This window comes from Agromyces sp. Root81 (genome assembly GCF_001429165.1).
Classification (GTDB): Bacteria; Actinomycetota; Actinomycetes; order Actinomycetales; family Microbacteriaceae; genus Agromyces.
In genome coordinates, this window is the sequence record NZ_LMIR01000002.1 from 719588 (window position 1) to 832491 (window position 112904).

The 112904-nt window shown below is 69.4% G+C and carries 101 protein-coding genes and 4 pseudogenes (2 of these 105 running past the window's edge); 44 read left to right on the forward strand and 61 right to left on the reverse strand.

Annotated elements, in window-relative coordinates; translation table 11 throughout:
- Window positions 1-1236, reverse strand: partial view of an HAD-IC family P-type ATPase gene (locus ASE14_RS08410; RefSeq protein ID WP_056653438.1) — the 5' end (the start) only. Its footprint begins 1260 nt before the window's first position; the window shows 1236 of its 2496 coding nt (coding positions 1-1236); the start codon lies at window positions 1234-1236; its stop codon lies beyond the left edge, outside the window.
- Between the two features lie 95 nt (window positions 1237-1331).
- On the opposite strand from ASE14_RS08410, the gene ASE14_RS08415 reads away from it, so the two are divergent.
- Both ASE14_RS08415 and ASE14_RS08420 read left to right on the forward strand, forming a co-directional pair.
- Window positions 1332-2273 carry an EamA family transporter gene (locus tag ASE14_RS08415; protein ID WP_056653440.1) on the forward strand — a complete coding sequence of 314 codons (942 nt, stop codon included), beginning with the start codon at window positions 1332-1334 and terminating at the stop codon, window positions 2271-2273.
- A gap of 53 nt (window positions 2274-2326) precedes the next feature.
- Complete coding sequence (locus ASE14_RS08420) at window positions 2327-2746, forward strand: hypothetical protein (RefSeq protein ID WP_056653444.1); 420 nt, start codon at window positions 2327-2329, stop codon at window positions 2744-2746.
- A 330-nt stretch (window positions 2747-3076) separates the two neighbouring features.
- On the opposite strand, the gene ASE14_RS08425 is transcribed toward ASE14_RS08420, so the two are convergent.
- Together ASE14_RS08425 and pip are read right to left on the reverse strand one after the other, a co-directional pair.
- Window positions 3077-3955: a neutral zinc metallopeptidase gene (locus tag ASE14_RS08425; protein WP_056653447.1), complete on the reverse strand. Its 879-nt coding sequence runs from the start codon at window positions 3953-3955 to the stop codon at window positions 3077-3079.
- A gap of 219 nt (window positions 3956-4174) precedes the next feature.
- Window positions 4175-5125: pseudogene (pip, locus tag ASE14_RS08430) on the reverse strand (prolyl aminopeptidase); the annotation flags it as partial.
- A gap of 120 nt (window positions 5126-5245) precedes the next feature.
- Here pip and ASE14_RS08435 point away from each other — a divergent pair.
- Complete coding sequence (locus ASE14_RS08435; RefSeq protein ID WP_056653450.1) at window positions 5246-6259, forward strand: malate dehydrogenase; 1014 nt, start codon at window positions 5246-5248, stop codon at window positions 6257-6259.
- A 30-nt stretch (window positions 6260-6289) separates the two neighbouring features.
- A complete protein-coding gene (locus ASE14_RS20460; RefSeq protein WP_157372884.1) occupies window positions 6290-6463 on the forward strand; it encodes an HPP family protein in 174 nt (57 codons plus the stop codon).
- A gap of 40 nt (window positions 6464-6503) precedes the next feature.
- Here the strand turns inward: ASE14_RS20460 and ASE14_RS08440 are convergent, their stop codons facing one another.
- The 7 genes from ASE14_RS08440 to ASE14_RS08470 form a co-directional block, all read right to left on the reverse strand.
- Window positions 6504-7268: a TetR/AcrR family transcriptional regulator gene (locus ASE14_RS08440; protein WP_056653453.1), complete on the reverse strand. Its 765-nt coding sequence runs from the start codon at window positions 7266-7268 to the stop codon at window positions 6504-6506.
- Window positions 7269-7371: 103 nt separating this feature from the next.
- Window positions 7372-7842 carry a hypothetical protein gene (locus ASE14_RS08445; RefSeq protein WP_157372885.1) on the reverse strand — a complete coding sequence of 157 codons (471 nt, stop codon included), beginning with the start codon at window positions 7840-7842 and terminating at the stop codon, window positions 7372-7374.
- A 108-nt stretch (window positions 7843-7950) separates the two neighbouring features.
- Entirely contained in the window at window positions 7951-10080 is a 2130-nt protein-coding gene (locus ASE14_RS08450; protein ID WP_056653458.1) for an acyl-CoA dehydrogenase, read from the reverse strand.
- Between the two features lie 175 nt (window positions 10081-10255).
- A complete protein-coding gene (locus tag ASE14_RS08455) occupies window positions 10256-10654 on the reverse strand; it encodes a hypothetical protein (protein ID WP_056653461.1) in 399 nt (132 codons plus the stop codon).
- Window positions 10651-11064, reverse strand: a complete 414-nt coding sequence (locus tag ASE14_RS08460) for a hypothetical protein (protein WP_157372886.1) — start codon at window positions 11062-11064, stop codon at window positions 10651-10653. The genes ASE14_RS08455 and ASE14_RS08460 overlap by 4 nt, the downstream gene beginning before the upstream one ends.
- A 192-nt stretch (window positions 11065-11256) precedes the next feature.
- Window positions 11257-13101: a glycoside hydrolase family 3 protein gene (locus tag ASE14_RS08465; RefSeq protein ID WP_056653467.1), complete on the reverse strand. Its 1845-nt coding sequence runs from the start codon at window positions 13099-13101 to the stop codon at window positions 11257-11259.
- 162 nt (window positions 13102-13263) lie between these two features.
- Window positions 13264-14070, reverse strand: coding sequence for a histidine phosphatase family protein (locus ASE14_RS08470; RefSeq protein ID WP_056653470.1), 807 nt, complete (start codon window positions 14068-14070; stop codon window positions 13264-13266).
- Window positions 14071-14240: 170 nt separating this feature from the next.
- Here ASE14_RS08470 and ASE14_RS08475 point away from each other — a divergent pair, with 170 nt between their 5' ends.
- Entirely contained in the window at window positions 14241-15608 is a 1368-nt protein-coding gene (locus tag ASE14_RS08475; protein ID WP_056653473.1) for a TetR/AcrR family transcriptional regulator, read from the forward strand.
- A gap of 16 nt (window positions 15609-15624) precedes the next feature.
- Here ASE14_RS08475 and ASE14_RS08480 read toward each other — a convergent pair whose 3' ends face one another.
- The 5 genes from ASE14_RS08480 to ASE14_RS08500 all read right to left on the reverse strand — a co-directional run bounded on the left by ASE14_RS08480 (window position 15625) and on the right by ASE14_RS08500 (window position 25468).
- The gene (locus tag ASE14_RS08480; protein ID WP_056653477.1) at window positions 15625-16455 is read right to left on the reverse strand and encodes an ABC transporter permease; all 831 of its coding nucleotides are present in this window, start codon (window positions 16453-16455) and stop codon (window positions 15625-15627) included.
- A complete protein-coding gene (locus ASE14_RS08485) occupies window positions 16452-17483 on the reverse strand; it encodes an ATP-binding cassette domain-containing protein (RefSeq protein WP_056653480.1) in 1032 nt (343 codons plus the stop codon). Before ASE14_RS08485 ends, ASE14_RS08480 begins: the two co-directional genes overlap by 4 nt.
- Window positions 17484-17646: 163 nt before the next feature.
- Entirely contained in the window at window positions 17647-18306 is a 660-nt protein-coding gene (locus ASE14_RS08490) for a PadR family transcriptional regulator (RefSeq protein WP_235511145.1), read from the reverse strand.
- Window positions 18307-18738: 432 nt separating this feature from the next.
- A complete protein-coding gene (gene recQ / locus ASE14_RS08495; protein WP_157372888.1) occupies window positions 18739-20769 on the reverse strand; it encodes a DNA helicase RecQ in 2031 nt (676 codons plus the stop codon).
- A gap of 148 nt (window positions 20770-20917) precedes the next feature.
- Window positions 20918-25468: an ExeM/NucH family extracellular endonuclease gene (locus tag ASE14_RS08500; protein WP_056653487.1), complete on the reverse strand. Its 4551-nt coding sequence runs from the start codon at window positions 25466-25468 to the stop codon at window positions 20918-20920.
- Between the two features lie 190 nt (window positions 25469-25658).
- Here ASE14_RS08500 and ASE14_RS08505 point away from each other — a divergent pair, with 190 nt between their 5' ends.
- Window positions 25659-26651, forward strand: a complete 993-nt coding sequence (locus ASE14_RS08505; RefSeq protein WP_235511147.1) for an EamA family transporter — start codon at window positions 25659-25661, stop codon at window positions 26649-26651.
- 24 nt (window positions 26652-26675) lie between these two features.
- Here the strand turns inward: ASE14_RS08505 and ASE14_RS08510 are convergent, their stop codons facing one another.
- From ASE14_RS08510 to ASE14_RS08520, 3 genes are all read right to left on the reverse strand, one after another.
- A complete protein-coding gene (locus tag ASE14_RS08510) occupies window positions 26676-29159 on the reverse strand; it encodes an RNA helicase (protein ID WP_082600797.1) in 2484 nt (827 codons plus the stop codon).
- Window positions 29160-29322: 163 nt separating this feature from the next.
- Complete coding sequence (locus ASE14_RS08515) at window positions 29323-30066, reverse strand: LGFP repeat-containing protein (RefSeq protein ID WP_056653492.1); 744 nt, start codon at window positions 30064-30066, stop codon at window positions 29323-29325.
- A gap of 214 nt (window positions 30067-30280) precedes the next feature.
- Complete coding sequence (locus ASE14_RS08520) at window positions 30281-30907, reverse strand: TetR/AcrR family transcriptional regulator (protein ID WP_056653495.1); 627 nt, start codon at window positions 30905-30907, stop codon at window positions 30281-30283.
- A gap of 99 nt (window positions 30908-31006) precedes the next feature.
- Here ASE14_RS08520 and ASE14_RS08525 point away from each other — a divergent pair, with 99 nt between their 5' ends.
- Together ASE14_RS08525 and ASE14_RS08530 are read left to right on the forward strand one after the other, a co-directional pair.
- Entirely contained in the window at window positions 31007-31303 is a 297-nt protein-coding gene (locus ASE14_RS08525) for a hypothetical protein (RefSeq protein ID WP_056653497.1), read from the forward strand.
- Window positions 31304-31387: 84 nt separating this feature from the next.
- Window positions 31388-33619, forward strand: coding sequence for a hypothetical protein (locus tag ASE14_RS08530; protein WP_056653500.1), 2232 nt, complete (start codon window positions 31388-31390; stop codon window positions 33617-33619).
- A gap of 15 nt (window positions 33620-33634) precedes the next feature.
- On the opposite strand, the gene ASE14_RS08535 is transcribed toward ASE14_RS08530, so the two are convergent.
- Window positions 33635-34555, reverse strand: a complete 921-nt coding sequence (locus ASE14_RS08535; protein ID WP_056653504.1) for an AEC family transporter — start codon at window positions 34553-34555, stop codon at window positions 33635-33637.
- A gap of 129 nt (window positions 34556-34684) precedes the next feature.
- Here ASE14_RS08535 and ASE14_RS08540 point away from each other — a divergent pair, with 129 nt between their 5' ends.
- On the forward strand, window positions 34685-37111 hold the full coding sequence (locus ASE14_RS08540) for a phosphoketolase (RefSeq protein ID WP_056653507.1): 2427 nt from the start codon (window positions 34685-34687) through the stop codon (window positions 37109-37111).
- A gap of 51 nt (window positions 37112-37162) precedes the next feature.
- Here ASE14_RS08540 and ASE14_RS08545 read toward each other — a convergent pair whose 3' ends face one another.
- From ASE14_RS08545 to ASE14_RS08565, 5 genes are all read right to left on the reverse strand, one after another.
- A complete protein-coding gene (locus ASE14_RS08545) occupies window positions 37163-37951 on the reverse strand; it encodes a hypothetical protein (protein ID WP_056653510.1) in 789 nt (262 codons plus the stop codon).
- A gap of 250 nt (window positions 37952-38201) precedes the next feature.
- Window positions 38202-39191 carry an aldo/keto reductase gene (locus tag ASE14_RS08550; RefSeq protein ID WP_056656028.1) on the reverse strand — a complete coding sequence of 330 codons (990 nt, stop codon included), beginning with the start codon at window positions 39189-39191 and terminating at the stop codon, window positions 38202-38204.
- Between the two features lie 189 nt (window positions 39192-39380).
- On the reverse strand, window positions 39381-39821 hold the full coding sequence (locus ASE14_RS08555; protein ID WP_056653513.1) for a VOC family protein: 441 nt from the start codon (window positions 39819-39821) through the stop codon (window positions 39381-39383).
- Between the two features lie 41 nt (window positions 39822-39862).
- On the reverse strand, window positions 39863-40336 hold the full coding sequence (locus ASE14_RS08560; protein WP_056653516.1) for an SRPBCC family protein: 474 nt from the start codon (window positions 40334-40336) through the stop codon (window positions 39863-39865).
- Window positions 40337-40379: 43 nt separating this feature from the next.
- Window positions 40380-40763: a helix-turn-helix transcriptional regulator gene (locus tag ASE14_RS08565; protein WP_056653518.1), complete on the reverse strand. Its 384-nt coding sequence runs from the start codon at window positions 40761-40763 to the stop codon at window positions 40380-40382.
- Between the two features lie 138 nt (window positions 40764-40901).
- Here ASE14_RS08565 and ASE14_RS21150 point away from each other — a divergent pair.
- The 3 genes and pseudogenes from ASE14_RS21150 to ASE14_RS08580 form a co-directional block, all read left to right on the forward strand.
- Window positions 40902-41381 (forward strand): annotated as a pseudogene (locus ASE14_RS21150) (DUF308 domain-containing protein); the annotation flags it as partial.
- 160 nt (window positions 41382-41541) lie between these two features.
- Window positions 41542-42600 (forward strand): lipase family protein, encoded by a 1059-nt coding sequence (locus ASE14_RS21155; protein WP_056653523.1) that lies wholly within the window; start codon window positions 41542-41544, stop codon window positions 42598-42600.
- Window positions 42576-42998, forward strand: a complete 423-nt coding sequence (locus tag ASE14_RS08580; protein WP_056653526.1) for a VOC family protein — start codon at window positions 42576-42578, stop codon at window positions 42996-42998. The genes ASE14_RS21155 and ASE14_RS08580 overlap by 25 nt, the downstream gene beginning before the upstream one ends.
- Before the next feature lie 48 nt (window positions 42999-43046).
- Here the strand turns inward: ASE14_RS08580 and ASE14_RS08585 are convergent, their stop codons facing one another.
- Window positions 43047-43505, reverse strand: coding sequence for a MarR family winged helix-turn-helix transcriptional regulator (locus tag ASE14_RS08585; protein ID WP_056653529.1), 459 nt, complete (start codon window positions 43503-43505; stop codon window positions 43047-43049).
- Window positions 43506-43625: 120 nt separating this feature from the next.
- On the opposite strand from ASE14_RS08585, the gene ASE14_RS08590 reads away from it, so the two are divergent.
- The 4 genes and pseudogenes from ASE14_RS08590 (at window position 43626) to ASE14_RS08605 (ending at window position 46679) form a co-directional block, all read left to right on the forward strand.
- On the forward strand, window positions 43626-44837 hold the full coding sequence (locus ASE14_RS08590; protein ID WP_056653532.1) for an MFS transporter: 1212 nt from the start codon (window positions 43626-43628) through the stop codon (window positions 44835-44837).
- Window positions 44838-44966: 129 nt separating this feature from the next.
- Window positions 44967-45434, forward strand: a pseudogene (locus ASE14_RS08595) (aldo/keto reductase); the annotation flags it as partial.
- Between the two features lie 41 nt (window positions 45435-45475).
- Window positions 45476-46177 (forward strand): type 1 glutamine amidotransferase domain-containing protein, encoded by a 702-nt coding sequence (locus ASE14_RS08600; RefSeq protein WP_056653539.1) that lies wholly within the window; start codon window positions 45476-45478, stop codon window positions 46175-46177.
- A 91-nt stretch (window positions 46178-46268) separates the two neighbouring features.
- Window positions 46269-46679: a DUF4190 domain-containing protein gene (locus ASE14_RS08605; RefSeq protein WP_056653542.1), complete on the forward strand. Its 411-nt coding sequence runs from the start codon at window positions 46269-46271 to the stop codon at window positions 46677-46679.
- Window position 46680: 1 nt separating this feature from the next.
- Here the strand turns inward: ASE14_RS08605 and ASE14_RS08610 are convergent, their stop codons facing one another.
- The 3 genes from ASE14_RS08610 to ASE14_RS08625 form a co-directional block, all read right to left on the reverse strand.
- Window positions 46681-47010, reverse strand: coding sequence for a zf-TFIIB domain-containing protein (locus tag ASE14_RS08610; RefSeq protein WP_056653545.1), 330 nt, complete (start codon window positions 47008-47010; stop codon window positions 46681-46683).
- Between the two features lie 256 nt (window positions 47011-47266).
- Window positions 47267-47473: a cold-shock protein gene (locus tag ASE14_RS08615; protein WP_022893778.1), complete on the reverse strand. Its 207-nt coding sequence runs from the start codon at window positions 47471-47473 to the stop codon at window positions 47267-47269.
- A gap of 500 nt (window positions 47474-47973) precedes the next feature.
- Window positions 47974-48177 (reverse strand): cold-shock protein, encoded by a 204-nt coding sequence (locus ASE14_RS08625; protein ID WP_022893782.1) that lies wholly within the window; start codon window positions 48175-48177, stop codon window positions 47974-47976.
- 364 nt (window positions 48178-48541) lie between these two features.
- Here ASE14_RS08625 and ASE14_RS21160 point away from each other — a divergent pair, with 364 nt between their 5' ends.
- The 3 genes from ASE14_RS21160 to ASE14_RS21165 all read left to right on the forward strand — a co-directional run bounded on the left by ASE14_RS21160 (window position 48542) and on the right by ASE14_RS21165 (window position 50928).
- Window positions 48542-49123: a VanZ family protein gene (locus ASE14_RS21160; protein WP_056653552.1), complete on the forward strand. Its 582-nt coding sequence runs from the start codon at window positions 48542-48544 to the stop codon at window positions 49121-49123.
- A 64-nt stretch (window positions 49124-49187) separates the two neighbouring features.
- The gene (locus ASE14_RS08635; protein ID WP_056653554.1) at window positions 49188-50015 is read left to right on the forward strand and encodes a sulfite exporter TauE/SafE family protein; all 828 of its coding nucleotides are present in this window, start codon (window positions 49188-49190) and stop codon (window positions 50013-50015) included.
- Window positions 50005-50928: an NINE protein gene (locus ASE14_RS21165; RefSeq protein WP_082600355.1), complete on the forward strand. Its 924-nt coding sequence runs from the start codon at window positions 50005-50007 to the stop codon at window positions 50926-50928. Before ASE14_RS08635 ends, ASE14_RS21165 begins: the two co-directional genes overlap by 11 nt.
- A gap of 15 nt (window positions 50929-50943) precedes the next feature.
- On the opposite strand, the gene ASE14_RS08645 is transcribed toward ASE14_RS21165, so the two are convergent.
- Window positions 50944-52179, reverse strand: coding sequence for an RNA polymerase sigma factor (locus ASE14_RS08645; RefSeq protein WP_056653559.1), 1236 nt, complete (start codon window positions 52177-52179; stop codon window positions 50944-50946).
- 6 nt (window positions 52180-52185) lie between these two features.
- Window positions 52186-52560 (reverse strand): YciI family protein, encoded by a 375-nt coding sequence (locus ASE14_RS08650; protein ID WP_056653562.1) that lies wholly within the window; start codon window positions 52558-52560, stop codon window positions 52186-52188.
- A gap of 159 nt (window positions 52561-52719) precedes the next feature.
- Here ASE14_RS08650 and ASE14_RS08655 point away from each other — a divergent pair, with 159 nt between their 5' ends.
- Window positions 52720-53844, forward strand: coding sequence for a YbdK family carboxylate-amine ligase (locus ASE14_RS08655; RefSeq protein WP_056653565.1), 1125 nt, complete (start codon window positions 52720-52722; stop codon window positions 53842-53844).
- On the opposite strand, the gene ASE14_RS08660 is transcribed toward ASE14_RS08655, so the two are convergent.
- The 4 genes from ASE14_RS08660 to ASE14_RS08675 all read right to left on the reverse strand — a co-directional run bounded on the left by ASE14_RS08660 (window position 53841) and on the right by ASE14_RS08675 (window position 57394).
- Window positions 53841-54161, reverse strand: a complete 321-nt coding sequence (locus ASE14_RS08660) for a hypothetical protein (protein ID WP_056653568.1) — start codon at window positions 54159-54161, stop codon at window positions 53841-53843. The two genes, ASE14_RS08655 and ASE14_RS08660, sit on opposite strands and share 4 nt — an antisense overlap.
- Window positions 54162-54216: 55 nt before the next feature.
- The gene (locus tag ASE14_RS08665; RefSeq protein ID WP_056653571.1) at window positions 54217-54765 is read right to left on the reverse strand and encodes a hypothetical protein; all 549 of its coding nucleotides are present in this window, start codon (window positions 54763-54765) and stop codon (window positions 54217-54219) included.
- A 281-nt stretch (window positions 54766-55046) separates the two neighbouring features.
- Window positions 55047-55634, reverse strand: coding sequence for a hypothetical protein (locus tag ASE14_RS20960; RefSeq protein WP_056653574.1), 588 nt, complete (start codon window positions 55632-55634; stop codon window positions 55047-55049).
- Between the two features lie 74 nt (window positions 55635-55708).
- Window positions 55709-57394 (reverse strand): acyl-CoA dehydrogenase family protein, encoded by a 1686-nt coding sequence (locus ASE14_RS08675; RefSeq protein ID WP_056653576.1) that lies wholly within the window; start codon window positions 57392-57394, stop codon window positions 55709-55711.
- Window positions 57395-57737: 343 nt separating this feature from the next.
- Between ASE14_RS08675 and ASE14_RS08680 the strand changes: the two genes are divergently transcribed.
- The 4 genes from ASE14_RS08680 to ASE14_RS08695 all read left to right on the forward strand — a co-directional run bounded on the left by ASE14_RS08680 (window position 57738) and on the right by ASE14_RS08695 (window position 66451).
- Window positions 57738-59471, forward strand: a complete 1734-nt coding sequence (locus ASE14_RS08680) for an ABC transporter ATP-binding protein (RefSeq protein ID WP_056653579.1) — start codon at window positions 57738-57740, stop codon at window positions 59469-59471.
- On the forward strand, window positions 59468-61585 hold the full coding sequence (locus ASE14_RS08685; RefSeq protein WP_056653582.1) for an ABC transporter ATP-binding protein: 2118 nt from the start codon (window positions 59468-59470) through the stop codon (window positions 61583-61585). Before ASE14_RS08680 ends, ASE14_RS08685 begins: the two co-directional genes overlap by 4 nt.
- A gap of 247 nt (window positions 61586-61832) precedes the next feature.
- Entirely contained in the window at window positions 61833-64997 is a 3165-nt protein-coding gene (locus tag ASE14_RS08690) for a M14 family metallopeptidase (RefSeq protein ID WP_082600358.1), read from the forward strand.
- 116 nt (window positions 64998-65113) lie between these two features.
- Window positions 65114-66451, forward strand: coding sequence for a nitrate/nitrite transporter (locus tag ASE14_RS08695; protein WP_056653585.1), 1338 nt, complete (start codon window positions 65114-65116; stop codon window positions 66449-66451).
- A 33-nt stretch (window positions 66452-66484) separates the two neighbouring features.
- Here ASE14_RS08695 and ASE14_RS08700 read toward each other — a convergent pair whose 3' ends face one another.
- The 5 genes from ASE14_RS08700 to ASE14_RS08720 all read right to left on the reverse strand — a co-directional run bounded on the left by ASE14_RS08700 (window position 66485) and on the right by ASE14_RS08720 (window position 69520).
- Window positions 66485-66706 carry a hypothetical protein gene (locus tag ASE14_RS08700; RefSeq protein WP_056653587.1) on the reverse strand — a complete coding sequence of 74 codons (222 nt, stop codon included), beginning with the start codon at window positions 66704-66706 and terminating at the stop codon, window positions 66485-66487.
- Between the two features lie 76 nt (window positions 66707-66782).
- Complete coding sequence (locus ASE14_RS08705; RefSeq protein WP_056653589.1) at window positions 66783-67157, reverse strand: VOC family protein; 375 nt, start codon at window positions 67155-67157, stop codon at window positions 66783-66785.
- 39 nt (window positions 67158-67196) lie between these two features.
- Window positions 67197-67709 carry a methylated-DNA--[protein]-cysteine S-methyltransferase gene (locus tag ASE14_RS08710; RefSeq protein WP_056653593.1) on the reverse strand — a complete coding sequence of 171 codons (513 nt, stop codon included), beginning with the start codon at window positions 67707-67709 and terminating at the stop codon, window positions 67197-67199.
- Between the two features lie 90 nt (window positions 67710-67799).
- Entirely contained in the window at window positions 67800-68675 is an 876-nt protein-coding gene (locus tag ASE14_RS08715) for a hypothetical protein (protein ID WP_056653596.1), read from the reverse strand.
- A 125-nt stretch (window positions 68676-68800) separates the two neighbouring features.
- Window positions 68801-69520, reverse strand: a complete 720-nt coding sequence (locus ASE14_RS08720; RefSeq protein WP_056653598.1) for a hemerythrin domain-containing protein — start codon at window positions 69518-69520, stop codon at window positions 68801-68803.
- Between the two features lie 148 nt (window positions 69521-69668).
- On the opposite strand from ASE14_RS08720, the gene ASE14_RS08725 reads away from it, so the two are divergent.
- Complete coding sequence (locus tag ASE14_RS08725; RefSeq protein ID WP_056653603.1) at window positions 69669-70763, forward strand: hypothetical protein; 1095 nt, start codon at window positions 69669-69671, stop codon at window positions 70761-70763.
- Window positions 70764-70844: 81 nt separating this feature from the next.
- Here ASE14_RS08725 and ASE14_RS08730 read toward each other — a convergent pair whose 3' ends face one another.
- Window positions 70845-71057 carry a hypothetical protein gene (locus ASE14_RS08730; protein ID WP_056653607.1) on the reverse strand — a complete coding sequence of 71 codons (213 nt, stop codon included), beginning with the start codon at window positions 71055-71057 and terminating at the stop codon, window positions 70845-70847.
- A gap of 203 nt (window positions 71058-71260) precedes the next feature.
- On the opposite strand from ASE14_RS08730, the gene ASE14_RS08735 reads away from it, so the two are divergent.
- Both ASE14_RS08735 and ASE14_RS08740 read left to right on the forward strand, forming a co-directional pair.
- Window positions 71261-71548: a DUF1905 domain-containing protein gene (locus ASE14_RS08735; RefSeq protein WP_056653610.1), complete on the forward strand. Its 288-nt coding sequence runs from the start codon at window positions 71261-71263 to the stop codon at window positions 71546-71548.
- Between the two features lie 113 nt (window positions 71549-71661).
- The gene (locus ASE14_RS08740; RefSeq protein ID WP_056653613.1) at window positions 71662-72438 is read left to right on the forward strand and encodes a DUF4328 domain-containing protein; all 777 of its coding nucleotides are present in this window, start codon (window positions 71662-71664) and stop codon (window positions 72436-72438) included.
- Between the two features lie 41 nt (window positions 72439-72479).
- Here the strand turns inward: ASE14_RS08740 and ASE14_RS08745 are convergent, their stop codons facing one another.
- Window positions 72480-73091, reverse strand: coding sequence for a DNA-binding response regulator (locus ASE14_RS08745; RefSeq protein WP_056653615.1), 612 nt, complete (start codon window positions 73089-73091; stop codon window positions 72480-72482).
- The gene (locus tag ASE14_RS08750) at window positions 73088-74329 is read right to left on the reverse strand and encodes a sensor histidine kinase (protein WP_056653617.1); all 1242 of its coding nucleotides are present in this window, start codon (window positions 74327-74329) and stop codon (window positions 73088-73090) included. The genes ASE14_RS08745 and ASE14_RS08750 overlap by 4 nt, the downstream gene beginning before the upstream one ends.
- Before the next feature lie 143 nt (window positions 74330-74472).
- Between ASE14_RS08750 and ASE14_RS08755 the strand changes: the two genes are divergently transcribed.
- Window positions 74473-75018 (forward strand): hypothetical protein, encoded by a 546-nt coding sequence (locus ASE14_RS08755; RefSeq protein ID WP_056653621.1) that lies wholly within the window; start codon window positions 74473-74475, stop codon window positions 75016-75018.
- A gap of 34 nt (window positions 75019-75052) precedes the next feature.
- Here ASE14_RS08755 and ASE14_RS08760 read toward each other — a convergent pair whose 3' ends face one another.
- Window positions 75053-75514, reverse strand: a complete 462-nt coding sequence (locus tag ASE14_RS08760) for an HNH endonuclease signature motif containing protein (protein WP_056653625.1) — start codon at window positions 75512-75514, stop codon at window positions 75053-75055.
- A gap of 67 nt (window positions 75515-75581) precedes the next feature.
- Window positions 75582-76394, reverse strand: a pseudogene (locus ASE14_RS21410) (DUF222 domain-containing protein); the annotation flags it as partial.
- A gap of 162 nt (window positions 76395-76556) precedes the next feature.
- Between ASE14_RS21410 and glsA the strand changes: the two are divergent.
- Together glsA and ASE14_RS08780 are read left to right on the forward strand one after the other, a co-directional pair.
- A complete protein-coding gene (gene glsA / locus ASE14_RS08775) occupies window positions 76557-77777 on the forward strand; it encodes a glutaminase A (protein WP_056653634.1) in 1221 nt (406 codons plus the stop codon).
- A gap of 57 nt (window positions 77778-77834) precedes the next feature.
- Window positions 77835-78947 carry an epoxide hydrolase family protein gene (locus tag ASE14_RS08780; protein ID WP_056653636.1) on the forward strand — a complete coding sequence of 371 codons (1113 nt, stop codon included), beginning with the start codon at window positions 77835-77837 and terminating at the stop codon, window positions 78945-78947.
- An 85-nt stretch (window positions 78948-79032) separates the two neighbouring features.
- Here the strand turns inward: ASE14_RS08780 and ASE14_RS08785 are convergent, their stop codons facing one another.
- Window positions 79033-80484, reverse strand: coding sequence for a cellulase family glycosylhydrolase (locus ASE14_RS08785; RefSeq protein ID WP_056653639.1), 1452 nt, complete (start codon window positions 80482-80484; stop codon window positions 79033-79035).
- A gap of 143 nt (window positions 80485-80627) precedes the next feature.
- Here ASE14_RS08785 and ASE14_RS08790 point away from each other — a divergent pair, with 143 nt between their 5' ends.
- A complete protein-coding gene (locus ASE14_RS08790) occupies window positions 80628-81929 on the forward strand; it encodes an MFS transporter (protein ID WP_056653642.1) in 1302 nt (433 codons plus the stop codon).
- 23 nt (window positions 81930-81952) lie between these two features.
- On the opposite strand, the gene ASE14_RS08795 is transcribed toward ASE14_RS08790, so the two are convergent.
- Complete coding sequence (locus ASE14_RS08795; RefSeq protein ID WP_056653643.1) at window positions 81953-82318, reverse strand: hypothetical protein; 366 nt, start codon at window positions 82316-82318, stop codon at window positions 81953-81955.
- A gap of 148 nt (window positions 82319-82466) precedes the next feature.
- On the opposite strand from ASE14_RS08795, the gene ASE14_RS08800 reads away from it, so the two are divergent.
- Window positions 82467-83069: a dihydrofolate reductase family protein gene (locus ASE14_RS08800; RefSeq protein ID WP_056653647.1), complete on the forward strand. Its 603-nt coding sequence runs from the start codon at window positions 82467-82469 to the stop codon at window positions 83067-83069.
- Between the two features lie 60 nt (window positions 83070-83129).
- On the opposite strand, the gene ASE14_RS08805 is transcribed toward ASE14_RS08800, so the two are convergent.
- On the reverse strand, window positions 83130-83330 hold the full coding sequence (locus ASE14_RS08805; RefSeq protein WP_056653649.1) for a hypothetical protein: 201 nt from the start codon (window positions 83328-83330) through the stop codon (window positions 83130-83132).
- A 112-nt stretch (window positions 83331-83442) separates the two neighbouring features.
- On the opposite strand from ASE14_RS08805, the gene ASE14_RS08810 reads away from it, so the two are divergent.
- Window positions 83443-84831 (forward strand): FAD-binding oxidoreductase, encoded by a 1389-nt coding sequence (locus tag ASE14_RS08810; protein WP_056653652.1) that lies wholly within the window; start codon window positions 83443-83445, stop codon window positions 84829-84831.
- A gap of 8 nt (window positions 84832-84839) precedes the next feature.
- Here ASE14_RS08810 and ASE14_RS08815 read toward each other — a convergent pair whose 3' ends face one another.
- Window positions 84840-85073, reverse strand: coding sequence for a hypothetical protein (locus ASE14_RS08815; RefSeq protein ID WP_056653654.1), 234 nt, complete (start codon window positions 85071-85073; stop codon window positions 84840-84842).
- A 167-nt stretch (window positions 85074-85240) separates the two neighbouring features.
- Between ASE14_RS08815 and ASE14_RS08820 the strand changes: the two genes are divergently transcribed.
- Window positions 85241-88129, forward strand: a complete 2889-nt coding sequence (locus tag ASE14_RS08820) for a helix-turn-helix transcriptional regulator (protein ID WP_082600361.1) — start codon at window positions 85241-85243, stop codon at window positions 88127-88129.
- Here the strand turns inward: ASE14_RS08820 and ASE14_RS08825 are convergent.
- The 6 genes from ASE14_RS08825 to ASE14_RS20965 all read right to left on the reverse strand — a co-directional run bounded on the left by ASE14_RS08825 (window position 88126) and on the right by ASE14_RS20965 (window position 93460).
- Window positions 88126-88794 (reverse strand): response regulator transcription factor, encoded by a 669-nt coding sequence (locus ASE14_RS08825; RefSeq protein WP_255356092.1) that lies wholly within the window; start codon window positions 88792-88794, stop codon window positions 88126-88128. The genes ASE14_RS08820 and ASE14_RS08825 overlap by 4 nt on opposite strands.
- The gene (locus ASE14_RS08830) at window positions 88791-89801 is read right to left on the reverse strand and encodes a sensor histidine kinase (RefSeq protein WP_162257718.1); all 1011 of its coding nucleotides are present in this window, start codon (window positions 89799-89801) and stop codon (window positions 88791-88793) included. Before ASE14_RS08830 ends, ASE14_RS08825 begins: the two co-directional genes overlap by 4 nt.
- 263 nt (window positions 89802-90064) lie before the next feature.
- Window positions 90065-90991 carry a hypothetical protein gene (locus ASE14_RS08835; protein WP_157372891.1) on the reverse strand — a complete coding sequence of 309 codons (927 nt, stop codon included), beginning with the start codon at window positions 90989-90991 and terminating at the stop codon, window positions 90065-90067.
- 190 nt (window positions 90992-91181) lie between these two features.
- On the reverse strand, window positions 91182-91616 hold the full coding sequence (locus ASE14_RS08840) for a hypothetical protein (protein ID WP_056653667.1): 435 nt from the start codon (window positions 91614-91616) through the stop codon (window positions 91182-91184).
- A 153-nt stretch (window positions 91617-91769) separates the two neighbouring features.
- Window positions 91770-92042 carry a DUF4242 domain-containing protein gene (locus ASE14_RS08845; protein WP_056653670.1) on the reverse strand — a complete coding sequence of 91 codons (273 nt, stop codon included), beginning with the start codon at window positions 92040-92042 and terminating at the stop codon, window positions 91770-91772.
- A gap of 131 nt (window positions 92043-92173) precedes the next feature.
- Window positions 92174-93460, reverse strand: a complete 1287-nt coding sequence (locus ASE14_RS20965) for a hypothetical protein (protein WP_056653671.1) — start codon at window positions 93458-93460, stop codon at window positions 92174-92176.
- A gap of 521 nt (window positions 93461-93981) precedes the next feature.
- On the opposite strand from ASE14_RS20965, the gene ASE14_RS08855 reads away from it, so the two are divergent.
- On the forward strand, window positions 93982-94989 hold the full coding sequence (locus ASE14_RS08855; RefSeq protein ID WP_157372892.1) for a NaeI family type II restriction endonuclease: 1008 nt from the start codon (window positions 93982-93984) through the stop codon (window positions 94987-94989).
- Between the two features lie 457 nt (window positions 94990-95446).
- On the opposite strand, the gene ASE14_RS08860 is transcribed toward ASE14_RS08855, so the two are convergent.
- Window positions 95447-96694, reverse strand: a complete 1248-nt coding sequence (locus ASE14_RS08860; protein ID WP_157372893.1) for a DNA cytosine methyltransferase — start codon at window positions 96692-96694, stop codon at window positions 95447-95449.
- A gap of 89 nt (window positions 96695-96783) precedes the next feature.
- Between ASE14_RS08860 and ASE14_RS20020 the strand changes: the two genes are divergently transcribed.
- Window positions 96784-97275 (forward strand): very short patch repair endonuclease, encoded by a 492-nt coding sequence (locus ASE14_RS20020; protein WP_082600364.1) that lies wholly within the window; start codon window positions 96784-96786, stop codon window positions 97273-97275.
- A 398-nt stretch (window positions 97276-97673) separates the two neighbouring features.
- On the opposite strand, the gene ASE14_RS20025 is transcribed toward ASE14_RS20020, so the two are convergent.
- Window positions 97674-98318 (reverse strand): hypothetical protein, encoded by a 645-nt coding sequence (locus ASE14_RS20025; RefSeq protein ID WP_200953297.1) that lies wholly within the window; start codon window positions 98316-98318, stop codon window positions 97674-97676.
- 118 nt (window positions 98319-98436) lie between these two features.
- Here ASE14_RS20025 and ASE14_RS08865 point away from each other — a divergent pair, with 118 nt between their 5' ends.
- The 3 genes from ASE14_RS08865 to ASE14_RS20030 all read left to right on the forward strand — a co-directional run bounded on the left by ASE14_RS08865 (window position 98437) and on the right by ASE14_RS20030 (window position 102489).
- Window positions 98437-99852 carry a hypothetical protein gene (locus ASE14_RS08865; RefSeq protein ID WP_056653680.1) on the forward strand — a complete coding sequence of 472 codons (1416 nt, stop codon included), beginning with the start codon at window positions 98437-98439 and terminating at the stop codon, window positions 99850-99852.
- 206 nt (window positions 99853-100058) lie between these two features.
- Window positions 100059-101663: a DEAD/DEAH box helicase gene (locus ASE14_RS08870; RefSeq protein WP_235511148.1), complete on the forward strand. Its 1605-nt coding sequence runs from the start codon at window positions 100059-100061 to the stop codon at window positions 101661-101663.
- Window positions 101647-102489, forward strand: a complete 843-nt coding sequence (locus tag ASE14_RS20030) for a protein NO VEIN domain-containing protein (RefSeq protein ID WP_082600372.1) — start codon at window positions 101647-101649, stop codon at window positions 102487-102489. Before ASE14_RS08870 ends, ASE14_RS20030 begins: the two co-directional genes overlap by 17 nt.
- Before the next feature lie 209 nt (window positions 102490-102698).
- Here ASE14_RS20030 and ASE14_RS20035 read toward each other — a convergent pair whose 3' ends face one another.
- The 3 genes from ASE14_RS20035 to ASE14_RS08890 form a co-directional block, all read right to left on the reverse strand.
- Window positions 102699-103241, reverse strand: a complete 543-nt coding sequence (locus ASE14_RS20035) for a hypothetical protein (protein WP_235511150.1) — start codon at window positions 103239-103241, stop codon at window positions 102699-102701.
- A 17-nt stretch (window positions 103242-103258) separates the two neighbouring features.
- Window positions 103259-104506 (reverse strand): hypothetical protein, encoded by a 1248-nt coding sequence (locus ASE14_RS08885; protein ID WP_157372895.1) that lies wholly within the window; start codon window positions 104504-104506, stop codon window positions 103259-103261.
- Between the two features lie 105 nt (window positions 104507-104611).
- Entirely contained in the window at window positions 104612-105961 is a 1350-nt protein-coding gene (locus tag ASE14_RS08890; protein WP_056653694.1) for a hypothetical protein, read from the reverse strand.
- 215 nt (window positions 105962-106176) lie between these two features.
- On the opposite strand from ASE14_RS08890, the gene ASE14_RS08895 reads away from it, so the two are divergent.
- From ASE14_RS08895 to ASE14_RS08905, 3 genes are all read left to right on the forward strand, one after another.
- Window positions 106177-107202 (forward strand): hypothetical protein, encoded by a 1026-nt coding sequence (locus ASE14_RS08895; RefSeq protein WP_157372896.1) that lies wholly within the window; start codon window positions 106177-106179, stop codon window positions 107200-107202.
- Window positions 107203-107437: 235 nt separating this feature from the next.
- Window positions 107438-107953: a helix-turn-helix domain-containing protein gene (locus ASE14_RS08900; RefSeq protein WP_082600374.1), complete on the forward strand. Its 516-nt coding sequence runs from the start codon at window positions 107438-107440 to the stop codon at window positions 107951-107953.
- A 2-nt stretch (window positions 107954-107955) separates the two neighbouring features.
- Complete coding sequence (locus ASE14_RS08905; protein ID WP_056653703.1) at window positions 107956-108516, forward strand: PIN domain-containing protein; 561 nt, start codon at window positions 107956-107958, stop codon at window positions 108514-108516.
- 263 nt (window positions 108517-108779) lie between these two features.
- Here ASE14_RS08905 and ASE14_RS08910 read toward each other — a convergent pair whose 3' ends face one another.
- The gene (locus tag ASE14_RS08910) at window positions 108780-109565 is read right to left on the reverse strand and encodes an IclR family transcriptional regulator (RefSeq protein ID WP_056653706.1); all 786 of its coding nucleotides are present in this window, start codon (window positions 109563-109565) and stop codon (window positions 108780-108782) included.
- 211 nt (window positions 109566-109776) lie between these two features.
- Here ASE14_RS08910 and ASE14_RS08915 point away from each other — a divergent pair, with 211 nt between their 5' ends.
- Entirely contained in the window at window positions 109777-110148 is a 372-nt protein-coding gene (locus tag ASE14_RS08915) for a PH domain-containing protein (protein WP_056653708.1), read from the forward strand.
- Between the two features lie 160 nt (window positions 110149-110308).
- Here ASE14_RS08915 and ASE14_RS21180 read toward each other — a convergent pair whose 3' ends face one another.
- Window positions 110309-111793, reverse strand: a complete 1485-nt coding sequence (locus tag ASE14_RS21180) for a hypothetical protein (RefSeq protein ID WP_235511152.1) — start codon at window positions 111791-111793, stop codon at window positions 110309-110311.
- 287 nt (window positions 111794-112080) lie between these two features.
- On the opposite strand from ASE14_RS21180, the gene ASE14_RS08925 reads away from it, so the two are divergent.
- A protein-coding gene (locus ASE14_RS08925) for a formate/nitrite transporter family protein (RefSeq protein WP_082600377.1) crosses the window boundary here: on the forward strand, window positions 112081-112904 show its 5' portion. Its footprint extends 88 nt past the window's final position; the window shows 824 of its 912 coding nt (coding positions 1-824); it begins with the start codon at window positions 112081-112083; the stop codon falls past the right edge of the window.

The following is a 112904-nucleotide window of genomic DNA, read 5'->3' on the forward strand; positions in this document are numbered from 1 at the left end:
GCGCAGCACGAACTCGGGGGCGCCGAACACCCACGTGCCCGGTGCCGCCGATTCCCGATCGAAGGCGACCGCACTCCACTTGCGCGCCGAGGAGAACTCGATGCGCGCCGCGGGATCGATCGGCCCGTCGAGCGGGTACTCGTCGCAGAGGCTGCGGGCGGTCGCGTTCGCGTCGGGCTCCGCGCCGTTCCAGGCGAGCGCGAACCGCCAGCCCTCTGGCTGCGCATCGCCGAGCCGGTGCACGCCGTCGTAGCGCACGTCGCCGCTCGTGAGCGTGCCGGTCTTGTCGAGGCAGATCAGGTCGACGCGCGCGAGCCCCTCGACCGCGGGCAGCTCCTGAACGAGCACGTTGTGCGAGCCGAGCTTCACCGCGCCGACGGCGAAGGCGATGCTCGTCATCAGCACGAGTCCGAGCGGGATCATCGCGATGACGGCGGCGACGGATGCCACGGCGGCGTCCCGCCACTCCCCCGACTCGATGGCCTGGCTCCAGCCGCCCGCCGCCACCATGTTGGCGTTCACGACGATGAGCATGATCGGGAAGATCGCCCAGGTGATCCACTTCAGGATGCGGTCGATCGAGCTGCGGAGCTCGGAGCTGACGAGGGAGAAGCGCTTGGCCTCGGCGGTGAGCCTGGCGGCGAACGCGGCGTCGCCGACGTCGGTGACGATCGCCCGCCCCTGTCCGCCGACGACGATCGAGCCCGAGAGCACCCGGTCGCCGGGGTCCTTGTCGATCGGGTCCGACTCGCCCGTGAGCAGCGACTCGTCGACCTCGAGACGGACCCCGTCGAAGAGCCGCCCGTCCGCCGTGACCTGGTCGCCCGCGCGCAGCAGCAGCACGTCGTCCTGCACCACGCCGCGCACGTCGATCTCGACCTCCGCGCCGTCGCGCACGACGCGGGCGCGCGGGGCGTGCAGCAGGGCGAGCCGGTCGAGCGAGCGCTTCGCCCGGTACTCCTGCACCACGCCGATCAGGGCGTTCGTGATCGCGGCGATGCCGAAGAGGGCGTCCTGCCAGCGGCCGAGGAAGAGGAGCAGCAGGAATCCGGTGACGACGATGCCGTTGAAGAGCGTGAAGACGTTCGCGCGCAGGATGCTCCAGATGCTGCGGCTCGATGCGTCGTCGGCGACGTTCGCGCGGCCGTCTCGCAGTCGCGTCGCGACCTCGGCTGCACTGAGACCTCGCTCGGGATCGGTGTCGGCCTGCTGCACCGCGACCTGCTGATCGCCCATCGACGCCCCCGTTCACCCGCCCCGTTCGAGTCTGGCAGAGCGGCCGAGTTCGCGGGAAGGGTCGGCACCCTGGTCGGATTGTGTAACAATGTGCCATGCGATTCGTGACCGCCGTGCTGCTCGCGGCCGTCTGCTTCGGCACCACGGGCACCGCGCAGGCGCTCGGGCCCGAGGCGAGCGCGGCCTCGGTCGGCGCGGCACGGATCCTGATCGGCGGCGGGGCCCTCGGGCTCCTCGCCCTGATCCCGATCTTCGCCGGACGCCGGCGCGGTGCGGCCGGGACACCCACCGCGCCGGCGTCCGGCGTCGCCACGAGGCATCCGCTGCCCGCCTGGCTGCTCGTCGCCGTCGGCGCCGCTGGCGTGCTCGCCTACCAGCCGGCGTTCTTCGCGGGCACCGCCGCGAACGGCGTCGCCGTCGGCACGGTCGTGGCGCTCGGCTCGGCGCCGGTCATCACGGGCGGGCTCGACTGGGCGCTGCGGCGCCGCTACCCCGGACACCGCTGGGCGGTCGCCACCGTGATCGCGACGATCGGCGTCGGCATCCTCGCGGCGGCGACCGGTGGCGGAGGATCGGCGAGCGCCGACCCGCTCGGCCTCGTGGCCTCGCTCGGCGCCGGCGCGTCCTATGCGGTCTACACCCTGGCCGCGAAGGCCCTGCTCGACCGCGGCTGGAGCGGGACCGCGAGCATGGGCGCGCTCTTCGGCACGGCCGCGGTCTTCAGCGTCCCCCTGCTCGCGACGACGAATGCCTCATGGCTCGCGACCGGCCCCGGCCTCGCGATGGCCGTGTGGCTCGGGCTCGTCACGACGACCCTCGCCTACCTGCTCTTCGGCTACGGGCTCGGCGGACTCACCCCGGCCACGGTCTCGACGCTCACGCTCGCCGAGCCGCTCACCGCCGGCATCCTCGGCGTCGCGGTCCTCGGCGAGGCGCTCACCGCTGGGGCGCTGCTCGGGCTGCTCGTACTCGCCGCGGGCATCGTCGTGCTCGCCACCGCGGGAGCGAGCGGGCGGCCGCGCGTCGTCACCGGCTGACGGCTCGCGCGTGTGCGCACTCGGCGCCGGATCGATGCAGCTCCGTCGCACGGGTGGTCTACGTCGACGCCGGTCCGCTCGCCGACGGCGACGTGATCAACGACGAACTGCCTGCCGATGGCGATGACCTGCCGCTCCCGCCGTGGGAGGCGTTCGGCGACGAAGACCTCGTCGACCTCGACGACCGGCTGCGCGCCGAGTTCCGGGCGCGGGCGATCCCCGAACCGGCCGCCGTCGCGAGCGAGCCGATCCGCCTCGGCGACGAGCGTCGCTACGAGGTGCCCGTCACCGTCATCGCGAGCGAGTTCCCGAGCCGGCTGCTCGGCGAATGGATCGCCGCGGGCTCACCGTTCACCCGCGAGCTCGCGAAGGTCAAGCACGTCGACTACCTCGACGTGCCGACCGGCCACTGGCCGCAGTTCACCAGGCCGGTCGAGCTCGGTCAGGCGATCGTCGCGGCGCTCGCAGGCTGAGCGTCGGTCCGCCCGCCTCGGGCGGCGCGGTCTTCCGGATCCGCGCACCGAGGCGGGTGCCCTCGCTCCGGGCGGCATCGCCCATCGGCTCCGCGTACCAGTGGTCGACGCCGCGGCTGCAGGTGCACGAGAGCGCGACCGTCTCGTCGATCGTCACCGCACGGAAGAACTCGCGGTGGGGGGTCGGGGTTTCGCGTCGTCGTCGGCCCATGCTCGTGCTCCAATCTGCGCACGTCACCGTGCGCTTACTGGAGAGACGGCCGTCCGGGCCGATCATGACGCGATTCGCGCAATTTCATCGAGGATCGCGTCGACCGCCGGGGCACTCCGTCAGAGGGCGCCGGGGCTGACCGTGAACGTGTCGCAGGCCTCGGCGCCATGCTCGTAGCCCGTCGTGAACCAGTCCACGCGCTGCTCGCTCGTGCCGTGCGTGAACGTGTGCGGCATCACCTGCCCCTGCGTCGCCTGCTGGATCCGGTCGTCGCCGACCGACGCTGCGGCACTCAGCGCGTCCTGGTACTCCGCCTTCGTGATCGGCTGCAGGAACGGCACCCCGCTGTCGTCGGGCACCTTCGACGCATTCGCCGCCCAGGCGCCGGCGAAGCAGTCGGCCTGCAGCTCGACCCGCACGGCGTTCGACGACGGTCCGGTCTGTCCGTCCTGCGTGCGCTGCAGCACTCCCGCGAGGTTCTGCACGTGGTGGCCCCACTCGTGGGCGATGACGTACATCTCGGCGAGCGGCCCGCCGCTCGACCCGAACCGGCTGCGAAGCTCGTCGTAGAAGGTCACATCGATGTAGATCATCTGGTCGGGCGGGCAGTAGAACGGCCCGGTCGCCGATGATGCACTGCCGCACCCCGTCGACGTGCCCTGGTTGAAGAGGATGAAGTCCTGCGGGGCGTTGTACGCGACGCCAAGCGCGGGTGCCTCGTTCTCCCAGTAGGCCTCGAGCGACGCCGACGCGCCCTTCATGCGGCACTCGACGTTCTCGTTCGCGTCCTGACCCGTCAGGCACTGCTCGAGCGTCGAGTCGCTCGCCGCTGGCTGCTCGCCGCCGCCCGCGAGACCGGTCAGATCGACGCCGAGGAGCTGCGAGATCAGGAAGAGCGCGAGCACGCCGATGCTGCCGCCCGCGACGGCGATGCCGGTGTTGCGACCGCGCTTGGAGGCCTTGCCCCCGCTGATGTCCGCATCCGGATTGAACGTCATGATCCGACGCTACCGGGTGACGGGGCCGTCGGCCCGGTCCGTGGCTTCGTTCGGCTCGGCGTCATCATCATCGTCGTCGTCATCATCGTCGTCATCGTCGTCGTCATCGTCGTCGTCATCGTCGTCGTCGTCTTCTTCGTCGTCGTCATCGTCGTCGTCGTCGTCCTCGTCGTCCAAGGACATCGGCACGTACGCGTCGCCCCCGTAGCCGTCGCCGCCGGCGAAGCGGTCCGTCGCCGTGATGAGCGCGTCGAGGATCCCGGGTTCGTCGAATGCGTGTCCGGCGTCGTCGACGATCGTGAGCTCGGCCTCTGGCCATGCGAGGTGCAGGTCCCACGCCGTCATCATCGGCGTGCACATGTCGTACCGGCCCTGGATGATCACGGCCGGGATGTCGCGGAGCCGCGAGGCATCCCGGATCAGCTGCCCCTCGTCCCACCAGCCGCCGTGGCGGAAGTAGTGGTTCTCGATGCGTGCGAACGCCGTGGCGTACTCGGGCGCGGTGTAGCGGGCGACGTTCGCGGCATGGGGCAGCAGCGTGATCGTCGAGGACTCCCACCGCGCCCACGCGATGGCGGCCGGTTCGTGCACCTCGGGGTTCGGGTCGGAGAGCAGCCGCCCGTACGCCTCGACGAGGTGGGTTCGCTCGAGCACCGGGATCGGCGCGATGAACTCCTCCCACAGGTCGGGGAAGACGGCCGAGGCCCCGCCCTCGTAGAACCAGTCGAGCTCCTCGCGCCGCAGCGTGAAGATGCCGCGCAGCACGAGTTCGGTCACGCGTTCGGGATGGGTCTGCGCGTAGGCCAGGGCGAGGGCGCTCCCCCATGAACCGCCGAACAGCTGCCACTTGTCGATGCTGAGGTGCCCGCGAAGGCGCTCCATGTCGGCGACGAGGTGCCACGTCGTATTGGCGGAGAGATTCGCGTCGGGCTCGCTCGCGTGCGGGATCGAGAGTCCGCAGCCGCGCTGGTCGAAGAGCACGATGCGGTAGCGCTCGGGGTCGAAGAGCCGACGGTGATCGGGCGAGGTTCCGGCGCCCGGCCCCCCGTGCAGGAACACGACCGGCTTCCCCTGCCGATTGCCAGACACCTCCCAATAGATGTGCTGGCCGTCCCCCACGTCGAGCATGCCGGTCTCCAACGGCTCGATCTCCGGATACTTCTCTCTCATGGCGCCACGGTATCGACCGCCGGATGCCGCGGCCGGGTGCCGCGCCGGAGGCCCATCGTCGCTCGTGGTCGGGCCGCCAAGGCGAACGCCGGAGCCGCAGCCGACGGTTAGGCTCGGAGCATGGCCGCGAAGAAGCCGATCACCGTCACGCTCACGGGCGCGGGCGGCCAGATCGGGTACGCACTCCTGTTCCGCATCGCCTCGGGCGCACTGCTCGGGCCCGACACCCCGGTGCGCCTCAACCTGCTCGAGATCCCACAGGGGGTGCGCGCCGCCGAGGGCGCGGCGCTCGAGCTGCAGGACTCCGCATTCCCGTTGCTCTCGCACGTCGAGGTCTACGACGATGCCCGCTCGGCGTTCGCAGGCGCCAACATCGGGCTGCTCGTCGGCGCTCGCCCGCGCACCGCGGGCATGGAACGCGGCGACCTGCTCACCGCGAACGGCGGAATCTTCGGCCCCCAGGGCGCGGCGATCAACGCAGGCGCGGCCGACGACATCCGTGTCGTGGTCGTCGGCAACCCGGCGAACACCAACGCGCTCATCGCGTCGGCCCATGCACCGGATGTCCCGGCCGAGCGCTTCACCGCGCTCACGCGCCTCGACCACAACCGAGCCCTCGGCCAGCTCGCGGCCACCGTCGACACGCCCGTCAGCGACATCCGCGGCGTCACGATCTGGGGCAACCACTCGGCGACGCAGTACCCCGACGTCGCGCACGCCACCGCGGCCGGCGACTCGGTGCCCGCGATCCTCGCCGGCCGGCTCGGCGGCCCCGACGGCGCCCGGGCGTGGCTCGTCGACGAGTTCATCCCGCGCGTGGCCAAGCGCGGCGCCGAGATCATCGAGGTGCGCGGCTCCTCATCGGTCGGGTCCGCGGCGAGCGCCACGATCGATCACGTGCACGACTGGGTGCTCGGCACGCCCGACGGCTGGACGAGTGCCGCCGTCGTCTCCGACGGCTCCTACGGCGTGCCCGAAGGGCTCGTCTCGTCGTTCCCGGTCGACTCGGTCGACGGAGCCTGGCGCATCCGTCAGGGCCTCGAGGTCGACGACTTCGCGCGCCGGCGCATCGAGGCATCCGTCGCCGAACTCGTCGAGGAGCGCGACGCGGTTCGCTCACTCGGGCTGCTCTGACGCCGCCCGCCGCGCACGTAGGCTTGAGGCATGGCCGATTCGAAGTCCTCCGCCCGTCGCAATCAGCTGATCGTCGGACTCATCGTCGGCATCATCGTCGGCGTCGGCGTGAGCCTCTGGACGAGCTTCTGGCTGTGGCTGCCTGCCGGCATCGTGGTCGGCATCGTGACCGGCCTGCTCATGCGGCCGCCCGCCGAGAAGTAGCCGGGAGCGAGCGGAACGGACTCGGCTCACGCCGTTCGCCTCACCGCCGGGCCGAGACCCCGATGTAGTCCACGATGCCGTCGATCATGCGCGCGAGGCCGAACTCGAACGCGTCCGACCGACCGGCGGGCTCCGCGGCACCGGCCGCCTGCCCGACGCGGGCAGAAACGGGATAGCGCTCGGCGTCGAGGATCTGCTCGAGGAGCGACTCGTTGCGCTGCCACCAGTCGACGGCGGACTCCTGGTCGGCGGCGCGGTGCCGTTCGGCGTCGAGATGCGCGCGCGCCGGGCCGGTCACGTACCCGAGCAGCAGGGTGACGATGCGGTCCATGTCGAGGTCGGAGAGCCCGAGTCCGTCGACGGCGCGCAGGCACCACTCCCAGTGGTCGGAGACGTTCGGCCCGAGCGGCGGCCGGCTGGTGTCGATCGAGAGCAGCCACGGATGCCGCAGGTACTCCTGCCACTGCTGGCGGGCGATCTGCGCGAGACGACCGCGCAGATCGCCGACGAGACGCGGCAGCTCCACCTCGCCGGCGACGCGATCGACCATCAGGTCGACGAGCTCCGCCTTGCCCGGCACGTAGGTGTAGACCGACATCGGCTTCAACCCGAGGCGGTCGGCGATGCGGCGCATCGAGACGGCCTCGATGCCCTCGAGATCGGCCAGGTGCACGGCGGTGGCGACGACCTCATCGACGCTCGAACGCTGCTTCGGACCTCGGGAGCCGACGGGTTCGCCGAGATGCGATCGCCACAGGAGCCGAAGGGTCCGGTCCGGTTCGCTGCCTGTGGAGTCTCCCGCCATGCCGGCCAGCCTATATTCTCCGTACACCTCACGGGGCCGGACTCGAACGCGTCGACCTGAGCGCTCTCGAGACGCGCCGTGCCCGCTCGACCGCCGAGCGGCCTCAGCCCTCGTCGCGACCGATCCGTTCGGCCGCGAACCGGGCGATGAGTACCGCCTGATCGACCTCGAGCGCCGCCTTCCGCCTCGCGACCGTGGCCTTGGCGAGGTCCGCAGCCTCAACGAGTCGGTCTGCCAGATAGCGGCAGACTTCACGCTCCCCACGCGACCCGAGATCTGCTGGGACGGCGATCTGCACCTGGATCAAGCGATGACGCCGCGAGAGCGTTCCGCTTCGGATTCCCTCGTAGTCCGGAGCCAGGAGCGGACCTGGCACATGGAAGACCACGTCCACTCCGGTCTCCTGGTCCGTCGCCTCCCACGACGCCTCATGGGCCGCTCGGGCGAGCACGCCGATGCCGTCCGAGACCGGCCTGTTCTGGCGGGTGGGTCCGCCCACCACAGCACCGATGAACAGCGGCGCCCAGGGTTCTTCCTCGATTGCCATCACCCCTCCTCGACGCGCGTCGTGCATCCCCGCAGACGGCCGGTCGCCTGATGCGGAGTGAGCAAGGAGCCTACCGAACGTCACTCGACGAGAGGCCGGGCACCCCGAGGGTCCCGGCCTTCGCGTCGAGCGGTGCTACTTCTTCTTCGACTTCTCGGGAACGGGCAGGGTGCCCGCGGCTCGCTGCGCGGCGTAGTACGCGCGTGCCTCGTCCTGGCGTTCCTGCTCGGCGCCCGATGCGATCTTGGCGCGCAGGTGCTCGGGTCCGTAGCCGAATGCGTCGACGAGGTCCTGCGCGTGCGGGCGCAGGCGCTCGAGCAGACGGTCGATGTACGCGGTCACTGCCTGCGCGCGCTTCGGCGAGAGCCGGCCGTTGATGAGGTACCAGGCGAGGTGCTTCTCGATGAGGCCGAGACCGAAGAGGTCGCGCACCCAGGTGAGCACCTGCTTCGTGCCGGGGTCGGTCGTCTTCGCGAGCGCGCGGGTGAACGCCTCCCACTGCAGCAGCTCGCCGTGCGCCCTGGCCGCCTCGATGAGCTCGTTCTGGTTGCGGTTGAACGCCGCGGCGGCATCGGCCTTCGGCAGCTTCCGCGCATTGCGGAGGCGTCCGGCGATCTCGGCGATCATGGCCTCGACCCGGTCGGTGAGCAGCTCCCGCTGCATCCGCTCGTCGCGCAGCTCGGTGACCGAGCGGGCGGTCGAACCGAAGTCCGCGATGGTCTGCGCGAGGCTGCGCAGACCGGTGCCGTGGTAGGCGCGGTCAGCCGTCTGGGAGACGACGTAGCGTGCCATCGCGCCGGCATCCGCCTTGGCGAACTGCTTCGAGAAGTCGGTGAGCAGGCGCTTGGCGACGAGCTGCAGCAGCACGTTGTTGTCGCCCTCGAACGTCACGTAGACGTCGAGGTCCTGGCGCAGCCCGACCATGCGGTTCTCGGCGAGGAAGCCCGAGCCTCCGGCGGCCTCGCGGGCCTCCTGGAGGGTCTCGAGCGCGTGCCAGGTCGAGAGCGGCTTCAGCGCTGCGGCGATCGTCTCGAGATCCTGCCGGTCGTCGTCGGTGTCGGCCGCGCCCGAGAAGACCGCGTCGAACTTCACGAGGAACTCGTCGTGCGCGAAGATCTGCGCGTACGTCGTCGCGAGCTTCGGCAGCAGGCGACGCTGGTGGCGCTGGTAGTCGAGCAGCACCTCTTCGTCGGTGTCGCTCGCCGCGTTGAACTGGCGGCGCTGGTTGCCGTAGGTGATCGCGATCGTCAGCGCCATGGCGGCGGCGGTCGTCGCGGCGCCGTCGAGCGAGACGCGTCCCTGCACGAGGGTGCCGAGCATCGTGAAGAAGCGACGACCTGGGCTGGAGATGGGGCTCGAGTAGGTGCCGTCTTCGGCGACCGAGCCGTAGCGGTTCAGCAGGTTCTCGCGCGGCACGCGCACGTTCGTGAAGTGCAGACGGCCGTTGTCGATGCCGTTGAGGCCGCCCTTCAGGCCGTCGTCCTCGCCGCCGATGCCCTTGAGGAACCCGCCCTTGGTGTTCCGCAGCGGCACGTAGAAGGCGTGCACGCCGTGGTTGACGCCCTTCGTGATGAGCTGCGCGAAGACCACGGCGGCGGTGCCGTGCAGTGCGGCGTTGCCGAGGTAGTCCTTCCACGCGCCGCGGAACGGCGTGTTGATGACGAACTGCTGCTTCGCCTCGTCGTAGGTCGCGGTCGTGCCGATCGCCGCGACATCCGAACCGTGACCGGTCTCGGTCATCGCGAAGGCGCCGGGCACCTTCAGCGACATGATGTCGGGCAGGAAGGTCTCGTGGTGGAACTCGGTGCCGAGGTGCAGCACGGCGGCGCCGAAGAGGCCCCACTGCACGCCGGCCTTGATCTGCAGGCTGGGGTCGGCGATCACGAGCTCTTCGAACTGCGCGATGTTGCCGCCGTGGTCGTCGAATCCACCGAGCGACTTCGGGAAGGCGCGGTGCACGGCGCGCTGGTCGACGAGGATCTTCAGCTGCCCGAGCACGCGCTCGCGGTGCTCGGCCATGGTCTGACCCTCGATGCGCTGCAGGTCGGGGTGGGCGGCCCGCTCGCGAGCGCCGAGTCGGAGGTCGGCCCAGGTGCCGAGCAGCTGCCGGCCGAGCGTCGCGACATCGATCGAGGGCTGCTCGGGCGCGCTGGGCTGCGGGGCGGATGCCGCGGCGCTCGCGGCCTTCGGCGGTGCCGTCTCTGCGGCGCGCGGCGGCGCGGCCTTCTGCTGCTTCGAAGCGGTGCGGGGTGCCGTGTCAACCATCGTCGGTGTCTCGTCCTTCGTGTGCGGTCTGGGCTTCATTCCACGGTAGGTCGAGTGGATACCGCGAGGAAACCCTGCGTCCGTGCTCTACAAAGGCGCCCCGCGACGCCTCGGCCAGCACTGTGACGACCCTACAAAATGCACTCTCGGCATCGATGGGATACCGACAAGGCGTTCAGTCCCGGAAGAACGCGTTCGCCCGACCCGACCAGAGGAAGGCCAGCACGATGACAGAGAACAGGATGCTGAAGTACTCGCCGATCGCACCGGCCGGATACGCGATCGCGAGGAAGATCGAGCTCGCGATCGAGAGCACCTGGAGGATGGTCACGATGAGGCGCGCGCCGCTGCTGCCGCGCAGGAGGCCGCCGGCCACGGCGATGACGACGACGCCGATGAGGATCGAGATGATCGCCGAGGCGATGAGCTGACTCGCGCCGCCGAACTGCTCCACCGTCGCGGCGACGCTCGTCTGGAAGAGAAGGATGGTGCCCCCGATGACGTCGAGCAGGCCAGAGATCCAAGTGAGCACCGCGACGAACGTGACGCCGCCGGGGCGGCCGACCGCGTTCACTCAGGACTCCGACTGCCGAAGAACACGCTCGCCTTGTGCCCCCAGAGCAGGAACAGCACGACGAGGGAGACTGCGATGCCGAGCCATTCGCCGACCGCGCCGCCGATGTAGGCGACAGCGAGGAAGAGCGAGCCGATGATCGAGAGCACCTGCAGCACGGTGACGACCATCCGGGAGATCCAGCTCCCGGTGAGCAGGCCCGCGGCGACGATCACGACGATGAGGCCGAGCACGATCGAGCCGATCGCGGCGGCGTAGAGCCCTCCGGTTCCGCCGAGACCGTCGGCGACGGATTCGACGCCCGCCTGGAACAGCAGGATGGTGCCCGACACGATGTCGAGCGCCCCCGCGATCCACGCGAGGATCGCGACGATGGTGACGCCCATCGGCCGAGCCATCTGATCGGACATGCCGAACCCCCTTGCCCCATGCACCGTCGGTACGGCGCCCCTGGGGCGATGCTAGCGCTGTCCTGCCCCGCTTGTCGTGAAATCCGGGCGGGTCGCGGCCGGAACGACGTGAGACCCCGCCGGATCCGGCGGGGGTCTCACGTGCGGGCGGGATCATCCGGTGTCGGCCGGATGCCCGTCAGCGTGCGTCGCTCAGGCGGTGTAGCTCAACCCGTGGCCGAAGCGGAACAGCGGGTCGGCCGTGTCGAACGGCACGTCGGAGCGGTTCGCCTCGACGGCGGCCATGCTCGACGGCAGGTCGAACGGCATCCTGCCCTTGGGCGCGGCGTCGCCGACGAGCACGTCGAGCACCGCGCGCGGGCTCGCACCCCAGTTGGCCGTGAGCGCTGCGAGCTCGTCGATGAACGGCGTGAGGATCGCGGGACGGTCGAGGAAGACGTCGACCACGGTCGGCACCGCTGCGGCGATCTCGCGCACGTGCGCGACCTGCTCCGCGGTGTAGTCGAGCGAACCCGAGTGGAAGAAGTTCTCGAACACCGTCGGGCGCTCCTCGAACGGCGCCTGCAGGCGCAGGATCGCGACGTCCGCTTCCGCCGGTGTCTCGACGATCTGACCGTACTCCGACGCGATCTCGGGGGCGATGCCCTCGACGTAGAGGCGCAGTCCGCGGGCGAGCGGCAGGGTGGGGCGCTCGGCGCCCGAGGCATCCGTCTGCTCGCGGTTGACCAGCAGGGTGATCGCGGCACGCTGCGCGGCCTCGCCTGCTGCGATGAACTCGGCCGAGCCGACGACGCGCCCCGCCCGCTCGACGTCGACGTAGGGCTGCTCGAAGAGGCCGAGCACGAACTTCTCGCGCAGCAGTCGGCGGGCCGAGATGTCGAGGCGCTCCTCGGTGATCTCGCCGGAGTTCACGAGGTCGACGAGCATGGCGGGGTCGGCCTCGCCGCCGAACTGGTCGACGCCTGCGTCGATGACCTTCTTCATGCGCTCGCGCGGGGTGAGGTGCTCGACGCCCCACGCACGGGCCGGGAAGGGCTGGCCGAAGACCGCCGCGTCGTTGATGAGTCCCCAGTCGGTGCAGACGATGCCGTCGAAGCCGTAGCGCTCGCGGAGCAGCCCGGTGATGACCGACTTGTTGAAGCCGAAGCCGACCTCTTCGTACTCGGTGCCGACGGGCATGCCGTAGTACGGCATGATCTGGCTCGTGCCGGCCTCGAAGGCGGCCTCGAAGGGCTTGAGGTGCGTCTCGAACTCGCCGCCCGGGTAGACCTGCTCGCGACCGTGGGCGAAGTGCGGGTCCTCACCGTCCTTCTGAGGGCCGCCGCCCGGGAAGTGCTTCGTCATCGTCGAGACCGAGTCGGGGCCGAGCTCGGCGCCCTGGAAGCCGCGGATGTAGGCGGCGCCCATGCGCCCGGCGAGCTCGGGGTCCTCGCCGAAGGTCTGCAGCGCGCGCGACCAGCGCGGCTCGGTGGCGAGGTCGATCTGCGGGTGCAGCGCCACGCGGATGCCGACCGCCGTGTACTCCTGGCGGGCGATGTCGCCGAACTGCTCGACGAGCGCCTCGTCACCCACGGCCGCGAGGCCCATCGTCTCGGGCCACACCGAGAACGAACCGGCGAGCATGCCCGAGAGCGGGTTGTCGGTGTACGAGTGACGCGGGTCGGTCGAGACCGTCACGGGGATGCCGAGTCGGGTCGCGGCCGCAGCCTCCTGCAGGCGGTTATGCCATTCGGCGATGAGCTCCGCCGTGGGCGGGGTCTGCAGCACGTTGAAGTGGTTCATGAGGCGACGGGCGACGTAGTCATCGGTCGACGGCAGGCCGAACATGTCGTCGCCCTGCGAGAGCGTGCCGTCTGCGCCGGCGGCGATCATGGTCTGGAAGAAGAGGCCGGCCTTCTCTTCGAGCGTCATCTGCGAGAGGAGGATCTCGACGCGCTCGGCGACGGGCAGGCTCGCGTCACGGAAACGCAGGTCGAGTTCGCCTGCGGCGTCGACGACTGCCGCGGCATCCGTCTCGTGGTTCAGCTGATCGGTCATGCCAGCACTCCTTCATGCTTCGAAATGGGCCGCGATGCGGCATTCGGATCATCATAAACCGAATGACGCTTGGTTTTCGATTCCCACCGGAAACGCACAGGCACGGCCGCATCCCTCGATGCGGCCGTGCCCGGTCGGGTGGTCGACGGGTCGGTCGACGGGTCAGTCGGATCCGGCTTCGACGTAGCTCAGGTCGTTGACCGTCTTGATCGTCCACTCGCCACGGTCGTAGACGAGCTCGCTCACGGCGCCGTTCTCGATGCCGTTCGTGATCTCGCTCAGGTCGGCCCCGAGCGTGCCGAGTGCGAGCATGATCGTGATGCCGCTCGAGACCACGAGCACCTCGCCGCCGCCGTCGGCGGACTGCTTCGCGGCGATCTCGTCGAGCGCCTCCACCGCACGGGCGGCGACCTGCTCGGGCGTCTCGGCGACGAGGCCGCTGCCCTCGTTCAGGCGGGCGACCGCACTGAGGCCGGCCATGAAGTCGAAGTTCGGGTCGGCGAACAGCTCGCCGACGTTCGCGTAGCCGAGTTCCGTGGCGATGGCCGACCACATCTCCATGTTCTTCGCGCCCTCGAACTTGCCGAAGGATATCTCGCGGAGGCGCTCATCACGGGTGGCCGCGCGCTTCGCGCCGAGTTCGTCGAGCGCGAGCGAGACCGTCTCCCAGTGCCGCACCATGTCGGCGGAGTACGCGGCCTCGAACTTCACGCCGGACTCGGCGAGGCCCTCGCCGAGGTGCTCGGCCGACAAGCGGCCCTCCTCGGTGAGCGGCGAGTCGGACCAGCCCTGCGCCCGTTCGAGGGTGTTGAGCATCGTCTCGCCGTGCCGGGTGAGGTAGATCGTGACGGCGGCCTGCTTCGGCTTCTTCGTCGGCACGTCGGCAGGTGCTGCGGCGAATCCCGCGAGGGTGGCGAGGGTGGTGACGGCGAGGGCGCCGGCCGTGACGGCGCGCGTGGTGCGGTTCATCGGACTCCTTTGTGGCGATGGATGGCGGGGGCGGATGCCCGGTGTCAGCCTAAGCGCGCAAAACCGACCGTTCGGTAACAAATCGGAGTCGATCTCCGCCCGGAGGGTATCGGCCTGCGCAGCGAGGGAGTCGAGCTGCGCGGGGAGGTCCGAAGGTAGGCTGAGCGCCGATGCCGCCGACCAGCCCTTGGCCCGAACCCGCGCCGCCCGCGGCGTCGTCGCGCGGCCGTGCGACGCGCGAACGCATCTTCGACGCCGCGGCGCGCTGCTTCGCGGCATCCGGCTACCGCGGTGTCTCGCTGCGGGACGTCGCGGCCGAAGCCGGACTCTCGCATCCCGGCGTCCTTCGGCACTTCTCCTCGCGCGCCCAGATCCTCGACGCCGTGGTCACCCGGTTCGAACTCGAGAACGAGCAGTGGCTGGAGACGCGAACCGAGGACCCGCCGCACCTGCTGATCGCGCTCGCCGAGCACAACCAGGCGAAACCCGGCTACCTCGAGCTGTTCTCGGCCCTCGCCGGGGAAGCCGTCAGCCCGGAGCATCCGGCTCACGCCCGGTTCGCGGCCCGCTACCGGCAGCTGCGTGAGGAGAGCGTGCAGCACCCCCCGGCCGACGCGTGGTCGCTCGACGATGCGACCTGCATGCTCGCCGGGTGGGACGGACTCCAGCTCGCTTCGCTCTACAACCCCGGCGAAGTGGATGTCGCGGCCGAACTCGCGCGGCACTTCGCCGGCGTGCGTGCGTCTGCTGCGGCCAGCGCCGCCGCGGACGACGCAGTGTCGGCGGCTGCGGCACCGACCCCAGCAGCGCGGGCGGCTCCTGGAGGCGCAGCGCGGGCGTCCGACCGGCCCGAGCCGCCCGCCCGCCCGGCGGCCGACCCGGTCGTGCGACCGGCGGGATACGCGGTCGGACGCGCTCGGCAGGCCCGGATCATCGCCGACGCCACGGAGCTCTTCGCCCGTCGCGGCTTCCATGACACGAGCCTGCGCGAGATCGCCGAGGGCGTCGGCATCTCGAAGTCGGCGCTCCTCCACCACTTCCCGACGAAGGACGAGCTGCTCATCGCCGTGGTCGCCGAGCGCGACCGGCGCACGGTGCCGAGCTCGGAGGAACTCCGGTCGGCCTCCCCCGCCGAGACGATCGAGCTCATGGTGCGAACCGCGCGCCGCGCCGAACTCGAGACCCCCGGCCTGATCGAGGTCTACACCGTGCTCACGGGAGAGGCCGCGTCGCCGGAGCATCCGGCGCACCGCTTCTTCGCCGACCGCTCGCGCCGCACCATCTCCGACCTCACCGTCGTGTTCGAGCGACTCGCGGCGGCCGGCCTGCTCGCCCCCGGACGGGACGCGCGCCATGAGGGGCGGTGGGTGCCCGCCCTGTGGGACGGCCTGCAGGTGCAGTGGGGCTACGACCCCGGCATCGATGTCGCGGGACTCCTCGCCGACTACCTCGACGCCGTGGTCACGTTCACCGTGCACGCGCCGCCGCGGACCGCGCCGCGCCCCGGAAAGCGCGCCGCGGTCCGCCTGCTTCCCTGACGTCCGCTGCCGCGGACTACGCGCTGCGCTGGTACACGCGGAACGCGCGCGTCGCCACCCACGCGAGCACCGCGGTGAACACGGCGAGCAGCCCGAGGTGTCCCCACACGCTCGGCCAGTCGGGGCTCGCGCCGAGCGCCTCGCGACCCGCCACGACAGCCCACTCGAACGGGTTGAACCGCGCGACCTCCGCGACCCAGTCGGCCGACAGGCTCGTGTCCATGAGCGCCGAGCTCAGGAACATGAGCGGGATCGTGATGAGCTGCGAGATGCCGATCAACACATTCTGGTTGCGAGCGAGCAGTGCGGCCGCGTTCGACAACGCCGAGAACGACGCCGTGAGCAGCATCGCCGCGAGCAGCAGGATGAGGATTCCGGCGACCCCGCCGTCGAACCTCGCGCCACCGAGCCAGGCGACCCCCAGCACGATGAGCGACTGCACGAGCGTGAGCAACGCCTGGTAGACGAGCGTCGAGACCATCATCGCGCCGCGGCTCGTCGGCGAGGTGAGGAAGCGGTCCATGACACCGCGCTCCATGTCCTCGAGGTAGCTCGTGCCCGCCCAGGCGCTGCCGAACAGCGCCATCATCATCACGATGCCGGGTGTCAGGTACTCGAGGTAGTTGTCACCGCCCGTGAATCCCGGGATGTCGACGACCGAGGTGAACAGCTGGCCGAACAGCAGGAGCCAGATGAGCGGCTGCACGACGTTCATCACGAGGAACGCGGGGATGCGCACCACAGCGCGCAGATGCCGGAGCGTGAGGCACGCGGTGTGCCGGAAGAAGCTCGGCCGGGTGTAGGCGGGCCGGGCCGCGGCACGGACCGGGTTCGTGAGCGTGGTCATGACGCGACCTCCTCGAGATCGGTGCGGGCGTCCGCCGACGAACCGGTGTGCACCGCGGCGAACGAATGCCCGGTGTGGGCGAGGTAGACGTCGTCGAGGCTCGGCCGCGAGACGGTCGCAGAGGCCACGGCGACGCCATCGGCGTCGAGCGCCGCGAGCACGAGCGGCAGTGCGGCGCCGCCGTCGTCGGCCCGGGCGCGCACGGCGCGCCCCTCGGCCACGACCTCGCTGAACCCGCCCAGGCGGTCGAGCGACTCGAGCGCCCGGGCGATGACGGATGCCTCGTGGAGCTCGATCACGACGGCGTCGCCGCGCAGCTCGCTCTTCAGTTGCTCTGGCGTGCCCTCGGTGACGACGCGACCGGCGTCGACGATCGCGAGCCGGCTCGCGAGCCGGTCGGCCTCCTCGAGGTAGTGGGTGGTCAGCAGCACGGTCATGCGCTCCTCACGGGACATCCGCTCGATCTCCGCCCACATCTCGGCGCGCGCCTCGGGGTCGAGTCCCGTCGTCGGCTCATCGAGGAAGAGCACCTGCGGGCGGTGCATGAGGCCGATCGCGACGTCGAGCTTGCGCGCCATGCCGCCCGAGTAGGTCTTGACCTGGCGACGCGCCGCGCTCGTGAGCGCGAACCGGTCGAGCAGTTCGCCCGCCCGGCTGCGTGCGGCGCGGGTCGACATGCCGTGCAGCTGACCGGCCAGCACGAGGTTCTCGACGCCGGTGTCCATGGGATCGGAGACCTGCTTCTGGGCGACGAAGCCGATCGCGCTGCGCACCCGCGCGGGGTGCCGTGCCACGTCGATGCCGGCGACGAACGCGGCGCCGGAATCGGCCCGCGAGAGGGTCGAGAGGATCTTGACGGTCGTGGACTTGCCGGCGCCGTTCGGCCCGAGCAGGCCGAAGACGGTGCCTTCCTCCGCCTGGAACGTGAGGCCGTCGAGGGCCCGGAGCGGGGGTTTGCCGCGCCCCTGCGAATAGGTCTTGACGAGATCGGCGGCCGCGAGGGCCATCCCGTCGGGTGATGCAGCCATGAGGCTCTCCTTCGGTGGGGAGCCGTTCGGTCGTGATGACGCGCCGATAGAATGGCGGCACGCACTGGGGTGGATTCGATTCACGTTGAACGACTCGGTTGCGAGATGGCTCGGGTGTTGCCGCATCCGGGCCATCGATCTGCGTACTGGTCAGTGCTGCTGGTCAGTGCTGCTGTTCTGCCGCTCCTTCCGCCATGTACCGGGCGAGCTGCGACTGCACCTCGTCGGCGGTCGCGCCGGCAGCGATCAACCGGTGCAGGGCCTTCCATGCGTCCACGCCATCGACCTCGCCTGCCTCGAGACGGGTGAGCAGGGTCGTGACGAAGTCTCGTTCGGCGCGGATCATCGCGACGCGATAGTGGAACTCGACGAGGAAGAGCTCGGGAACGCCGAGTTGCGGGAACTGTTCGGCGAGCGCTGCACGTTGGTCGAGCTCGGCATCGACCCGCTCGAGGCGCTCGCGGAGTAAAGCGATCGCCTCCTCTGGAGCGAGCAACAGGATGAGAGAGAGCCCGGTCTCGAACGCCGGGTACTCCTTGACCGGCACGGCGATGAGCTCCCGCATCCAGTCATGGGCCTCGGTTCGGCCGGCGTCGGTGATCGCGTAGACGATGCGCTCGGGCCGGTTGCCCTCGCGCTCGACGCGGGCCTCTTCGATGAGGCCGTGCTTCTCGAGCGACTTGATGATCGCGTAGAGCGAGCCGAAGTTCAGCCTGATGCTGTCTTCCTTGCCGCGCTCGCGCAGGGTGGTCGTGATCTCGTAGGGGTACATCGGGCGCTCCCACAGGCTCGCCAGCACCGCGAGTGCGAGCGGGTTGCTCACCGGTCGACGCGACATACTCACCTCCAAATACTTTGTTCAGAGTATATCGCGAGTGAGGATCCGTCAAGGGTCGTCGGATGCCGCGCCGACGTGCCGCACCGATGCGCCCGACGTGTGGAAACGAGGAGATCTGCGTTTCCGAGGATCGAACTCGGGGGTTCGGTCCTCGCGATCGCAGATCTCCTCCCGAATGCGGCGGGCCGCACGCGGCGCGGAAGCGGCGCGCTGCACGCGGTGGGCGCGGGGCCGGCGGGCTGCACGCGGTGGGCGCGGAGCGGCGCGCTGCACGCGGTGGGCGCGGAGCGGCGCGCTGCACGCGGTGGGCGCGGAAGCGGCGCGCTGCACGCGGCACGCGGCACGCGGAGAGCGGCACGCGAGCGAGCCTTCGTGGAGGCGTGAACCAGCTCGAGGAGGCTCGGTCGGGTCGAGGGCTCAGGCCGAGGCGACCACCGAGAGCAGCGCCTCGCCGTAGGCCTCGCGCTTCTTGGCGCCGATGCCCGTGATGCCGTCGAGCTCGGCGAGGCTCGCCGGCTTCGCGACCGCGACGGCGCGCAGGGTCGCGTCGCCGAAGACGATGTAGGCGGGCACGCCCTGCTCCTTCGCCTCGCCGGCGCGCCACGAGCGCAGCTGTTCGAAGAGCTCGGCCTGCGCCGGCTCGAGATCGGCCGCTGCCGGCGCCGCGCGCGACGTGCGCGTACGGCCGGCACGCTCGGGTTCGGTGCGGAGCTTGACGACCCGCTTGCCCGAGAGCACGTCGGCCGCGGCATCCGTCACCGTCAAGGTGCCGTACTCGCCGTGCGTGGCCAGCAGTCCCTGGGCGAGCAACTGTCGCACGACCCCGCGCCACTGCTGGTCGCTGAGGTCTTGGCCGATGCTCCACGTCGCGAGCGCGTCGTGACCGTACTGGCGCACGCGCGGCGTCTCTTTGCCGCGGAGGATGTCGACGAGGTGGCCGGCGCCGAACTTCTGCCGACGCTCGCGCTGCAGGCGCACGATCGTCGACATGAGCTTCTGGGCCGGCACGGTGCCGTCCCACGAGGCGGGCGGCTCGAGGCAGGTGTCGCAGTTGCCGCAGGGCTCGCTCGGCTGGCCGAAGTAGCCGAGCAGGTTCTGGCGGCGGCACTGCACCGTCTCGCAGAGGGCGAGCATCGCGTCGAGGTGCTGGGCGAGGCGACGCCGGTGGGCGAGGTCTCCGGGGCTCTCGTCGATCATGCGGCGCTGCTGCACGACGTCTTGCAGACCATAGGCGAGCCAGGCCGTGGCGGGCGCGCCGTCTCGGCCGGCGCGACCGGTCTCCTGGTAGTACCCCTCGACCGACTTCGGCAGGTCGACATGGGCGACGAAGCGCACATCGGGCTTGTCGATGCCCATGCCGAAAGCGATCGTCGCGACGACGACGACGCCCTCCTCGCGCAGGAACCGCTCCTGCGTGCGGCGGCGCACCCCTGCGTCGAGGCCCGCGTGGTACGGCAGCGCGTTGACGCCGTGCTCGGCGAGGAACGCGGCGATCTTCTCGGTACTCGCCCGCGAGAGCGCGTAGACGATGCCCGAGACCGGGTCGCCCGCGGCGTCGCGCCCTTCGCTGCGGATGAACTCGAGCAGCTGCTTGCGCACCTCGAGCTTCGAGTCGATGCGGTACTGGATGTTCGGCCGGTCGAAGCTCGAGACGAAGTGCTCTGCACCGCCGAGGCTCAGACGCTCGGTGATCTCGCGGTGGGTCGCCTCGGTCGCCGTGGCGGTGAGGGCGATGCGCGGCACGTCGGGCCAGCGTTCGGCGAGCTCGGAGAGCGCGAGGTAGTCGGGACGGAAGTCGTGCCCCCACTGCGCGACGCAGTGGGCCTCGTCGATCGCGAAGAGCGCGATCGTGCCCTGCTCGAGGAAGCGCTTGGTCGCCTCGCCGCCGAGCCGCTCGGGGGCGACGTAGAGCAGGTCGAGCTCACCGGCGAGGTAGGCGCGCTCCACCTCGGCGCGCTCGTGCGACTGCTGGCTCGAGTTCAGGTAGGCGGCGCGCACGCCGTTGCGCACGAGGGCGTCGACCTGGTCGTGCATGAGCGCGATGAGCGGCGAGACCACGATGCCCGTGCCCTCGCGCAGGAGCGACGGGATCTGGTAGCAGAGGCTCTTGCCGCCACCGGTCGGCATGAGCACGACGGCGTCGCCGCCGCCCGCGACCTGGGCGATGATCTCGGCCTGCTCGCCGCGGAAGCTGTCGTACCCGAAGACGGTGTGCAGCGCCTCGGAGGCCGAAGCGAACCGCGCAGGCGCCGCGGCGCGACGACCGGCCACGGTGGTACCCGACGGCCGGGTCGCGACTCCCGGCGAGCGCTGGGCGGGTGCGCCCCGAACCGCGCCGAACCGGGCGTCGTCGACGGGCGGAACCCACTCGTCGTCGGGCGGCGGGGCGAGCTCGTCAGGGTCCCAGGGGACCTCGTCGGCCCAGCCGGGTTCCGCGTTCAAGCTCATTCGTCGAGTCTAACGAGGGCTGCCGACGCGCCCCGCCGTGCTGGGCCTGCGTGCGCAGGCCGGCGCTGTCGAGGAGGAGTCCGCGCACGAACGAGAGCGGGGCGGCGGCCATCAGGCCACCACCCCGCTCGTCATCGCCCTGCTGGAACTACCAGACCAGCACCGGCACCGCGAACGACTGCGAGTCGGCGTACGGCTCCGTACTCGCGAAGTTCGAACGCAGCAGGTGCACGCCTCGCTCGAGGTCGGGCAGCGTCACCGAGAAGCGACCCTTGTCGTCGGCGTCGAGTTCGACCGTCGCGATGACCGTCGACCCATCGGTGATGGTCACGGTGCCGACCGGCTTCGAGCCGTCGTGGGCGATCACGACACCGGAGTACTTGATCGTCTTGCCGGCCTTGGCCACCAGCTTGTTCGGCACACCGACGATCGTCGTGTCGACCTCGGCGACCGGCTGCTCGACCGTGATCGGCACCTCGACGCTCGTGCCCGTCGACGCCACCGAGATGACGAGCTGCTGTGCGCCGCCGAAGTCCTCGGGGATGACGACCGAGAGGCTGGCCCGGCCGATCTCGTCGAACTTCTCGAGCAGCGTGCGGTCGACCGGAGCGGTGCCGAGCACCGTGTCGCCGATCGAGACGCTCACCTCGCCGGCGGCGACCTCGCTCGTGCTGAAGTCGAGCGAGCTCAGGTCGAGCTCGACCGACTCGCCGGCCACGTACTCGGTGCCGTTGGCCGGAGCCGAGATCACGACGCCCACCGAGCGCTGTGCGAGGTCGGGGGTCGCGGTGCCGTTCGCCGCGAACCACTCGACGGTCGAGGCGAGGTCGACCTTGCCGGTGTCGGAGCGGTTGGTGCCGGCGGCGAACGTCGCGAAGCTGTCACCGCCGCCCGCGAGGAACGAGTTCGCGACCACGCGGTAGGTGGCTGCCGGGTCGATCGGGGTGCCGTTCAACGTGACCGAGGTGACGTGCGAACCGGTGGGTGCTGTCGGGTCGTAGACGACCTCGACGCCCGTGTTCACGCCGAGCTTCAGCAGCGGCCGGGTCGGGCTCGTCTGCCACTGCTCCTCGAACACCTGCTTCACCTGCGCACCCGTGAGGTCGAGCGTCACGAGCGTGTTGGCGAACGGCTGCACCGTCGCCGCCTCGCGGTACGTGACGTTGCCGTCGGGGTCGTCGGCTGCACTCGACGCGTACTTCAGATCGGTGCGGATGCCGCCCGGGTTCATGAAGGCGATGTCGGCGTGGCCGTCGACGTTCGCCGCCCAGAGGTGCACGTCGGCGAGGAAGTTGCCGATCGTCGACTCGCCACCGCGGTTCTCGACGAGCACCGGGTTGCCGTTGGCATCCGTGCCCGGCTGGCGTGCACGGTTCAGGTCGGCGGTGATGGTGCCGACCGTCTGCTTGCCGAGCACATCCGCCTTGGCCGTGGCGTCCGCGACGATCGCGGCGACCTCGGGCACCGGCTGGTAGACCGACACGTACGGGGACGTCGGCGTGGCACGCGTCATGAGGGGCATCAGGTCGTTGGAGATCGAGAGGAGCTCCTTCGAGACCGGGTCGACCTTCAGCTGCATGAGACCGAACTGCTCGCCGTACTGCCCGGCGGAGACGACGGGGCGTCCGTCGATCTCGTGGTCGTACGGAAGGTGCGTGTGCGCCGACACGATCGCGGCGACCGAGTCGTCCACTCCGGCCACGATCTGGGCGAACGGCGAACCGTCGGTGAGGGCCGAGATGTTCGTCGAGGAGGCGCCCTCGTGCACGAGGAGGATCAGCACATCGGCCTCGCCGTTGGCGGGATCGCCGTCCTTCAGGTCGGCGGCCGCGGCGTTCACGGAGTCGACGACGCCGCGCACCTCGAGGTCGGCGATGCCCGCCGGGCTGACGAGCGAGTCGAGGTCCTCCGTCACCGCTCCGATGAAGCCGACGGTGACGCCCTCGAACTCCTGCGTCCAGCTCGGCGCGAGCGCGGTGTCATCCGTGCCCTTCAGGAAGACGTTCGAGCTCAGGTACTCCCAGTCGGCGCGGTCCTGCACGCGGTCGCGGAGGTCGGCCCAGCCCTGGTCGAACTCGTGGTTGCCGGCCGCGCTCACATCGAGACCGGCGGCGTTGAGCGCGTCGATCGTCGGGTTGTCGTTCTGGATGAACGACGTGAACGTCGAGGCGCCGATGAGGTCGCCCGCTGCAGCGAACACCGTGTTCGGGTTCGCGGCGCGGACCTCCTTCACGGCTCCGGCCAGCTCGGCGATGCCCGCCGACGGGGCGGACTTCTCGATGCGGCCGTGGAAGTCGTTGATCGTCACGACGGAGATGTCGACGACGTTCTCGAGTTCGGCGAGATCGATGCCGATGAGGGTCGGGTCGTGGTCGCTGGAGCGGAACACGGAGCCGTCGTCTGCGGCCTCGCGCCCGTACTCGCGTGCGCCCCACTCGGGCGAGTTGATGGCCCAGCGACCGATGCCGGTGACAGCCTCGACGCCCTCGGCGTTCGCGAGTGCGTGGTCGAGCGAGCCGAGCTCGCCGTCGAAGGAGTACGTGTACTCCCCCGGTGCGAGCGCCGGCAGCAGGTCGGTGTACCCGGCGCCGGTCATCACCTGGATCGGGTCCTCCTGCGCGTACGAGTTGAAGTCGCCGAGGAGGAAGACCTCGTCGGACTGCTCGGCGAGCTGGCCGGCGAGCGTGAGGAGCGACGTCGCCTGGGCGACGCGATCGGCGTTGAAGTGGCCTTGGCCGTCGGCGGGCTCCGCACCCGTGCCGCTCTTCGACTTGAAGTGGTTCGCGATCACCGAGAGGTCGGTGCCGTTCTCCATCTCGAAGACCTGGCCGATGGGCTCGCGCGCATTGCCCCAGACGGCTTCATCGACGATCGTCTGCGCGTCGCCCTTCGGGGTGACGGCGTCGGAGCGGTAGATGATCGCGCTCTGGATGACGTCGGTCGTGGCCGGTGCGAGCACCGCCGGGGTCGGCACGAAGTCCCAGACGTCGGAGCCCTCGGCCTCGTTGAGTGCCGCCACGATCGCGCCGAGGGCCTCGTCGGCGTCGCCGTCGAGCTTCAGCGAGTTCTCGATCTCCTGCAGCGCCACGATCTCGGCGTCAAGCGAGGTGATCGCCTCGACGATCTTCTCCTCCTGCAGTGCGAACTCCTCGGCGGTGTCCGCGCCTCGCGCGTCGGGGTTCTGGCTCGTCAGCGTCGTGAAGTAGTTCAGCACGTTGAAGACGCCGATCTGCACATCGCCGCCGACCTGGGGTGCACCCGAGGGGCGCACGTTCTGCGCCTCGAAGGTGGGCTTGGCATCGGCGCTCAGGTTGTCGATCGGCGTCGCCGGCTGCAGGCGCCACGCGTTGAAGCCGTAGCTCAGCACGTAGGGCGTGCCCGGGAAGACGATGCGGTCGCCGTTGCGGACCACCGTGTCCTCGGTGAGGTACGGCTGCTCGTTCGGGTGGGCGGCGTTGTCGACCCGACTGTTCCAGCCGTCGTCGAGCACGAGCAGTCGGCCGCGGTTCGCCGCCGCGATCTCGGCGGCCGCGGGGCCGGCGTCGACCTGCTCCGTGCTCTTCACCGGGAGGGTGTCGCCTGCGGCGAGCCACACCGAGCCGAAGCTCGATGCCTCGTGGGTGCTTGACACGAGGTACGAGCCGGTCGGGGCGACGAGGGTGCTCTCGAGGGACTCGCGAGCAGAACCGACGGTGCTCGCGGGCAGCTCGACCGCGTCGGGGACGCCGACACCTGCGGTCACGAGCTCGGCGCCGCTCGCGTTGGTCGTGATCTGGGTGAGCCCGAAGTACTCGCTCACGGTGCCGGTGACCCGAACGAGGTCGCCGATCGCGCCGACGGCGGGCATCTGGAAGACGAAGATGCCGTCGGATGCACCGGGCGTCGTGTCGGCGCCGGGGGTCTGGATCGTCACGCCGTTGTAGCCGCCGGAGCGGTGGTCGGCGGTGATGACGCCCTCGACGACGACCGTGGCGCCCGCCATGGTCGTCGCGTCGCCCGTGCCCTGCACCTCGGCGATCGTCGCGGTCGTCGGTTCTGGCGGCTCGGTGTCGCCGTCGGAGCCCTGCGGGGTGACGGTCGTCGTGAACGCGAAGTCGGCTGAGTTGACGTCGGTGTCGGCGAAGTCGGTGCGCACGATGCTGCCGGGGTCGGTGTTGCCGCCCGTGTAGGCCGCCGCTGCGCCCTCGAAGTTCACCGAGGTGCCGTAGCCGACGTAGTCGACGACCTGGGGGTTGTTCACGATGGAGCCGGTGCCGGGGTTGATCGCGCCGGCCACGTTCGCGAGGAAGAGCGAGCCGTTCGTGCCGCTCGGGTTCAGTCCGAGCGATGCATCGGGCTCGGGCAGCGCTGCACCGATCGCACCGTTGGTGCCGAGGCCGATGAGGTAGTAGCCGCCCGCCTCGATCTCGCCGGAGAGCGCCCCGACGCCGCTCGAGGCCGCGGTGCTCGTCGCGCTGCGGTACTGCAGCGACCATCCGTCGAGGGAGACGGCCGAGTCGGTGGGGTTGTACAGCTCGACGAACTTGTTCGCGAACGGCTGGTTCGCGCTGCCTCCGCGGGCGTACACCTCGTTGATGACGACGCCGGAGCCGTCGACGGCGGCGAAGGCCGGAGGAGCGCCGAGCACCCCGACGACGAGCGCTCCGATCGATGCGGCCGAGACGGCCGCCAGACGTGGGATGGTGCGGCGACGATGCATGACTCTCCTCAGTGCGATCGATCCCGCCGACGGCTCGCGTAGGTGCGCCCTGTTCGGCGGGATATTGCCCCGTAGCCTATGAGCGGCCGGCAACGCTGCCAAGGGGCGTGCGCCGATTCATCCGCCTGATTTCACGTGCTGTTCACGGGTGTCGCGCAGATGAGCATGAGGCATCCATTCGATTGCTCGAATGAGCGTCGATTACGCCGCCGCTACGCTGGCGATCATGCTCACGGCCGTCTTCTCCCTCTCCGGGGCCCTCGTCTTCGGCGCGGCCGACTTCCTCGGCGGCCTGGCCGCGAAGCGCGTCAGCGCGATCCTCGCGACGGCGGTCGCATCGGGCGCCGGGTTCGTCGTGCTCGCCGCCGCCTTCCCCCTGTTCGGCGGCGCGTGGACCGCGCACGACGTCTGGTGGGGCGTGGTCTCCGGCGTCATCGGCGCCGTCGCGATCTCGCTGCTCTACGCGTGCCTCGCGATCGGCCCGATGTCGATCCTCTCGCCGCTGACCGCCGTCGTGTCGGCGATCGTGCCGATGGCCTGGGGCCTCGTGAGCGGTGAGCGGTTCAGCACGCTCGGGTACTGGGCGCTCGGCCTGGCCCTCGTCGCGGTCGTGCTCGTCGGCTTCGTGCCAGAGCGGGGCGCCGTGCGGCCGAGTCTCCGCGGCATCCTGATGGCCGTCGGCTCGGGCATCGCCATCGGCGGCTTCTACATCGCCATCGACCAGACCTCCGATGAGAGCGGCGTGGTGCCCCTCCTGCTGAACCGCGGGGTCAACGCGGCGATCATGTTCACGGTCGTCGGCGTGGTCGCGCTCGTGGCGCTGGCTCGGCGGCGGGCGGCCGTTCCGGTCGCAGCGACGGCGCCGGGCGAGCGGATGTCCCAGGGCGAGCGGATGCCGCAGTCGACGTCGCTCGGAGCCGCCACCGCTCCCCCGGTCCGCTCGGCGACGGCCGCCGGCATCCGCCTCGCGATCGCGTGCGGCGTGGTCGACGTGATCGCGAACGGACTGCTGCTCGCTGGCATCCGCGCGGGCGACCTCTCGGTGGCCGCGGTGCTCGGCGCGATGTACCCGGCGGGCACCATCCTGCTCGCCGCGCTCGTGCTGAAGGAGCGCATCGCGCCCGTGCAGTGGGCCGGCCTCGTGCTCGCCCTCGCGGCGGCGGGCATGCTCGCCCTCGCGTGAGCCGCGCGGCGGACGCGTCCGACGCTAGAGCCGCACGACCTCGGTGACGCGCACGACCGCTGCGCCCTCCTCGGCGGAGGCGTCGAGGTCGACCTCTGCCCTGATGCGCCAGTCGTGGTCGCCGGCCGGGTCGTCGATCGTCTGCTCGACACGCCACATGCCGCTCGCGGCATCCGCCTCGTCGATCGCGACCATCCGCGGCGAGCGTGCCGCAGGTCCGGCGCCGATCTCGTCGTGCTCGGCGTAGTAGCGGTCGAGGGCGTCGGGCCAGCCGGCATCGGGGTCGAGCTCGGCGAGCTCGTCGTCGCGCTCGAGGGCGGCGAGCTGCACGCGGCGGAACAGCTCGTTGCGCACGAGCACCGTGAACGCGCGGCGGTTGGTGACGACCGATGGCGGCGCGGGCGGCACGACCGCGGCCTCGTCCTCTGGCAGGTGCGCGGCGGGATCGATGAGCTCGTTCCACTCGTCGACGAGGCTCGAGTCGACCTGGCGCACGAGCTCGCCGAGCCATTCGATGATGTCGAGCAGCTCCTCGTTCTTCGCCTCGGTCGGCACCGTCTGACGGATCGCCCGGTACGCGTCGGAGAGGTAGCGCAGCACGAGCCCCTCGCTGCGGGCGAGCTGGTAGAAGCCGACGTATTCTCCGAACGACATGCTGCGTTCGAACATGTCGCGCACGACCGACTTGGGCGAGAGCTCGAAGTCGCGCACCCACGGCTGGCTCGAGGCGAAGACCTCGAACGACTGGGCGAGCAGCTCGTCGAGCGGCTTCGGCCAGGTGACCAGCTCGACGAGCTCCATGCGCTCGTCGTACTCGATGCCGTCCTGCTTCATGCGGCCGATGGCCTCGCCGCGCGCCTTGAACTGCTGCTGCGAGAGGATCGGTCGCGGGTCGTCGAGCGTCGACTCGATGACGCTCACGACGTCGAGGGCGTAGTGGCCCGTGCCGACGCCGTTCTCGGCGGTGGCCTCGGGGTCGAGCAGTTCGATCGCGGCGAGCGCGAACGGGGACAGCGGCTGGTTGAGTGCGAAGTTCGGCTGCAGGTCGACGGTGAGGCGCACGATCGGCAGACCCTCGCCCGCAGGGGGCAGCAGTTCGACGACGCCGGCGTCGCGCAGGGTGCGGAAGATCTCGAGCGCCCGCCGCGCGAGCGCGAACTGCCGGGCGCGCGGTTCGTGGTTGTCGAAGACGAGCGAGCGGATGTCTCCGATCACGTCTCCCCCGCGGGCGATCACGTTGATCAGCATCGCGGCGGTGAGCTTCAGCTGCGGCACGAGCGGCTCCGGCTCCGCGGCGACGAGCCGCTCGTACGAGCCCTCGCCCCACGTGATCTGCCCGGCCGGCGCCTTCTTGCGCACGATCTTCTTGATCTTCTTGGGGTCGTCGCCCGCCTTGCGGACGGAGGCCTCGTTCTCGATCTCGTGCTCGGGCGCGAGCACGACGACCGTGCCCGCGGTGTCGTAGCCGGCCCGGCCCGCCCGCCCCGCGATCTGGTGGAACTCCCGCGCGGTGAGCTGGCGCATCCGCTGCCCGTCGAACTTGGAGAGCGCCGTGATGAGCACGGTGCGGATGGGCACGTTGATGCCGACGCCGAGGGTGTCGGTGCCGCAGATGACGCGGAGCAGCCCGCGCTGCGCGAGCGTCTCGACGAGTCGCCGGTAGCGCGGCAGCATGCCGGCGTGGTGCACGCCGATGCCGGAGCGCACGAGTCGCGAGAGGGTCTTGCCGAACGCCGTGGTGAAGCGGAACCCGCCGATCGCCTCGGCGATCTCGTCGCGCTGCTCGCGTGTGACGACGCGGATCGACGACAGCGCCTGCGCCCGCTCCATGGCCGCGGCCTGAGAGAAGTGCACGATGTAGACGGGGGCCTGCCGGGTCTCGATGAGCTCCTCGACGGTCTCCTGCACCGCGGTCTTCGCGTACGAGAAGTGCAGCGGCACCGGGCGGTCGACGCCGGTGACGAGCGCGGTCTCCCGACCGGTGCGCCGCTTCAGGTCGGCCGCGATCGCCGTGACGTCGCCGAGGGTGGCCGACATGAGCACGAACTGCGCCCGGCGCAGCGTGAGCAGCGGCACCTGCCACGCCCAGCCCCGGTCGGGGTCGCCGTAGTAGTGGAACTCGTCCATGACGACCTGGTCGACGTCGGCGTCGGGGCCGTGGCGCAGGGCGAGGTTCGCGAGGATCTCCGCGGTGCAGCAGATGATCGGGGCATCGGGGTTCACCGAGCTGTCGCCCGTGACCATGCCGACATTGACCGCGCCGAAGATCTCGACGAGCTGGAAGAACTTCTCGGAGACGAGCGCCTTGATCGGCGCCGTGTAGTAGCTCCGGCCGCCACGAGCGAGGGATGCCGCGTGGGCGGCGACTGCGACGAGCGACTTGCCGGTGCCGGTCGGCGTGGAGAGGATGACGTTGGCTCCGGAGACGATCTCGATGATCGCCTCGTCCTGCGCGGGGTAGAGCGAGAGGCCGCGACCCTCGGCCCAGTCGACGAAGGCGTCGTACATCGCGTCGGCGTCGTACGGGCTCGGCGCGAGCTCGGGCAGGGTCTGGGTCACCCGTCGAGTCTGTCACGCGGGCGGGTTCGCGAGCGTCGCGCTCGGCCGGGACACCTCGTATCGCCCCGGACCCCGATATCCGGGGTCCCGTGCGACACGAGTGGTCCGCGAATCAGGAGCCGGGCGCGAAGTCGGGCTGGAGCCGGTCGAGCGTGTCCTCGATGGCGGGATCGAGCGCCCCGGCCGACGACGGCCGGTCGGCCGACGGGCTGAGCACGACGACCGGCCCGGTCGACGACGACCACTCCACCGTGCCGTGCTCGAAGATCCCGCGGAGCACGCCCGTGTCGGCAACGAGGTCGACGTCGTTCATGGGCAGGCCGAGCGCCGAACGCTCCCACCCGAGCAGCGCCCAGATGTCCCGCACCATTCCGTAGACGATCGCCGGGCCATGCGCCGGGGTCCAGTAGATGGAGCCGCCTTCGAAGTGCGCGAAGCCGCCGGCCATGCGACCGCCGTGCTCCGACGCGGCGAGGGCCTGCTCGTCGGTCGTCGGGAAGCCCAGGAACGAGGTCTCGGCGCCGACGCCGTGCCAGTGCTCGGCGATCGGCCCGTGCACCTCGTGCGCACCGGTGCGCTCCGACCAGTAGACGGCACCGCGCTCGTACTCGCGGCGGTACATCTCCCCGGCCCCGATGCGCGTGTGCGGTGCGACGGCCTTGCCGAGCCACGAGTGCTCGGCGCGCTTGGCGCTGATGGCCGGCACCGCGACGAGCAACTGGTTGGCCGGGTCGTAGCGCACGGCGGTGCGGAAGTCGCTCCAGCTCAGTGCGCGATCACGCCCGGTCGATCGCACCTCGCCGCGAACCGGCGCAGCCTGACCGTCGCGCGTGAGTCGCATCTTCCGCTCGGTCATGGCGTGTCCTTCGCTGCCGGTGCGCCCGCCGGGCGCCGGAAAAATGGGGGAAGCCGGCCTGCACCTCGTGTTCGGGACTCAGTGCTGACCGGCTCTCCGATCGCCACCCCGCGGTGACAGTTCCCCCTGCGGTCCACGGAACGGCGATCAGTACCCACCATACGAAGGGCGACGGATGTCGCGAATCAGGGTTATCCCTGAACCTCGCGGGATCTCAGGGAGCGGCGATCTCCGGATCGGCGGCCGGCGGTTCGGGCTGCGCGGCCCGCGCGAGGAGTTCGATCGTCTGCACGATCGCGGCTCGTCGTGCCGCGCGGCGATCGGCCGGTGCGTCGTCGGTGCCGACGAGCAGTTCGTCGAGGTGGCCAAGTACCGGCCACGCGTTCACGAGCGTGACGATCGTGAGCAGCAGTTCCGCCGCCTGCCGCCGATCGAGGCCGGGCAGGAGTCGCTGGAATCCCTCGACCTTCGCCCGGTGGTACTCGGCGCGAGCGGCATCGGCCGCCGCGCTCTCTGCGCCCTCGAGCCCCTCCCAGAAGACCAGGCGCGGGATCGTCGCCCCGGCGACGTGGTGGTCGAACAGCCGCCCCGCGTAGTCACCGGCGGCGGCCGGGCCCTCGCCGGTCATCGGCACGGCGTCCATCGTGCTGCGCAGCTGCGTGGAGAGCACAGCGGCGAAGAGCTCGTCCTTCTTGCCGAAGTACTGGTAGATGCGTTCCTTGTTGACGCCGGCGTTCGACGCGATGCGATCGACGCGGGCACCGGCCAGCCCGTGCTCGCTGAACTCCGCGGTCGCCGCTTCGAGCAGGAGGCGTTTCGTGCGCTCGACGTCCCAGGCCATGTTGCCACCCTAGCAATTTTCCAACTGAACAGTTGTGATTCTCGGAACGGCGTGGTTCAATTGCAACCGTTCAGTTGGAAAATATCGGAGGAGCCACCCATGAGCAGCATCAGCCCCACCGCCCCCGGCGCCGCGACCACCCCCGCCGCCGCCGCTTCCGCACCCTCGGTGCACGTGCGCGCCGTCATCACCTGGCTCGCGATCTTCCCGCTCGTCGCCGTCGGCATGATCCTCATCGGACCGGTGTCGGAGTCGTGGCATCCCGTGCTCCGCGCCTTCGTGCTCACGCTCGTGGTCGTGCCGCTGGCCGTCTACCTCGTCGTGCCGCGCCTGCTCGGCGCATACGGTGCGGTGCGCCGCAGCCGCGCAGCACGACGCGGTCAGGGCGCGCACTGACGGGCGTCTCCGCGACACCACAGGCGACACGGACCCGTTCGAGCCGCTAGCGTTCGCTGAGACGCACTCGTTCGAGGAGAATCCATGCGGATCGCACCCAGCCCCACGCCAGACGAGTCAGCCGTTCCATCGCCCGAGACGCCGGAGGCCGAGCGCGCCGATCCGGCCACGGGCCGCGTCCCCGAGCCGGCCGGAAACGGTACGGAATCCGGAACCCGCACGGGCACCGGCACGAACACCGGCACCGACAGTGGCAGCGGCACCGGCGATGCCAGAACCTTCGACCGCGCGCTCGTCGTGGTGCACGGCATGGGCGACGCGTACCGAAGCCAGATCCTGCTCGAGTGGGCCGAACCGCTGCTGGCCCGCATGGACTGGCTCGCCAGGGACAAGGTCATCGGCGCCGACGACCGTCATGGCGTCTCGATCGAGGACTCCGACCTGTCGGGCGAGGTGCCGATGGTCACGGCCACCGTGCGCTACCCGGGCCCGCGGGCGCAGGCGAGCGGCGAGGCATCCGATGCAGCCGACGACGTCGTGCTGAAGATCGCGATCCTCGAGGCGCGCTGGTCGGAATCGTTCCTGCCGATGAGCCGCGGCCAGGTGTTCCAGTGGGCGGTCGTCTTCATGTGGCGCACCATCTGGCGGGTGCTCGACCTGTTCCTCGGAACCATGGTGCTCGTGCCCTGGTACACGCTCCTGCGGCACTGGACGAAGCCGGCGGGTGAGCCCAGGGAGCTGCCGAAGCTCGTCGACCTCGCCATAGACGTCGTACGCCTCGTCGTCTGCACGATCGCGTTCGCGGTCACCTGGGTCTTCCTCGTACTGCTGGCCGCCGTGCTGACGCCGATCCTGCCGCTCATCAGTCCGCTGCTGCTCATCCCGTGGTTCAAGAACGTCGCGCAGGGCGTCATCGACGGCATCATCGAGTCGATCGGCGACGTCGCCGTGTGGAAGGAGAAGCCGCTGCGCGCCTCGGCCATGCGCCTCGTGGTGCGCACGGCGCTCGAACGCGCGAAGGAGCTCGTCGGCGACGGCGACGTGCACCTCTTCGCGCACTCGCAGGGCGCCGCGGTCGCGACGTACGCCCTCTTCGAGGAACTCGTGCCGAGCACCTACAACGTGAGCCGGCTCACCACGGTCGGCGCGGCGGTGGTGCTGCTCGGGCGCGACCGCTGGCAGGGTCGCTCCGACGAGTACCGGCCCGTCGACACGTGGCTCGAACGCAACAAGGCGGCCGGAGCGGGCCGCGAGGTGGCGTGGGTGAACCACTGGGCCATCTGGGACCCGTTCTCGGCGGGCCCGATCGCCGACACGGCGCCGGGTCGGCGCGAGCGCTGGCGCAACGCGTACTTCCCGGGGGGTTCGACCACGAAAGGCCCCGAGGAGCATGCTGTGCACAACACGAGCCAGCCCTTCCTCGACCACTCGGTCTACTTCGAGAACACCATCCAGGTGGTCGAGCCCACCGCACGCCACCTGCTCGGCCCCGGCTTCCCCGACGCGCCGGCCGCCGTCGCCTACGTCGAGAACCGCCTCTCGGTGATCGACAAGAAATCGCTCGGCATCAACATGCTCGCCGCCGTCGTGATCGCCGCGATCCTGCCCGGGCTGCCGGGCGTCTACGCCGCCTTCGCGACGCTCGCGAGCTGGGTCGCAGGTGCCATCGGCTTCATGATCGGCGTCTTCCCCGGCGGCCAGGATGTCGCGGAGGCCGTGCCCGCCGCCATCGCCTCGGCGTCGTTCGTGACCGACCCGAACGGGCTGAACCCGTGGAGCTGGCTCCTCGCCTCGGTCTTCACCCTCGCGGTGCTGATCTGGCTGAACCAGCGTCTCGCGACGGTCACCCGCCGTTCGCGCGAGTGGGACCGTTGCCCGATCGAGCCGCGGCACTGGCTCGTGCTCAGTTCGATCCCCCGCGCGTTCTACGTCGCCGGCGCCTTCGTCTGCGTGTGGTTCGCGATCTTCGCGTGGGCACGCCCATCGGTCGGGTGGCTGATCGTCGACGCCGTGCTCCTCGCCATCGTCGCGATCTTCGTCTTCGTCGAGCCGCTGTACGCCCCGGTGCCGGTCGTCGTGGCGGCGCGGGTCGGAGACGCCGAGGCCGGCGCACCCACGATCGTGGCCGGATCCACGCCGATGAAGCTCCGCGACGCGGTGCGGACCGAGGAGTTCCGCAACGACCTGGCGGCGCGGCGCAGGCTGCTCCGCCCCGAGGGCCGGCGTGCGAGGCTCTGGGCGAAGTGGTTCCACGGCTGGCCCGAATCCGCCACCGCAACCGCAACTGCGCCTGGGACGGCCACCGCGAACGAGTGAGCAAACGCCGCCCGCTCAACCCAGCAGGATCGCCACGGCGATGAGCACCGGCACCGAGCCGATCGTCGTCATGAACACCGTGTCGCGGGCCACGACCTCCGCCGTCTCGTAGCGCTGGGCGTACACGAAGACGTTCTGCGCCGTCGGCAGCGCCGCGAGCACCGTCACCGCGTAGAGTTCGATGCCGTCGAGCCCGAAGACGAAGGTCCCGATCGCCCACGCGGTGAGGGGCATCGCGACGAGTTTCAGCAGCGTCGCGAGCACCACCTCGCGGCGGCCGGCGCCCGGTGCGAACAGACGCTGTCCATGCAGCGACAGCCCGTACGCGATGAGCATGAGCGGCACCGCTGCATGACCGATGAGCTCGATCGGCTCCATCACGATCGGCGGCAGCTCGAGGCCCGACACCGCGACGAGCACGCCGGCGAGGGAGCCCAGGATGATCGGGTTCGTGAAGGTCGTCCGCGCGATCGCCGCCACCGAGGTGTTGCCGTGCACGCGGGCGCCGAGGATCGCGAGCGCCACCGGCGCGAACAGCAGGAGCTGCAGCAGCACGACGGGCGCCGAGTACGCCGCGTCGCCGAGCATGTAGACGGCGATCGGGATGCCGAAGTTGTTGCCGTTGACGTAGCCCGAGGCGAGCGAGCCGATGACCGTGTGCTCGAGGCTGCGCCGCCACAGGAGCATCGCCACGAGGCCGAACATGAGCATCATCGCGACGGCCGCGATCGCGGAGACCGGGAGCAGCACCGAGAAGAGGGCGCCCACATCGGCCGTCGAGAGCACGGAGAAGAGCAGGAACGGCGCGAGCACACTGAAGTTCAGCCGCGCGAGCATGGGCCGGGCTTCGGGCCCGAGCACCCCGGTGCGCCCGGCGATCCAGCCGACGAACACGGCGAGCGCGATCACGGCGAACCCCGTGAAGATCTGGATCACTCGCCGGCCGTCCGGTCGTCGGGGTGCATCGCGGGCCTCATCATCCCCGACGTTAGTCGCTGCCGCTCCTTCCCGATCGTCGGGCTTCGACCTAGGCTCGAATCGAACGCCGAGTCGACGGGGGAAGACATGGCCGAGGCACGCAGACCGCAGGTCCCGCTCGAGATCGTCGACGCCTGGTGGCGCGCCGCGAACTACCTGAGCGTCGGCCAGATCTACCTGATGGCGAACCCGTTGCTGGCCAGGCCGCTCGAACCGGCCGACATCAAGCCGCGCCTGCTCGGACACTGGGGCACCTCGCCGGGGCTGAACCTCGTCTACGCGCACCTGAATCGGGCCATCGTCGAACGCGGCACCCCGACGCTCTACGTCTGCGGCCCGGGTCACGGCGGCCCGGCCATGGTCGCCAACGCCTGGCTCGACGGCACTTACTCCGAGCTCTTCCCCGCGATCAGCGCCGATGCAGAGGGCATGCGGCGGCTTTTCCGGCAGTTCTCGTTCCCGGGCGGCATCCCGTCGCATGCGGCGCCCGAGACGCCCGGCTCGATCAACGAGGGCGGCGAGCTCGGCTACTCGCTCATGCACGCCTTCGGCGCGGCGCTCGACAACCCCGGCCTCGTGGTCGCGTGCGTCGTGGGCGACGGTGAGGCCGAGACCGGCCCGCTCGCCGCGAGCTGGCGCGGGCACTCCTTCCTGAACCCGGCGACGGATGGCGCGGTGCTGCCGATCCTGCACCTCAACGGCTACAAGATCGCCAATCCGACGCTGCTCGCGCGCATCCCGGAGGCCGAGCTCGTCGACTTCTTCCGCGGCAACGGCTACGAACCGCTGCTCGTGACCGGCGGGTTCGACGGCGAGGACCCGATGGCCGTGCACGGCCGAATGGCCGACGCCGTCGACGTCGCCTACGAGCGCATCGCCGCGATCCGGGCGGATGCCGCGGCCGGCGCGTTCGCCGAGACGGCACCGCGCTGGCCGGCCATCGTGCTGCGGACGCCGAAGGGGTGGACCGGCCCCCGCATGGTCGACGGCGTGCAGGTGGAGGGCACGTTCCGCGCGCACCAGGTGCCGCTCGCCGCCGTGCGCGAGAACCCCGAGCACCTCGCGATGCTCGAGGCATGGCTCCGGTCGTACCGGCCCGAGGAGCTCTTCGACCGGGACGGCCGGCCGGTCGCCGGCCTCGACGCACTGCGGCCGCACGGCGACCTGCGGATGAGCGCGACCCCGATCGCGAACGGCGGCATCGTGCGGTCCCTCGACCTGCCACCGATCGACGCCTTCGCACTCGACGTCGATCCCGGCGACCGAGGCGACTCGGCGGAGTCGACGAGAGTCCTCGGCGAATGGTTCGCGGAGCTCATGCGCCGCAATCCCGACGATGTGCGGCTCTTCGGCCCCGACGAGGTGCTCTCCAACCGGCTGGGCGCCGTGTTCGACGTGACCGCGCGCGTCTGGGCGGAGGCGTTGGATCCGCTCGACGAGCACCTGGCCCGTGAGGGCCGCGTGATCGAGGCCCTCAGCGAGCACCTCATGCAGGGCATGCTCGAGGGGTATCTGCTGACCGGACGGCATGGGCTCATCACGAGCTACGAGGCGTTCATCCACATCGTCGACTCGATGGTCAACCAGCACGCGAAGTGGCTCGAGTCGGCGAGCCGGGTGCCATGGCGCGGCGACCTCGCGTCACTCAACTTCCTGCTCTCCTCGCACGTGTGGCGTCAGGACCACAACGGCTTCTCGCACCAGGATCCTGGGTTCCTCAACATCGTGGTGAACAAGCAGGCCGACGTGGCACGCGTCTACCTTCCACCCGACGCGAACACGCTGCTCGCCGTGATGCGGCACGCCTTCGACACGCAGAACCGGGTGAACGTGATCGTGGCCGGCAAGCAGCCGGCACCGCAGTGGATGACCCTTGCGGAGGCAGAGGCGCACGTCGAGCAGGGCATCGGCATCTGGGCGGAGGCGGGCAACGAGCCGGGCTACGACGCGGCCGACCCCGCGGCATCCGTGCCCGACGTCGTCATGGCCTGCGCGGGCGACGTGCCGACGATGGAGACCGTGGCGGCGGCGCAACTGCTGCGCGAGCGACTGCCCGACCTCCGGGTGCGCGTCGTGAACGTGGTCGACCTCATGCGTCTGCAGGACCCGTCGCACCACCCGCACGGGCTCCCCGACCGGGCATTCGACGCGATGTTCACGACCGACGCTCCGGTGATCTTCGCGTTCCACGGCTACCCGTCGGTCATCCACCAGCTCGCCTACCGGCGCGCCAACCACCGGAACCTGCACGTGCGGGGCTTCATCGAGAAGGGCACGACGACGACGCCGTTCGACATGCTGCACCTGAACGAACTCGACCGGTACCGGCTCGCGCTCGACGTGCTGCACCGGGTGCCAGGGCTCGAAGGCCGCACCGGCACCGCGGAGATCGCCGACGAGTGGCACGCCGCACGCGCCGCGGCACGGAAGTACGCGTACGAGCGCGGCGAGGATCCGAAGTGGATCACGGGCTGGAGCTTCGCGCCCGACCGCCCGGGCGGCGACGACCGCTGAGACGACGACGGGCGCCCGGTCCCCCGAGCGCCCGTCGTTCCACCCGTTCGATCAGGCGTTGCAGCCCCACGCGTACGCGCCGTTGTAGTACACCGGGATCATCTCCTTGCCGTTGCACGGGCCGCAGTCGTCGGGTCGCGGTGCCGCCGGCAGTCCGGGGTAGAACTCCGAGGTGTACGGGTTCGCGCCGGCCGCCGGTTCCGCAGCGGTCGCCTCGCCCGAAGCGGATGCCGCGGCATCCGAGCCGCTCGCGTCGCCCGACCATGCGGCCTCGTCGGAGACCTGCTCGGCCGCCACCCGTGCGGCGTCCGCAGCAGCGGCCTCGGCGGCGAGCTGCGCGGCGACCGCCTCGCGATGCGCCGCGAGCGCCGCAGCGACCGCGCCGTGCTCGGCACGGAGTGCGGTGGCCGCCGTGGCGACGGACGCCGCAGAGGCTCCGGTGCCGACCTCGGCGATCACGGCGTTGCGCAGCGACAGCAGCGACGCGACGCCCGCGGTGCCGAGCTCGGCACCGGCCTCCGCAGCGAGGCCCTGTGCGCCGTGCACCGCCTCGGTCGCGGACTGCGCGGCCGCGGCATCCCGAAGCCCCGCGACGTCGACGCCCGCGGCGCCGACGCCCACCTGACCGCCGACCTCCTCGACCGCGAGCGCCTTCGCCCGTGAGTGATCGGCCGTGGCCTGGGCGCTCTGCGCCTGCCCCGCGACGATGAGCGTGACCACGATCAGACCGGCGGAGGCCAGCCCGAGGATCCGGTTCGCTCGAACCCGGCCCGTGCTTCCCTCGAGGCGGAGGGCGCCAGCCCCACCGTGCTCGAACGCTGTGACTCGTTGAGTGATCATTCGATTCCTTCCTTCGTACGGATCGCGTGTTCGGATCTGCCCGTCAGGTCGACGGGTCGAAGGAGGGTGGTGACGATTGCGGGCTCGTTCGCACGGCACGGCGAAGGCTCGCCCCGCGATGCATCCGGAATCGTCACTGTCAGCCCCCCGCTAACACCACACCTGTGCAGCGTATCGGCGTTGCACCCCATTCGGGGGGAGTTTCTGCGCTTCGATGCGGGGTGTCGGTGCGCGAGCGGGCCGAGGGCGACTACCAGCGCTCGTGCACGGTGGCTCTGATCTCACGGTCGTAGAGGTCGCGCACCGCCGCGTCGAACGACTCCGGCAGGCGCAGCGAGCCGGCTTCGGCATTCGCCCGTGCCTGCTGCGGCGAGCGCGCCCCCGGGATCACCGAGCTCACTCCCGGCTGCGAGGCGATCCAGGCGAGGGCGACCTGGGCGGGCGAGGCGGCCGGCGCCGCCTCGCGGGCGAGCGCGGAGAACTCGGATGCCGCGCGCACGCCCGTCTCGTAGTCGACGCCCGAGAACGTCTCGCCGACGTCGAACGCCTCGCCGTGCCGGTTGAAGCTGCGGTGGTCGTTCGCGGCGAAGATCGTCTCGCTCGTGTAGCGCCCCGAGAGCAGTCCGCTCGCGAGGGGCACCCGGGCGATGATGCCGACCCCGGCCGCGACGGCGGCAGGCAGTACCTCGTCGAGCGGCTTCAGCCGGAACGCGTTCAGGATGATCTGCACGGTCGCGACGTGCGGCCGCGCGATCGCCGTGAGCGCCTCGTCGACCCGCTCGACGCTCACGCCGTACGCCGCGATCGAGCCGTCGTGGACGAGCGCGTCGAGTGCGTCGAAGACCCGCTCGTCGCCGTACACGGACGTGGGCGGGCAGTGCAGCTGCACGAGATCGAGCCGCTCGACACCGAGGTTCGCGCGCGAACGGTCGACCCACGCCCGGAAGTGCTCGGCCGAGTAGTTGGCGTGCTCCTGCGGCATCCGACGGCCCATCTTCGTGGCGACGGTGACGCCCGAACCGGGATTCGCGCGGAGCCACGCGCCGATGAGCGTCTCGCTCCGCCCGTCGCCGTAGACGTCGGCCGTGTCGAAGAAGGTGACCCCGGCTTCCCGCGCGGCGTCGAGCACGGCGAACGCGTCGCCCGCTGCGACCTCGCCCCAGTCGGCGCCGAGCTGCCAGGTGCCGAGGCCGATGACCGAGACAGTGCGAGCGGTGCGGCCGAGGGTGCGAGTCTGCATGATGCTCCAGTCGTCGGGTACCGCGTGGAGGCCGGGCCCGCGGGGCGCGGTCGTCGGCACGAGCCTACGCCGAGGGCGCGAGCCGCGGGCCCTGATCGCGCGATGCGCATCAGGCGTGCGGATGCCGCGGGGCGAGCCACTCGATGAGGGCCGCCCCGCGCCATCCGCTCGATCGATACCGTCGCCCGCTCATGCCTCCTGCTCGGCGCCGAAGCGCTGGCGGGCGTCGAGCGGGATGAGCGGCGTCGCGCCGCGGGCCTTGATCTGCTGCACGGCCCAGGTGTTGCCGTCGGGGTCGGCGAAGCCGAAGAAGGTGCCGCCGTCGCGCTCGTCGAAGACGGTGATCTCACTCGCCTCGACGCCGCGCCCGATGAGTTCGGCGCGGGCGGCCTCGGCGTCGGCGACGACGAGCTGCAGGCCGTGCAGCGAGCCGGGCGCCATCTCGTTCTGCGACGGCAGCGAGCCGATCACGATCGAGCAGCCCGAGCCGTGCGGCGTGAGCTGCGCCACGCGCATGTGCTCGTTGCGGGTGTCGTGGTCGAGTGCGAAGCCGAGCCGGTCGCGGTAGAAGGCGATCGATCGGTCGAGGTCGCTCACGGGAACGATGACGACTTCGAGTGTCCAGTCCATGGGGTGCTCCCTTCGGTTGCGGTGATCGAGCTGAGGGTCGCTCAGGCGGCGAGCAGGCCTTCGAGCCGCTCGTAGCCTTCGCGGACACCGAGCTCCATGTTGGACTGCACCATGCCGTCGCGGGCCTCGAGGCTCGGGTAGGTAGAGTGGATGAGGAGTCGCGAGCGCCCGCCGCCGAGGTCTTCGAAGGCGATCGACTCGATGGCCACGACGTCGGGGTAGCCCTCGAACTCGAAGGTCTGGATCGCGAACTCGTTCTCGCGCACGTTGTGGAACGTGCCGTTGAAGGCGTAGGTGTCTCCCCCGGCGTCGGTGTGCAGGTAACGGTAGCCGCCCTGCGGCACGAAGTCCCAGCGTTCGATCTTCATCTCGTAGCCGTTCGGGCCGAGCCACTGCTTCACGAGCTCGGGGTCGCGGTGCGCGTTGAAGAGCGCCTCGACCGGGACGTCGAACTCGCGCTCGATGTCGATGAAGGGCACGCCCTCGGGGGCGGTGATGGTGACGGGGTTCGTCATGATCTCAGTCTCTTTCCTGATGCGGCCGGCGGCATCGCCGGCTTCAGAGGTGGTCGCCGGTTTCAGTGGCGACGGATGCCCCGGCCTCCGGGCCGGGGGCTTGGGCGAGCAGCGCGTCCAATGCGCGGAACTGCTGCTCGTGGATCAACCTGTAGCGGTCGATCCACGCGGTGAGCGCTTCAAGCTGGGCCGCGTCGAGGTGCACGGGTCGGCGCTGCGCGTCACGTGTCCTGGTGACGAGCCCCGCATGCTCGAGCACCTGGATGTGCTTCGAGACGGCCTGCTTGGTGATCGCGAACGGTTCGGCGAGCTCGTTGACCGTGGCCGGCCCCCGGCTCAGGCGGGCGATGATGGCCCGGCGCACCGGGTCGGCCAGTGCCATGAAGGCGTGGTCGAGGCGGTCGTCTGCACTCGGGTCGATGATCATCACCCCGACTCCTCTCCAACCGATTCATTGATCAACCATGTGATTGATTAAACGATACGACGGTCGGATGCCGCTGTCAAGACCCGACCACGAGCGAGGCGCCGCGGCGGCACCCGTGCGGCTCAGTAGTCTTCACGAGTGGCGAGACTCCTCGAAGGCGGCGGCCCCTTCACGCGCATCGTCGCCCGACTCCCCTGGTGGCTCTCCGCCCTCGTCGGTGTCGTCTGCGCGGCCATCGGGGCGCTCCTCGTCTTCCATCCGTTCGGCTCGCTCGGCGTGCTGATCATGCTGCTCGCTGTGGGGCTCATCGTGCACGGCGTCTCGGAGCTGACGCAGGCCGGTCGGCCGGTGACGGCACTGGCCATGGGCATCGTGTGGATCGCCGCCGGGCTCCTCGTGCTGCTGCTGCCCGGACTCACCATCGGCACCCTGACGATCATCGTCGGAGTCGCGCTCATCGTCACCGGCGCGGTGAACGGCCTGCGCGCCGTCCGCGGCGAGACGGACCAGCGCGCGGCCGACCTGATGCTCGCCCTCGCCTCGATCGTGCTCGGCAGTCTCGCCCTCGCCTGGCGCGACGTCACCGTCTTCGTCATCGCCGCCCTGTTCGGGGTGCGCATGGTGATCTTCGGGGTCGATCGCATCGTGAGCGCGATCCGCCTGGCCCGGAGAGCCCGGGCAGCTCCTCCGGAGCGAACCGTTCACCCGCACGATCCCCGACGGGGCGAGCGCGTGGCGCATCCTCTACACGACGACCGTCGACGAGGGCCGCCCGGCCGTGGCATCCGCTCTCGTCGTCGTGCCCGACGGGGGCGCCGAGCACCCCGTGGTCGCCTGGGCGCACGGCACGACGGGGTTCGGCACCGGCTGCGCGCCGTCACTCCTCGACGAACCGTTCGTCGCGGGGGCGATGCCCGACTTCGACGAAGCGCTGGCCGCCGGTTGGGCGATCGTGGCGACCGACTACACGGGCCTCGGCACGGATGGCTCCGAGCCGTACCTGATCGGACAGGGCGAGGCGCGCAGCGTGCTCGACTCGGTGCGGGCCGCGCAGCAGCTGGCGGCAGCCGACCTCGCCGACGAGACCGTCGTGTGGGGCCACTCGCAGGGCGGGCACGCGGCACTCTGGACCGGGGGCCTCGCTCCCGAGTACGCCCCCGAGCTCGACCTCGTCGGCGTCGCGGCGATGGCGCCCGCGAGCAACCTGCCGGCGCTGCTCTCAGGCCTCAGCGACTCGGCCGCCGGCGGCGTCTTCGGCTCGTTCGCCCTCGCGGCGTACGCCGCCCAATACCCCGATGTGCGGGCGAACGACTACGTGCGGCCAGGCGCTCGCATCATGATGCAGTCGATGCAGCAGCGGTGCCTCACCGACCCCGGCACGATCGTGTCGATCATGACCTCGGTCTTCAGCGACCAGCCGGTCTGGTCGAAGAGCCCGGGCGAGGGAGCCCTCGGCGCTCGCGCCCTGCAGAACGTGCCCGTGCTGCCGATCGAAGCCCCGCTGCTCGTGGCCAGGGCGGCGCCGATCCCCTGGTGCTGCCGCAGGCGCAGGCCGACTGGGTCGCCGAGCGCTGTGCTGAAGGGCAACGGCTCGACTACCGCACGTACCCGGGCCGCGACCACATGGGGGTCGTCACGGGCGACTCGCCCCTGCTCGGCGAGCTCGTCGATTGGACCGCAGAGCGCTTCGCGGGTGAACCGGCGGCGAACACCTGCACGCCGTAGGCGGAAGCATCCGCTCGGGGGTTGCCGCCATCGGTGCGAGCGACCAGTATCGGCCTCGACAACCACGTCGATTCGAAAGGCGGCATCATGGTCACGCTCAACCCGTACCTGAACTTCCCGGGGAATGCGAAGGAGGCGATGGAGTTCTACCACTCGGTGTTCGGCGGCGAGCTCACGACGAACACCATCGCCGAGTTCGGCCAGGCCGACGACCCCGCCGATGCCGACAAGATCATGCACGGCCAGCTCGAGGGCGAGGACGGCATCGTGCTGATGGGCGCCGACACCCCGAGCGCGCTGGGCGACCCCGGCACCGGCGGCCCGATCTCTATCTCGCTGTCGGGCGGGCCCGACGACGACGCGACCCTGCGCGGGTACTGGGACCAGCTCCTCGCGAGCGGCTCGCAGATCGTGCCGCTCGAGGTCGCCCCGTGGGGCGACGCATTCGGCATGTGCACCGATCGCTACGGCGTCACCTGGCTCGTGAACATCTCCGCGAACGCAGCCTGACCCACCGCGGCTCGACCCCGCTCGTCCCGGTGCGCCGCCGACTGTCGCTCAGCCGAGCGATGCGGGCAGCCCCGCCCCGTGCAGCGCCTCGACGACGGGCGCGAGCTCGGGCTGATCGCCCGCTTCGGCGAGCACCCGCTCGAGCGTCTCGTCGTGGATCGGCCTCGCGCGCTCGTAGAGCGAACGCCCGGCGGCGGTGAGCTCGGTGTAGATCCCGCGCCGGTCATCGGCGCAGAGGATGCGCGTGAGCAGCGCTCGGTCTTCGAGCCGGTTCACGAGCCGGGTCGTCGCGCTCGGGCTGAGTGCCGCCGCGCGCGCGAGCTGCTGCATGCGCATGTGCCAGCCGTCCTGGCGATTGAGCGCATCGAGCACGGTGTACTCGACGACCGAGAGATCGACGGATGCCGCGAGCGCACGCTCGAGCTCCGACTCGATGAGTCCGTGCAGGGCGGCGAGCGTGCGCCAACCCTGCGCCCGCACCTCGACGGCGTCATCGGCGATGCCCATGTCTCCTCCTCGGGTCAGTTAGTTGCTTGCGCTTTCTAATTGCGTGTGCAAGCATTAACGTCGCTTGCGCAATAGAACGCGTGTGCAACTAGTTGATCCAGTGTAACAGGAGAACCACGCATGCCCCTCGGACTCATCGCCCTCGCCATCGGGGGCTTCGGCATCGGGCTCACCGAGTTCGTGATCATGGGCCTGCTCCCCGAAGTGGCCGCCGACTTCGGCGTCACCGAGGCCGCAGCAGGCTGGCTCATCTCCGGCTACGCGCTCGCAGTGGTCGTCGGCGCGCTCGGCTTGACGGCCGCCACGACCCGGCTCCCCCGCAAGCCGGTCCTCACCGGGCTGCTCGTGCTCTTCATCGCCGGCAACGCGATCTCCGCGGTGGCGCCGACGTACGAGCTCATGATGACCGGCCGCATCATCGCGGCACTCTGCCACGGTGCCTTCTTCGGCATCGGCTCGGTCGTCGCCGCCGGCCTCGTCGCACCCGAGAAGGCCGCCGGTGCCATCGCGGTCATGTTCACCGGCCTCACCGCGGCCAACGTGCTCGGGGTGCCGTTCGGCACGTTCCTCGGCCAGGAGTTCGGCTGGCGCTCGACCTTCTGGGCCATCTCGGCGATCGGCGTGGTCGCGCTCGTCGGCATCGCGACCCTCGTGCCGAACCTTCGGACGGACGGGCCGGCGCCGAGCCTCCGCCGCGAACTCACCGCGTTCCGCTCCGGCCAGGTGTGGCTCTCGCTCACGGTGACGGTGCTGGGCTTCGGCGGCATGTTCGGCGCATTCACCTACATCGCCTACACGCTCACCGAGGTGAGCGGCTTCGCCTCGAACGCCGTGCCGTGGCTGCTCGTGCTCTTCGGCGGCGGTCTCGTCGTCGGCAACTGGATCGGCGGACGCCTCGCCGACCGCTCGATCGACGGCACCCTGCTGGGCTTCATCTCCGCCCTGCTGGTCGTGCTCGTGCTCTTCGCCTGGCTCGCCCCGAACCCCGTCGCCACGATCGTGCTCCTGACCGCCATGGGCGGCTTCGGGTTCGGCACGGTGCCCGCTCTGCAGAGCCGCGTGATGCGGTACGCCGATCGTGCCCCGACCCTCGCCTCCGGGGCGAACATCGCCGCCTTCAACCTCGGCAATGCGCTCGGCGCCTGGACCGGCGGCCTCACGATCGCGGCGGGCCTCGGCTACACCTCGCCGATCTGGGTCGGCGCGGTCATCACCGCCGCCGCGCTCGTCGTGATGGTCATCGCCGCCGCGACTGCGCGACGAATCCCACGAACGGATGCCGCAGGCCCCGCCCGCCTCGACGGGGCGCCCACCGCGGCAACCGCCATCTGACCCTCCCCACCCTCCAAGATCTGAAAGCGAGACCATGACCGACCTCACCACCGTGCCCGCCGTCACCCTCAACAACGGCGTGCGGATGCCGCAGCTCGGCTTCGGCGTCTACCAGGTGCCCTCGACACGTGGCGAGCGCTCGAACGGCTCCACGCCGATGGGCGAGTGCGCGCGATCGGCGTCTCGAACTTCGAGCCCGAGCACCTCGAACGCCTCGTCGCCGCGAGCACGGTCGTGCCTGCGCTGAACCAGGTCGAGCTGCATCCCGCACTGCAGAATCGCGCCACGGCCGCAGCGAACGAGCGGCACGGCATCGTCACCGAGGCGTGGAGCCCGCTCGCCCAGGGCGTCGTGCTCGGCGAGGCATCCGTCATCGCCATCGCAGTACGCCACGACGTGACACCCGCGCAGGTCGTGCTGCGCTGGCACCTGCAGCAGGGGCGCGTCGTGATCTCCAAGTCGGTGACGCCGAGCCGCATCGCAGAGAACCTCGCCGTGTTCGACTTCGAGCTGACCGCCGAGGACCTGGTGGCGATCGACGCTCTCGAGCGGGACGGCCGCACGGGCCCGCACGCCGCGGAGTTCAACGCCGCCTGACCGCCGACCGCACCAGCACAGCACACGAAAGGGAAACCCGAATGAGCAACATCCTCATGATCGTCACCGGCGCGAACACGCTCACGATGAAGGACGGCTCGCAGCATCCGACCGGATTCTGGGCCGAAGAACTCGTGACCGCGCACCGCGAACTCGTGGCTGCCGGCCACACCATCACGATCGCCACGCCGGGCGGCGTCACCCCGACGGTGGATGCCGGAAGCCTCGATCCCTCGCAGGCCGGCGGCGATGCGCAGGCACGCGAGCTCGCCGACTACCTCGACGCGATCGCCGGCGACCTCGCGGCGGCCGTTCCCGTCGCCGACGTCGATGCCGCCGACTACGCCGCGATCGTCTTGCCCGGCGGTCACGGGCCGATGGCCGACCTCGCGTTCGACGCGAACGTCGGCCGGGTGCTCATCGCGGCGGACACGGCCGGCGCGGTCATCGCACCCTTCTGCCACGGGCCGGCAGCCCTGCTCTCGGCGAAGCTCGCCGACGGATCGAACGCCTTCGCCGGCCGCACCCTCACCGTCTTCACCGACGAAGAGGAGCGCACCGGCGGCACCGGCGAGAACACTCCATGGTGGGTCGAGTCGGCCCTCCGCGCCGCGGGCGCCGTCATCGACTCCGCCGCCCCGTGGAGCGATCACGTGGTCGTCGACGGCAACCTGGTCACTGGTCAGAACCCGCAGTCGAGCGTGTCGGTGGCACGGCGGGTCATCGACGCGCTCGCCGCCTGACCCATGTCGCCTCGCTCCGCCTCCGCGCGGGAGGCGGAGCGAGCGGCCTCCCGGCTATCGCAGGCTGGCCGGTTCCGCCACTATTGACGCCATGCCCAATGACACCGAGCTCGACCCGACCTCGCCGAGCCCCTTGCCCAGCACACCGACGACGTCCGTCGACGCACCCCCTGCACCCGAGCCCGTGCCCAGCCGCACCCTGGGCGTCGTCGGCTTCGCGCTCTCGCTCGTGCCGCTCACGAACCTCGTCGGTCTCGTGCTCAGCGTGATCGCGCTCGTGAAGGCGAAGCGTGCCGGCGCGTCGAACGGGTTCGCACTCGCGGGTGTCATCATCGGCTCGATCGGCGTCGCCATCACGTTGCTCTTCCTGGGGCTCGCCGTTCCGACGCTCATCGACGCCGCCCAGACGTGCGCGCAGCTCGGCGACGGCGTGCATCAGGTGGGCCAGTCGACCTACACCTGCACGCCGACGTCGTTCAGCGTGGTTCGGAACTTCGGCTGATTCAGTCGAAGAGCTCGGAGAGCCAGCTCTCCTTCTTCATCTTGCGGTAGTCGCCCTGGCCGCGGTTGTCGTACCCGCGGTCGTACCCGCGGTTGTCGTACGACTGCTGGTACGAGGGCTGGCCGTAGGCCGGGGCCTGCGGCTGCGCCGGAGGAGCGGGCGGGGCCGGTGCGGCCTGGGCGGGCGCAGCGAACTCGCGCGCCGCGCGCTCGACGATCTTGTCGAGCTCGCCCCGGTCGAGCCACACGCCACGGCAGTTCGGGCAGTAGTCGATCTCGATGCCGCTTCGCTCGCTCATCACGAGCACGGTTCCGTCACTGGGGCACTGCATAGGGGGGCTCCTTCTTCGGGGCCGACCGGATCGATCGGGCGGGTTTCGACATCTCCGACCCTAGGGGCCGAAGCTTTGAAGACGCCCGGATGTCGCGGCGGCGTGACCCGCCGTGCGGAGCAGACGGCGCCGGAAATGCACAGAGCGGATGCCGCGGCGCCTGCCTCACGAAGAGGCGGCTGCCGCGACATCCGCTCGTGGATCAGGTGCCCGCGCGCTCAGCGCGCCGACACCCGATCGAAAGGGATGCGAGAACTTACGAAATGACCGTGATGTTCTCAGCCTGCAGGCCCTTGGGGCCGCGGGCGGTCTCGAATTCGACCTTCTGGTTCTCCTCGAGCGAGCGGTAGCCGCCCGATGCGATCGCGCTGAAGTGCGCGAAGACGTCGGCCGAGCCGTCGTCAGGAGCGATGAAGCCGAAGCCCTTGTCGGCGTTGAACCACTTGACGGTTCCGGTTGCCATATTCTTTTCCTTCTGTAAAGCCGAGCCGCCGAAACGGCTGCGACGTGCACGACCTCAGGTCGTGCGGGGTTCCGACGGCGACGTCCGCCGCCGGAAGTTCGTGGTGCGAATGAATCGCACGGAGTTCGCGGCCGGGTCTGCGACGGTGAGGTCGGCCGCGACAGGCGCTGCGAGGGAGGATCTGCGGGAGGAACTCGAGAGAATCGACTCGTCGGTACCCAGCGAGAAGGCGGTGGTGTTCCGCGTGATGTCCGCGGGACCGGTGCGGGGCTTCGTCGCCTGCATCGCACCGAGTGCTTCGGCGTGAGAGATGTTGCTTCGTCCCGACTTTTCGTCGACTTCCCAGCCGTGTCACGCGGGGAGAACACCCCACTGCAGATGACTCGACTCTAGCCCCATCGCATGTGCAAGTGCTGGGAAACTTTCGAGATGCCGCATGCCGGGACGACGAACGCCCCCGCAGCTTGCGCTGCGGGGGCGTTCTCGTGGTGTGCCGAGGCCTAGAGGCCGCGGATGTTCTCGGCCTGCAGACCCTTCGGGCCCTGTGCGACCTCGAATTCGACCTTCTGGCCCTCTTCGAGCGAACGGTAGCCGTTGCCCGAGATGGCGCTGAAGTGCGCGAAGACGTCGGCCGAGCCGTCGTCGGGAGCGATGAAGCCGAAGCCCTTTTCGGCGTTGAACCACTTGACGGTTCCGGTTGCCATACTGCTGTCCTTCTGTCCTATGGGCTGCTGGTGCGGCCCGATGCGATCGACGGTCGACCGCTGCCCCGCACGGCGGGTTGCCGACGGAGCGGGGGCGAGGGGCGGGTGTGCGCTCAGGCATCCGCCGTCTCGTATCGGGTCATGCCACGCGGATCGGTCCGCCTCCGGGCAATCAGATGGAGGCACGGGCGAGCGCCCGCTTGATGGAGGAATCAGTGAACATACCCTATCGGGTGACGTTCAGCTTCACACGGTACGCGACCGAATCGTGACCTGGGAAGACCTTCGTCGGAAATTCCTCATGATCGGCGCGATTCCGGCAGGGTGCCAGCACGCACCCAGCGAATGGGTGGAGAATCGAGGCATGAACCGCCGCCCCCTCGGTCTCGTCGCTGCTGCATACGCAGCCGCGGTGCTGTGGGCGACGATCGGTCCGGCACCGTGGCGCACCGCCGGGCATCAGGTCGACGGCGGCATCCTGAACCCTGACGCGTGGACGGCTCCCGTCACCTGGACGACCGGCTATCTCGCCGAGATCGCCTTCAACGTGGCGATCTTCGTGCCCGTCGGCGTGCTCGCGGCGCTCCTCATCCCCCGTCGCCGCTGGCCGCTCGCGATGCTCGCCGGCCTCGGCTTCACCGTCGTCATCGAACTCGTGCAGGTGCCCGAGCCCACTCGCATCTCCGATCCGCGCGACCTCGTGATGAACACGACGGGCGCGGTGCTCGGTGTGCTGATCGTGGTGCTCGCGCGAGGTGTGCGCCGCGCGGGCCTCGTCGCCGCCTCGCTGACCGAGGGCGCATTGCCGAGCCTGACGGATGCCGCGAGGCCCTCCGCCGACCTCGGGTTCGACGACATCGCGGTCGAGCCCATCGACGCCATGCCCACGGCGGCTCCCGAGCCTGAGCCGGCCCTCGCCGCGGTGCCCGCCGACCGCGCCGCGTAGGCCTGTACGACCCTGCTCGACATCCGCCACCTCCACGGGGAGGTCGCGCCAGTACAGTAGGCGGGTGACTTCCGCCGACTCGTCCGCCGCCGCTGCCGAACGCCGCGCCTCCTGGCTCCGGCTCGCACTGATCGGCGCCGTCGGCGGGCTGCTCTCGGGAGCCTTCGGCGTCGGCGGCGGCATCCTCATGGTGCCGCTGTTCGTGACGTTCGCCGGCATGGACCAGCGACGCGCCTCGGCGACCTCGCTCGCGGCGATCGTGCCGACGGCGATCGTGGGTTCGATCGTCTACTTCGCGAACGGCGAGGTCGCCCTGATCCCGGCCCTGTTCGTGGCCGCTGGCGGCATCATCGGCTCCTGGATCGGCGCACGGCTGCTCCGGCGGCTGCCGCTCGGCTGGCTGCGGTGGATGTTCATCGCGCTGCTCGTCGCGGTCGCCATCCGCATGCTGCTCGTCGTGCCCGAGCGCGCGGTGGCCGGTGTCGAGCTCGACGCCCTCACCATCATCGGCATGGTCGCCCTCGGACTCGTGATCGGCGTGGCGTCCGGCCTCTTCGGCATCGGCGGCGGCCTCGTCATGGTGCCCGCCTTCATCCTCTTCTTCGGCATGAGCGACCTCGTCGCCAAGGGCACCTCGCTCGCCGTCATGATCCCCACCGCGATCAGCGGCACCGTCACGAACGCCCGCGGCGGCGTGGTCGACCTGCGGGCCGGCATCATCGCCGGCATCGCGGCGACCGTCGCCTCGTTCGGCGGCGTCGCCATCGCGCACCTCATGTCGCCCGAGTGGTCGAACTGGCTGTTCGCCGCGCTCGTCGTGATCGCGGCCGTGCAGCTGTCGGTGCGCGCCATCCGCATGCAGAAGAAGGAGAGGAGCGAACGTGTCGCTTGAGGCCGGTTGGTACGACGACGAGTCGGATGCCGCATCGCTGCGCTATTGGGACGGTAACGGCTGGACACCGCACACCGCCCCGAGACCTGCGGATGCCGCGCCGAACCCGCTGCCCGCCGCGGCAGCGTCCGCACCTGCACCGATGGCGGCCCAGGCGCCGCCCGCACCGGCTCCTGCCCCTCCTCTCGAACAGGTGTCGCCGTTCGCACCGCCGTTCCCCTCGTTCGCCCCGGCGCCGGCATTCGACGGCATCGACGAGTCGACGACGGCACGCCCGGCCGGGTCCACAGCCCAACCGGTCGCCCCGGCTGCTCCGTTCGCGCCGCCGATCGCGCCGCCGGTCGCCTTCCCACCGCCGGTCGCACCCGCCGCGTTCGCGCCGCCGTCCGCTCCGTTCGCACCGCCGGTGCCGCCCGCACCAGCCGCCGTGCCGAACGCGACGATGCCGTTCCCGCCCGCACCCGCATCGCCCTCGGAGTTCCCCTCGTACACGCTGCCCGCCCCTCCGGGGTACGCCATCGAGGACCAGACGACCGCGCCGCTCCCGCCCGCCTACGGCACGCCCGCGCCGTCCGGCCCCCAGTTCTCCTACGAGCCGTACCGCACCACCGGCCGCACGTTCATCGCGACCTGGCTGTTCGCGATGCTGCTCGGTTTCTGGGGCGCCGACCGCTTCTACCTCGGCAAGATCGGCACGGCGATCGCGAAGCTCCTGACGCTCGGCGGTCTCGGCGTATGGGTGCTCGTCGACCTCCTGCTCGTGCTGACCGGCGCGCAGCGCGATCGCGACGGACGCCCGCTCGAGGGCTACGACGAGCACAAGCGCACCGCGTGGATCGTGACGGGCGCGCTCGTCGGACTCTCAGTGCTCACGAGCATCGTGTCGGGCATCGCGAGCCTGCTCGTTCGCTGACGCCGCCCTTCGCGGTCAGCGCCCAGCGCGCAACCGCTCGGCCTTGGCCACGAGATAGCGCTGCTCCGGGCCGTTGAGCGTGCGTCGCGCCGCCTCGGTGAACGCGAGCGACGCGGCATCCGTCGCCCCCGACAGTTCGAGCAGGTGCCCGCGCACCGCCCAGGTGCGGTGGTGCTCGGCGAGCGTGCCGCCGGTCGACGACTCGGATGCCTCGAGCGCCGCGAGCCCCGCCTGCGGACCTTCGACCATGGCGAGCGCGACGATGCGACCGAGCGAGACCATCGGCCCGGGTGCGAGCCGATCGAGCAGGTCGTAGAGGCCGAGGATCTCGATCCAGTCGGTGTCGGCGCTCGACTGCGCCTCGTCGTGCACGGCCGCGATCGCGGCCTGCAGTTGATAGGGGCCGATCGGTGCCCGGTCGAGCACCTCGGTGACGAGCGCGACCCCTTCGTCGATCATGTCGCGATCCCAGCGCGAGCGATCCTGCTCGTCGAGGGGCACCAACCCGCCGGCGCCGTCCGAGCGTGCCGCGCGCCGCGCATCGGTGAGGAGCATGAGCGCGAGCAGCCCCGTGGTCTCCCCCGACGCATCGGGCCCGGTCGCCTGCAACTGCCGGGTGAGCCGGATCGCCTCGGTCGAGAGGTCGACGCGCGCGAGCTCGTCGCCGGAACTCGCCGTGTGCCCCTCGGTGAAGATCAGGTAGAGCACCTGGCGGAGTGCTGCGAGCCGGCCGGCGAGCTCGGGCGGCCGCGGCATCCGGAAGCCCTCGCCGCTCGCCCTGATGCGGGCCTTCGCGCGTGAGATGCGCTGCGCGACGGTCGGCTCGGGCAGGAGCAGGGCCCTGCTGATCTCGGCGGTCGTGAGGCCGCCGACGGCTCGCAGTGTGAGGGCGAGCTGGGCCGGCCTGCCGAGCGCCGGGTGGCAGCACAGCAGGAAGAGGGTGAGGGTGAGGGTGTCGTCGACCGCGGCAACCGCCCCTGGCTCGGGTTCGAGTTCGACGGCGCGCGACTCGCGGCGGCGGCGCGCGGCATCCGATCGCACCTCGTCGACGTAGCGGCGCGAAGCCACGCGCACGAGCCAGGCACGCGGGCTGTCGGGCACGCCGTCACGCGGCCACTGCTCGGCGGCCGCGATGAGCGCCTCCTGCACGGCGTCCTCGCAGGCGGCGAAGTCGCCGTAGCGCCGCACGAGCACCGCGAGCGCCGACGGTGCGGCGGCTCGCAGCGCCCGAACGGCGTCGACCTCAGGCATCGGGCGTCACACGTCGGGGCCCGACGCCATCTCGAGCACCGGCCGCACCTCGACGAGGCCGAACTGGGACTCGGGGAAGCGCGCGGCGATCTCGACGGCCCGCGCCTCGCTCTCGCAGTCGACGAGGTAGAAGCCGGCGAGCAGCTCCTTCGTCTCGGCGAAGGGCCCGTCGCTCGCGACCGTGCCGTCGTCGCCGTTCGTCACGCGCTTGGCGAGCGAGATGTCGGCGAGCGCCTCGGCCGCGACGAGTTCGCCCTTGGACTCGAGTTCGTCGCTGATGCGTCCGTAGTACTCGTAGCCCTCGGCCTGCTCCTCAGGCGTGAAGGCGCTCCACACGGCGCGCGACTCGGGGTTGCTGTAGATCTGGATCAGGTACTTCATCGGAATCGCTCCTTCGATCTGGGGAGGCTGAACCGCGCTCCCACCAGTATGTCGAGGCTGTGTGACGGATTTCGACGATTCGAGGTCACCCGCGTTCACGGGGCTTGACACCGGCACCGCGGGTGAGGAGAGTTCGATCAGCGCTCGGGGGAGGCTCTGATGGTTGCGGAACCGACGACGTTCGGAATCGAGGAGGAGTTCGTCTTCCTCGATCGGGAAACCCTACGACCAGCGGATGTCGCGGCGGGCGCGTTCGACACCCTCTCCGCGTTGCCGGCGTGGGCTCCGATCACGCACCGCGAGTTCCTCGCATCACAGGTCGAGCACGCCTCGACGGTGTTCACCTCGACCGACGCGGCGCTCGCCTCGCTCGTCGGATTCCGGCACGAGCTCGCCGAGGAGGCCGCACGGCTCGGGGTGACCGTCGCGAGTGTCGGCGCTCCGCCCGACGCGCACGGGTTCCCGACGGTCACCGACCTGCCGCGGTACCTGCGCATCGTCGACGAGATGGGCGGGGTCATCGCCGACCACCAGATCCAGGGGCTCCACGTGCACGTCGGCGTGGTCGACCACGATGCCGGGGTGCGTGCGCTCAACGTCACGCGCAACTGGCTGCCCCTCTTCTCGGCGCTGACCGGCAACTCGCCGATCTGGCGCGGTCACGACACGGGATTCGAGAGCTGGCGCAACGTCTCCCAGCGGCGCTGGACGACGACCGGATGCCCGCCCGTGTTCCGCGACGGCGACGACTACGACCGCCGCCTCGAGCGACTCATCGGCATCGGCGGCATGCAGGACCAGGCGATCATCATGTGGAACGCGAGGCTCTCGTCGCACCTTCCGACGATCGAGGTGCGGGTCGCCGACGCGCAGTTGGAGGCCTGGTCGGCGGTGCTGCTCGCCGCGCTCTTCCGCGCCCTCGTCGACTGCGTGCTCGACGACGAGCTCGGCAGGTCGGCGGCGGTGCAGCCCACCCCCGAAGCGGCGCCCGGGCCCGAACTCCTGAACGCGTCGCTCATGCATTCGGCGCACTCGGGCCTGCAGGGCGAGGTGCTCGACCCCGTGCTCATCGAGCTCCGGCCCGCCGAGGAGACGCTGGATCGCTGCATCCGCGTGCTGCAGCCGGCGCTCGAGGCCGCCGGCGACCTCGAGCTCGCACGCGAGGGCGTCGCACGGCTGCTGCGCAACGGCACCGGAGCTGCGCGTCAGCGCGCAGCATTTGCGGCGAACGGCAGGACCGGACTGCGCGAACTGTACGAGCCGACGTTCGCCGCTTCGCTCTAGGCAGCTGGCGGGTCACCGGCAGGCGGGTCGCCGGCGGTCGGGTCACCGGCAGGCGGGTCGCCGGCGGGCGGGTCGCCTTCGGTCGAATCCTGCATCGTCGGCGCCGCGCCGTCGGTCGACGGCTTCTTCGCCGCCCCGAACGCGAGGGCGAATATGACACCGATGCCGAGACCGATGCCGATGCCCGCCCCGAGGTTGCCGAGGGCGGTGCCGAACGACACACCGATGCCGACACCGAGTGCGAGTCCGATCCCCCAGCCCTCGATCGAGCGTGGCGGCGGCTTCGAGCTCGGCGAGGTCTCCGGGGTCTCGGTCATGCGTTCATCCCACCCCATCGCGCGCGGCGGCGCCTCCGCCGCGCGACGGAGATCCTCAGCAGCCGGGGCCGGACGGGTTCGCGTTGCAGTCGCCGTCGGTGAGCACCGTGTCGAACTCGCCGACGAGCACCCGTTGCGGATCGCTCGCGACGGCGAGCGTGCCCGCGATCGAGCGCCACCCCGAGCCCGCGAACCGGTACTCGGCGCGCAGCACGACCTCGAGTGAGACCGTGTACTCGCCGGACTCGGCGTACACGTGGCTGGTACCCGTCGCCGTGAACTCGCGCTGCCCGAGCGTCGCCCAGGTCGCGCCCGGTCTGCCGCTCTCGACGACGCCGCCGTCGCTGTGCAGCCAGCGGTAGCCGACCGGCGTGAACCGCACATCGGCGGGTTGGCCGAGCAGCGTGCCCGACACCACCTGAGCGGATGCCTCGGCCACGAAGTTGGCCGGAAGGTCCTCGACCGCCCAGCCACCCGGCTCCATGTCGTTGCCCGGCTTCGCGGGGGTGAAGGATGCGATGTCGCGCAGGGTGACGACGACCGCCGGGGCGGGTGCCGCAGGGTCTTCGGGCGTCGACGGCGTCACGCAGTGCACGGTGTTCACCGGGCTGCAGTACTCGCGAACGGGCGGCGCTGGGGCGTTGTGTTCGTCCTCATTCGTAGAATCCTCATCTCGCCGCGGGTCAGCGCTGTCGCTCGCCTCGCTCGGGGTCTGCTGAGGCTGTCCGGCAATCGCTTCGATCATGGCCGCTTCGGGTGTCAGGGTTCCCTCTACTGAGCCGCAGCCCAGGGCTACCATCGTCTCCGAACACGTTCCGCTCGCCGGTTCCTGGGCGACTGCGGCCTTCGAAGTCGGCAAGGTCATGACAGCGACGGCCACGGATATCAGCAGAAGTCTTCGCCAGACCACTCTTCGACCCCGTCTACAAGCAATGTGCGCACGTCATCGTCTGAGGAAACGAAGAACGCTTGAGATGGCACCCGAAGCGGGCGATCCGCCGGAGTCACATCGGAACCAGTGCCGTCGAAGATTCGGGTGCCGGAAACGTCGCGGCATAGGTAGATCGAAACCTCGGCACGACCATCGACAACGGCCAGATTAACGAGTGACGTCGTATCAACAACTGTGGTGCCGACCGACCGTAGCCCAAGATCTTCGAGGGCCGTGAACTCCTCCCGGAGCGTCGATGCGAAAGTCTCTGTTACGACAGGGTTGATCCGTTCAGGTTCGACACCGCCCTCCTCGAATATCTCGCCGGAGATGACCCGGTAGAGCTCATACGCCTCAACGGCCGCCGCGAGCGCCTCCTCATCCGACGCGAAGATCGGCTCCGAGGCATCCGCTGTCGGGCTCGGCGACGGAGCCGGGGCACCGCCGGTGCACCCGCTCAGCAGCAGCGCGACGGCACCGACTGCGGCGAGCGCGGCGCCCGCACTCCGGCGGGATCGCCGCGACGGTCGGGAGAGGGACATGGCGAATACCCTAGGCGAGCGAGCAGCGGCCGATCGCGGTTATCCACAGCCTGGTGGCAGCCGTATCCCGACGCTCACGCCCGCGCGAGGATCCCCTCGACATCCGCCCCGCGCGGCAGCACGCCGTACTGCCGCCCGCCCTCATCGCCCAGCCGCGTGCGCACGAACGCATCCGCCACGCCGCCTGGCGAGTGCCGCAGCGTGAGCGAGCCCTGCAGCACGAGAGCGAGCCGCTCGGTCAGTTCCCGTGCGAGGGACGCGGCGCCCGCGGCATCCGTCGCCGACAGCTCGCGCACGAGCGACTGCGCGGAGTCCAGCGCGGCGTCGAACACGGGCGACTCCCCCGCCGCCGACCCGACCTCGTCGAAGAACGCCTCGAACGCCTCGGGCTCGCGCACGAGCACGCGCAGCACGTCGAGCGCGATGACGTTGCCCGAGCCCTCCCAGATCGCGAGCAGCGGCTGCTCCCGATAGCGCCGCGCGAGCGGGAACGACTCGGTGTACCCGTTGCCGCCGAGGCACTCGAGCGCCTCCGCCGCATGCCCGGCACCGCGCTTGCACACCCAGTACTTCGCGACGGCCGTCGCGAGGCGACGGAACGCCTGCTCCGCGTCAGTGGCATCGACGTCGTACGCCCGCGCGAGCCGCATCGCCGTAAGGGTCGCCGCCTCCGACTCGAGCGACAGGTCGGCGACCACCGCGGCCATCGCCGGCTGGTCGACGAGCAGCGCGCCGAACGCACGACGGTGCCGCACATGCCACGCGGCCTCGGCCACGTCCTGCCGCATGCCCGCCGCCGACCCGATCACGCAGTCGAGTCGTGTGCGCGTCACCATCTGCACGATCGTCGCGACCCCGCGCCCCTCTTCGCCGATGAGCCAGCCCGAGGTGTCGTCGAGCTCGATCTCGCTCGACGCGTTCGACCGGTTCCCGAGCTTGTCCTTCAGCCGCTGGATGCGGAACACGTTCCGCGATCCGTCGGGCAGCACCCGCGGCACGAAGAAGCAGCTGAGCCCGTGCCGCGCCTGCGCGAGCACCAGGAACGCGTCGCTCATCGGCGCGCTGCAGAACCACTTGTGCCCCGTCAGCCCGTACTCCGCGCCCCACGAACCCGAGCCGCCGCCCGACTCGGAACCACCGCGCCGCTCGGCCAGAGTCGTGTTGGCCCGCACGTCGGAGCCGCCCTGCTTCTCGGTCATCGCCATGCCCACGAGCGCCGACGACTTCGCCGCGCCGGCACCGCCGAGGGCAGGGTCGTACTCGCGGCTCAGGAGCCGCGGCATCCATTCGTCGCGCAGACCGGATGCCGCGAGCTCGAGCGTCGGCACTGCGGCGTGCGTCATCGACACCGGGCAGGCATGCCCGGGCTCGACCTGCGCGAAGAGGAGGAACGCCGCCGCCCGATCGACGTTCGCGCCGGGCCCGGGCCTCGCGGCGGCGCCCGTGTGCGCAGCGGCGGCGACGGCCGCCCCGATGACCCGGTGATAGGCGTCGTCGTACTCGACCTCGTCGATGCGACGTCCCCAGCGGTCGAACGTGTGCAGCACGGGCGGGTGCGTGTTCGCCCGCTCGGCGTCGCGCTGGAACGCCGCGGATCCGACGAGCGCGCCGACGTCGGCGAGCGGCCCCCGAGCGGATGCCTCGGCGCCGCCGCGACCCCACCGCGCGACGGCCTCGACGAGCGGCACGTTCGACGTGTACTCGTCGACGCCCTCGCGCGCCGGCACCTGGTTCTCGACCTCGTGCGTGCTGATCATCATCGACCTCCGCCGCCCATTCTCGCGGGTCGCCGGCGCAGTGTCCCTGCCCGGCCGTCGAGATCGCACTCCCGCAGCGAGCTGCTCAGCACTCGCGCAACGAACGTGCGCCAATGTGCTGATCGCCGGAGATTTCGCTCTCGGTGAACGCGGGCGACGGATGGCCCCGTGTCGCTTGCGTCGCCCTGCCCGTCGTGTGAGGCTGAAACGCTGCAATGTCGTACGGGGGTGCGATGCTGCAGGTCGAGCGAGGGGTGTGGCTGCCCTGGCCGGTGCTGTGCGCGCACGAACGCGCCTCGGCAGGCGGTGTCCGCTCGATTCCCTGACTCCTCGCAATGGAGACGCCATGCTCGGAAAAATCCTTGTCCGTTACCTGAAACCCTACAAGTGGCTCCTGCTCGGAGTGCTGGTCTTCCAGTTCATCTCCGCGCTCGCCACCTTCTATCTGCCGCGCCTCAACGCCGACATCATCGACAACGGCGTCAGCAAGGGCGACACCGCCTACATCTGGTCGACCGGCTCGTTGATGCTCCTGATCTCCCTCGGGCAGATCACCGCATCGATCATCGCCACGTACTTCGCAGCGCGCGCCGCGATGGCAGCCGGCCGCGACATCCGCGACCACGTCTTCGAGCGCGTCTCGGGCTTCTCGGAGCGCGAGGTGTCGAAGTTCGGCCCCGGCTCGCTCATCACCCGCAACACGAACGACGTGCAGCAGGTGCAGATGCTCGCGATGATGGGCGCCACGATGCTCGTCACCGCACCGATCCTCGCGATCGGCGGCGTCATCTTCGCCCTCCAGCAGGATGTCGGCCTCAGCTGGATCATCGCGGTGGCGGTGCCCACGCTGCTGATCATCGCGGCGATCGTCATCAGCCGCATGGTGCCGCTGTTCCGCAGCTACCAGCACAAGCTCGACAACGTGAACCGCATCATGCGCGAGCAGCTCACCGGCGTTCGCGTCGTGCGCGCGTTCGTGCGCGAGCCCATCGAGGAGGAGCGGTTCGCCGGCGCGAACACCGACATCATGATCGTCGGCCGCAAGGTCGGTTCGCTGTTCGTGCTGCTGTTCCCGCTCTTCATGCTCGTGCTCAACGTCACCGTGGTCGGCGTCGTGTGGTTCGGCGCGTTCGCGGTCGACGCCGGCGAGGTGCAGATCGGCACGCTGTTCGCCTTCATGCAGTACGTGATGCTCATCCTCACGGGTGTGCTCATGGCGAGCTTCATGACGATCATGATCCCGCGCGCCGCGGTCTCGGCCGAGCGCATCGGCGAAGTGCTCGACTCGACGTCGACGCTGGCCCGGCCCGAGAACCCGGTGACCAGCTTCCCCACGCCGGGCTCGGTCGAGTTCACGGATGCCGCGTTCACCTACCCCGGCGCCGAACACCCCGTGCTCTCGGGCATCACGTTCGGAGCCGCACCCGGTGAGACGGTCGCGATCGTCGGATCGACGGGCGCGGGCAAGACGACCCTCGTCTCGCTCATCCCGCGACTCTTCGACGCCACGGGCGGCAGCGTGAAGGTCGGCGGCGTCGACGTGCGCGAGGCCGACCTCGACCACCTCTGGGCGTCGATCGGTCTCGTTCCCCAGCGACCGTTCCTGTTCACGGGCACGATCGCGTCGAACCTCCGGTACGGCCGTGAAGACGCAACCGACGAAGAACTCTGGCATGCGCTCGAGATCGCGCAGGGACGTGACTTCGTCGAGCAGATGGACGGACAGCTCGATGCCAGGATCTCCCAGGGCGGCACGAACGTCTCGGGCGGTCAGCGGCAGCGGCTCGCGATCGCCCGTGCGATCGTGCACCGGCCCGACATCCTCGTCTTCGACGACTCGTTCTCGGCGCTCGACCTCACGACCGACGCGAGACTCAGGCAGGCGCTCTGGCGCGAGTTGCCCGAGGTGACGAAGATCGTCGTCGCCCAGCGCGTCTCGACCATCACCGATGCCGACCGCATCGTCGTGCTCGACGACGGCGGCATGGTCGGCGTCGGCACGCACGAACAAATGCTCGAGACCTCGCAGACCTACCGCGAGATCGTCGAATCCCAGCTCGGAGTGGAGGCCGCCCGATGACCGCCCAGACCCCCCTCTCCGCAGAGGAGCAGCTCGAGCTCGAGCTCGGCGAGCAGGCGCGAATCAACGCCGACGACTGGAGCGGCGCCGTCGCTCCCGGCAAGGCGAAGAACTTCGGCCAGAGCTTCGGCCGCCTCATCGGGTTGCTGAAGCCGCATGCCTTCGCGTTCATCTTCGTGTCGATCCTCGGCGCCCTCGGCGTCGTGCTCACGGTGCTGGCGCCGAAGGTGCTCGGCGAGGCGACGAACATCATCTTCGCCGGCGTCATCGGCCAGCAGCTGCCCGCGGGCACGACGACCGACCAGGCCGTCGAAGCGCTCAGGGCATCGGGTCAGGACGACCTCGCGAACGTCGTCGCGACCGCGGGCGTCGTGCCGGGCGAGGGCGTGGACTTCGTGCGCCTGAGCCAGGTCATCATCCTCGTGCTCGCGCTGTACATGGTCGCGTCCGTGCTCACCTGGCTGCAGGGCTACGTGATCAACGTCATCATGGTGAAGACCATGTGGCGCCTCCGCGAATCGGTCGAGGCGAAGATCAACCGCCTGCCGCTGAGCTACTTCGACAAGGTGCAGCGCGGCGAGCTGATCTCACGGGTCACCAACGACATCGACAACATCACGCAGGCGATGCAGCAATCCCTGTCGACCGTGGTCACCTCGGTGCTCACCGTCGTCGGCGTGCTCATCATGATGTTCACGATCTCGTGGCAGCTCGCCCTCGTGGCACTCGTCTCGCTGCCGCTCATGGCGGTCATCTTCGGCGTCATCGGCCCGAAGTCGCAGAAGGCGTTCGGCATCCAGTGGCGCAAGGTCGGTCGACTGAACGCCCGCGTCGAGGAGTCCTTCTCCGGCCACGCGCTCGTCAAGGTCTTCGGCCGCGAAGAGGACTCGCGTGCGAAGTTCAAGGCCGAGAACCAGGAGCTCTACGAGGCATCCTTCAAGGCGCAGTTCCTGTCGGGCATCATCATGCCCGGCATGATGTTCATCGGAAACCTGACCTATGTCGGCATCGCGGTGCTCGGCGGGCTCATGGTCTCCACCGGGCAGCTGCGTCTCGGCGACGTGCAGGCGTTCATCCAGTACTCGCAGCAGTTCACTCAGCCCCTGTCGGAGCTGGGCGGCATGGCTGCGGTGGTGCAGTCGGGCACGGCCTCGGCCGAGCGTGTCTTCGAACTGCTCGACGCCGAAGAGCAGGAACCCGATGCAGCGGATGCCCCGGCGCCCGCCGACGGAGACGGCACGATCGTGTTCGACCACGTCGCGTTCTCGTACACGCCCGAACGCCCGCTCATCACCGACCTGTCGTTCCGGGTCGAACCCGGGCAGACGGTCGCGATCGTCGGTCCGACCGGTGCGGGCAAGACGACGCTCGTGAACCTCATCCTGCGGTTCTACGAGCTGGGCGGCGGCCGCATCCTCGTGAACGGCCAGGACATCGCGGATCTCACGCGTCACGACGTGCGCGCGCGCACGGGCATGGTGCTCCAGGATCCGTGGCTGTTCGCCGGCTCGATCCGCGACAACATCCGGTACGGGCGCCAGTCGGCGACCGACGAAGAGGTGTTGGCCGCGGCGCAGGCGACCTACGTCGATCGCTTCGTGCACTCGCTTCCCGACGGGTACGACACCGTGCTCGACGAAGAAGCGTCGAACGTGTCGGCCGGTGAGAAGCAGCTCATCACGATCGCCCGTGCGTTCGTGGCGCAGCCGTCGGTGCTCATCCTCGATGAGGCGACGAGCTCGGTCGACACCCGCACCGAGCTGCTGCTGCAGCACGCCATGGCGGCGCTTCGCGAGGGGCGCACGTCGTTCGTGATCGCGCACCGCCTGTCGACCATCCGCGACGCCGACCTCATCCTCGTGATGGAGCACGGCGACATCGTCGAGAAGGGCAACCACGAGGAGCTCATCGCTGCGAAGGGTGCGTACTACCGCCTCTACAGCTCGCAGTTCGAGCAGGCGGCCACCGACATCGACGCGGAACTCGCTGCGATCGACGGCACGACCGTGACGTCCGACGACACGGCCGACGCCGACGAGGCCTCGGCACTCGTCGACGACTCGTCCATCGGTGATCCCGAGCCCGAAGCGGAGGCCGATCGCGCGAAGGCCTGAGCCCCAGCGCCGGCCACCGCACCAGGTGACTGAAGTGCCCGTCGAGTCTCGCATCGCGAGTTCGGCGGGCACTTCGCCGTTGATGGGACCGGCACCTCGCCGTCGAGAGAATCGACGGCGCTCCCCTCTTGACGCTCGCCGAGGCGACGGGAAAGATGAGGAAGGTTCAAGCCCGGGCCATCCGCCCCGCTCGAACGATCGTGGACACACCGTCACCGACGCGCCATCGCGCACAAGGGAGTACGCCATGTTCCGTCTGAGCACCGCTCGTCAGCTCGCTGCAGCCACCGCTGCCGCCCTGATCCTCGCACTCGTGAGCGCCACGCCGAGCGTGGCGAAGCCGGCGCCTCCGCCCGGCGGCGACGACAAGTTGGCGGTCTACACGGGCACGGTCGATGCTTCCGGGCTCGCAGCGATCGTCGGCCTCGGCGTCGATCGCACCGAGATCGTCACGTCGCCGAGCCCCGAGGCCGGCACGCTCGACGTCGAGGTGATCCTCTCGGGCGAGCAGGTCGCGGAGCTGGCGAAGGCCGGCACCGACCTCGAGCAGAAGGTTTCGGCGCAGCGCCGGGCACTGGCACCCGGCGACGGCGTGTTCCGCATGTACTCGGGTGCCGGGGGCATCCAGGAGGAACTCGTGGCGCAGGCCGCGGACAACCCGACGATCGCCGAACTCGTGGTGATCGGCCAGACCGTCAACGGCCAGGACATCACCGCGGTGCGGGTCACGAAGAACGCTCCGAAGGTGAAGGACGGCAAGCGCCCGGCGACAGTGTTCTCCGCAGCGCAGCACGCGCGCGAGTGGATCACGCCGGAGATGGTGCGGCGCCTGCTCGACCACGTGCTGACCGGGTACGGCACCGACTCACGCATCACGGAGCTCGTGAACACGACCGAGATGTGGTTCATCCCGGTCGCCAACCCCGACGGGTACGACTTCACCTTCGAGGACGGCCAGCGCCTCTGGCGCAAGAACGTGCGCGACAACGACGGCAACGGCGTCATCACACCGGGCGACGGCGTCGACCTGAACCGGAACTTCCCGACCCGGTGGGGCTACGACAACGAGGGCTCGTCACCGAACCCCGGAAGTGAGACGTATCGCGGCAGCGGGCCGGCATCCGAACCCGAGACGCAGGCGATCGACTCGCTCTTCGCGAACATCACGCCGGAGTTCCTCGTGAACTACCACTCGGCGGCCGAGCTGCTCCTGCACGGGATCGGCTGGCAGGTCGCGACGCCGTCTCCTGACGACGTGATCTACGAGGCGATGGTCGGCGACGACGCCACTCCGGCGATCCCCGGCTACGACCCCGACATCTCGGCGGAGCTCTACACGACGAACGGCGACACCGACTCGCACATGCAGGAGGCGTACGGAACGCTCGGCTTCACCCCGGAGATGGCGACGTGCGAATCGGCATCCGACTCGGTGCCCGACGACGAGTGGGAGGCCGAAGCCTGCCAGAGCGGCTTCAACTTCCCCGACGACGAGGCGCTCATCCAGACCGAGTTCGAGAAGAACATCCCGTTCGCGCTCGCGGTCGCGGAGTCGGCGCTCGATCCGGATGACCCGGTCTCGGTCGTCGAACGCGATGCCGCCGACTTCGTCGTCGACAGCTTCGACGTGTCGTACGGCGACCCGCAGCCCGTCGCGGTCACCGCGAAGCGGAGCCTCAAGGCGAAGATGCTGCACTACTCGATCGAAGGCGGTGCAGTGGTGGATGCCGAGATCGCCGAGTGGGCCGGCGGCGAACGCTACGGCGACGAGAACGACGACTACTACGCCGAGTACCGAGGCCTCGTGGAGGGCGCGAGCCCGGGCCAAAGCGTCGAGGTCTGGTTCTCCGGGCAGACCACGCCCGCCGATCTGGGGCCCGGCGAGAAGCCGGGCAAGGTCGAGAGCGACCACTTCACCTACGAGCTCGCGCAGGATTCGGGCAACCCGGTGCTCGTGATCGCCAACGAGGACTACACGGGCGTGAACCCGACGTACCCGCCGGGCACGACCGAGCCGAAGTACCTCGACGAGTACGTCACCGCCATCGAGGCGAACGGCGTGGCGCCCGACACGTGGGACGTCGACGCGCAGGGAGTGCCGCACCCCCTCGGTGTGCTCTCGCACTACCCGTCGGCGTTCTGGTACCTCGGCGACAACCGGCTGACGCAAGACCCCGAGGACGCGCTGACCGACACCTTCCTGTTCGGTCCGCTCCCCGACCTCTCGGTCGCCGAACGGCAGCAGTACCTCACGATCGCGGTACGCGACTGGATGAACGAGGGCGGCAAGCTCGCGCTCTCCGGAGAGACGGCCGGGTACTTCGGACTGCTGGGCGACGCGCTCGGCGGCATCTACTACGGGCTCGACGGGGCACCGGAGGCGGACTGCGTGGTCACGCAGGACTTCTTCTCGGATTGCCTGCTGCTGGCTGACGACTTCACGCAGTACTGGCTGGGCGGCTACAACCGCACGCCGCTCGGTGCCGCGGGAGTGACCGGCACGGCCGACCCGCTCACCGGCGTCGAGGCGCTCTTCGGCGGACCGGCGACGGTCGACAACCCGATCGACGAGGTCGGGGCGTTCACGCCCACGAGCGAGGTGCTGCCAGTCGACGAGTTCCCGCAGTTCGAGAGCTGGGCCGCCGCCGACTACGTCGATGCCGAAGGCCGGGTCGTTCCGGTCGAGGGTGCGTGGGCCGTCGCGGCCACGCACATCGACGACGGGTACCAGCGGTTGGCGCGCACGTTCGATCTCACCACGGTGAGCGCGGCGGATGCGCCGACGTTCGAGGCGCAGATGGCGTTCGAGACCGAGGTCGGATACGACCACGTGCTCGTCGAGGTGCGCCCCGTCGGAACCGAGGAGTGGACGACGCTCCCCGACCTGAACGGCGGCACCTCGACCGACGTGCCCACGGAGTGCGAAGCCGGCTTCCTCCTGGCCGAGCACTCCCATCTCGAGCACTACCTGACCGGCGGCAACCCGTGCACGCCGACGGGCTCGACCGGTGAGTGGAACTCGTTCACCGGCTCGTCCGGCGGCTGGGTGCCCGTGGCGTTCGACCTCAGCGCCTACGCGGGCGCGCAGGTCGAGGTGGTCGTGAGCTACGTCACCGACCCGTCATCGGGCGCGATGGGGCTCATCCTCGACGACACGAAGCTCGTCGTCGGCGGCGACATCATGGAGGCCGAAGGCTTCGAGACTGATCTCGGGGCCTGGACGGTGCTGGATGCACCGGAGTCGAGTCCCGGCAACAGCTCGAACTTCGAGCGCACGGAGGGCCTCGGCGCCATCATCGCGGCGACGGCGACACCCGACTCGCTGCTGTTCGGCTTCGGCCTGGAGCAGCTGTCGACGGATGCCGAGCGCGCGGCGATGGTCGAGCGGGTGCTCGCGCACCTGCTCGGGTAGCCGAGCGACGGATGCCTCGCCGCTTGCGTTCGCGGCGGGGCATCCGCTCGGGCGGATACGCTGGAAGCACCGACCGGTGATCGACTGACGTCGGATCGAGACGTAGTGGGGAGCCGGTGACGATCGTGCCCCAGGCTGTGCGCCCCTGGCGTCTCTGGCTGGTGTGGGGTGTCGGCGTCGCGGCCTACATGCTGTCGGTCACGAACCGCACCTCGCTCTCCGCCGTGGGCGTCGACGCGGCCGTCCGATTCGATGCGGATGCCTCGACGCTGTCGATGTTCGCGGTGATCCAGCTCTTCGTGTACGGCGCGATGCAGATCCCGGTCGGCATCCTGCTCGACCGCTTCGGCGCCCGCCCGATCATCACGATCGGCATGTTCCTCATGGCGGTGGGACAACTCGTGATGGCGTTCGCACCCGACGTCGGCACGGCGATCCTCGCCCGCATGCTGCTCGGCGCCGGCGACGCGGCGATCTTCCCGAGCGTGCTGCGCGTCGTCGCGGTGTGGTTCCCCGAGCGCCAGGCGCCGTTCATGGTGCAGCTCACCGGCATCGTCGGGCAGACCGGGCAGCTGCTCGCGATCCTGCCCATGGCGGCGCTGCTGCACGCGACGGACTGGACGATCGCCTTCGGCAGTCTCGCCGGGCTCGGCGTGCTCTTCACCGTGCTGACGTTCGCCGTCATCCGAAACCGGCCACCGGGTCGCGACACCGATGCGAGCGTCGACACCAGGACCGGCGCCATGCACGCCGTGACATCGTCGGCCGACCTGCGCCAGGGGTTCACGGAGTCATGGGCCCACCCCGCGACCCGGCTCGCGTTCTGGTCGCACTTCACGACGCCGTTCTCGGGCACGGCATTCATCCTGCTGTGGGGCTTCCCGTTCCTCACGGTCGGCGAAGGCCTCACGCCCGCGATGGCCTCGCTCATCTTCAGCGTCTACGTCGTCGCCGGCATGGTCGTCGGCCCGGTCATCGGGGCGCTCTCGAGCCGGCATCCGATGCGCCGCTCGCGCATGCTCGTGCTGCCGATCATCGGCATCCAGGTCGTCGCGTGGCTCGCCGTCATCCTGTGGCCGGGGCCGGCGCCGCTCTGGCTGCTCTTCGCCCTCGCGCTCGCGCTGAGCACGGGCGGGCCCGCGTCGATGATCGGCTTCGACCACGCCCGCACCTACAACCCGAGCCACCGGCTCAGCACCGCGACGGGCATCGTGAACGTCGGCGGGTTCCTCGCCGCACTGCTCGCGATCCTGTTCATCGGCATCGCGATGGACGCGCTCGGCGCGGGCACGCCCGACACCTACAGCCTCGAGGCGTTCCGTCTCGCGTTCCTCACGCAGTTGCCGCTCTGGGCGCTCGGCGCGGCGTTCATCGTCTTCGAGCGCAGGCGCACTCGCGTGCACATCGGACTCGACGAGCCTCGCCGCAGGCGCCGCGGCCGGCCCGGCGCCTGAGTGAGGCTCCGGCCGCTCACGCGCCGGTCAAGCTCATCGCCTGGTGAACCGCACGGCGGCCGACGGCCGGATTCGCCGCCGCTGTTTCTGCCGAACCACGAGAGCGGCGACGAGGACCGTCAGCACGACGCCGACGGGCGAGAGCCACCAGATGCCCGTGATGAACGCCGCAGTGAGGCCCCCGAGGAGCCCGAAGATGAGCGTCCACCAGAACGAGTCGGGCTCCATGCCGAAGTAGCCGTCACCCTGCGTCATGACACGGACCCTAGCGGATCGACCAGATCGTTCTCAACCATGATGGACACGTTCCCGGGAGGCCGCAGCCCCCTCGCTACTGCGCTGACCAGACGCCGAGCTCGTTGCCGCTCGGGTCGGTGAAGTGGAAGCGTCGACCGCCGGGGAACTCGTAGGGGCCGTTGACCACCTCGCCGCCCGCCGCCGTCACCGCGGCCAGCGTTGCGTCGAGGTCGTCGCTGTAGAGCAGCACGAAGGGGCCGCCCTTGGCCACCTCTTCGGCCAACGAAAGCCCGCCGGCCTCTTCGCCGTCGGCCTCGGCAGCGGTGCGGATGCCCGCGTACTCGGGGCCGTACGGCGTGAACTGCCAGCCGAATGCCGCGCCGTAGAACGCCTGGGCGGCGGCGATGTCAGTGACCGAGATCTCGACGTAGTCGATGCTCAATGGGATGCGGTGCTCGTGGGTTGCCATGGCGCCAGCATGGCAGCGCCCACCGACAGGCTGGGGGCGCTAGAAGAGCCGCGCCTGCGCGACGACGGGCGCACCCTCGAGTTCGAGCAGGAACCGCTTGCGCTCGAGCCCGCCGGCGTACCCCGTGAGCGAGCCATCGGCGCCGACGACGCGATGGCACGGCACGACGATGCTGAGCGGATTGCGCCCGACCGCGTTGCCGACCCGTCGCGCGAGGTTGCGATCGCCGAGCCGCGAGGCGAGCTCGCCGTAGCTCGTCGTCGCGCCGTGCGGGATCTCGCGGAGCATCGCCCACACCGCCTGCTGGAAGTCGTCGCCGGTCGGCGCCATCGGCAGGTCGAACGTCGTGCGCTCCCCGGCGAGGTACTCGCCGAGCTCGATGCCGACCCTCGTGATGAGCGGGTCGGTGCGCGAGTCGACCTCGACCCCGATCGTGTCGGATGCCGGTGGGTGCCAGTGACCCGGAAAGTAGATGCCGGCCAGCGCATCGCCGTCGGCGACGACGAGGAGGTCGCCGAGCGGGGTCGTCAGCGTGGCATGGCGTCGGGACATGGCTCCATCATCCCTCCGATCTCTTCGGTCGCCGCCAGTGGCGGTCGCGGGAATTGGACGTGATGCTCCGCGGCACGATCGCCAGCGACATCACGGCATCACGGGCTGGCGCGGCATGCTCCCACGACGCTCGCAGAAGAAGAGCACGACCGCCGCCGCGATGGCGGAGGCCAGCGCCCACACGGCTGCGGCGCCGCCCTCCTCGATCCCTCCTTCGAGGATCAGCGGCATCGACATGAGCGTCACTGCCGCGGGCGCTCCGACGCTCAGGGCGCGCACGAATCGCGGCGCGACCAATTGGTCGACGAGCACCACGACCGCAACGGCCCATGCGGCGACCAAAGCACTCGGGATCGCTCCGACGATCGCCCACCCGAGCAACCCTGAGATGAACGAGCCGCTCGGCGGGCCGTCGAAGAAGCCGAAGCTCAGCGCGATCGGGGCGACGATCGCGGGGATCCAGGCCGCCAGCCCGGCGAGCAGCACGACGACGCCGAGGCAGAACCTCAGCGACCGGACGGGCGATCCGGTGGCACTGGCTTCGGTCAGCGCGGCTTCGCGCGCCGCCCGCCGGTGGCGGTGGATCGGGATCGCCAGCACGAGGCCGATGAAGACGGTTCCGGCCGCGAGCAGGGCGCCGTTGCTCGTGACGAGCACTGAGGCGAGCCCTCCGATCACGGACGGCGCGAAGGCCAGCGCGGCGGTGACCACCGCGGTGACCGCCGCCAGCACCACGAAGTGGATGCGGACACGGCCGACCCGGAAGATGAGCATGGCGACGAGTCCGACCACGATGAACACGACCGGCCCGACGATGAGGATCGCGAGGCCCACGAACTCCGCGCCGGTGTGACCGCTGATGTGCAGCAGCGGCGGAAGTGCCATGCCCCCGACCGTCGCGCCGCCTGCGACCATCGCCGCCAGCAACGGCTCCTGCCAGTCGCGCGGAAGCTGCTCCTGAACCATCGTGGTCCCTCCTCTGCCGGGCATCGCCGGCTCGATGAGGATATGGCACGGCGCACGATCGGCACGGCATCAGCACGGCGCGATCGGCACAGCGAGATCACTGCGACCGCGGTCAACGTTGCCCTTCAGCGGCGCCCGATCAACGCAGCCCGGTTCGCCTCGTACTTGGGCTTGCCGATCATCCGCCAGATGAGGCGCACGGGCGCAGGCAGGTGGGTGCGCTGCCACTCGGCACCGCCATCGGGCTGTGCAGCGAGGATCGCCCCGAGCTGCTCGAACGTCTTGCCCTTCGGCGTCGCCTTGCGTCCGTGTTCGGAGAGCGCGTCAACCTCCTTCGGCGTGAGCGTGACCTCCATGACGGGCACGATGTTCGTCTCTTCATCGGGCAGGTGCGCGGCGAGCGCAGCGGTGATGCCGTCGAGGGCGGTGAGCACGCCCGCGGCATCCGCCGACCGGCCACTCGCCCGCCACGCGGGCAGCGCGGCGTCGAGCGAGTTCAGGTGCACGAGCATCACGGCATGCTGCTCCTTCATGCGCGCCACGTGCACGGCACACGACGGGGCGCGCTGCTCGAGGGTGTCCCACAGCATCGTGTCCTCGCCCTCGTGGTGCGCGTGCAGGCCCACCGAGAGCATGCCGAGGTGGTCGCCGACGACGTCGGCGTGCGCGGCATCCGATTCGGCGACGCCCTCGACGAGCGCGCGGCCCTCGCCGAACCCCGCCCGGAAGAAGCGGTGTATCTCGGCCATGCCGCTCGCGTCGCACGTCTTCGCAGCGCCGCCGGCGCTGGCGCCGCCGGCACGGCCGGGTTCATCGCCGCTCGAGGGAAGGGCAGTGGCGGGCATCTCGACTCCGATCGTCGGTGAGTGGCGCGTCGCACGCGACCCTACGACCTGGCGGATGCCGCGGCAAGACCCCGCCCGAGGGGTGGTCGCAGACGGTGGCCGCAGATGCCTCGCGTCATGCGTCGGAGCGCCGATCTACGATGGCTGGATGCCTGAACTCCCCCGCGTCGCCGGTGCACACCTCGTCGGCTCGATCAACCAGCCCACCGCTGAGGCGACCTTCCGCGTCGTCGCCGAAGATCTCGGCAGCGAGCTCGCACGCATCCCCGACGGCGAGGTCGGCGAGCGGTTCCACTGGATCCTGTTCCAGGGCGCCGCGTTCGACGCGGTCGACGGTCTCAGCCGCCTGCCGATCGACCCGATCATCGTCGCGGGCTTCGACCTGCGCCCGCTCGTGCTCGACGGATCGGTGGCGGCATCCGACCTCGTCTTCGGCCCGCTCGGCTATGCGGATGCCGCTGCGGCGAGCTATGCCGATTTCACCCGCCTGCGCGACGCCGGCGTGATCCCCGGGGGCACGCGGCTCCAGGTGTGCCTGCCCTCGCCGCTCGCGCCCATCACGACGTACGTCGCTCCCGCCGATCGCGCCGCGGTGTACCCGGCCTACGCGGCTGCACTCGCCGCCGAGGTCGACCGCATCGCAGCGGCGATTCCGGCCGATGACCTCGCCGTGCAGATCGACATGGCGACCGAGTTCGCCTACCTCGAGGGCGTGAGCCTCGGCGGCGGTCCGCTCGAGGCCTTCTTCGCCGAGGGCGGTGCGGATGCCCCGGCGCTCGTCGACGCCATCGCCGGCCTCGCCGCCGAGCTCGCTGCGCGCGTGCCCGCCGGCGCGCAACTCGGATTCCACCTCTGCTACGGCGACGTCGCCGAGAAGCACTTCGTCGAGCCGACCGACGCGGGCAAGCTCGTCGCCGTCGCGAACGCCCTTTCGGCCCAGCTCGATCGTCCGATCGACTGGGTGCACCTGCCGGTGCCGATCGAGCGCGCGGATGCCGCGTACTTCGCCCCCCTCGCCGGCTGGGCGCTGCCCGCCGAGACGACGCCGTTCCTCGGCCTCGTGCACCACGAGGACGGCGTCGACGGCGCGCTCGCCCGCATCGCTCCCGCTCGTGACGCGTTCGCCGCCGCCGGCGTCGCCGCCTTCGGCATCGGCACGGAGTGCGGCTTCGGCCGGGGTCCGGCAGACCGCACGGCGAGCCTGCTCGCACTGCACCGCGAGGTCATCGCGGCCGCCGGCTGAGCCGACGCAGCGCTCCGGCCCGCCCGAGAGGGCGAGCCGGCGCGGAGCAGATGAGCCGGGACGAGCCGGCGCGGCGCGCGATCAGTGCGCGACCGGGAGGCCGTGGATGCGCTGCCGCGAGCGCCCCTGGCGCCACTCGGCGAACCGACCGAAGAGGCCCTGAGGGCCATCGGCCCGCTCGCCCTCGAGCGACCGGCGGTCGGCGGCGTTGCGGCGCCGCTCGTTGACGCGACCCGCTTCGAGCTCGTCGTGCATCTGCAACGTCTGGGCGACGTACCCGTATGCGAGGTTCATGATTCCGATCCCTTCGAGACCTGCCGGGCCGGATTGCGGCCACTGAGACCAGACTCCTCGCTGAGGTAGGGGGTGCGTATCGGGCGTGTGCCTCATCTTCGGAGGCTTCAGCCACCTCAGACGGTGGTCGGGCACCTCAGACGAACCGCCCTACCTTAGATGCGGCCCAGCCGGGCGTCACCGGCCGCGAGTACGATCGCGACATGCGCATCCGCTTCACCGCCGAGGTCTACGAATGGACGGCGCGGCGCAACTGGTTCTTCGTCGACGTTCCGCCCGAGCCGAGCGCCGACATCTCCGACCAGCCGCGGATGCCGCGTGGCTTCGACTCCGTTCGCGTCGTCGCGACGGTCGGCGGCACGACGTGGAGCACCTCGATCTTCCCGGGCGGCGGCACCTACGCGCTGCCGCTCAAGAAGGCCGTGCTGAAGGCCGAGGGCATCGCAGAGGGCGACGAGATCGAGGTCGACCTCGACGTGCTCGACGGCTGACGGCCCACACGTCTAGATGACAGCCCACCCGGATCGCTAGAGTTGCACGCGATCCAGCGGAGAGAGCCGTCCGGATCGCACGTCGTGTCGAAGATGATCCTCCGAGGAAGCCAATGACCACCAACATCCCCACGTCCCCTCCTCCCGGCTGGTACCCGGCGCCAGACGGATCGTCGGAGACGTGGTGGTGGGACGGCGCACGATGGGCGCACCCGCAGCCGCAGCACCAGCCCGAACAGCGACCGGACGCGACCAACGCCATCGCCAAGCTCGCGATGGCCACCCAGGTGCTCCTGCTCGTCTGCATCGTCATGTCTGTCGCCACCATCGGCGTCGAGACGTTCGGGATCATCACGATCGCGGACTACCTCAACGGCGACGACACGGCCGTCGACAGGTTCGACACGTACGACCAGAGCACGTTCGTGGTCAGCATCCTGTCGTCGCTCGTTCTCATCACCACCGCTGTGATCTGGGTCATCTGGCAGTACCGAGTCGCCAAGCAGGTCACCGGCCGAACGCGCCGCTCACCGGGCTGGCACGCCGGATCCTGGTTCGTGCCCATCATCAGCCTCTGGTTCCCGTACCAGAACGTCTCGGACCTCTGGCGAGCCGTCGGGCGCACTCGACCCTCGTGGCAGATCATCTGGTGGTTGCTCTGGGTCGTCAGCAACTACGTCATCCAGCTCTCGGGCCGTATCTACCTGGTCGCCGAGGACCTCGAAACGATGCGTGTCGCGATGTGGATGAGCCTCGCAGGCGAGGTGCTCCTGCTGGCAGCGGCACCGCTGGCGTGGCTGGTCATCCGCGGGATCACCCGGGGCATCCTGCAGCGGCCCTCGAACCCCGTGCCTGCCTTCGCCGGCGGCCTGACGATCACGCCGAGCTGATTCGGGAGGGGCGGCGGGGGCACGCCCGCCGCCCCTTCGCCTCAGATCCAGCCCTGCTGCCACGCCTTCTCGGCGGCCTCGTGCCGCGACGAGGCGTCGAGCTTCGTCATCGCCGATGAGAGGTAGTTGCGCACTGTGCCCTGCGCGAGGTGCAGGCGCTCGGCGATCTGCTGCACGCTCGTCGTCGAGCGGCTGTAGCGCAGCGCGTCGAGCTCGCGGTCGGTGAGCGGGCAGCGTTCGGCGGTGAGCGCGGTCGCGGCGATCTCGGGGTCGATGTAGCGACGACCGGCGGCGACGTCGCGGATGACGTGCGCGAGGTCTTCGGCGGGCGTCGACTTCGGCACGAAGCCCGAGACCTTCGACGCCAGTGCGCGACGCAGCACGCCGGGGCGCGCGTGCCGGGTCACGATCACGACGCGCGTCGGCACCTCGGCGAGGATGCGCGCGGCTGCCTCGAGCCCGTCGGCATGCGGCATCTCGAGGTCGAGCAGGCACACGTCGGGCACGGTCGCGATCGCCTGCTCGACGGCGGTGAGTCCGTTGTCGGCGCTCGCCACGACCTCGATGTCGGGCTCGAGGTTCAGGAGTGCGACGAGGGCGCCGCGGATCAGGTGCTCGTCGTCGGCGATGAGCAGACGGATGCCGCCGCTCACGCCGTCACCCGCACACCGACGGGCACCGTGGCCCGCAGCTCGAAGCGTGCGCCCGAGGCATCCGTCGACGTCTCGAGCGTGCCGCCGACCGCGGCGAGCCGTTCGCGCAGGCCCGCGAGACCCGAGCCGGGCGCGCGCGACGCAGCGCCGGCGCCGACGCCGACGCCGACCGCAGCATCGCCGGGCGCCGAGGCATCCGTCACCGGTACGCCGTCGTTCACGATCACGAGTTCCGTGCGCTCGCCCGTCGTCGTCAGTTCGATCGTCACCGTGGTCGCCTCGCTGTGTCGCAGGATGTTGGTCGTCGCCTCGCGCACGACCGAGGCGAGCGCGCTCTGCGCGGCGGCATCCGCCGGCAGCGGGCCGAGCCGCAGCGCGCACTCGGCTCCCGACGCGGTGAGCACCTCGCGAGCGTTCTCGAGCTCGTCGTCGAAGGCGACCTGCCGGTAGCCGGCGACGAGCGAGCGCGTCTCTTCGAGGGCCTGCTTCGCGATCAGGCGGGTCTCGTGCAGGTGCTCACGGGCGGCCGCGGGGTCGATCTCGAGCAGGCGCTCGGCGAGCTCGGACTTCAGCGAGATCACCTGCAGGTGGTGGCCCTGGATGTCGTGCAGGTCGGAGGCGAAACGCAGCCGCTCCTGCGTCACGGCGAGTTCGGCGGCGGTGCGACGGTGCTGGTCGAGCTGCACGACGACCTCCCACCACCACATGCTCGTGAGCAGCATGATCGGCAGCATCGCCGCGAAGAGGGCGATCATCCACGTGTCAGACGATCGGCCGAACTCGAACGGCACGCCCGTCACCGCCGTCGCGAGCATCGGGTGCGCGATGACCGTGACGAACCCGACGAGCAGCACGAGTCGGCGCTGGGGCTTCGGCAGCAGGCACGCGATGAGCGTCGCCGCGGCCCAGAGCGGGATCGCGGCCGCGAGCTCGCTGACCGGTGCGAAGAGGCCGAGCACCCACACGATCGCGGCGGGTGCCACGAGCGCGGCCGTCCACCAGGGACTCGGCAGGCCGCCCCCGCGCCCGACGCGCAGGAACCAGCAGTACCGCAGCTGGGTCGCCGACGCGACGAGGAACAGCACGACGAGCACGGCGGTCACGACGTCGTCGGTGCTCAGGTAGGCCTCGAGCATCGACAACGCGATGACGAGGTCGAGGAATCCGAAGAAGAACACGATCGACCCGAGTGTGTACAGCCACGTGGTCTGCACACTGCGGGCGGGTTCTGCGGGCATGGATCCGAGCCTAGGGCAGTGACATTTGTCACGGTCCGAGGTGCGGATTCCCACGCGATCACCTGACACCGCGGCACTGCCGTCATCGGGGCCCGCCGCGAAGGATTGAACCATCACCAACCACCCCGACGAAAGGGCCCGTCATGATCGACGCACTGCAGGACTTCACCGCCTCCCTCCCCTCCTTCCTCCAGTGGTTCGGGGTGATGCTCGTCGCGGCGATCCCGTTCGTCGATTCCTACTTCGGCTCGGTCATCGGGGTGCTCATCGGGTTGCCGACCGCGGTCGCGATCGGCGCGGCCGTGGTCGGCAACGTCATCTCGATGCTGGTCTTCGTGATGACGGCCCACGGGGTGCGCAGCAAGGTCGTCGCCGGCAAGGTCGTCGCCGGCAAGGCCGTCGCCGACACGTCCGCCTCCGACATGTCCGCCTCCGGCACATCCGCCTCCGACACGGAGCCCGTCGAGTCCCCGCGCCGCGAGAAGGTGCGCCGGGCGTTCGACAAGTACGGCGTCGCCGGGGTGAGCCTCGTCGGCCCGTTCATCCTCCCGAGCCAGTTCACCTCGGCTGCGATGGTGTCGTTCGGTGCGAACCGGAACGCTGTGATCTTCTGGCAGATCATCTCGATCGTGATCTGGGGCGTGGTGTTCGGCGTGCTCACCACTCTGGGGGTCTCGCTCGCCCGCTGACCGCATAGACCGGCGCCCGTGCACGACGGTGCCGTCACGCGACCGCGGCGGATCTTCGCTCGAGCTGGTCGGTGAGCCTCGTCGGCGACTTCGTGGCACGCCGCCACCCGCCGCCCGGGTCGAGCCACGCGGGCGGGCGCACCTGCGGAACCCCACCGGCCATGCGGATGCCCCACCCCGAGGTCTCGATCGTGCGGTGATGGAACCAGCAGAGCAGCACTCCGTTGTCGGTGTGGGTCGGGCCGCCATCGACGTCGGGAACGACATGGTGGATCTCGCACCACGCGGCCGGCACGCTGCACCCCGGGATCAGGCATCCGCCATCGCGCAGTGTGATCGCCCGGCGCTGGTGCGGGGTGAAGCAGCGCTCGGGCGAGCCCAGTCCGATGATGCGGCCGGCGCCGTCGAAGGTGACCTGCTGCGTGCCGCCGGTGCACATCAACTGCCTCGCCGCGCGAATCGACACCGGGATCTCGACACCGTCGGCATGCGCCACACCGTGCCCGGTCTCGACCCGAGCGGGCGGCGGTCGCGATGATCGCCGCCATGACATCGTGACGCTGCTGGTCGGCCGTTCGCTGCTCACCGTTGCGTTCGACGTCGGCGCGCTCCTCGGCGGTCATGAAGCCTCCCCCGGAGCGTGGCGCGAGGTGCGCATCGAAGAGACGGCGCAGCCCCGCTGCGACCTCGGGCAGCAGTTCGCCACCGACCGGGATGAGCCCGTCACGAGCCCGGCCGAACCTGAAGCCTCGCCGCCGCATCGCGCGTTCGTCGTCGGGCTCGGGCCCGTCTTGGTCGAGGAACGCGGCCCAGATCTGCGCCTGCACCCGCAGCTCGTCGGCGGAGCAGCGCACCGGTGCGGCATCGCCTGAGGCAACGGCCGCCGCGACGAGTTCGCGCTCGGCCGAGCGGAGGGCGACGGGCTCGGCGACCCGCCGGGTGCCGTCGAGCTCGCGCACGATCGTGCACGCGGCATCGACCCCGAGTTCTCCGTCGGCGAGCGCCGCCCCGACCTCGGGATACCGCGCCTCCAGAGGATCGCCGGTCAACCCTTGCCGACTCCGCGTCGCGGCACCGAGCGCGCTGCGTCGTCTGGCCTCGGCGCCCGACACCTGCGTGACCCGCTCGAGCAACTCGGCGGCGGAGCGGCATCCACGCCTGGTCGACAGCCGTTCACTGCCCAGCTCGACTCGCGAACGCTCGGCGACTTCACCGGCGCAGGCGACGCGGCGCGCGTCGATCACTCGGCCGACCGCCTCCATCGCGGCCGTCGCAGCGAGCAACTCGTGATCGGACCACCCGGCCGCGTCGTCGAAGCCCGTGACGTCGAGGAGCGATGATCGCACCTGCTCGAGCGCCTCGACGATTCCGTTCATGGCTCCATCCTGCCGCCACCCACTGACATTCGATTCGCTCGGAAATTGCAGGTCAGCCTGTGAATAACCCCCCGAATCACCGCCTGTGGAGGAGGAGTCGATTCCAATGTCCCGATCTCCGAAGGCTCGCTCGCAGCCCCGCCCCGGTCGTATGCTGACCCCATGGCCGCCGATCTGCGAGATCCGGTACGACACGCCCTCGACTCCGTGCTCGAGGCGGTGCGAGAACGAACCGACGGCGCGGTCGCGAGCTACATCCCGGAGCTCGCGACCGTCGAACCCGAGCAGCTCGGCGCGGCGCTCGCCAGCACCCACGGGGTCGTGCACGAGTCCGGCGACGCCGACGCGGAGTTCACGATCCAGTCGGTGTCCAAGCCGTTCGTCTTCGCCCTCGCGGTCGATGCGCTCGGGATCGGCGAGGTCACGAAGCACGTCGGCCTCGAACCGAGCGGCGAGCCCTTCAACGCGATCAGCCTCGAGGAGTCGACCGGTCGCCCGCTGAACCCGATGATCAACGCGGGCGCGATCGTGACCACGTCCCTCATGCGGGGCGACACGGCCGCAGAGAAGTTCGACGTGGTGCGCGCCGGCCTCGAGCGGTTCGCGGGCCGCGACCTGCAGGTCGACGAGGAGGTGTTCTCGTCAGAGGCATCCACCGGCGATCGCAACCGCGCCCTCGCCTACCTGACCCGCTCGGCCGGCACGCTCGGTTCGACGGCGGATGTCGCGACGACCGCGTACTTCCGCCAGTGCTCGCTCACCGTCAACGCGCGCGACCTCGCGATCATGGCGGCGACGTTCGCCACCGGCGGCGTGAACCCCGTGACCGACGAACGCGTGATCAGCGAGAACGCCGCCCGCTGGACCACGGCCGTCATGACGAGCTGCGGCATGTACGACGCGTCGGGCGACTGGCTCGTGCGGGTGGGCCTGCCCGCCAAGAGCGGGGTCGGCGGCGGCATCGCGGCCGTGCAGCCGGGTCAGTTCGGTATCGGCACGTTCAGCCCCCGCCTCGACGAACGCGGCAACAGCGTGCGCGGCGTCGCGACGCTCGAGCTCCTGTCGGAGCGCCACGGCCTGCACATGCTGCAGCACCACGGCGCACCGCTCTCGCCGATCGCGTCGCTCGAGCGCGAGGGCGTCGACACGGTCGCGATGCTGCGCGGCGAGATCATGTTCGCCGGCGCCGAAGAGGTGCTCACGCGCCTCTCCCCCCTCGTCAGCGACGACGGATGCCTCGTGCTCGACTTCTCGGGCGTGACCCGGGTCGGCGACGGCTCGAAGCGCGTGTTCGCGGCGGCACCGGAGCTCGTCGGGAAGGCGCCCGACGGTCACGACCGCGTCGCCGTGCGCGACCCCGAGGGGGTACTCTCGCTCGATTGAGGCATCCGCTCGGCGACGGTCTCGGCGGCTGTCGGAGGCCTCGGCTATCGTCGCCGCATGAGTGAGATCCGGCCGTTCGAACTCCATGTCCCAGATGACGTGCTCGACGATCTGCGTGCTCGCCTGAAGCGCACGCGGTTCCTCGACGATGCGCCGCGCAAGCCGGCATCGGGCATGAGTGCGACGTATCTGCGCGAGCTCGTCGACGACTGGATCGAGTGGGACTGGCGCGCCCGCGAGGCGTGGCTCAACGAGCACCCGCAGTTCATCGCCCAGGTCGGCGACGCGGCCGTGCACTTCGTGCACCGCCGGGCGGAGCGGGCAGGAGCGCCGGCGATCCTCGTCATGCACGGTTGGCCGCATACCTTCGCGCTGCAGCTCGGGTTCGCCGACGTCCTGCGGGACTTCGACGTCGTGGTCGCGAGCCTGCCGGGCTTCGCGTTCTCCTCGCCGTATTCCGAGGGACCGATGTCGGAGCAACGGCTCGCCGCGACGATGCACGCCCTCATGACCGAGGTGCTCGGCTACGAGCGGTACTTCACGTACGGCGAAGACGTCACGGCCAACGTGAGCGACCTCATCGCCGCGAGCCATCCCGAGCACGTCGCCGGCATCGTCGCGACGCACGCGCATTTCCCCACGAGCGAGGAGCGTGCCGAGCTCACGCACCCCGGGGAGGTGGCGTTCTTCGCCGACCTCGCCGACCGCCATGACACCGATGGCGCCTACGGGCAAGTGCAGTCGACCCGGCCCGACACCCTCGCCGCAGCCCTCAACGACTCCCCCGCCGGGCTGCTGGCCTGGCTGGCCGAGAAGCTCGTGGAGTGGAGCGACACCCCGCCGGGCGATCCCCGCGCGGTCGAGCAGCGCATCTCACGGGACCAGATCCTCACCGAGGCGATGATCTACTGGGTCACCCAGACGATCGGCTCGTCGTTCCGCCCGTACTACGAGGGCGCCGACCAGCCCGACCTGATTCCGCCGACCTCGGTGCCCGCGGCGGTCTTCATCCAGCGGCACGAGGCGGCGTACCCCGAGACGCTCGCCCGACGTCACTACCTCGACCTGCGCGTCTTCGACCGCCTGCAGCACGGCGGGCACTTCACGGCAGCCGAGGTGCCCGACGAGCTCGCGGCCCGACTGCGGGCGTTCGTGGCGTCACTGCGCTGACGAGCCAGCCCACGGCCGGCCGGCCGGTTCCGCCCGACGCTGTCGCGACGACCCCGCGGGGCGAGGCCGCCGTGACAGCCCGACCTCACTTCTCGAGCGTCAGCGTGACCGTCGAACCCGGCTTCGCCGTGATGCGCAGGGTCTGCTTCTTCGCGTTGTAGTGCGCCTTGCCACCCGTGATCGACACCTCGGGTGCCTGCGCGTACGTCGTCTTCGGCACCCAGATCTCGGTCGGACCGGCGCCGGCCGTGAAGCTCACGGTGTAGTCGCCGCTCGCCGCGTCGAAGTGCTCTGAACCCGGGACCCCGGCGATCGCCCGTGCGTACGGGCCGAACGCGGGTTCGTTGCCGGGGGCGGCCCCGCCCGTGGCATTCATCGCGCAGTAGCCGCCGCCGTCGCTTGCGCAGTAGTACCAGATCGCCCAGCCGCTCGCGAACCGCTCCATGGCCGCGACCTGCGCGGCGACGAGCGCGGCGTTGCCGGGCGTGCGCGAGTTGGGAACGCCCCACTCGCCGACGATCATCGGCATGCCGTTCGCGGTGGGATACGCCGAGATCCCGGCCTCGTAGTTCACGACGAAGTCGTCACCGGGCCAGTCGCCGCCCTCTTCGACGCCCGTGTTGTAGAAGTGCGGCGCGTAGCCGACCTTCGGGTCGTCGAAGGTGCGCAGCTGCGTGGGCACGCCGTAGCCGACGAGCACGGTCGGCTCGACGAAGATCCACGACTCCTCGTCGACCGAGCGGATCGAGTCGATCAGCCGGTCGTACATGTCGCTGATCTTGGTCGACTCGATGCGCGCCGAGGCGGTGACCCAGTCCTCGCCCTCCTCGAACTCGCCGAACGGCTCGTTGAACAGGTCGTAGCCGAGCAGGCTCTCGTGGCCGCTGAAGCTGTCGGCGACCTCGACCCACAACTGCTGCTGTGCTGCGCGCAGGTCGGCATCGTCGTAGAGGTGCGTGAAGGCGCGCATGACCGCGGGCTGGAAGTAGTTGTTGAACCAGTTGTCGGGGTCGTCGACGAACGGCAGACCGTCGGTGCGGGTCGCCCACTCGGGTGCGCCGGAGGCGCCGAACACCGGCCCGTACACGTCCTGGTGCATGTCGATCATGACGTGCACGCCCTCGCGGTCGGCGGCGTCGAGCACCGAGTCGACGTAGTCGAAGTACGCCTCGTCGTAGTCGCCCTGCACCGGCTCGAAGTACTGCCACTGCACGACGAGCCGCAGGAAGTTGAAGCCCTGGTCGGCCATGTCGGCGACGTCGTCCGGCGTCAGTCGGTCGTGCACGTACTTGGCCGCGTTGTAGCCGCGAAGCTGCAGCGCGCGGCCCTGCTCGTCGGTGATGAAGACGCGGCCGTCGGGCGTGGTGACGGTGCTTCCATCGTCGGATGCCGCGGGGGCGGGTTTCGCGGCATTGCGGCTGCTGCTCGTCTCGGTGCCCGCGGGCGCGGCCACCGCTGCGGCCGTCGGAACGAGGGCGAGTGCGGCGGCCGTCGCGAGGGCGAACCCTGCGGCGGTTCGGTGCAAGAGGGTGGGCATGGGCGCTCCTTTGCGCGTCATTCGACCGGGTTGCGAGCGAGCATACGTGAAGTGGGTCAGATGACCTAGTAATCCGGAGAACTCGCTCTCACTTGCAGCATCTCGGACGCATTCGTCGCCGACGACCGTCGTACACTGAGCGAGTGCGCGACGCGGCGGCTCGAACAGGCACCGATGCCGAGACGCGCTCGCGCGAGGTCCTCCGCATCCCGGCCTTCACGCTCTTCTGGAGCGCCACGACGATCCGCGCGTTCGGGAGCGCGATCGCCGGCGTCGCATTCCAGGTCCTGATCGTGACGGTGCTGAACGCCACCCCGCTCGAGATCAGCATCCTGAGTGCGCTCAGCGTCGTTCCGTATCTCTTCCTCGGCCTGATCATCGGCGCACTCATGGACCGATGGCGGCGTCAGCGGACGCTGATCGTCACCAGCGTCGCGCGTGCGATCGTGCTCGGCTCGATCCCTGTGCTCCTCCTCCTCGACGCACTCACCTTCTGGTCGCTCGCCGCCGTCATCCTGATGCTCTGCATCCTGACGCTCTTCGCAGACTCCGCCGCCCAGCCGCTCCTGCCCAACATCGTTCCGCGAAACTCACTCGTGATGGCCAACGCGCGGCTCGGCCAGAGCGAGACGGTCGCCGGCACCGCCGGGCCCGCGCTGGGCGGCGCGCTGCTCAACCTGCTCGGTGCACCGATCCTCTTCGCCTTCGATGCGGTGATCAACGCCGTGTCGGCGGTGCTCCAGTCCCGCATCACGGTCGATGAGGCGGCGCCGCAGCGCCGCCTCCGAGGGCGCCACATCGGGCACGACATCGTCGAAGGGTTGCGCTACACCTATCGGCACCGGACTCTCCGTCCGCTCGCGCTCTCCGTGCACATCTGGTTCCTCGCGAACAGCATCGTGTCGACCGTGTTCGCCGTGTTCGTCCTCCGGGAGCTGGACCTCGCGCCCTGGGCGTTCGGTGTCGCACTCGCGTTCGGGGGCGTCGGCGGCTTCCTCGGGGCGCTCTTCGCTCCTCGGCTCGGCGCTCGGCTCGGTGCCGGGCGGGCGATCCTCTTGGGCCGCGCCCTCGCCATCGTGCCGTGGCTGGTGCTGGCCGTGATGCCGATGGACGCCTCGAGCGGCCTCGGAGTCCTCCTGCCCGTCGTCTCAGGTGCGCAGTTCGTCTTCGGTCTCTCGATGGGCATCGAGGACGCGAACGACACCGGCTACCGACAGGCGGTGGCGCCCGACGCGATACAGGGCCGGATGAACTCGACGATCCGAACGGTGAATCGAGTCGTCTTCTTCGTCGGCGCATTGCTGACGGGGTTGCTCGTCACCGTCTTGGGCTACCAACCGACCCTCGGAGTCGCGGCGACCGTCTTCACGGTCGCCGCCCTGGTCGTCGCGTTCTCTCCGCTCCGCACCGCGCGCCACGAGGATGCAGCAGAAGCGCACTCCTGAGTGCAGCCTCGTGGCGCTCCGCGCTACCGCTCGCCGAGCAGCAGCCCGCGCTGCGTCGTCGCCGCACGCATCGCGTTGATGAAGTCGCCGTACGCGTTCTTGCTCTTCGCGTAGCCGATCGCGCCGCCCTTGACGGCTCCGAGCGCGCCGTCCTGGTCGAAGCGCAGCCACGTGTTGCCGTGCTCGTCGACGCCGATGTCGAAGGTGAACGAGATGTGGAAGTTCTTGCCCGCCATCGCTCCGAGCAGCAGCGTCTTGGTCAGGTTGCCGCGCTCGAGCTTGATGCTGGTCTGGGTCGGCTGCGTGGCCTCATAACCGAGGTCGCGGGCGATCGAGATCACGACGGGCACGGTCTGCAGGTCGTTTCCGGAGAGGATGAGTTCGGTCATGAGGGGTAGGGCTCCTTCGAAGTCTGGCCAAACGACGATACCGTGAGCCGGAGCCCGTGCCGTTCTTGTCCACAGGTCGATTTCCCCAATCGGGATCCGACTCATCGGTGAACGATGGAACGAGCCATCCGATCATGAAGGGAACGACATGCGCAGGATCACCGTGACGAACAACATCTCGCTCGATGGCGTGATGCAGGCACCGATGTCACCCGACGAGGACACCAGAGGCGGCTTCACCCTCGGCGGCTGGGCGCTCGGCGCGAACGCCGACCCCGAGCTCGGCGCCGAGATGGGCAAGGGCATGGCGCAGACCGGCGCGATGCTGTTCGGCCACCGCACCTACGACCACATGGCCGCATTCTGGCCGCACCAGACCGACGGCAATCCGTTCACCGAGCACCTCAACCGCACCGAGAAGCTCGTCGTGACGCGCGACCCCGCGCTCGAACTCACCTGGCAGCACTCCACGGTCGTCGCGGGCGACGCCGCGCAGACGGTCGCCGAGCTGAAGGCGACGGATGGCGGTGACCTCTCGGTCCTCGGCAGCGGCGAGCTCGTGCGTTCGCTCGCGAAGGCGGGCCTCATCGACGAGTACGTGCTGATCATCCACCCGGTGCTGCTCGGCAGCGGGCAGCGCATGTTCGAGGGGGTGCACCAGGAGCTGACGCTGCTCAGCAGCGTGACGACGGGCACGGGCATCACGCTGGCGCGTTACGCGCCGCGCACCTCACCCCGCAGCTCGGAGTGACGCGGCGGCAGGACGGCTCATCGCGAGTCTCGCCCGCAGTTGACAGACGGTTCATGCAGTTCAGTCGCGCGGCGTGCGGTGGCCCCCACCGGTATCGAGGTCATCGCCTGCCTCGAGATCGGGCCCGTCGCTCTCGGTGATGTCGGCCCCCTCGAAGAACGGGTCGACACCGAGTTCGCGGGCGTGTTCGGCGCGCAGGCGCCGCTGCTCGTTCGCGTCGTCGGCGAAGTTGCGGTCGTCGCGATCCGTGGTGTCACTCATGGTGATTCCCCTCGGTCGATGAGTACAGGCTAGTTCGCCCGCCGACTCGCCGCAGCGATCTGCGGTGACCGCCCTGCTGGCCGACACGGGGGCCGAGGAGTAGCTTGGCGGCATGACCGTGGCGGTCGATGCAGCCGCACTCGACGAACTCGAATCCGGGTTCGCCGGGCGACTGGTGCGGCCGACCGACGACTCCTTCGACGAGCACCGCAAGGTGTGGAACGGCTCGATCGATCGCCATCCCGCCCTGATCGCACGATGCGCTGGAGCCGACGACATCGTCGCCGCGACGCGGTTCGCTCGCCGAACGGGCCTGCCCGTCGCCGTGCGCGGTGGTGGTCACAGCTTTCCCGGGCTCTCGGTCTGCGACGACGGAATCGTGATCGACCTCTCGCTCATGAAGGGCGTCACCGTCGATCCCGAGGCGCGCACGGCTCGGGTGCAGGCCGGAGCCCTGCTCGGCGATCTCGACCGGGCAACGCAACCGTACGGACTCGCGGCGCCCAGCGGCATCGTCACGCACACCGGCGTGGCCGGACTCACGCTCGGCGGCGGCATCGGGTGGGTCATGCGGAAGCACGGCCTGAGCATCGACCAATTGTCGTCGGTGCAGCTCATCACCGCTGCGGGCGAGCGCGTCGTCGCGAGCGAGGCCGAGAACGCCGAACTCTTCTGGGGTGTGCGCGGCGGCGGCGGCAACTTCGGCATCGTCACCGCATTCGATTTCAACCTGTGCGACGTCGGCCCGACCGTCGTCGCGGGCCCCATCTTCTGGCCCATCGAGCAATCGCCGCAGGTGCTGCGCTTCTACCGCGACTGGATCGCCGATGCGCCCGACGAACTGATGACCATCGTGATGCACCGCAAGGCACCGCCGCTCCCCTTCGTTCCGCCCGAGCTGCACGGCAAGCTCATCGTCGGCGTGGTCTGCTGCTACACGGGCCCGGTCGAAGTGGGCGAGCGAGTCGTGCGCCCGATCAAGAGCTTCGGTTCACCGGTGCTCGACCAGTGCGTGCCGAAGCCCTTCATCGAGCATCAGGCGATGTTCGATCCGTCGTTCCCGCCCGGTCGCTGGTACTACTTCCGCTCCTGTGACGTCGCCGAGCTGAGCGACGAGGTCATCGACATCACCGTCGAGCACACGAGGCGCATCCAGTCACCGCTGACGAGCTTTCCCATCTGGCAGATGGGCGGGGCCGTGGCCAGGGTCGGCGAGGGCGAGACCGCCTTCAACGGACGCAGTGCCGGGCACACCTTCAACATCAACGCGGCGACGGCGACGGCCGAGGGCTTCGATGCCGAACGCGAATGGGTCCGCGGATTCTGGACGGCCCTGAAGCCGTTCCACACGAGCGTCTACATGAACTTCCTCATGGACGAGGGCGAGGAACGCATCCGCGAGGCCTACGGCCCGGAGAAGTACGAGCGGCTCACGTCACTCAAGCGCACGTACGATCCGGGCAACCTGTTCCGGCTCAACCAGAACATCCCGCCGGGCTGAGGAACCGCTCACCGACCGCTGGTCGGCGAGAGGTAGTCGTCCGTGTCCCGGATGCTGGTGCAGAAGCCCTCGGGGATGCGCTTGCGCATGTACGAGGGCGCATGGCAGATCTCGGTCGACGGCACCTGGACCTTGACGGACCCGGTGCCCGCCCCGGCTGCGCCGCTGTCGGTGAGGCCGCAACCGGCCAGCACTCCCATGGCCAGCACGGCCGGGATGATGAGGAACGCGCGAGCGTTCATGATCCTGTTCCTTCCATGATGCGGTCCTCTGGAAGAGCACCGCTGGGCCCCACGGTAGGAAGGTCGCGCTTGCGCCGCATGACGAGGCCGGGCCATCTTCACTCGCGGCTCGGCGTAGTCAATTCGGGTCATCGCCGCGCGCACGGCCGCGGACTATCGTGAGGGTCATGCGGGATTGGTCCGCCCCGGCATTGCCGGCGGGTTGGACGACCTCCGGCCAGCCACCGTTCATCGCGCGACACGACGAGGTCGCGGCGCTCGATGCCGCGTGGGCCGACGCGCTCGCCGGCTCCGGCCGGGCGGTCTTCGTCAGCGGCGACGCCGGATCGGGCAAGTCACGGCTCGTCAGCGAGGTGTGCACGCGCTTCAGCGCGAACGGCGCCGCCGTGCTCACCGGCTCCTGCATCCAGGAGATCGGCGCCCCGTTCGAGCCGTTCGACGAGCCCCTGCGAGCAGTGCTGCCCGCCTTCGAAGCGGATGCCGCCGCGCCATCCGCTCTCGAATCGGTCGAGCTGATCGAACGCGTGCTCGAACGGAACGGGCAGGATGCCGCGGACCGGCCGATCGGCCAGGAGCGCGTGTTCGACGCAGTGGTCGAGGTGCTGCGGGCGGCGGCGGCGAGACGGCCGGTGGTGCTGGCGCTCGACGACCTGCACTGGGCGGGGCCGGCCGCCGTGCAGCTCCTCGGCCGCGTCGTCGCGGGCACCGCCGAAGCGCGGGTGCTCCTGCTCGGCACGCTTCGCAACGCTCCGCCTGACCGCTCGGAGACGCTCGCCGATTCCCTCGCTCCACTCGCGCGGCTGACCGGCGTGCAGCGCATCGAACTCGCGCCCTTCACGGTCGACGAGATCGCCGACTACGTCGTGGCCCGCGCCGGTCTCTCCCGCGAGCGCGCGCTCGATGCGGCCGGGGTGCTCAGCGAGCTCACGGGCGGCAATCCGTTCCTGCTGCGGGCGATGTGGCGACCGGTCGTCGAGGCCGAGCTGCACGGCGGCCGACGCGTCATCGAACTGCCCGACTCGGCCGGCGACCTGGTGCGGTCGCGTCTCACGCTGCTCGACCCGGCGCAGCGGTCGGTGCTCCGGCTCGCCGCCGTGCTCGGCCAGGAAGTCGACCTTGCGGAGATGATCGGCATCAGCGAGACGGCCGCCGACGTCACGCTGGAGGCGATGGATGCCGCGGCGCTCGCCGGCCTCATCGAGACGCCGCGCGAGGCCGGCGACCGGTACCGGTTCCCGCACGCCATCGCCCGGCAGGCGGTCATCGACCTGATCCCGAACGTCGAGCTGCTCCGCGCCCACGCCCGCATCGCGCAGGTGCTCGAGGCCGACTTCCCGGCGGCGCCACGGCTCATCCAGCGACTCGCGTTCCACTACACGGCCGCACGGGCCTTGGGCTTCGGCGACCGTGCCGTCACCTACCTCACCCGGGCGGCCGAGCTCGCCGAGGGCCGCTTCGCCTACGAGGACGCCGGACGCCTGTTCGAACGCGCGGCCGAGATCTCGCCCGATGCCGACGAGCAGGGCGAGCTGCTGCTGCGGGCGGCGGAGTGCTGGGACCTCGCCGCCGACACCGAGCGAGCGCGGGCGATCTGCGAGCAGGTGATCGGCAGCGGCACGCCGCGGCGGCGCCTTCGCGCGGCGATCAGGTTCGAGGATGCCTCCTGGCGGCCGGGCCTGCCCGGCCATCGTGCGCTCGACCTGCTCTCCGCCGCCATCGCGACGGTGCCGCCCGACGATCACGATCCGCTCTACATCGAAGCGCTCGGCTCGCTCGCCCGCGCCACCGCATACACCGGCGCCGTCGACGAGGGCGAGCGGATCGGCGACCGAGCGATCGCGCTGGCGCGCGCGTACGGCGATGCGCAGGTGCTCGCGGCGACCCTTCGTGCCACCTCGACGCTGACGCTGCGCCCTCAGGAGATCAGGAAGCGCCTCGACCGCGCGACCGAGCTGACCCGGCTGGTGAGACCGGTCGGCACGGAGTGGCTCGGCGCCGGAGCGATCTGGCGTGCGGGCATCTCGTACATCCTCGGCGAGCGCCCGGGCCTCGACGATGCAGAGCGCGATCTCGTCGAGGTGAACCGGCGCTGGGGCCGGCACTGGGAGTACTGGGATGCCTGCGTGCAGTTCGGGCGGGCGCTCATCGCCGGACGTCTCGATGACGCGGACGCCGCGGGCCGCCTCGCGCACCACCATGAGACCGCGTTCCGCGGCGATGGCACCTCGACGGCGAGCGCGGTGCAGAGCTACATGGTGCGCCGGGAGGCCGGCCGGATCGAACGGTTGCGGCCGCTCATCACCGGCGACGAGTCGCCCGCCGAGCGCTGGCCACCCGGTCTGCTCGCGATCTACACGGAGCTCGAGCTCCGGACCCCCGCCCAGCGCACGCTCGACTGGATGCTGGAGCGCACCGTGCCGGAGTCGGCCGATTCCGGCGACTGGCCGGCCCGACTCGCCTTCATGGCGGAGGCGGCGGTGCTGCTCGGCGACGCCGCCGCCGCCGAGCGCCTGCACCCCTGGCTCGAGGCGTACACCGGGCTCAACCTCATGTCGGGCATGTTCGTGGCCCTGTTCGGCGGGGCCGACTGCTACCTCGGCGAGATCGAATCCCTCTGCGGGTTCGGTGCTCCTGACGAACGCTTCGACGCCGCACTCGAACTCGCCGAGCGCAGCGGTGCCTCGCTCCATGTCGCCCGCGCACTCGCGGCCCACGCGGCGCACCTGCGCCATGCCGACCCCCGGTCGCCCGCGGCGAGCGCGCTCGCCCTCCGGGCGCGGGCGATCGCCGAGCCGGCGGGCCTGGTGAAGGTGCTGCGGTCGCTCGATACGGGCGCCGGGGCATCCGCTCAGTCAGGGCTGACCGCGCGCGAACGCGAGGTCATCGGACTCATCGCCGAGGGGCGCAGCAATCGCGACATCGCCGCGGCGCTCGTGATCAGCGAGCACACCGCGGCGAACCACGTGCGCAACATCCTGACGAAGATCGGTGCGGTCAACCGCACGCAGGCGGCGATGTTCGCGCGCGAGCACGGGCTCGCCGGCGACGGCGTCTAGGAGGTGTCCGACGGATGCCTCGTCCCGCGAGAGACGACCCCGGTCTCGTATGCCAGCACCACGGCCTGAATCCGATCCCGTAGGCCGAGCTTGCTCAGTATGCGCCCGACATGGGTCTTCACCGTGGTCTCGGACAGGAACAGCCGCGCCCCGATCTCCGCGTTCGAGTCGCCGCGTGCGAGGCCGAGGAAGACGTCCCGCTCCCGGTCGGTGAGCCTGCCCAAGACGGCGTCCGGGTCTCCGGTCGGAGCGGCGAGATGGTCGAGGAGGCGACGGGTCGTCGCCGGAGCGATGACGGCGTCGCCGTTGTCGACGTGCCGAATCGCGGCGATGATCTCCTCGCCGGGTGCATCTTTCAGAATGAAACCGCTCGCTCCGGCACCGATCGCATCGAACGCGTACTCGTCGAGGTCGAAGGTCGTGAGCACGAGCACCTTCGGAGGATCGTCCAGCTTCTGGATCTCACGCGTGGCCGCGATGCCGTCCATGACCGGCATGCGGATATCCATCACGACGACGTCGATCTGTTCGGTCTCGAGAACTCCGAGCGCCTCGCGGCCGTCACCGGCTTCTGCGACGACGTCCATGTCGGGTTGAGACCGAACCACCATCGTCAGTCCCTGTCGAAGGAGTTCTTGATCGTCGACGATCAGCAGGCGGATCAGGGCAGACTCCCGTCGTCGTAGGGGATGGTCGCGGTGAGGGTGAACCCCTCGCCCACGTGAGCGCGGGTCTCGAGCGAACCTCCGATGATCTGCAGTCGCTCTCTCATGCCTTCCAGCCCGGCGCCGCCCGGATCATCGTCGATGCGGGCGCCTGCGCCGGAGTCGTGGACGCGGATCACGAGACGGTCATCCTTCCAGTCGAGGCTGAGGCCGGCCTCCGGTGAGGGTCCTGCGTGCTTGAGCACGTTGGTCAGTGCTTCCTGCACGACACGATACGCGGCAAGGTCTGCTGCTGGGCGCAGCCGTCGTTGATCGCCTGATTCCTCGTCACTGAGTTCCACGCCCGCTGCCCGCACCTGGCTCACCAGCGCCGGCAGATCCGCCAAGCCCGGTTGGGGCACTCGCTCGGTGCCGATGTCCGACCTCAGAACGCCCAGCAGTCCGCGCATGTCCCGCAGGGATTCGCGCCCGATCCTCGAGATCGTGGCGAACGTCGCAGCAGTGGGCGCGGCCGGATCGGAGAGTCGGCCGCCTTCGGCTTGGCTCACCATGACCGCCAAGGAGTGGGAGACGATGTCGTGGAGTTCTCGGCTGATGCGATCCCGTTCGGCGCGAGCCGCCTCCGCACGCTCACGCGCCCGGTCGGCATCGGCCCGTTCCGCCTTCTCTCTCAGTTCCTCGAGATGGGCGTCTCGCACTCTGGCGAGCCTGCCCAGCGCCCACAGGCAGAGAATCGTCGCCGTGATGCCGAGCGTCAGCGCCGCGCGCCAGATGATGAGCTCGCCATCGTCGGATGGCCTGCCCCAGACCTGCGGGTTCCAGAGCCGAACCACGACGACGGCGGCCACGGCGAGCGCGACAGCCAGGCAGGCCCAGCTGGCGCGTGCGCTGAGCACGCGCGCCGCGGTGAACACGAGCACCCCGAAGACGAGGATGCTCGGCAACGCGAACGCCGGAAACGCGTTCCCCTCGGCATCCTGCAACGGAGGAAGCAGCGCGAGCACCATCGCCATCCCCGCGCCGACGCCGAACGCGAGCCGGGGCCAACGGCGCCGCAGCGCCGTCGCCGCATGCAGCACGAGTACCGCCACCCCCGCGAGAACCCGCCAGACGAGCGGGCTGTCGGAGAGCTGCAGCAGGCGCAACGACACGAGGCCGAGCGGGATCGCGTAGGCCGCCGCCACGATCAGATCGGTGAGCGCAGGATTCCTCCGGAACAGGCCGTCCCGCCGCCCGTCGGATCTGGGCCGCCCCGCGTCGACGATGGAGCTCATCCGCTCACCAGGCCTCGTGTGCTTGTGGATCGACGCAGCAGCTCCTGACCGGCCGTTCGCCGCTGGAGGTAGGCGAGCGCTGCGATCGCAAGCGCCGCGCCCCACACCGGGAAGAACATCTCAGGCAACCACGCTCCCGGCTCGTTCTCCGCCCCGGTCGCTCCGAACACCTCGCCTGCGAGCTTCTTCCGCACGTACATCAGGCCGGCCGACATGATCGGCAACGAGATGGCGATCGCGAGGGAGGCGGGGAGCCGTGGTGGAATCGCCCGCCCGCGCAGGAACGGCACCCAGCGCGGCCAGGCTTCGCCCCAGCGGCAGACGAGGCCGAGTGTCAGCACGGCTCCGAGGAGTGCGACGCCGCCGAGCCCGGCCCCGATGGGTGCTGCGTTGGCATCGTCGAGCTGCTGCATGAAACTCGGGCTGATACCGATCGGCACTCCGGCGAACCACCCGATTCGCGTGACCGCGTACCCGACGGGAACGATGACAGCAATGGCGGTGGCCCAACGGCCCACACGACGCGCGGTCGCGGCGCGCAACCTCGGTGCAGAGTCATCCGCCATCATCTCGCCTGCGCGATTCCGTGCCATCAGGCCGCGAATGCCGAGGGAGGCCAGGCTGGCACCGGCGATCATCAGAACCATTTGGTTGATGTTCGGCCAGATGAGCATTGTCGCCATGATATGCGGCTCGACCTTGCCGAGGAGGGCCGCGACGGCCATCACCGGCAAGTAGGCGGCGAACACGAGCACCCTGAAATCGGTGAGGACGACGGCCAGTGTCACCCCGACGAGCACCGAGACGGCCGCAGGAGTGCGAGCAGCCGGACGACGCGCCATCAGCACGACCAGCACCCCGACGAGCACGGCCGCCCCGGCGAGGATCCAGCCGCCCACCTGGCTCGGCACGGGATCCATCACCGAGGCACGCGGACCGGCCCCGCCGCCGGAGAACGGGTATCCGGATGCCCCAAGCCCCCATGCAGTGCCCGCCAGGAGGTAGCCGACGGACCACGCGGCCGAGATCCACCACGGTACGGACCGGAGGGGTCGGAACCTCCTCGACGCGGCTCCGCCGTTCCGCTCCTCGGATGAGCGATGCTCCATGGGCTTACTTCACCCTCACCGGCAGCAGTGCCGCGGCCAGAAGCGCCGGGCCTCCGATGAGCGACCACAGTCCGGGTCCGGCCGGCGAGAGGATGATCTCGGGGTGCACTCGCAGCACGTTGACGGCCATCAGGCACAGGAGCACGCCCACGACCGCGATGATCACGCGCGTGACGCGTCCGATTCCGCGACGCGAGTAGCGCCATGCGACGACGGCGATCACCCAGAGCACGAGGCTGACCCCGACCCCGAAGATCAGGAACAGCGGCCACGAGGCATCCGGGTCCGCCGCGAAGCCGCCGGCGTTGGTCACCGTGTGAGCCGCGCCCAAGCCGACCAGAGCGAGGGCGCCAATGGCGCCCAGCAGACGGCGGGAACGGAAGAAGCGGATAGTCGGGATGTTCGGGGTGTCCGTGCGAGTGCGTGTCGATGTGTCCATGCCTTCAGGCTGACCCGGCCACCGCTGTTCGACCATCCTCCGCTGGTATCGGCGCCTTCCTCCTCGCGAACGAGATGTGGTTCTTCAGCGCCGGGGAGCCATCTGCGTCGACATGTCCGCTGCGACGAAGGAGTGATCCGCCGACTCGGGTGGCTAGCTCACCGCGGCGAGGTTGCCGGTCGGCATCATGCGTCCGTCGACCTCGGTGATGACATCGGCGGGCATGCCGGCGCGCACGGCCGCCGCCCGGATCGCCTCCATCGACGCCGCCTCGTAGAGGCAGTAGCTCTTGCGCCGGTCGACCGACAGGAAGGAGTAGAGCCACCGCACGTCCTCCTCATCGTTGATGAGGTTGATGTCGGCGGCGGCCTCGAGCGGCACCGGAACGACTTCGGCGTAGTTGCGCTCGATGATGAAGTACGGCATCGGCGTTCCCCCTTTGCGCGTGTGGGGCACAGGCTACTCCTGATGCGCCGCGGCGGCCTTCGTTGGGTGCTCGGTTGCGGGTGCTCGGTTTGGGGTGCTCGGTTGCGGGTGCTCGGTTGCGTGTGCTCGGTTCAGCCGCCGCCGTCTCCCCCGCCGCCGCCGTCGAAGCCGCCACCACCGTCGAAGCCACCACCTGCGTCGAAGCCACCGCCGTCCCCCGCGCCGCCGTACACGGCCCCGCTGTTGTCGCTGCCCGCGAGATACCCGCCGCCCCAGCCCTTGGTGTCGTTCATCATCGGCACGCCGAAGCGGGAGTCCTCGCCGCGCTGCAGCAGCCCGCCGCCGACGCGGATCGGCTGCACGAGTTCTGCGGCGATGATCGCGAGGCAGGACGCGAGGCGCTCGGCCGAGAGCGGCACCGTCGAGCGGTACCAGGCCGGCACGGTACCCGACGAGGCAGCGACCTCGGCGAAGCGGCGAATCACGGATGCCTCGTCGAACAGCACCGCCCACGGCAGCAGCAGTTCGCCCGCCGCGACCGACTCGAACTCAGCCGTCGCGACGGCCTCGCGCAACTGGTTCGACCGCGCCCGCAGCTGCAACCCGGCATCGTTCAACGGGGTCAAGCGCGGCAGGAGCACCCGCAGCCCGAGCGCCACCGCCCCGATCACGATCGCGCTCCAGGCGACCGACTTCGAGGGATCGTCGGGCAGGCCGAGGCTCCCGAACCCGAGCACCACGCCCACGAGGCCGCCGAACGTCGCCAACCGGAACCGAGCGGACGGGCGCCGCTCGCGATACCAGTCGGCCGCGTCGCGGAAGCCGTCGCGCGTGACCGCACGCAGCGACGCGTTGTCCTTCACGACCCGGTCGACATCCACGCTCGCGCCGCGCGTGAGCGATCGCGACCCGCCGACGAGCCCTGGCGAGAGCATCGCCATCACCGTGCCGTCGGCGCCCTCGTTCTCGACGTCGTCGCGGGCCGCCAGCGGATACTCGCCGTCGACCGCCAAGCGGATGTCCTTCGCACGGCCCCGCTCCCCCTCCGGCAGGTCGAGGGCCTCACGGATGTCGCGGCGATCCTGGATCGCGATGACCCCGTTGACCGCGAGCAGCACGACCGTCGCCGGCAGCCACCGCATCGAGGACTCCCCCGACACGAACCCGACCGGCAAGACCCCCGCAGTCTCAGGGTCGACGGTGGCGAGCGCGGTGCCCGGCTCGGGCTTGCGCAGCCACGCGACGGTGAGCGACCCGACGCAGACCGCCGCGGTCAGCGACGCGGCGAGCGCGATGAGCGGCAAGATGGCCGCACCGAGGCCGGTGCTCGCGGATGCCGCGAGCAGGTTGCTGTCAGCGCCGGTCTCCGCCAGGTCGACAATGACCTGGTGCAGTGCCGGGACGAAGAAGTGCTTCATGGGTGGAGGGTACTCCTGGGGCAGACGTTCGGGCAGTGGGTGCGGGTCGGGTTGGTCGGGTTGCAGGCACGTCTCGATCGGTGTCGAGGGCGCCGGGGTAGAGGTCGTCGAGGAGCTGCAACGCGATGTTCCGCAGTAATTCCCGAGCTCTCGCTGCACGGCCTCGTCGCTAGCCGAGCCGACTCCAGATCACGGCGAGCCGATCCGCCTCTGCGTCGACCGCGTCGACCACCATCGGGTGCCAGTGCGCCGGGTACTCGCCCTCTCGCCCTCTCGCCACGCGCCGCGACCGCGGCCGTAGTGCGCGACGGCCAGGTAGCGCAGCAGCGCTGAGGTCCGCCCTGTCGATCGAGTAGCCCCTATGCGGTTGAGAAGACGTCCTTCATCGCGCAGCAGTGCAGTTTGCTTTTCCCGCGCAGCGGCTTCCTTGAGAGTTCTCCATGTGCTTGAGAGTTCTCTATGTGAGGGGCACGCGGTGTTTGGTCGGCCGACAGCAGACTAAGCGCGTATAGCGTTCGAGAGTGCCGCCCAAGACTAAGATCGCTCCCCCCGGAACCGTCTGCGTTCCCGACGCCAGAAAGCTCGGAACCCCTGCGCCCCACGCCATCCTGGCTCCGGCCGACGATCTACCGCTCCAGACCGTCCATCGCTGGCTCACCCAGCCGGGCCGTGGGACTACGCAAAAACTCACCAACGCAGTGGATGATGCGGTGCGTAACGTGCTCGACGGCGCCCGCACGCGTCGATTCGACCTAACTTCACCTGAGGTGGATAGAGACGAACGAACGACCGTCGGAACAAAGCTCCAGTATTACGTGCTAGAGGAGTTGGAGCTTCCGAAGGTCCCCCCGCTCGACACGCTTGTCCTCGACGTTGCAGTAGAGATCAAGACCACCGTGAGCAAATCGGTCATGGTGCCGCCGGAAGGCCAGTGCGAAGTGACGCTGATGATTCAAATCGATGCGAACCGCCAGCAGTTCGCATCGTGGCTCATGCGCACGCACCGGTCCTGGCTTGGCGGTCCGGCGAAGCCAGGTCAACGCGACTCGAAGCGTTCGCCGTTCGTCGATGCAGTGCGCTTGTATGCCCTTCCTGTGGTTCCGTGGACTCCACTTCCCCCCGAGCCGCTGCGCCTCCTCCGGCCCGACGAAGTCGCCGCCGTGTTGCCGCGGAAGGTGTCCAGGACACGCGGAGAAGGCCTCGCTTCACGTCTCACAGCGCTTTTCGGCTACCTACCGGAAGTCGTGATCCCGCGAAAGTCGATCCTCACGGTCGGCGCTGGCTTGGACGACCCGCTTCGCCGCGCACGGGAGACCAAGGAGCGCACGTGGGACGCTCACCAGCTAATCGTCCTGGTGGGGAAGTGGACGTATCAGAAGGAGCTTGCAGCAAGGCTGGGCTTGGATATCTCCGGCGCCGCGTGGGTGGCTGTCACGCCCGAGCGCTTCACGAAGTACGGTGAGAGCATTCCCACCCTGACGGAGCTGACGGAGCTGACGGAGCGCTACGGAAAGGTAACGGACAGGTAGGCGAAAGCCGTGAACCGTTGGAAGAGCCTGCAGTGGACCCGGGGCGTAGCCGGATGGCACAGCAGTGCAGCCTCCCGCCGTTCGTGCTGTGCTCTGTGATGTCGGTGAGCCGGATCTGGTTCGGTGCGCCGACTCAGAAGACCAGGTGCGGGTCGAACGCCGCCGGACCTGCCTTCTCTGCCTGAGGACCTGTTTCGGATTCGACGTGGTCGCGGGTTTCCTGCTCGTACGCGGAAGCTCTCGACGCTCGTGGAGCATCACATAGACGAGGCCGTTGTCTCAGGAATTCGACCTTGCCAAGTTCGTCACTTCCGGGGTCGCGGTAAGGGCCTGTAGACCGAGTCTTGCTAGCAGGAAGTAGATCATGCTCACCTCGCCCGCGGCAGGCCGACAAGCGCCAACACTCAGAGCTGGGGAGAAATTTTCAACACGACGTGCACCGTGATAGCGGTTCTATTCAGCTAACGCGACTGCGGAACCTATTCATATAGTCGTGCCGCTCGTGATTCTCCTGACCGGTGAAACCCTTGAATTCGCCGAGGCGATACTTGGTTCCGTTGGCCGTTACCTGCTGCTCGAGCTCGAAGTCTTGCGCGAGTAGTGCAAGTCGGCGCTCTACGGAGGCGTGACTACCCTCGGTGAGCGCGTCGACCAGTCGATCCATGCTGACAAACCCCTCCGCCCCAGCAAGGGCCCGGTAAACGGGATCGTGTACGTCCGTGCCATCGACGACCTCACGCGCAACCCCGTCATGTTCGAGTGCGGAGCGAATCGCGCGACCGACGGCCTCCGCAACAGGAGGAGGGAAGGCGTTGCCGATCTGTCGATACTGCGAAGTCTTGCGGCCAGCGAACTCCCACTCGTCCTCAGCCCGCCAGCCTTGGAGGCGGGCAACCATCTCGACGGTCAACCTCGGCAACCGCTCAGCGGGGTGCGGGGCGTCCACGTCAGGAGCACTATCGGCTACTCCCTTTCCGTCCACACCAAGCGCCTCCCAGGCTCGCTTGGCACGGGTCGGCCCGAGATCGGCACCGCCGTGCTTCTTGCTCCCCCCGACCAGGGTCGGCCCGATTCCATTCGCGAGCTTCACCCAGTCGTCGACGTGCTTCCAACCGTTTGCTGCCATCAAGTCGCGCAAGACCTCGCCGACGGATACTCGTTCGGCGGCAGGCTCAGGCCAGCGGAAGTAGGCGAAGTCTTCCGGCCGCATCGCAACAAGCACGAATCGAGGCCGGAGCTGCGCGACCCCAAAATCCGCAGCATGAAGCAGCCGCCAGTCCGCGACGTAGCCGAGCTGTGTGAGCCGATCGAGCACGCGCTGCCGGTATCCGGAGAATCGATTGCTCGATAGTCCACGCACGTTCTCGAGCATGAGCGCGCGCGGCTTGACGACGGAGACCTGTTCGACAGCCCATGCGAACAAATCACGCTCGTCGGAAGATCCGAGCTGCTTCCCCGCGATTGAGAACGGCGGGCACGGCACACCTCCGGCGAGCAGGTCGATGCCCGTGTAGTCGGCCGGAGTCCACACATCTGCATTCGCAACATCGCCAACTGCGACCGTTCCGCCCGTGTTGAGACGCAACGTCTCCGCCGCGGTCGGGTCGAGCTCCACCGCGAGCGCGTGTTCGAAGCCGGCCTTATGAAGGCCGAGGGCCTGCCCCCCTGCTCCTGCACAGATCTCTACAACTCGCAGACTTGTCACGGCTGCCTCCCTGGAAATTGACGTCGGATGGAAGACTGGCTCTTATGAATCATCGCGCCTCTTCCGTCATCTGAACGGGTGCGCAGCCCGTGTCTCTTCGAGAGCATCCTGGACCAGCGCCCAGCGCGTCGACCTCTGGTCGATCGCGCAACATGCGCGCTATCAAGCGTACCGATACGCAGCCCGAGCGAGAGATTCGCTCCGAGATCCACCGCCGCGGGCTGAGATACCGCAAGGACTTCCGGATCCGGATCGGCGGCGCGTTCGCCCGACCTGATGTCGTGTTCACCCGTCGAAAGATCGCGGTCTTCGTCGACGGATGCTTCTGGCACTCGTGCCCGCTCCACGGCAAGCTTCCATCGGTCAATACGAGCTACTGGGCACCGAAGCTTGCACGCACGCAGGCACGTGACGGCGTCGCCAACGAGCTGCTCGCCACTGCCGGCTGGCAAGTGGTAAGGGTCTGGGAACATGCGTCTCTTTCCTCTGCCGCCGACATCATCGAACATGTGTTCGATGATAGACGTCGAGTCGGGCAAGGTGGTCCCGATTCCCCAACCGATCTGATCACTGTCGGTTGAAGCTCCGACACAGCACGAGTCACCTCTACATAGAGCCATCAGCTCAGGGTTCCGCGAGTCGCTACCACCGAAGACGGCGAGACGATTCCGTGCATGATCGGATTCACACGCGAACGTACGCCCGGCCCCGGTCCGGCCACCGTCATCGGTTAAGACTGGATACGCCAGCCGAGCGCCCGCCCAGTCCAGGATCACGCCCAATGCCAACGAGCAGCTGGAGCTGCGCTTCCGTGACCTCATCGGCAGCTGAAATCAGGCCACCCCTAGTCCGCGGGGCAATACTGCTCACCCGCGGTGTCAGATGTGGATGAGCTCGATCGGTCGCGTGAGCAATCCTGGCAAACGGGTCCGTTGTGCCAATATCCGCTGTCTCCGAGGGACATCGCGGAGTGCTGCCCTCACTCGATGAGAGTCAAGAGCTTCGCTCGCTCGGCCGCGGGTAGCGACCTGAGCCCGTTCCACGCTCGGTCGAGCGGCGTCGTCGCTCGAGCGCCCTTCGCCGCCCATCGCTTGATTCGCCGCAGGTCGTCCGGATCCAGATCCTCAACAAGCGCGCGAACCTCAGGCACGCTATAGGCCCGTGTAGATGCCCCCGAGCGACATCTCTTGCACTCGGTCACGAGGACCTGCTCATGGGTGCGGTCAGCCCGCTCGATGGAGCGCCGACTGACGGCAAGCACCGCAGTCTCGGATGGCCGATCTGGATATGCCTCGCCGCCGGCAATGCCGCATGAGACACACTGGTATCCATTTGCGGCAAAGACCCCATCGCGTACCTTGTTGCTGATCGCCCCAGAATCGCGATCCGCCGCGCGTCGCTGTTCTGCATCCCATACGTCAACGCCGCGCCGGGTGAAACGCTGTTCCTCCGGCAAGAGCATCACGTCTGTCGAACTGGTGTCCAAGATCCAGCCGTACTCGCGGAGATCGCGCGCGCGGCGATCAGCCTGAGCAACACCCGGAAAGGCAGCGCGGAGCTGTTCTTTCGTGAACGTGTTGCCCTCGCCAATTTCCTGCACGAGCCACAGCGCTGCGCGGACCATCGTCCCGCCCTTGAACTGGGGGTCATCCCACCTCGGTTCAGGCATAATCCGCTCCTGTCATACCGCCGTGCCAGACTCATCACAGACTAAGGTCCGCATGAGAAGCATAGGAGGGGTAGTGGCACAAGCTATTGGCTCACCGCCGCAGGGAGATAAGGTCCGCGAAATCGTTAGCGAGCGGCTTCGGACTGCTCAGGAGGAGAATGGTGAGAAGCTCACCATTGAGTGGCGCGGCTCGCCCTCCCACCGGCATGTGATTGCGATGCCGATCGAGCTCCTTCTGTTTAATCCTGACACCCACCGGATCCGAGCCCAGCGCACCCTGGATCCCATAAGGGATGCGAAGCTCGGCGCGGACCCTTGGAGCGAGGAGGGGCAGGAGTATCTCGACTTCCTGTTGAAGACTCAGCCTTCGTCCCCGGGGAAGACCGATCCCGAGTTTGAGGCACTCCGCGACAGCCTCGACGACTTCGGACAACAGCAGCCTGGACTCATCACGCCGGACGGCATTCTCGTCAACGGCAATACACGCTGCGCTGCCCTTCGAGAGCTTGGCCACCGCCACATCCGCGTAGCTGTCCTCCCGGAGGATACGACCCCGGCGGATGTCAGCACGGTCGAACTTGCGCTCCAGCTCCGACGTGAGAACAAGCGCGACTACTCCTACATCAATCAACTCATCGCGATCGAAGAGCAGCTTTCCTTCGGCCAACGGCCAGACCAGATCGCACGGGAGTTTCACATCCGACTCAAGACTCTGGAGCAAGACCGGTGGGTCTACGCACTGATCCAGGAGGCGATCGCTCGGAGCAAGTCCGGCGACGGGGCTACGCTACGCTTGGTGGATTTTGAGGATCACCAGGAGAAGCTGCGCGAGCTCTACCGCTCGTACACCTCGGAGGCGACGACGAATCGTGACGCCGCTGAGGCGCTGAAGGAGTCACGACTTGCCCTCATCATGCTGGGCTTTTCGAAGACCGACGTCCGTCTCGCCAAGCCGGACTTCTTCGAGAAGTACCTGAAGCCGAAGCTCACGGATGCTCCATCCGTCTTTCAAGAGCCTGCCGTGTCATCGACGGTAGCCATACCGGGGCTGACCGTCGCCGTTGCGGATGACGCGCCCGAGGTCAAACGCGCTCGCGAGGTCACCAACGATGTATTGCGGGCTCGCTCGGCTACGAGCCTGGGCACGACTGCCGATACGTTGAAGCAAGACGAGTCAGCGAACCTACTTCATTCGCTTCGCGAATCCGCAGACAATGCGCTGATGCTTGCCGGTCGCGATGAGAGGCTTCGCCAACGCAAGGTGGCAGCTGCCGACAGGCTGTCAGATGCATCGGATGCCATCGGTCTCGCGGCTTCCGATGTCGCCCAGGCCTTGGCAACCAAGTCGGTCGACGAGGATTCGATCGATGAAGCGCTCGTCACTCTTCGGCATTCACTTCTTGCGCTCGCCCGGCAGGTTGAACGCGCTATTACGGGCCCCGGGGAAGGCACGAGATGGCTTACCGAACTGGACCAGGGCACGGTGTGAGCAGCGACTCCAGCCTCCACATTTCGTTCGCGGCCACAGCAACGCGGGTCAGACTCGCTGCTGCAACTCACTTCGAAGAGGAGCTGAGGCGACTCGTTCCTAGGTTCCGGACGGTGGTACAGCCAACGCCAGGTCTCGCTGAGCTTGACCTAGATGACTTCCTTACCAACTTGCTCGTCTTGGCTTCGTGGAGCGACCCGGGCTCAGTGAGCTGGGACATTGATATCCAGCAGCTCGCCGAGTCCTCAGTTCGCGACGCCAACCGCGCCGCCACTCTTCTGGATGACCAATCCGGGGGCGCCACGGTCGACGATTTGGACGCCACCCTCGGCGGTAATTGGTGCGGTGAACTTACGGACTTCCAGCGCCGCGATCTCAAAAAGCTCTTGGCGCTCGGGCACGGCGCGAATTTTTCGGTGCCAGGTGCCGGAAAGACGCGCGTCGCGCTTGGGGTCTACGCGGCCTCGAAAGCAACGAAGACCGTAGAGCGTCTCCTCGTCGTTGGTCCGAAGTCTTGCTACGACGCCTGGCGCGAGGAGACTGAAGATTGCTTTTCAACGCCACCGAGAGTTGCGGTGCTCGACGGGGTGATTCCTCTCAGCACCGAAATCCTTCTTGTCAACTACGAGCGTCTCGACGGATCGCTCGGGCTGCTGTCGTCGTGGATGACCGCTCGTCCCACCATGCTGGTCCTCGACGAGGCCCACCGCATGAAACTCGGAGCTCAGGGTACGTACGGAAGCGCCTGCCTTTCGATTGGCCCTCGCGCGCGTCGTCGACTCATACTTACAGGTACTCCTGCACCCAACGGTGTTCGTGACCTCGAGAACCTGATGGGATTCGTATGGCCCGGCCACGGCCGACAGTCCGTCACGCGAGCTGTGGCCGGCGGCAACCTCCGCCAAGCCAGTTCGGCGCTGCGACCGCTCTTCACACGTACTACGAAACATGAACTCGGACTGCCACCGCAGATTCCACTGATTCGACGCCTCGAGCTTCCGCCGCTTCACCGCGAAATTTACGACGCACTAGTGAACCAGATGTCGCCGCGAGCGCGAACCTCTCAGCGCGACTTGGAAGCGCTGGGGAAAGTGCTGATGTACCTGTTGATGGCTGCAACGAGCCCGGCGCTACTATCTGTCGGGGGGACACGTTACGAACCGCTCGCCTACCGTGTTCCCCCCCTACAGATACCTGAGAACGCTCCTTTATTCGAACTCATGCGAGATCTGCCCACGTACGAGCTGTCACCGAAGTACGCGGAGACACTCAGCATCGTTGCCGAAAATGCGCGACAAGGTCGTAAGACATTGGTCTGGTCGACCTTTGTTCGCTCGCTTACGACACTCCATCGGTTGCTCGCGCCATACAACCCCGCACTGGTTCATGGTGGGACTCCAGATCGCGAGGAAGAGATTCGTCGATTCCGCGCGGATCCCGACTGCATGGTACTGCTCTCGAACCCTGCGACGCTTGGCGAAGGCATCAGTCTCCATCACGAATGCAACGATGCCGTCTACGTTGACCGTGACTTTGCTGCGGGTCGCTTCCTACAGTCGCTCGATCGAATCCATCGGCTCGGGCTTCCTGAAGGAGCGACGACGCGTGTGACAGTCCTGGCTTCTGAGGGAACCATCGATGAGGTGGTTGAGCAGCGGCTGGACCTCAAACTCCGATTCATGGGGCAGATCCTCGACGACGCTAATGTCGAGCAACTCGGTGACCTAGACGAAGAGCCGAGCGTTGCCGGCGGCCTCGATGCGGCCGACGTGAGCGCAATGTTGGGGCACCTGCATGTCGATCCCTCCTGAGCCGATCATCAGAGGCGCCCTACGGTGGCTCGAGCTCATTCCGACTACCGGCGTTCATCGTGCGCGTGCATTGTTTCTGTCATCGAAGGAGTACGCGGACCTTACTCCAACGCAATACTCTGAGTCGCTGGGTTGGGTGGAACGGGCCGGTCTCCTGGAGGCCGCACCGTTGGCAAGGACTCCCGACATCCTCTTCGAGGCGGTCATCCTCGGCGGCGCTCCCCCATGGCTTCCCGATGCTGACCTTCTCGTGCAGGATCCTGCCGAGATTCCTGAGGACGCGCTTTCTGCTGCCGAAGCACTCGGAGTCGGACCCACCGCGGCTCTCGCATGCATCCACCGCGCGTGGGGCAAGGTTGATACAGAGTCCCGCCGCGAGGTGGGTGACGCTGGTGAGCTCGAGGTTCTGCGGCACCTGTCCACGCGTCCCGGCGTGACGGTCGATCACGTAGCGGGGTGGTCTGACGCGTTTGGGTATGACATTGCAGTCCTGGATGGCTTCCGCTCGTGTCATCTCGAGGTGAAGGCGACCACTCGCGAGAACCGACTATCGCTCTACCTATCCCGGAACGAGTTTGAGACGATGCGGGCAGATCCGTCGTGGAGTCTCGCGATGGTGGTGCTCAATCGGGCTCGACAGCTCGCAAAGGTCTATTCGATCGATCGAGCTTGGATTCAAATGGCGGCGCCCGCCGATACCCCGGGCGGCGGGCGATGGTCGTCCGCACGGTTCGACATCCCAGAAGGTGCCTCCAGCCCAGGGATCCCCGCCCTTGCGCCGTTCATCGACAGCCAGAGCTCGCCGCTACTGACCGGCTCGAATTAGCGCGTGATGTCGCCGTCCTGCGATGCTCCCCCACGCGACGCCCATCACCGCACCGTGGGTTGGCGATACGTGCGAGTCCGCTCCAGTCACCCGCATGCAGAATTCACGGATGCCGCGACATATTCACGGATGCCGCGACATCCGGTCGGGTCAGTCGAAGATGCCGTCGAGGATGCTCCCGATGACCAGGCCGCCGAGGATGCCGCCCATCATGTCGCCACCCCACTGTCCGCGGTCCTGCGGTCGCGACGAGTCGATGTCGCGCGCGCGAGCTGCAGCGCCCCGGCCGCGAGGTGCGCCACACGCCGGGCCATCACCATCGCCGGCTCGCGGTGATCTTCGCCGATGACGGTGACGGTCGCCGCCGGCCTGCCCGGGCAGCGGTCTAGGTCAACCCGCACGCGCTCGGATTCGGCGAGCCGGGTGCGGGCGCCGGCGCCGCTCCAGCCGCGGTGGCAGGCGATAACGTCGTGGGCGACGGCGAGGTGACGGTCGGCGTCGTCGATGGCGTGGTGCACATGCTCGAGCGGCGGGATCGGGCGCGCAGCGCGCTCGCGGGCCGCAGCGATCGCGGCATCCAGCCCCGAGTTCGCGTCGCGGAGGCTACTGAGCTGCGCGAAGAGGTCGGTTTTGACGCCGGCCGCCGGGAGGGCGGCAAGAGCAGCTGCAGCGAGGCGATCGCGGCCGTGACGCCGGCCGTCTGGTACGCGACATAGCGCGCATGCACCGCCGGCCGACGTCCGTTCAGGCATCGCTCGCGGCTCCTGTGTCATTGGTCGAAGTTCGCCCGGCCCTGCAAGCGAGACGTGTGGATGTCGTGCCGCGCCAGCTGCATGGATTCGCCCGCCAGCGATGCGACACGCCTGGCCATCGCGATCACCTGCTCTCGATGATCCTGGTCCGTCACCGTCATCGTCGTCACGGATCCGCCCAGGAAGTGGCCGAGATCGATCCTGATGCGCTCGGACTCGGCCAGTCGTGTACGGGCCGTAGGGCCGATCCAGCCCGGGTGGGCGGCGAGCGCATCACGAGCGATGTCGAGCTGTCGGTCTGCGTCTTTGATCGCGTGGTGCAGGTGGTCCACCAGCGGAATCAGATCTGTCGCGCGCTCGCGGGCGGCCGTGATGGCGGCATCCAACACCGTGCGAGCCTCGCGCAGTCGGCTCAGGTGGGCGAACGGGTCGGTGTTGACGCCGGTCGGCGGGAGGGCCGCGAGGGCTGCCTGCAGCTCGCCGATCGCATCCGCGACGCGACGGGATGGGGGCTCTTCGAGCGCCGCGGCGAGGTCCCGACGGGACTCGTCGACGATCGCAGCCAGCGCGGACTCCGCTCGCAACGCCTCGACCTCGAGGCTCTCCACCGCATCGAGGAGAGCTGCTGCTCGGCGCACCGATTCGACGGATGCCTCGAGCGCGACGCTGGCCTGCTCGCGCTCTCCGGCCGACCGCTGCCGCTCGGCCACACGCAGGCTGTGCTCGGCGAATCCGAGCAACTGATCGGCCTCCGCAGGGTTGGCCTCTACCTGGCCCAGCGCCTCGGGCGCATAGCGGGCGGCAAGCCGTTCGACGGTGTCGCCGGCGACGGGGATGCGTGCGCGCAGGCTCGCGACATCCCCTCGCACGCCGGCGATGATCTCGGGGGCATGCCGCGCCCGCCGCATCCGGTCGGTGAGCGCGGAGATGTGCTCGTCGAGCACGTCGTCGACCCATCCGCACAGCTCCACGATGCGCAGGTAACGGGTGCGCACCTCGTCGGCGGTGCCGGGAACCGCATCGTGATTGAGCCGGTTCAAACGGAACGCCTCACTCAGGCGTCTGCGCACCGCGACGAGCGCCTCGCTCAGTTGTGTGGTGGCGTCGGCCCCCAGCTCGGCCTCAGCGAAGGCGAGCTCGTCGGCGGCGAAGCGGATGCGGTCGTCTGTGGCGACAAGGACCTGTCCAGCCTGCTTCGCCAAATCGGCGTCGTGGACCTCGAGATGTTGCGCAGGGCGTCTGCGCCCGACCCGGAACCCGGCCATGCTCCATCGTAAGTTCGCCGCTCAGAGCACGCTAGGGAGCACGGGAATCACGCATGCCATGACCTGGCTTGGCTCGTGCCCGGCACGCGCCAGGCGGCATCCGTATTAGTCGAACATCCCGTCGAGGATGCTCCCGATGACCAGCCCGCCGAGGATCCCGCCCATCACATCCGACGAGCCGCCGCCGCGGCGACCGCCGCCCCAGCCGTCGCCGCCCCACTGCCCACGATCCTGCGGTCGCGAAGAGTCGATGTCGCGCTGCGCGAGCTGCAGCGCCTCTGCCGCGAGGTGCGCGACGCGCCGTGCCATCAGCATCGCCTGCTCGCGATGGTCCTCATCGATGACGCTGACGGTCGCAGCGGGCGTGCCGAGGAAGCGGTCGAGGTCGACCCGCACACGCTCCGACTCGGCCAGGCGAGTGCGGGCGTCGGCGCCGATCCAGCCGCGGTGGCCGGCGATGACGTCGCGGGCGACCGCGAGCTGCCGGTCAGCGTCGTCGATGGCGTGGTGCACGTGTTCGAGCGGCGGGATCGGGCGCGCGGCGCGCTCACGGGCCGCCGCGATCGCGGCATCCAGCCCGCTGTTCGCGTCACGAAGGCTACTGAGCTGCGCGAACGGATCGGTGTTGACGCCCGCCGCAGGGAGGGCGGCGAGCGCACCTTGAAGTGAGGCGATCGCGGCCGTCACGCCGGCTGTCTGCGGCTCCTTGAGCGCGACGACGACGTCGCCGCGGGAATCCTCGACGATCGCCGCCAACGTCGACTCGGCGCGCAGCGCCTCGACCTCGAAGGTCTCCACTGCGTCGAGCAGGGTCGCCGCCCGGCGCACCGATTCCGTCGAAGCCTCGAGCGCGAGGTTGGCCTGCTCGCGCTGCCCGGCCTCACGCCGGCGCTCGGCCACGCCGGCACTGTGCTCGGCGAATCCGAGCAGCTGCTCGGCCTGGGCGGGGTTGGCCTCCACCTGGGCGAGCGCCTCGGGCGCGTAGCGGGCGGCGAGCCGTTCGTTGGTCTCGCGGGCCTGCGGGATGCGGGTGCGGAGGCGCGCGGCATCCGCTCGCACGCCGGCGATGATCTCGGGAGCCCGACGCGCTCGCGCGATCTTGTCGGCGAGGGTCGACATGTGCTCGTCGAGCACGTCTTCGGCCCAGTCGCAGAGCTGTACGATGCGCGCGTTGCGCTGCCGCAGCTCTTCGGCGGTGTCGGGGACCTCGTCGTGGTTCAGCTGGTTCAGCCGGAACGCCTCGCCCAGGTGCTCCTTCACCGCGGCGAGCGCCGTGCTCAGCTCCGCGGTCGCCTCGTGGCCGAGCTCGGCATCGGCGAAGGCGAGCTCGTCGGCGGTGACGCGCACTCGCTCGTCGGCGGCGACCAGGGCGGTGCCCGCCCGCTGCGCCAGGACGGCATCCTGAGCGTCGAGTTCTTGCTCTTCACGCTTTCGCTTGCCCCAGAATCCGGCCATGCCATTGATCCTAGGCGTGGCGCTGGTCGGCACACCGGACGGGAGGCCTAAATCAGGCGGCGACGATCGGGCCCACCGCTGTTTCGTTACCGGACGCGACAGACCACCGCTGTCAAGCTGTTCGTTGGAACCTGCTGTCGGCGGTGCACGATATGAAAAGTGCTATGTCAAACGATGCTCGCGCCGACGCGCTTGGCCTACCAAGGTCACCTTGGATGGTTGCTCTCGAGGCAACTTCCGCGGCAGGTTGCGTGCTGTTCTATTCGTTGCTGATCACCAGCGCCTTTACCGGTTCCACCGCACGAGCCGTCGACCTTCTCGCTTCGTTCGGGAGCGCGTTGCTTTCGGCATCCGGTTGGGTGCTGCCAGCGTTGCTCGGTGTCATCATCGCTCTGTACGCCGGAATCTGGGTCCAGACGCGGCTCGGTAACGAAGTGGAGGAAGTTCAGCGACAGCGCGTCGAGCTTGGGGCGGCATCGGAAGTGGTGGCTGGCGTTGCTCTCATCTGGACGGGTTTCTGCGCGATCGGCGCCGTCACCCTCGGCGAGGGCATCGGAGAGTTCAGCGGATCGGCGGTGCTGGCATCGTTCATGCTTCTCTTGGCATCGCGTATCGGCCGGTTTGCGACGGGCACGCTCGGGTTCCAGGAGAAAGTCGCCCGCCGCGAATGGAAGCGAGCACGGGCGGCGCGGCGCACATTCCGGGGTGTGCGTCGCCGCCCGATTCTGGGCTCAGCTCTCGTCGTCGTCTTGACTCTCGCCCTCCCCCCGGTCGCAATCACGTGGATTTCGCTCGGATGGCTTCCCGAGTACCCGGAATTGGGTCGGCTCCTTGTCGCTCTCGGCTTGATGCTGCTCGTACTTGCGTGCGCGACGGCCGTCGCATCGGGAATGCTACGCAGTGTCGGCATGCCCCGATTCATCCGGCCCGTTCTGTGGCTTGTCCTCCTTGCACCGTGCATCGTGCTCGGGTACTTGGCGGCTGGCTTCCTCGAGTCGATGGACGGCACTGCCATGACGATCGGGGGCATCATCACCTGCTGGTCCGGATGGTTGTTGGCGTCGACATGGCCGCGTATGAGCCGGCGCTACCCTGCGCTCTCCGGTGTCAGCATCGACGGCGCCCTCGACCAATTCGCGCTGCGAGCTACAGAACGCGCTGAAAGAAAGGCTCACTCCCGACTTCAGCGGCTCGAATCTGGACGTTCCGAAAGCAAACGTCCCAAGCCAGTAGTCGCCTGAGTGCCGCGGTGGCAACCGCGTCTTATCCTTCGATGTCGCGCGAGGCGGCTCGAGCGGGTGTGCAGCGTTGGAGATCCGCTCCACGACCATCAGGCATCCGTCAGCACCGTGATGGTCGCAACTTGGCACGACGTTGGCCGTTCATTTCCTTCGTTTCTTGCGTTTTGTTCGTTTTGTGTGAGAATTGGACTGCGCTTGGGGGCACCGAGGGCGACCTGGGGGGTGAGGTGCTGTCATGAACACTGCTGCAGTCGCACCGGATCGACGGCGGAAACCCATCAGTCCTGCGCACTCGTCCGAAATCGCGGAGCTCGCCCGGTTCGTGGAACGCGAACCGGCAGGTACTCCCCGACTCGTGGGCCCAGACAACGCCGCCGTCGAACTGCCAGAGGAGATCTACCGAGTCCTCACCATGGTCGTCGAGGAGATGCGCGCCGGCAACGCTGTAAGCGTCGTTCCAATCTCGCAACGTATTAGCACCCAAGAGGCCGCTGAGCTGCTCGGCATCAGCAGGCCGACTCTGATCCGTTTGCTCGATGCCGGTGAAATCCCTTACGACAAGCCAAGTCGGCATCGCCGACTGCAGCTCGCCGATGTTCTCACCTACCGTGAGAGATCGCACGCAGGTACTCGCTCTGCACTCGATCTGCTGACCGCGGAGGCAAGCTCGCTCGGACTCTATGAGGATGAAGCGTCCCAGTACACCGAGGCACTGCGCGCCGCGAAGCGCAGTTCGAGCGGTGCAGACTGAGGATGGCACTGTACTCGGCGGTGCTGGATGCCTGCGTGATCGTGCCCGTCTCAATCTGCGACACACATCTCCGACTCGCCGAACGTCTGCTGTTTCGCCCGATGTGGAGCGCTCACATCCTTATAGAAGCGAGGCACGCGGTCCTCCGCGTTCACCCCGAATTGGATCCGGCTGCAATCGACCGACGCTTTCACCTGATGAACGAATCTTTCCCCGATGCCGAAGTAAGGCAGTACGAACGACTCATCGACGGCATCGACCTCCCGGACCCTGGTGATCGGCATGTGCTTGCCGCCGCGATCCGAGCCGGTGCTAATGCCGTGATCACAGCCAACCTTCGCGACTTCCCCTCCGAAGTCGCGAACCAGTACGGAATCGACGTCATTGGGCCGGACGACTTCCTGCTCGACCAGCTTGATATGGCGAGCAGCCACGTGATCGAAACAATCCGCGAGCAGGCGGACGCCACGAAGCATCCACCACTCAGCCTCGACGATCTGCTCGTCAAACTCGCGCGAGCTGGCGTGCCGCAGTTCGCCGATGAGGTCGCTAGGCGACTCTGATCAACGACGAGAAGGAGCGATGCGCGGGGAGAAAGAAACCCGACCCCTCTCCCCGCGGGCTCCCCCATCGCACCTCGGCGTACGAAGCCGAACCGTCCCCCGATGGTCGACCGCACTGAACGATCAGGTTGCGATGGAGTCACGCGCCCCTCTGTCGCGTGTTCGTCACGCTACGGCCGGGAGCGCCGCGAGGCAACGCGAAGATTTCAGATGATGAACTGCGGATGCCTCGGGCGTGAGCCGCGGCATCCGTCGCCGTCGATTCAGGCGCCCGAACCGCCGAGGCGATCGGCGCCGAGCTGCAGCGAGAGGTTCGACGCGACGGCTTGCAGACGTTGCACGAGGGCCGGATCGGCCTGATGAGCGAGCTCGACCGGCAGCGACACGGCGAGCGATGCGGTGATGCCGTCTGCGCTCACCGGCACGGCGATGCACGTGTATCCGATCGCGTACTCCTCGCGGTCGACGACGCTCTCGCGCGAACGCGCGAGCTGGTCGAGCAGCACGCGCCGGTCGCTGATCGTGTGCTGTGTGAGCTCGGCGAGCGGATGCCGCGACACGTAGTCGAGCCGTTCCGCCTCGGGCAGCACGGCGAGGATCTGCTTGCCGAGCGCCGTCGCGTGCGCGCTGCTGTGCAGCCCGACCCAGAGCTCGACCCGAGGGTTGTGCTCTGCGTCGACGATGTCGACGAGGTGCACCTCGCCGTCTTCGAATCGCGAGAGGTACGCGGTGGCGCCGAGCTCTTCAGTGACCCCGCGCAGCGCGGTGCGCACCCGCGAGAGGAACACGCCGTGCGCGGCATCCGCTGTGACGAACGCCGGGAAGCGAGTGCCGAGCAGCAGACCGTCGGGTTCGCGGGCGAGGTAGCCCTCGTGCACGAGGGTGCGAACCAGGTTGTAGGTCGTGCCGGGGGTGAGGCCACTGGCCGCGACGAGCGCCTTCACGGGCATGGGCCGCGGTTCGTTCGCGACGATGTCGACCAGCCTCAGCGCGCGCTGCACCGAGCCGATCAGAGTCGGGTCCGTGTCGCGGGCGTCGGGTGACGGCATCGGTGCTCCCCCTGCGCCCATGGTAGACCTGCGGCCGCCACGCTTGGTATGGCGGGGTTCTCGACCATCGCATCGCCGAGCTCGGCCATGACACTGTCGGAGCCGTCGTTCGATCGGCGCGAAGATGGGCGAGATGGCGGAAGCGAGCGGCGGCTGACGTTGCTGCCACGCGCTCACGACACGAGACCACCAACGAGAGGAACCCGTACATATGGAAACCGCACCGATGCTCGCCTGGACGTTGCAGACTGAGATCCCTGTGCCTGCAGATGTGACCGCGCTGCTCGTCGAAGGCGAACAGGCTGTTGCTTCGTTCAAGACGTTCCGCGACTCGGCGACGTTCACCACCAAGCGTCTGATCGTGCGCGACGCGCAGGGCATCACGGGCAAGAAGATCGAGATCTACTCGCTGCCGTACAGCTCGATCAACATGTGGTCCACCGAGAACGCCGGTGGACTGCTCGACCGGGACGCCGAGGTCGAGCTCTGGACCAGGGCGGGCCACATCAAAGTGAAGCTGACGAAGGGTGCCGACGTTCGTCGCATCGACAGTCTGCTCGCTTGGGCCGTTCTCCAGCGCTGAGCCAGTCTGGAGCCGGCACGCGGGCGCCAGACAACTCCACTGCACACGAATGCCAGTTCCCCCTCAGCGAATGAGGGGGAACTGGCATTCGAGATGCAGAACTCTGCCCTGCGATGAATCGAGTGGTCGAACCTTCACGGTGCAACGAAGCCGCGCCGGGCTACAACGCGCCGAGCACCTCGCGTGCGTACCGGTACTTCTCGGCGAGGCGCACCTGCACGTCGTAGTCGAGGCGGCGCACGCGCCACGGGGCGGTGTTGTCGTCGAGGTCGGCGACCTTCACACGGCGGGCAACGGGGTGGCCGCCGATGCGGGCGTAGTACACGTCGTCCGCGACATCCGGAGTGCGGGTCAGCAGCTGCACGATCTCGACGACCTCGGGCTGCACACCCGCCTCGAGCAGGTTCTGAGCGGTGACCGAAGTGTCTTCGAGCACGTCGTGCAGCCATGCCGCCGCGACGAGCACCGGCTCGGCGACCGGGTCGAAACGCTCGGCCACGCGGCCCGGGTGGTCGATGTACTCGGCGCCGACCTGGTCGAGCTGGCCGCGGTGCGCGGCGAACGCGATGCCCTTCGCGAGCGCCACCTGCGCGGCGGCGTCGACGTCCTGCCCCGGGTGGAGCGCGGGAGCGACCGGTGCGAGCGGAGCGATGGGCCCGGTCACCGATGTGGGCATCTGGGTGACGTTGGCGGGCATCGCGGATGCCCCGGGCTCGACCTGCTCGAACCTGTTCGTACCGATCACTGCGTCGTACTCCTCGATCATCTGTTCGTCATCGTCATCATCGTCATCTTCGGCGGTCGCGGTGGCAAGCGGCGAGGGAGGGTCCAGGGTCGGCACGGCCGGCGGCTCCGGCGACGGCGCAGGTTCGGCCGCGAGCACAGGCTCCGGCATCGCCTCGACGATCTCCGGCTCGGGCTCGGGCTCGGGCTCGGGCTCGGGCTCGGGCGACAGTTCCGGAGCGAGCGCCGGCATCGGTTCCGGCGCCGCCTCGACGAACTCCGCGAACGCGAGCACCGGCACCGGGTAGGGCAGTTCGATGACCTCCGTCGGCTCACCCTCGGCGAGCGCGAGGTCAGCGGCGAGCGCGAAGTCGTCGTCGACCGTCTCGAAGTCCGCGGGTGCAGGGGCATCCGTCACCGGCGCGACATGCACCGGCACCGGAGCAGCCGCCGGCTCCGCGACATCCGCAGGCGGCACGACCGCCAGCGCAGCCAACTCGGCCTCGGCGAGCGGGTCGCGCCCGAGCACGGGGCGCACGAAGTCGAGCTCGGCCTGCAGCTCGGCCATCTCGCGGGCGTTGAGCTCGAGCAGCGACCGGGCGTTGCCCTCGCCGCGGCGCATGAAGTAGTCCTCGTCGACCTCGGTCAGCTTGTCGCCGTCGCTCGTCGTGAAGTAGCGGATGCGACCGGCATCGGTCACCGGAATGATGACCTCGACGAACTCGCCGCTCGGCTCCTCGCTGCAGAGGTAGTAGCGCTGCACATCGCGCGGTGACGGATGCCTCCCCCAGTCCGGTGCCGGAAGGCGTCGCGGGCGAAGCGTGCCGCCGGTGTCGGCGCTGCGGCGACCGGCGCGTGGTGCGAGCTCGCCAGCGGACGTGCCGAACCCGAACACGGGCTGGTCGTCTGGGTGGGTCGTCACTCGGGCTCCTGGGCAGCGGCACCGACAGGGCGGGGTTCGACTCGGGGCGACGTCGGATGGGGGTGCCGGTGCGCTCCTCCGATGCTAGGGGGGTTCGGCACGCAGCGCACGCATTGGCCGCGGGGCTTCGTGAGATCGGCCGAACCGTCTCACATTCCCGAGCGACGCGATGAGAGCAGAGATTTACGCGAAGCGAGATCTCGAGACGTTCGAGTGAAACATGCCGTACCTAGCTTCGAGGAGTCGGCCGATCCCGGCCCGGCGACTCCGCATCGAAAGGGACTTCCATGACGTACGTCAAGCCGGCCGAACTCGTCGGAACGCTCATCGACGTCGGCGCATCCAAGGTCATGCTGTCGACGCGCGACACCATCGTCCGATCGATCATGGGCGGCGCGCTGCTCACGATCGCCGCCGCGTTCGCGATCACGGTCAGCGTGAGCACCGGCATCCCCGTGCTCGGCGCAGTGCTCTTCCCGGTCGGATTCATCATGCTCTACCTGCTCGGCTACGACCTGCTGACCGGGGTCTTCGTGCTCGCGCCGCTCGCCTGGCTCGACAAGCGACCGGGCGTCACCATCGGCGGCATCCTCCGCAACTGGGGCCTCGTCTTCGTCGGCAACTTCATCGGCGCGTTCACCGTCGCCGTGCTGATGGCGATCGTCGTCACCTACGGATTCTCGGTGCCGCCGAACGAGGTCGGTGAGGCGATCGGCCACATCGGCGAGGGCCGCACGGTCGGCTACGCCGAGCACGGCGCCGCGGGCATGCTCACGCTCTTCATCCGCGGCGTGCTCTGCAACTGGATGGTGTCGACGGGCGTGGTGCTCTCGATGATCGCGAAGGACGTGCCCGGCAAGGTCATCGCGATGTGGATGCCGATCATGCTCTTCTTCTTCATGGGCTTCGAGCACTCGATCGTGAACATGTTCCTGTTCCCGTCGGGGCTCATGCTCGGCGGCGACTTCACGATCATGGACTACCTCGTCTGGAACGAGATTCCGACCGTGGCGGGCAACCTCGTCGGCGGACTGGTCTTCACGGCGATCCCGCTGTACCTGACCTACGCGCGCGGCACCTCGCCGCGCACCCCGGTGCGGGCGAATCGATC

What these genes read in the sequence shown, in the direction of transcription:
- ASE14_RS08475 (WP_056653473.1), top strand. Translation starts at nt 14,241, where the DNA reads ATGCCGCCGACCAGCCCTTGGCCCGAACCCGCGCCGCCCGCGGCGTCG.
- ASE14_RS08540 (WP_056653507.1), top strand. Translation starts at nt 34,685, where the DNA reads ATGGCCGAGGCACGCAGACCGCAGGTCCCGCTCGAGATCGTCGACGCC.
- ASE14_RS08545 (WP_056653510.1), bottom strand. Translation starts at nt 37,951, where the DNA reads ATGATCACTCAACGAGTCACAGCGTTCGAGCACGGTGGGGCTGGCGCC.
- ASE14_RS08840 (WP_056653667.1), bottom strand. Translation starts at nt 91,616, where the DNA reads ATGGACACATCGACACGCACTCGCACGGACACCCCGAACATCCCGACT.
- ASE14_RS08530 (WP_056653500.1), top strand. Translation starts at nt 31,388, where the DNA reads ATGCGGATCGCACCCAGCCCCACGCCAGACGAGTCAGCCGTTCCATCG.
- ASE14_RS08780 (WP_056653636.1), top strand. Translation starts at nt 77,835, where the DNA reads ATGAGTGAGATCCGGCCGTTCGAACTCCATGTCCCAGATGACGTGCTC.
- ASE14_RS08715 (WP_056653596.1), bottom strand. Translation starts at nt 68,675, where the DNA reads ATGGTTCAGGAGCAGCTTCCGCGCGACTGGCAGGAGCCGTTGCTGGCG.
- ASE14_RS08750 (WP_056653617.1), bottom strand. Translation starts at nt 74,329, where the DNA reads ATGCCCGCAGAACCCGCCCGCAGTGTGCAGACCACGTGGCTGTACACA.
- ASE14_RS08480 (WP_056653477.1), bottom strand. Translation starts at nt 16,455, where the DNA reads ATGACCACGCTCACGAACCCGGTCCGTGCCGCGGCCCGGCCCGCCTAC.
- ASE14_RS08805 (WP_056653649.1), bottom strand. Translation starts at nt 83,330, where the DNA reads ATGAGTGACACCACGGATCGCGACGACCGCAACTTCGCCGACGACGCG.
- ASE14_RS20460 (WP_157372884.1), top strand. Translation starts at nt 6,290, where the DNA reads ATGGCCGATTCGAAGTCCTCCGCCCGTCGCAATCAGCTGATCGTCGGA.
- ASE14_RS08610 (WP_056653545.1), bottom strand. Translation starts at nt 47,010, where the DNA reads ATGCAGTGCCCCAGTGACGGAACCGTGCTCGTGATGAGCGAGCGAAGC.
- ASE14_RS08585 (WP_056653529.1), bottom strand. Translation starts at nt 43,505, where the DNA reads ATGGGCATCGCCGATGACGCCGTCGAGGTGCGGGCGCAGGGTTGGCGC.
- ASE14_RS20965 (WP_056653671.1), bottom strand. Translation starts at nt 93,460, where the DNA reads ATGAAGCACTTCTTCGTCCCGGCACTGCACCAGGTCATTGTCGACCTG.
- ASE14_RS08705 (WP_056653589.1), bottom strand. Translation starts at nt 67,157, where the DNA reads ATGGCAACCCACGAGCACCGCATCCCATTGAGCATCGACTACGTCGAG.
- ASE14_RS08680 (WP_056653579.1), top strand. Translation starts at nt 57,738, where the DNA reads ATGCTCGGAAAAATCCTTGTCCGTTACCTGAAACCCTACAAGTGGCTC.
- ASE14_RS08600 (WP_056653539.1), top strand. Translation starts at nt 45,476, where the DNA reads ATGAGCAACATCCTCATGATCGTCACCGGCGCGAACACGCTCACGATG.
- ASE14_RS08690 (WP_082600358.1), top strand. Translation starts at nt 61,833, where the DNA reads ATGTTCCGTCTGAGCACCGCTCGTCAGCTCGCTGCAGCCACCGCTGCC.
- ASE14_RS08415 (WP_056653440.1), top strand. Translation starts at nt 1,332, where the DNA reads ATGCGATTCGTGACCGCCGTGCTGCTCGCGGCCGTCTGCTTCGGCACC.
- ASE14_RS08795 (WP_056653643.1), bottom strand. Translation starts at nt 82,318, where the DNA reads ATGACCGAACTCATCCTCTCCGGAAACGACCTGCAGACCGTGCCCGTC.
- ASE14_RS08470 (WP_056653470.1), bottom strand. Translation starts at nt 14,070, where the DNA reads ATGAACCGCACCACGCGCGCCGTCACGGCCGGCGCCCTCGCCGTCACC.
- ASE14_RS08685 (WP_056653582.1), top strand. Translation starts at nt 59,468, where the DNA reads ATGACCGCCCAGACCCCCCTCTCCGCAGAGGAGCAGCTCGAGCTCGAG.
- ASE14_RS08550 (WP_056656028.1), bottom strand. Translation starts at nt 39,191, where the DNA reads ATGCAGACTCGCACCCTCGGCCGCACCGCTCGCACTGTCTCGGTCATC.
- ASE14_RS08565 (WP_056653518.1), bottom strand. Translation starts at nt 40,763, where the DNA reads ATGATCATCGACCCGAGTGCAGACGACCGCCTCGACCACGCCTTCATG.
- ASE14_RS08525 (WP_056653497.1), top strand. Translation starts at nt 31,007, where the DNA reads ATGAGCAGCATCAGCCCCACCGCCCCCGGCGCCGCGACCACCCCCGCC.
- ASE14_RS08885 (WP_157372895.1), bottom strand. Translation starts at nt 104,506, where the DNA reads ATGGCCGGGTTCCGGGTCGGGCGCAGACGCCCTGCGCAACATCTCGAG.
- ASE14_RS08645 (WP_056653559.1), bottom strand. Translation starts at nt 52,179, where the DNA reads ATGCCTGAGGTCGACGCCGTTCGGGCGCTGCGAGCCGCCGCACCGTCG.
- ASE14_RS08425 (WP_056653447.1), bottom strand. Translation starts at nt 3,955, where the DNA reads ATGACGTTCAATCCGGATGCGGACATCAGCGGGGGCAAGGCCTCCAAG.
- ASE14_RS08505 (WP_235511147.1), top strand. Translation starts at nt 25,659, where the DNA reads ATGAGCGTCGATTACGCCGCCGCTACGCTGGCGATCATGCTCACGGCC.
- ASE14_RS08625 (WP_022893782.1), bottom strand. Translation starts at nt 48,177, where the DNA reads ATGGCAACCGGAACCGTCAAGTGGTTCAACGCCGAAAAGGGCTTCGGC.
- ASE14_RS08515 (WP_056653492.1), bottom strand. Translation starts at nt 30,066, where the DNA reads ATGACCGAGCGGAAGATGCGACTCACGCGCGACGGTCAGGCTGCGCCG.
- ASE14_RS08895 (WP_157372896.1), top strand. Translation starts at nt 106,177, where the DNA reads ATGGTTGCTCTCGAGGCAACTTCCGCGGCAGGTTGCGTGCTGTTCTAT.
- ASE14_RS08905 (WP_056653703.1), top strand. Translation starts at nt 107,956, where the DNA reads ATGGCACTGTACTCGGCGGTGCTGGATGCCTGCGTGATCGTGCCCGTC.
- ASE14_RS08660 (WP_056653568.1), bottom strand. Translation starts at nt 54,161, where the DNA reads ATGACCGAGACCCCGGAGACCTCGCCGAGCTCGAAGCCGCCGCCACGC.
- ASE14_RS08755 (WP_056653621.1), top strand. Translation starts at nt 74,473, where the DNA reads ATGATCGACGCACTGCAGGACTTCACCGCCTCCCTCCCCTCCTTCCTC.
- ASE14_RS20035 (WP_235511150.1), bottom strand. Translation starts at nt 103,241, where the DNA reads ATGCCTGAACGGACGTCGGCCGGCGGTGCATGCGCGCTATGTCGCGTA.
- ASE14_RS08590 (WP_056653532.1), top strand. Translation starts at nt 43,626, where the DNA reads ATGCCCCTCGGACTCATCGCCCTCGCCATCGGGGGCTTCGGCATCGGG.
- ASE14_RS08655 (WP_056653565.1), top strand. Translation starts at nt 52,720, where the DNA reads ATGGTTGCGGAACCGACGACGTTCGGAATCGAGGAGGAGTTCGTCTTC.
- ASE14_RS08555 (WP_056653513.1), bottom strand. Translation starts at nt 39,821, where the DNA reads ATGGACTGGACACTCGAAGTCGTCATCGTTCCCGTGAGCGACCTCGAC.
- ASE14_RS08915 (WP_056653708.1), top strand. Translation starts at nt 109,777, where the DNA reads ATGGAAACCGCACCGATGCTCGCCTGGACGTTGCAGACTGAGATCCCT.
- ASE14_RS08445 (WP_157372885.1), bottom strand. Translation starts at nt 7,842, where the DNA reads ATGCACGACGCGCGTCGAGGAGGGGTGATGGCAATCGAGGAAGAACCC.
- ASE14_RS08740 (WP_056653613.1), top strand. Translation starts at nt 71,662, where the DNA reads ATGACCACCAACATCCCCACGTCCCCTCCTCCCGGCTGGTACCCGGCG.
- ASE14_RS08900 (WP_082600374.1), top strand. Translation starts at nt 107,438, where the DNA reads ATGAACACTGCTGCAGTCGCACCGGATCGACGGCGGAAACCCATCAGT.
- glsA (WP_056653634.1), top strand. Translation starts at nt 76,557, where the DNA reads ATGGCCGCCGATCTGCGAGATCCGGTACGACACGCCCTCGACTCCGTG.
- ASE14_RS08815 (WP_056653654.1), bottom strand. Translation starts at nt 85,073, where the DNA reads ATGAACGCTCGCGCGTTCCTCATCATCCCGGCCGTGCTGGCCATGGGA.
- ASE14_RS08615 (WP_022893778.1), bottom strand. Translation starts at nt 47,473, where the DNA reads ATGGCAACCGGAACCGTCAAGTGGTTCAACGCCGACAAGGGCTTCGGC.
- ASE14_RS08510 (WP_082600797.1), bottom strand. Translation starts at nt 29,159, where the DNA reads ATGTACGACGCCTTCGTCGACTGGGCCGAGGGTCGCGGCCTCTCGCTC.
- ASE14_RS08730 (WP_056653607.1), bottom strand. Translation starts at nt 71,057, where the DNA reads ATGAACCTCGCATACGGGTACGTCGCCCAGACGTTGCAGATGCACGAC.
- ASE14_RS08485 (WP_056653480.1), bottom strand. Translation starts at nt 17,483, where the DNA reads ATGGCTGCATCACCCGACGGGATGGCCCTCGCGGCCGCCGATCTCGTC.
- ASE14_RS08605 (WP_056653542.1), top strand. Translation starts at nt 46,269, where the DNA reads ATGCCCAATGACACCGAGCTCGACCCGACCTCGCCGAGCCCCTTGCCC.
- ASE14_RS08720 (WP_056653598.1), bottom strand. Translation starts at nt 69,520, where the DNA reads ATGCCCGCCACTGCCCTTCCCTCGAGCGGCGATGAACCCGGCCGTGCC.
- ASE14_RS08450 (WP_056653458.1), bottom strand. Translation starts at nt 10,080, where the DNA reads ATGGTTGACACGGCACCCCGCACCGCTTCGAAGCAGCAGAAGGCCGCG.
- ASE14_RS08800 (WP_056653647.1), top strand. Translation starts at nt 82,467, where the DNA reads ATGCGCAGGATCACCGTGACGAACAACATCTCGCTCGATGGCGTGATG.
- ASE14_RS08785 (WP_056653639.1), bottom strand. Translation starts at nt 80,484, where the DNA reads ATGCCCACCCTCTTGCACCGAACCGCCGCAGGGTTCGCCCTCGCGACG.
- ASE14_RS08735 (WP_056653610.1), top strand. Translation starts at nt 71,261, where the DNA reads ATGCGCATCCGCTTCACCGCCGAGGTCTACGAATGGACGGCGCGGCGC.
- ASE14_RS08725 (WP_056653603.1), top strand. Translation starts at nt 69,669, where the DNA reads ATGCCTGAACTCCCCCGCGTCGCCGGTGCACACCTCGTCGGCTCGATC.
- ASE14_RS08910 (WP_056653706.1), bottom strand. Translation starts at nt 109,565, where the DNA reads ATGCCGTCACCCGACGCCCGCGACACGGACCCGACTCTGATCGGCTCG.
- ASE14_RS08710 (WP_056653593.1), bottom strand. Translation starts at nt 67,709, where the DNA reads ATGTCCCGACGCCATGCCACGCTGACGACCCCGCTCGGCGACCTCCTC.
- ASE14_RS08700 (WP_056653587.1), bottom strand. Translation starts at nt 66,706, where the DNA reads ATGACGCAGGGTGACGGCTACTTCGGCATGGAGCCCGACTCGTTCTGG.
- ASE14_RS08460 (WP_157372886.1), bottom strand. Translation starts at nt 11,064, where the DNA reads ATGTCCGATCAGATGGCTCGGCCGATGGGCGTCACCATCGTCGCGATC.
- ASE14_RS08810 (WP_056653652.1), top strand. Translation starts at nt 83,443, where the DNA reads ATGACCGTGGCGGTCGATGCAGCCGCACTCGACGAACTCGAATCCGGG.
- ASE14_RS08845 (WP_056653670.1), bottom strand. Translation starts at nt 92,042, where the DNA reads ATGCCGTACTTCATCATCGAGCGCAACTACGCCGAAGTCGTTCCGGTG.
- ASE14_RS08890 (WP_056653694.1), bottom strand. Translation starts at nt 105,961, where the DNA reads ATGGCCGGATTCTGGGGCAAGCGAAAGCGTGAAGAGCAAGAACTCGAC.
- ASE14_RS08820 (WP_082600361.1), top strand. Translation starts at nt 85,241, where the DNA reads ATGCGGGATTGGTCCGCCCCGGCATTGCCGGCGGGTTGGACGACCTCC.
- ASE14_RS08675 (WP_056653576.1), bottom strand. Translation starts at nt 57,394, where the DNA reads ATGATGATCAGCACGCACGAGGTCGAGAACCAGGTGCCGGCGCGCGAG.
- ASE14_RS08465 (WP_056653467.1), bottom strand. Translation starts at nt 13,101, where the DNA reads ATGACCGATCAGCTGAACCACGAGACGGATGCCGCGGCAGTCGTCGAC.
- ASE14_RS08650 (WP_056653562.1), bottom strand. Translation starts at nt 52,560, where the DNA reads ATGAAGTACCTGATCCAGATCTACAGCAACCCCGAGTCGCGCGCCGTG.
- ASE14_RS20960 (WP_056653574.1), bottom strand. Translation starts at nt 55,634, where the DNA reads ATGTCCCTCTCCCGACCGTCGCGGCGATCCCGCCGGAGTGCGGGCGCC.
- ASE14_RS08520 (WP_056653495.1), bottom strand. Translation starts at nt 30,907, where the DNA reads ATGGCCTGGGACGTCGAGCGCACGAAACGCCTCCTGCTCGAAGCGGCG.
- ASE14_RS08440 (WP_056653453.1), bottom strand. Translation starts at nt 7,268, where the DNA reads ATGGCGGGAGACTCCACAGGCAGCGAACCGGACCGGACCCTTCGGCTC.
- ASE14_RS08435 (WP_056653450.1), top strand. Translation starts at nt 5,246, where the DNA reads ATGGCCGCGAAGAAGCCGATCACCGTCACGCTCACGGGCGCGGGCGGC.
- ASE14_RS08580 (WP_056653526.1), top strand. Translation starts at nt 42,576, where the DNA reads ATGGTCACGCTCAACCCGTACCTGAACTTCCCGGGGAATGCGAAGGAG.
- ASE14_RS08500 (WP_056653487.1), bottom strand. Translation starts at nt 25,468, where the DNA reads ATGCATCGTCGCCGCACCATCCCACGTCTGGCGGCCGTCTCGGCCGCA.
- ASE14_RS21160 (WP_056653552.1), top strand. Translation starts at nt 48,542, where the DNA reads ATGAACCGCCGCCCCCTCGGTCTCGTCGCTGCTGCATACGCAGCCGCG.
- ASE14_RS08560 (WP_056653516.1), bottom strand. Translation starts at nt 40,336, where the DNA reads ATGACGAACCCCGTCACCATCACCGCCCCCGAGGGCGTGCCCTTCATC.
- ASE14_RS20030 (WP_082600372.1), top strand. Translation starts at nt 101,647, where the DNA reads ATGTCGATCCCTCCTGAGCCGATCATCAGAGGCGCCCTACGGTGGCTC.
- ASE14_RS20025 (WP_200953297.1), bottom strand. Translation starts at nt 98,318, where the DNA reads ATGGTCCGCGCAGCGCTGTGGCTCGTGCAGGAAATTGGCGAGGGCAAC.
- recQ (WP_157372888.1), bottom strand. Translation starts at nt 20,769, where the DNA reads ATGAGCTTGAACGCGGAACCCGGCTGGGCCGACGAGGTCCCCTGGGAC.
- ASE14_RS08830 (WP_162257718.1), bottom strand. Translation starts at nt 89,801, where the DNA reads ATGGTGCTCGCGCTGCTTCCTCCGTTGCAGGATGCCGAGGGGAACGCG.